The 115,343-nt window shown below is 69.0% G+C and carries 105 protein-coding genes, 1 pseudogene and 1 riboswitch (2 of these 107 running past the window's edge); of the genes and pseudogenes, 65 read left to right on the top strand and 41 right to left on the bottom strand.

What is annotated here, in order from left to right; genetic code table 11:
- On the bottom strand, positions 1–2,681 hold the 5' portion of the coding sequence (gene leuS, locus IU449_RS18950; RefSeq protein WP_195003448.1) for a leucine--tRNA ligase. The gene continues 163 nt to the left of window position 1, outside the view; only the first 2,681 of its 2,844 coding nucleotides appear in the window; it begins with the start codon at positions 2,679–2,681; its stop codon lies beyond the left edge, outside the window.
- 113 nt (positions 2,682–2,794) lie between these two features.
- Between leuS and IU449_RS18945 the strand changes: the two genes are divergently transcribed.
- On the top strand, positions 2,795–3,202 hold the full coding sequence (locus IU449_RS18945; protein WP_324188322.1) for an SdpI family protein: 408 nt from the start codon (positions 2,795–2,797) through the stop codon (positions 3,200–3,202).
- Positions 3,203–3,370: 168 nt separating this feature from the next.
- Here the strand turns inward: IU449_RS18945 and IU449_RS18940 are convergent, their stop codons facing one another.
- Positions 3,371–3,757, bottom strand: coding sequence for a cupin domain-containing protein (locus IU449_RS18940; protein ID WP_195003447.1), 387 nt, complete (start codon positions 3,755–3,757; stop codon positions 3,371–3,373).
- A gap of 125 nt (positions 3,758–3,882) precedes the next feature.
- Here IU449_RS18940 and IU449_RS18935 point away from each other — a divergent pair, with 125 nt between their 5' ends.
- The 3 genes from IU449_RS18935 (at position 3,883) to IU449_RS18925 (ending at position 6,308) form a co-directional block, all read left to right on the top strand.
- Positions 3,883–4,398, top strand: a complete 516-nt coding sequence (locus IU449_RS18935) for an EXLDI protein (protein WP_195003446.1) — start codon at positions 3,883–3,885, stop codon at positions 4,396–4,398.
- 123 nt (positions 4,399–4,521) lie between these two features.
- Positions 4,522–5,508 (top strand): ATP-binding cassette domain-containing protein, encoded by a 987-nt coding sequence (locus IU449_RS18930; protein ID WP_195003445.1) that lies wholly within the window; start codon positions 4,522–4,524, stop codon positions 5,506–5,508.
- Positions 5,505–6,308 (top strand): ABC transporter permease, encoded by an 804-nt coding sequence (locus IU449_RS18925; RefSeq protein ID WP_228805180.1) that lies wholly within the window; start codon positions 5,505–5,507, stop codon positions 6,306–6,308. The genes IU449_RS18930 and IU449_RS18925 overlap by 4 nt, the downstream gene beginning before the upstream one ends.
- A gap of 62 nt (positions 6,309–6,370) precedes the next feature.
- Here IU449_RS18925 and IU449_RS18920 read toward each other — a convergent pair whose 3' ends face one another.
- Positions 6,371–7,015 carry a YqgE/AlgH family protein gene (locus tag IU449_RS18920; RefSeq protein ID WP_324188321.1) on the bottom strand — a complete coding sequence of 215 codons (645 nt, stop codon included), beginning with the start codon at positions 7,013–7,015 and terminating at the stop codon, positions 6,371–6,373.
- 67 nt (positions 7,016–7,082) lie between these two features.
- Here IU449_RS18920 and IU449_RS18915 point away from each other — a divergent pair, with 67 nt between their 5' ends.
- Positions 7,083–7,844: a lysophospholipid acyltransferase family protein gene (locus IU449_RS18915; protein WP_195003443.1), complete on the top strand. Its 762-nt coding sequence runs from the start codon at positions 7,083–7,085 to the stop codon at positions 7,842–7,844.
- 5 nt (positions 7,845–7,849) lie between these two features.
- Here the strand turns inward: IU449_RS18915 and IU449_RS18910 are convergent, their stop codons facing one another.
- Positions 7,850–8,161, bottom strand: a complete 312-nt coding sequence (locus tag IU449_RS18910) for a GNAT family N-acetyltransferase (protein ID WP_195003442.1) — start codon at positions 8,159–8,161, stop codon at positions 7,850–7,852.
- 179 nt (positions 8,162–8,340) lie between these two features.
- Between IU449_RS18910 and IU449_RS18905 the strand changes: the two genes are divergently transcribed.
- The gene (locus tag IU449_RS18905) at positions 8,341–9,915 is read left to right on the top strand and encodes an alpha/beta fold hydrolase (RefSeq protein WP_195003441.1); all 1,575 of its coding nucleotides are present in this window, start codon (positions 8,341–8,343) and stop codon (positions 9,913–9,915) included.
- 112 nt (positions 9,916–10,027) lie between these two features.
- On the top strand, positions 10,028–11,161 hold the full coding sequence (locus IU449_RS18900; protein ID WP_324188320.1) for a glycerate kinase: 1,134 nt from the start codon (positions 10,028–10,030) through the stop codon (positions 11,159–11,161).
- A 213-nt stretch (positions 11,162–11,374) separates the two neighbouring features.
- On the opposite strand, the gene aroQ is transcribed toward IU449_RS18900, so the two are convergent.
- Together aroQ and IU449_RS18890 are read right to left on the bottom strand one after the other, a co-directional pair.
- Entirely contained in the window at positions 11,375–11,815 is a 441-nt protein-coding gene (gene aroQ, locus IU449_RS18895; RefSeq protein WP_195003440.1) for a type II 3-dehydroquinate dehydratase, read from the bottom strand.
- A gap of 23 nt (positions 11,816–11,838) precedes the next feature.
- Positions 11,839–12,435: a hypothetical protein gene (locus tag IU449_RS18890; protein ID WP_195003740.1), complete on the bottom strand. Its 597-nt coding sequence runs from the start codon at positions 12,433–12,435 to the stop codon at positions 11,839–11,841.
- A 394-nt stretch (positions 12,436–12,829) separates the two neighbouring features.
- Here IU449_RS18890 and IU449_RS18885 point away from each other — a divergent pair, with 394 nt between their 5' ends.
- Positions 12,830–14,479, top strand: coding sequence for an NTF2-like N-terminal transpeptidase domain-containing protein (locus IU449_RS18885; RefSeq protein WP_195003439.1), 1,650 nt, complete (start codon positions 12,830–12,832; stop codon positions 14,477–14,479).
- A gap of 28 nt (positions 14,480–14,507) precedes the next feature.
- Here the strand turns inward: IU449_RS18885 and IU449_RS18880 are convergent, their stop codons facing one another.
- From IU449_RS18880 to IU449_RS18845, 8 genes are all read right to left on the bottom strand, one after another.
- A complete protein-coding gene (locus tag IU449_RS18880) occupies positions 14,508–14,891 on the bottom strand; it encodes a DUF3054 domain-containing protein (protein ID WP_195003438.1) in 384 nt (127 codons plus the stop codon).
- Between the two features lie 112 nt (positions 14,892–15,003).
- The gene (locus IU449_RS18875) at positions 15,004–16,656 is read right to left on the bottom strand and encodes an adenylate/guanylate cyclase domain-containing protein (protein WP_228805283.1); all 1,653 of its coding nucleotides are present in this window, start codon (positions 16,654–16,656) and stop codon (positions 15,004–15,006) included.
- A 248-nt stretch (positions 16,657–16,904) separates the two neighbouring features.
- A complete protein-coding gene (locus IU449_RS18870; RefSeq protein WP_195003437.1) occupies positions 16,905–17,642 on the bottom strand; it encodes an HD domain-containing protein in 738 nt (245 codons plus the stop codon).
- A 131-nt stretch (positions 17,643–17,773) separates the two neighbouring features.
- Positions 17,774–18,382, bottom strand: a complete 609-nt coding sequence (locus tag IU449_RS18865; protein WP_195003436.1) for a DJ-1/PfpI family protein — start codon at positions 18,380–18,382, stop codon at positions 17,774–17,776.
- Between the two features lie 36 nt (positions 18,383–18,418).
- Positions 18,419–19,729: a Dyp-type peroxidase gene (locus IU449_RS18860; protein ID WP_195003435.1), complete on the bottom strand. Its 1,311-nt coding sequence runs from the start codon at positions 19,727–19,729 to the stop codon at positions 18,419–18,421.
- Positions 19,726–20,331 (bottom strand): DJ-1/PfpI family protein, encoded by a 606-nt coding sequence (locus IU449_RS18855; RefSeq protein WP_324188319.1) that lies wholly within the window; start codon positions 20,329–20,331, stop codon positions 19,726–19,728. The genes IU449_RS18860 and IU449_RS18855 overlap by 4 nt, the downstream gene beginning before the upstream one ends.
- Before the next feature lie 202 nt (positions 20,332–20,533).
- A complete protein-coding gene (locus IU449_RS18850; protein WP_195003433.1) occupies positions 20,534–21,586 on the bottom strand; it encodes an HD domain-containing protein in 1,053 nt (350 codons plus the stop codon).
- 140 nt (positions 21,587–21,726) lie between these two features.
- Positions 21,727–22,740 carry a GlxA family transcriptional regulator gene (locus IU449_RS18845; protein WP_195003432.1) on the bottom strand — a complete coding sequence of 338 codons (1,014 nt, stop codon included), beginning with the start codon at positions 22,738–22,740 and terminating at the stop codon, positions 21,727–21,729.
- A 248-nt stretch (positions 22,741–22,988) separates the two neighbouring features.
- Between IU449_RS18845 and IU449_RS18840 the strand changes: the two genes are divergently transcribed.
- The 4 genes from IU449_RS18840 to IU449_RS18825 all read left to right on the top strand — a co-directional run bounded on the left by IU449_RS18840 (position 22,989) and on the right by IU449_RS18825 (position 26,903).
- A complete protein-coding gene (locus tag IU449_RS18840) occupies positions 22,989–24,113 on the top strand; it encodes an AI-2E family transporter (RefSeq protein ID WP_195003739.1) in 1,125 nt (374 codons plus the stop codon).
- Positions 24,110–25,294 carry a MacS family sensor histidine kinase gene (macS, locus tag IU449_RS18835; RefSeq protein ID WP_195003431.1) on the top strand — a complete coding sequence of 395 codons (1,185 nt, stop codon included), beginning with the start codon at positions 24,110–24,112 and terminating at the stop codon, positions 25,292–25,294. The genes IU449_RS18840 and macS overlap by 4 nt, the downstream gene beginning before the upstream one ends.
- Before the next feature lie 101 nt (positions 25,295–25,395).
- On the top strand, positions 25,396–26,064 hold the full coding sequence (locus IU449_RS18830; RefSeq protein ID WP_195003430.1) for a response regulator: 669 nt from the start codon (positions 25,396–25,398) through the stop codon (positions 26,062–26,064).
- Positions 26,065–26,165: 101 nt separating this feature from the next.
- Positions 26,166–26,903 (top strand): DUF1707 SHOCT-like domain-containing protein, encoded by a 738-nt coding sequence (locus tag IU449_RS18825; protein ID WP_195003738.1) that lies wholly within the window; start codon positions 26,166–26,168, stop codon positions 26,901–26,903.
- 87 nt (positions 26,904–26,990) lie between these two features.
- Here the strand turns inward: IU449_RS18825 and IU449_RS18820 are convergent, their stop codons facing one another.
- Both IU449_RS18820 and IU449_RS18815 read right to left on the bottom strand, forming a co-directional pair.
- Positions 26,991–27,170: a hypothetical protein gene (locus tag IU449_RS18820; protein WP_195003429.1), complete on the bottom strand. Its 180-nt coding sequence runs from the start codon at positions 27,168–27,170 to the stop codon at positions 26,991–26,993.
- A gap of 152 nt (positions 27,171–27,322) precedes the next feature.
- Positions 27,323–28,513 (bottom strand): helix-turn-helix domain-containing protein, encoded by a 1,191-nt coding sequence (locus IU449_RS18815; protein ID WP_195003428.1) that lies wholly within the window; start codon positions 28,511–28,513, stop codon positions 27,323–27,325.
- A 316-nt stretch (positions 28,514–28,829) separates the two neighbouring features.
- Between IU449_RS18815 and IU449_RS18810 the strand changes: the two genes are divergently transcribed.
- Positions 28,830–29,288: a hypothetical protein gene (locus IU449_RS18810; protein ID WP_195003427.1), complete on the top strand. Its 459-nt coding sequence runs from the start codon at positions 28,830–28,832 to the stop codon at positions 29,286–29,288.
- A gap of 863 nt (positions 29,289–30,151) precedes the next feature.
- Entirely contained in the window at positions 30,152–31,912 is a 1,761-nt protein-coding gene (locus IU449_RS18805) for a DUF2339 domain-containing protein (protein ID WP_324188318.1), read from the top strand.
- Here IU449_RS18805 and IU449_RS18800 read toward each other — a convergent pair.
- From IU449_RS18800 to trmB, 3 genes are read right to left on the bottom strand one after another with little or no spacing between them, the layout of a single operon-like run.
- Positions 31,894–35,430, bottom strand: a complete 3,537-nt coding sequence (locus IU449_RS18800) for an MMPL family transporter (protein WP_195003426.1) — start codon at positions 35,428–35,430, stop codon at positions 31,894–31,896. The two genes, IU449_RS18805 and IU449_RS18800, sit on opposite strands and share 19 nt — an antisense overlap.
- Positions 35,430–36,155 carry an NYN domain-containing protein gene (locus IU449_RS18795; protein ID WP_195003425.1) on the bottom strand — a complete coding sequence of 242 codons (726 nt, stop codon included), beginning with the start codon at positions 36,153–36,155 and terminating at the stop codon, positions 35,430–35,432. Before IU449_RS18795 ends, IU449_RS18800 begins: the two co-directional genes overlap by 1 nt.
- A complete protein-coding gene (trmB, locus tag IU449_RS18790) occupies positions 36,155–36,964 on the bottom strand; it encodes a tRNA (guanosine(46)-N7)-methyltransferase TrmB (RefSeq protein WP_195003424.1) in 810 nt (269 codons plus the stop codon). The genes IU449_RS18795 and trmB overlap by 1 nt, the downstream gene beginning before the upstream one ends.
- Positions 36,965–37,051: 87 nt before the next feature.
- On the opposite strand from trmB, the gene IU449_RS18785 reads away from it, so the two are divergent.
- The 4 genes from IU449_RS18785 (at position 37,052) to IU449_RS18770 (ending at position 42,992) form a co-directional block, all read left to right on the top strand.
- Positions 37,052–37,834 carry an SDR family oxidoreductase gene (locus IU449_RS18785; protein ID WP_195003423.1) on the top strand — a complete coding sequence of 261 codons (783 nt, stop codon included), beginning with the start codon at positions 37,052–37,054 and terminating at the stop codon, positions 37,832–37,834.
- A gap of 66 nt (positions 37,835–37,900) precedes the next feature.
- Positions 37,901–39,040, top strand: a complete 1,140-nt coding sequence (locus IU449_RS18780) for a hypothetical protein (RefSeq protein WP_195003422.1) — start codon at positions 37,901–37,903, stop codon at positions 39,038–39,040.
- Positions 39,027–40,916 carry a hypothetical protein gene (locus tag IU449_RS29130; RefSeq protein ID WP_324188317.1) on the top strand — a complete coding sequence of 630 codons (1,890 nt, stop codon included), beginning with the start codon at positions 39,027–39,029 and terminating at the stop codon, positions 40,914–40,916. Before IU449_RS18780 ends, IU449_RS29130 begins: the two co-directional genes overlap by 14 nt.
- Positions 40,917–41,159: 243 nt before the next feature.
- The gene (locus IU449_RS18770; protein WP_195003421.1) at positions 41,160–42,992 is read left to right on the top strand and encodes a phosphoenolpyruvate carboxykinase (GTP); all 1,833 of its coding nucleotides are present in this window, start codon (positions 41,160–41,162) and stop codon (positions 42,990–42,992) included.
- Between the two features lie 756 nt (positions 42,993–43,748).
- On the opposite strand, the gene IU449_RS18765 is transcribed toward IU449_RS18770, so the two are convergent.
- Positions 43,749–45,191 carry an aldehyde dehydrogenase gene (locus IU449_RS18765; protein ID WP_195003420.1) on the bottom strand — a complete coding sequence of 481 codons (1,443 nt, stop codon included), beginning with the start codon at positions 45,189–45,191 and terminating at the stop codon, positions 43,749–43,751.
- A gap of 180 nt (positions 45,192–45,371) precedes the next feature.
- Between IU449_RS18765 and IU449_RS18760 the strand changes: the two genes are divergently transcribed.
- A complete protein-coding gene (locus tag IU449_RS18760) occupies positions 45,372–45,701 on the top strand; it encodes a hypothetical protein (protein WP_228805175.1) in 330 nt (109 codons plus the stop codon).
- On the opposite strand, the gene IU449_RS18755 is transcribed toward IU449_RS18760, so the two are convergent.
- Complete coding sequence (locus IU449_RS18755; protein WP_324188316.1) at positions 45,657–46,460, bottom strand: class I SAM-dependent methyltransferase; 804 nt, start codon at positions 46,458–46,460, stop codon at positions 45,657–45,659. The genes IU449_RS18760 and IU449_RS18755 overlap by 45 nt on opposite strands.
- Positions 46,461–46,550: 90 nt before the next feature.
- Complete coding sequence (locus tag IU449_RS18750; protein WP_195003419.1) at positions 46,551–46,688, bottom strand: hypothetical protein; 138 nt, start codon at positions 46,686–46,688, stop codon at positions 46,551–46,553.
- 264 nt (positions 46,689–46,952) lie between these two features.
- On the opposite strand from IU449_RS18750, the gene IU449_RS18745 reads away from it, so the two are divergent.
- Positions 46,953–48,128 carry a glycosyltransferase family 4 protein gene (locus tag IU449_RS18745; protein WP_195003418.1) on the top strand — a complete coding sequence of 392 codons (1,176 nt, stop codon included), beginning with the start codon at positions 46,953–46,955 and terminating at the stop codon, positions 48,126–48,128.
- On the opposite strand, the gene IU449_RS18740 is transcribed toward IU449_RS18745, so the two are convergent.
- On the bottom strand, positions 48,116–50,020 hold the full coding sequence (locus IU449_RS18740; RefSeq protein ID WP_416382190.1) for a hypothetical protein: 1,905 nt from the start codon (positions 50,018–50,020) through the stop codon (positions 48,116–48,118). The genes IU449_RS18745 and IU449_RS18740 overlap by 13 nt on opposite strands.
- Positions 50,021–50,288: 268 nt before the next feature.
- Between IU449_RS18740 and IU449_RS18735 the strand changes: the two genes are divergently transcribed.
- Positions 50,289–51,662: a polysaccharide biosynthesis protein gene (locus IU449_RS18735; RefSeq protein WP_195003417.1), complete on the top strand. Its 1,374-nt coding sequence runs from the start codon at positions 50,289–50,291 to the stop codon at positions 51,660–51,662.
- A gap of 323 nt (positions 51,663–51,985) precedes the next feature.
- Here the strand turns inward: IU449_RS18735 and IU449_RS18730 are convergent, their stop codons facing one another.
- The gene (locus tag IU449_RS18730) at positions 51,986–53,176 is read right to left on the bottom strand and encodes a DUF3068 domain-containing protein (RefSeq protein WP_195003416.1); all 1,191 of its coding nucleotides are present in this window, start codon (positions 53,174–53,176) and stop codon (positions 51,986–51,988) included.
- A gap of 208 nt (positions 53,177–53,384) precedes the next feature.
- Between IU449_RS18730 and IU449_RS18725 the strand changes: the two genes are divergently transcribed.
- Entirely contained in the window at positions 53,385–54,635 is a 1,251-nt protein-coding gene (locus IU449_RS18725) for an acyltransferase family protein (RefSeq protein ID WP_195003415.1), read from the top strand.
- Here the strand turns inward: IU449_RS18725 and IU449_RS18720 are convergent.
- The 4 genes from IU449_RS18720 to IU449_RS18705 form a co-directional block, all read right to left on the bottom strand.
- The gene (locus tag IU449_RS18720; RefSeq protein ID WP_416382197.1) at positions 54,615–59,096 is read right to left on the bottom strand and encodes an alpha-(1->3)-arabinofuranosyltransferase domain-containing protein; all 4,482 of its coding nucleotides are present in this window, start codon (positions 59,094–59,096) and stop codon (positions 54,615–54,617) included. The two genes, IU449_RS18725 and IU449_RS18720, sit on opposite strands and share 21 nt — an antisense overlap.
- A gap of 4 nt (positions 59,097–59,100) precedes the next feature.
- The gene (locus IU449_RS18715; RefSeq protein ID WP_195003734.1) at positions 59,101–59,271 is read right to left on the bottom strand and encodes a DUF2613 domain-containing protein; all 171 of its coding nucleotides are present in this window, start codon (positions 59,269–59,271) and stop codon (positions 59,101–59,103) included.
- 91 nt (positions 59,272–59,362) lie between these two features.
- Positions 59,363–60,454, bottom strand: coding sequence for an isochorismate synthase (locus IU449_RS18710; RefSeq protein ID WP_195003413.1), 1,092 nt, complete (start codon positions 60,452–60,454; stop codon positions 59,363–59,365).
- Between the two features lie 327 nt (positions 60,455–60,781).
- Positions 60,782–61,729 (bottom strand): LysR family transcriptional regulator, encoded by a 948-nt coding sequence (locus IU449_RS18705; protein ID WP_195003412.1) that lies wholly within the window; start codon positions 61,727–61,729, stop codon positions 60,782–60,784.
- A gap of 118 nt (positions 61,730–61,847) precedes the next feature.
- On the opposite strand from IU449_RS18705, the gene IU449_RS18700 reads away from it, so the two are divergent.
- On the top strand, positions 61,848–63,098 hold the full coding sequence (locus IU449_RS18700; protein ID WP_195003411.1) for an MFS transporter: 1,251 nt from the start codon (positions 61,848–61,850) through the stop codon (positions 63,096–63,098).
- A gap of 15 nt (positions 63,099–63,113) precedes the next feature.
- Here IU449_RS18700 and IU449_RS18695 read toward each other — a convergent pair whose 3' ends face one another.
- Complete coding sequence (locus IU449_RS18695) at positions 63,114–63,590, bottom strand: universal stress protein (protein WP_195003410.1); 477 nt, start codon at positions 63,588–63,590, stop codon at positions 63,114–63,116.
- Positions 63,591–63,707: 117 nt separating this feature from the next.
- Here IU449_RS18695 and IU449_RS18690 point away from each other — a divergent pair, with 117 nt between their 5' ends.
- The 3 genes from IU449_RS18690 (at position 63,708) to IU449_RS18680 (ending at position 66,992) form a co-directional block, all read left to right on the top strand.
- The gene (locus IU449_RS18690) at positions 63,708–64,877 is read left to right on the top strand and encodes a glycoside hydrolase family 3 N-terminal domain-containing protein (protein WP_195003409.1); all 1,170 of its coding nucleotides are present in this window, start codon (positions 63,708–63,710) and stop codon (positions 64,875–64,877) included.
- Between the two features lie 82 nt (positions 64,878–64,959).
- Positions 64,960–65,559 (top strand): TetR/AcrR family transcriptional regulator, encoded by a 600-nt coding sequence (locus IU449_RS18685; protein WP_195003408.1) that lies wholly within the window; start codon positions 64,960–64,962, stop codon positions 65,557–65,559.
- A 299-nt stretch (positions 65,560–65,858) separates the two neighbouring features.
- Positions 65,859–66,992 carry a DUF5685 family protein gene (locus IU449_RS18680; protein ID WP_195003407.1) on the top strand — a complete coding sequence of 378 codons (1,134 nt, stop codon included), beginning with the start codon at positions 65,859–65,861 and terminating at the stop codon, positions 66,990–66,992.
- A gap of 244 nt (positions 66,993–67,236) precedes the next feature.
- Here IU449_RS18680 and IU449_RS18675 read toward each other — a convergent pair whose 3' ends face one another.
- Positions 67,237–68,109 carry a MaoC/PaaZ C-terminal domain-containing protein gene (locus tag IU449_RS18675; protein WP_195003406.1) on the bottom strand — a complete coding sequence of 291 codons (873 nt, stop codon included), beginning with the start codon at positions 68,107–68,109 and terminating at the stop codon, positions 67,237–67,239.
- Between the two features lie 8 nt (positions 68,110–68,117).
- Positions 68,118–69,473 carry a 3-oxoacyl-ACP reductase gene (locus IU449_RS18670; RefSeq protein ID WP_195003405.1) on the bottom strand — a complete coding sequence of 452 codons (1,356 nt, stop codon included), beginning with the start codon at positions 69,471–69,473 and terminating at the stop codon, positions 68,118–68,120.
- A gap of 313 nt (positions 69,474–69,786) precedes the next feature.
- On the opposite strand from IU449_RS18670, the gene IU449_RS18665 reads away from it, so the two are divergent.
- The 3 genes from IU449_RS18665 to IU449_RS18655 all read left to right on the top strand — a co-directional run bounded on the left by IU449_RS18665 (position 69,787) and on the right by IU449_RS18655 (position 72,922).
- Positions 69,787–71,091: an acetyl-CoA C-acetyltransferase gene (locus IU449_RS18665; protein ID WP_324188315.1), complete on the top strand. Its 1,305-nt coding sequence runs from the start codon at positions 69,787–69,789 to the stop codon at positions 71,089–71,091.
- Positions 71,092–71,517: 426 nt separating this feature from the next.
- Positions 71,518–71,976, top strand: a complete 459-nt coding sequence (locus IU449_RS18660) for a hypothetical protein (protein WP_195003403.1) — start codon at positions 71,518–71,520, stop codon at positions 71,974–71,976.
- Positions 71,969–72,922, top strand: coding sequence for a hypothetical protein (locus tag IU449_RS18655; RefSeq protein ID WP_228805173.1), 954 nt, complete (start codon positions 71,969–71,971; stop codon positions 72,920–72,922). The genes IU449_RS18660 and IU449_RS18655 overlap by 8 nt, the downstream gene beginning before the upstream one ends.
- A 22-nt stretch (positions 72,923–72,944) precedes the next feature.
- On the opposite strand, the gene gnd is transcribed toward IU449_RS18655, so the two are convergent.
- Entirely contained in the window at positions 72,945–73,973 is a 1,029-nt protein-coding gene (gene gnd / locus IU449_RS18650) for a phosphogluconate dehydrogenase (NAD(+)-dependent, decarboxylating) (protein ID WP_195003402.1), read from the bottom strand.
- Positions 73,974–74,267: 294 nt separating this feature from the next.
- On the opposite strand from gnd, the gene IU449_RS18645 reads away from it, so the two are divergent.
- The 6 genes from IU449_RS18645 (at position 74,268) to IU449_RS18620 (ending at position 80,766) form a co-directional block, all read left to right on the top strand.
- Positions 74,268–76,445, top strand: a complete 2,178-nt coding sequence (locus IU449_RS18645) for a VanW family protein (protein WP_324188314.1) — start codon at positions 74,268–74,270, stop codon at positions 76,443–76,445.
- Between the two features lie 585 nt (positions 76,446–77,030).
- Positions 77,031–77,495 (top strand): hypothetical protein, encoded by a 465-nt coding sequence (locus IU449_RS18640; RefSeq protein WP_195003401.1) that lies wholly within the window; start codon positions 77,031–77,033, stop codon positions 77,493–77,495.
- Positions 77,496–77,678: 183 nt separating this feature from the next.
- Entirely contained in the window at positions 77,679–77,993 is a 315-nt protein-coding gene (locus IU449_RS18635; RefSeq protein ID WP_195003400.1) for a hypothetical protein, read from the top strand.
- 1,024 nt (positions 77,994–79,017) lie between these two features.
- Positions 79,018–79,764, top strand: coding sequence for a hypothetical protein (locus IU449_RS18630; protein ID WP_195003399.1), 747 nt, complete (start codon positions 79,018–79,020; stop codon positions 79,762–79,764).
- Positions 79,765–79,905: 141 nt separating this feature from the next.
- Complete coding sequence (locus IU449_RS18625) at positions 79,906–80,067, top strand: hypothetical protein (RefSeq protein ID WP_195003398.1); 162 nt, start codon at positions 79,906–79,908, stop codon at positions 80,065–80,067.
- A gap of 513 nt (positions 80,068–80,580) precedes the next feature.
- The gene (locus tag IU449_RS18620) at positions 80,581–80,766 is read left to right on the top strand and encodes a hypothetical protein (RefSeq protein ID WP_195003397.1); all 186 of its coding nucleotides are present in this window, start codon (positions 80,581–80,583) and stop codon (positions 80,764–80,766) included.
- Between the two features lie 14 nt (positions 80,767–80,780).
- Here the strand turns inward: IU449_RS18620 and IU449_RS18615 are convergent, their stop codons facing one another.
- Positions 80,781–81,038, bottom strand: a complete 258-nt coding sequence (locus IU449_RS18615; protein WP_067852464.1) for a helix-turn-helix domain-containing protein — start codon at positions 81,036–81,038, stop codon at positions 80,781–80,783.
- An 827-nt stretch (positions 81,039–81,865) separates the two neighbouring features.
- Between IU449_RS18615 and IU449_RS18610 the strand changes: the two genes are divergently transcribed.
- The 10 genes from IU449_RS18610 to IU449_RS18565 all read left to right on the top strand — a co-directional run bounded on the left by IU449_RS18610 (position 81,866) and on the right by IU449_RS18565 (position 88,000).
- Positions 81,866–82,669: a cutinase family protein gene (locus tag IU449_RS18610; RefSeq protein WP_195003396.1), complete on the top strand. Its 804-nt coding sequence runs from the start codon at positions 81,866–81,868 to the stop codon at positions 82,667–82,669.
- The gene (locus tag IU449_RS18605; protein WP_195003395.1) at positions 82,666–83,391 is read left to right on the top strand and encodes a hypothetical protein; all 726 of its coding nucleotides are present in this window, start codon (positions 82,666–82,668) and stop codon (positions 83,389–83,391) included. Before IU449_RS18610 ends, IU449_RS18605 begins: the two co-directional genes overlap by 4 nt.
- A gap of 954 nt (positions 83,392–84,345) precedes the next feature.
- Positions 84,346–84,948, top strand: coding sequence for a hypothetical protein (locus tag IU449_RS18600; RefSeq protein WP_195003394.1), 603 nt, complete (start codon positions 84,346–84,348; stop codon positions 84,946–84,948).
- 84 nt (positions 84,949–85,032) lie between these two features.
- Positions 85,033–85,266 carry a hypothetical protein gene (locus IU449_RS18595; protein WP_195003393.1) on the top strand — a complete coding sequence of 78 codons (234 nt, stop codon included), beginning with the start codon at positions 85,033–85,035 and terminating at the stop codon, positions 85,264–85,266.
- Positions 85,263–85,715: a hypothetical protein gene (locus tag IU449_RS18590; RefSeq protein ID WP_195003392.1), complete on the top strand. Its 453-nt coding sequence runs from the start codon at positions 85,263–85,265 to the stop codon at positions 85,713–85,715. Before IU449_RS18595 ends, IU449_RS18590 begins: the two co-directional genes overlap by 4 nt.
- A gap of 102 nt (positions 85,716–85,817) precedes the next feature.
- A complete protein-coding gene (locus tag IU449_RS18585) occupies positions 85,818–86,477 on the top strand; it encodes a hypothetical protein (RefSeq protein WP_195003391.1) in 660 nt (219 codons plus the stop codon).
- Between the two features lie 130 nt (positions 86,478–86,607).
- Positions 86,608–86,769, top strand: coding sequence for a hypothetical protein (locus tag IU449_RS18580; RefSeq protein WP_195003390.1), 162 nt, complete (start codon positions 86,608–86,610; stop codon positions 86,767–86,769).
- 39 nt (positions 86,770–86,808) lie between these two features.
- Positions 86,809–87,129, top strand: coding sequence for a hypothetical protein (locus IU449_RS18575; RefSeq protein WP_195003389.1), 321 nt, complete (start codon positions 86,809–86,811; stop codon positions 87,127–87,129).
- 38 nt (positions 87,130–87,167) lie between these two features.
- Positions 87,168–87,611 carry a hypothetical protein gene (locus IU449_RS18570; RefSeq protein WP_195003388.1) on the top strand — a complete coding sequence of 148 codons (444 nt, stop codon included), beginning with the start codon at positions 87,168–87,170 and terminating at the stop codon, positions 87,609–87,611.
- Complete coding sequence (locus IU449_RS18565) at positions 87,611–88,000, top strand: hypothetical protein (protein ID WP_195003387.1); 390 nt, start codon at positions 87,611–87,613, stop codon at positions 87,998–88,000. Before IU449_RS18570 ends, IU449_RS18565 begins: the two co-directional genes overlap by 1 nt.
- A 15-nt stretch (positions 88,001–88,015) precedes the next feature.
- Here IU449_RS18565 and IU449_RS18560 read toward each other — a convergent pair whose 3' ends face one another.
- Positions 88,016–88,468, bottom strand: a complete 453-nt coding sequence (locus IU449_RS18560; RefSeq protein ID WP_195003386.1) for a hypothetical protein — start codon at positions 88,466–88,468, stop codon at positions 88,016–88,018.
- 141 nt (positions 88,469–88,609) lie between these two features.
- On the opposite strand from IU449_RS18560, the gene IU449_RS18555 reads away from it, so the two are divergent.
- The 14 genes from IU449_RS18555 (at position 88,610) to IU449_RS18490 (ending at position 102,367) form a co-directional block, all read left to right on the top strand.
- Positions 88,610–89,785 (top strand): hypothetical protein, encoded by a 1,176-nt coding sequence (locus IU449_RS18555; RefSeq protein WP_195003385.1) that lies wholly within the window; start codon positions 88,610–88,612, stop codon positions 89,783–89,785.
- Positions 89,786–89,821: 36 nt separating this feature from the next.
- Entirely contained in the window at positions 89,822–90,706 is an 885-nt protein-coding gene (locus IU449_RS18550) for a phage tail protein (RefSeq protein ID WP_195003384.1), read from the top strand.
- A complete protein-coding gene (locus IU449_RS18545; RefSeq protein WP_195003383.1) occupies positions 90,703–92,382 on the top strand; it encodes a phage tail protein in 1,680 nt (559 codons plus the stop codon). Before IU449_RS18550 ends, IU449_RS18545 begins: the two co-directional genes overlap by 4 nt.
- A gap of 12 nt (positions 92,383–92,394) precedes the next feature.
- Positions 92,395–92,838 carry a phage gene 29 protein family protein gene (locus IU449_RS18540; protein WP_195003382.1) on the top strand — a complete coding sequence of 148 codons (444 nt, stop codon included), beginning with the start codon at positions 92,395–92,397 and terminating at the stop codon, positions 92,836–92,838.
- Entirely contained in the window at positions 92,835–94,220 is a 1,386-nt protein-coding gene (locus IU449_RS18535; RefSeq protein ID WP_195003381.1) for a DUF7257 domain-containing protein, read from the top strand. Before IU449_RS18540 ends, IU449_RS18535 begins: the two co-directional genes overlap by 4 nt.
- A gap of 48 nt (positions 94,221–94,268) precedes the next feature.
- Positions 94,269–94,607 (top strand): DUF7264 domain-containing protein, encoded by a 339-nt coding sequence (locus IU449_RS18530; protein ID WP_195003380.1) that lies wholly within the window; start codon positions 94,269–94,271, stop codon positions 94,605–94,607.
- Between the two features lie 39 nt (positions 94,608–94,646).
- The gene (locus IU449_RS18525; protein ID WP_067852428.1) at positions 94,647–94,997 is read left to right on the top strand and encodes a hypothetical protein; all 351 of its coding nucleotides are present in this window, start codon (positions 94,647–94,649) and stop codon (positions 94,995–94,997) included.
- 335 nt (positions 94,998–95,332) lie between these two features.
- Complete coding sequence (locus tag IU449_RS18520) at positions 95,333–96,052, top strand: hypothetical protein (protein ID WP_195003379.1); 720 nt, start codon at positions 95,333–95,335, stop codon at positions 96,050–96,052.
- 119 nt (positions 96,053–96,171) lie between these two features.
- A complete protein-coding gene (locus IU449_RS18515; RefSeq protein ID WP_195003378.1) occupies positions 96,172–96,945 on the top strand; it encodes an N-acetylmuramoyl-L-alanine amidase in 774 nt (257 codons plus the stop codon).
- Complete coding sequence (locus IU449_RS18510; protein ID WP_195003377.1) at positions 96,945–97,154, top strand: hypothetical protein; 210 nt, start codon at positions 96,945–96,947, stop codon at positions 97,152–97,154. The genes IU449_RS18515 and IU449_RS18510 overlap by 1 nt, the downstream gene beginning before the upstream one ends.
- Positions 97,155–97,454, top strand: a complete 300-nt coding sequence (locus IU449_RS18505; RefSeq protein WP_067852420.1) for a hypothetical protein — start codon at positions 97,155–97,157, stop codon at positions 97,452–97,454. It begins immediately after the preceding gene.
- A 248-nt stretch (positions 97,455–97,702) separates the two neighbouring features.
- A complete protein-coding gene (locus IU449_RS18500; protein ID WP_195003376.1) occupies positions 97,703–100,654 on the top strand; it encodes a hypothetical protein in 2,952 nt (983 codons plus the stop codon).
- 65 nt (positions 100,655–100,719) lie between these two features.
- Complete coding sequence (locus IU449_RS18495) at positions 100,720–101,460, top strand: hypothetical protein (protein WP_195003375.1); 741 nt, start codon at positions 100,720–100,722, stop codon at positions 101,458–101,460.
- Between the two features lie 151 nt (positions 101,461–101,611).
- Positions 101,612–102,367, top strand: coding sequence for a hypothetical protein (locus tag IU449_RS18490; RefSeq protein ID WP_195003374.1), 756 nt, complete (start codon positions 101,612–101,614; stop codon positions 102,365–102,367).
- 441 nt (positions 102,368–102,808) lie between these two features.
- Here the strand turns inward: IU449_RS18490 and IU449_RS18485 are convergent, their stop codons facing one another.
- From IU449_RS18485 to IU449_RS18470, 4 genes are all read right to left on the bottom strand, one after another.
- Positions 102,809–104,050 (bottom strand): IS256 family transposase, encoded by a 1,242-nt coding sequence (locus IU449_RS18485; RefSeq protein ID WP_195003373.1) that lies wholly within the window; start codon positions 104,048–104,050, stop codon positions 102,809–102,811.
- Between the two features lie 93 nt (positions 104,051–104,143).
- Positions 104,144–104,317, bottom strand: coding sequence for a hypothetical protein (locus tag IU449_RS18480; protein ID WP_195003372.1), 174 nt, complete (start codon positions 104,315–104,317; stop codon positions 104,144–104,146).
- A 43-nt stretch (positions 104,318–104,360) separates the two neighbouring features.
- On the bottom strand, positions 104,361–105,446 hold the full coding sequence (locus tag IU449_RS18475) for a DUF4185 domain-containing protein (RefSeq protein ID WP_195003371.1): 1,086 nt from the start codon (positions 105,444–105,446) through the stop codon (positions 104,361–104,363).
- 219 nt (positions 105,447–105,665) lie between these two features.
- Positions 105,666–106,298, bottom strand: coding sequence for a hypothetical protein (locus tag IU449_RS18470; protein WP_195003370.1), 633 nt, complete (start codon positions 106,296–106,298; stop codon positions 105,666–105,668).
- A 132-nt stretch (positions 106,299–106,430) separates the two neighbouring features.
- Positions 106,431–106,564, top strand: a riboswitch (cobalamin riboswitch).
- 135 nt (positions 106,565–106,699) lie between these two features.
- Here IU449_RS18470 and IU449_RS18465 point away from each other — a divergent pair.
- From IU449_RS18465 to IU449_RS18445, 5 genes and pseudogenes are all read left to right on the top strand, one after another.
- A complete protein-coding gene (locus IU449_RS18465) occupies positions 106,700–107,611 on the top strand; it encodes an ABC transporter substrate-binding protein (RefSeq protein ID WP_195003369.1) in 912 nt (303 codons plus the stop codon).
- Positions 107,608–108,633, top strand: a complete 1,026-nt coding sequence (locus tag IU449_RS18460; RefSeq protein WP_228805171.1) for a FecCD family ABC transporter permease — start codon at positions 107,608–107,610, stop codon at positions 108,631–108,633. Before IU449_RS18465 ends, IU449_RS18460 begins: the two co-directional genes overlap by 4 nt.
- Positions 108,630–109,421, top strand: a pseudogene (locus tag IU449_RS18455) (ABC transporter ATP-binding protein); the annotation flags it as partial. The gene IU449_RS18460 and the pseudogene IU449_RS18455, both read left to right, overlap by 4 nt.
- A 221-nt stretch (positions 109,422–109,642) precedes the next feature.
- Complete coding sequence (locus IU449_RS18450; RefSeq protein ID WP_195003368.1) at positions 109,643–110,983, top strand: bifunctional adenosylcobinamide kinase/adenosylcobinamide-phosphate guanylyltransferase; 1,341 nt, start codon at positions 109,643–109,645, stop codon at positions 110,981–110,983.
- Between the two features lie 439 nt (positions 110,984–111,422).
- Positions 111,423–112,043 (top strand): hypothetical protein, encoded by a 621-nt coding sequence (locus tag IU449_RS18445; RefSeq protein ID WP_195003367.1) that lies wholly within the window; start codon positions 111,423–111,425, stop codon positions 112,041–112,043.
- On the opposite strand, the gene IU449_RS18440 is transcribed toward IU449_RS18445, so the two are convergent.
- Positions 112,017–112,448 carry an Rpn family recombination-promoting nuclease/putative transposase gene (locus IU449_RS18440; RefSeq protein ID WP_195003366.1) on the bottom strand — a complete coding sequence of 144 codons (432 nt, stop codon included), beginning with the start codon at positions 112,446–112,448 and terminating at the stop codon, positions 112,017–112,019. The two genes, IU449_RS18445 and IU449_RS18440, sit on opposite strands and share 27 nt — an antisense overlap.
- Positions 112,449–112,527: 79 nt before the next feature.
- Positions 112,528–114,351 (bottom strand): acyl-CoA dehydrogenase, encoded by a 1,824-nt coding sequence (locus tag IU449_RS18435; RefSeq protein WP_195003365.1) that lies wholly within the window; start codon positions 114,349–114,351, stop codon positions 112,528–112,530.
- A gap of 241 nt (positions 114,352–114,592) precedes the next feature.
- Between IU449_RS18435 and IU449_RS18430 the strand changes: the two genes are divergently transcribed.
- The gene (locus IU449_RS18430; protein WP_195003364.1) at positions 114,593–115,192 is read left to right on the top strand and encodes an alpha/beta family hydrolase; all 600 of its coding nucleotides are present in this window, start codon (positions 114,593–114,595) and stop codon (positions 115,190–115,192) included.
- Positions 115,193–115,195: 3 nt separating this feature from the next.
- Here IU449_RS18430 and IU449_RS18425 read toward each other — a convergent pair whose 3' ends face one another.
- On the bottom strand, positions 115,196–115,343 hold the 3' portion of the coding sequence (locus IU449_RS18425) for a class I SAM-dependent methyltransferase (protein ID WP_195003363.1). The gene runs 503 nt beyond the window's last position; the window shows 148 of its 651 coding nt (coding positions 504–651); the start codon falls outside the window, past its right edge; its stop codon occupies positions 115,196–115,198.

Genomic DNA, 115,343 nt, shown 5'->3' with positions numbered 1-115,343 from the left:
ACCTGGATCGGGTACTCGACCGACTCGTCCACCAGCCACGCCGGGTCGGCCACCGGGAACGGACCGTGCGCCAGGGAAGCCGTGTGGCCCAGTCGTTCCCACAGCTCCTCGGCGATGTGCGGCGCGAGCGGGGCGACCATGAGCACCAGCGCCTCGGCGGCCACGCGCGGCGTGCCGTCGGGGTAGAACTTGGTGAGGTGGTTGGTCAGCTCGATCAGCTTGGCGCCCGCGGTGTTGTCGCGCAGCGCGGCGAAATCCTCGTCGACGCCCGCGATGGTCCGGTGCAGCAGTCGCATCGTCTCGTCGGAGGGGGCGTCCTCCACGACGCGGGTCGCGCCGGTCTCCTCGTCCACCACCAGCCGCCATACGCGCTGCAGGAAGCGGTGCGCGCCGACGACGTCCTTGGTCGACCAGGGCCGCGAGGTGTCCAGCGGACCCATCGACATCTCGTAGAAGCGGAAGGTGTCCGCGCCGAACTGATCGCACACCTCGTCCGGGGAGATGGCGTTCTTCAGCGACTTGCCGATCTTGCCGTACTCCTGGAACACCTCGATCTCGGTGCCCGACGGGTCGTTCCAGAAGAACCCGCCGTCCCGCTCGACGACCTCGGCGGCGGGCACGTACGCGCCGCGGGAGTCGGTGTAGGCGAAAGCCTGGATGTAGCCCTGGTTGAACAGCCGCCGGTAGGGCTCGCTGCCGCTGACATGACCGAGGTCGTAGAGCACCTTCTGCCAGAAGCGCGCGTAGAGCAGATGCAGCACCGCGTGCTCGACACCGCCGACGTAGAGATCGACCCCGCCCGGATCGTCCGGGCCGTGCTCGGCGGTCCGGGGGCCGAGCCAGTACTGCTCGTTCTCCTTCGCGCAGAACACCTCGGTATTGGTCGGGTCGGTGTAGCGCAACTGGTACCAGGAGCTGCCCGCCCAGTTCGGCATGACATTGGTGTCACGCCGGTACGAGCGCGGGCCGTCGCCCAGATCGAGTTCGACGTTCACCCAGTCGGTGGCCTTGGCCAGCGGCGGGGAGGGCTCGGAGCTCGCGTCGTCCGGGTCGAAGGTGACCGGGGCGAAGTCGTCGATCTCCGGAAGCCGCACGGGCAGCATGGATTCCGGCAGCGCGTGCGGAGCGCCGTCGGCGTCGTAGACGATCGGGAACGGCTCGCCCCAATAGCGCTGGCGGGCGAACAGCCAGTCGCGCAGCTTGTACTGCACGGTCCCGGTGCCGTGGCCGTCGGCCTCCAGCCGCCCGATGACGGTCGCCTTGGCCTCTTCGACCGAAAGCCCGTCCAGGTAGCCGGAATTCACCAGCTCGCCGTCGCCGTTGTGGGCGGCCACGGTGATGTCGCCGCCGGAGATGACCTCCAGGATCGGCAGGCCGAAGGCGGTGGCGAACTCCCAGTCGCGCTGGTCGTGGCCGGGCACCGCCATGATCGCGCCGGTGCCGTAGCCGCTGAGCACGTAGTCGGCGATGAAAATCGGCACCTGCGCGCCGTTGACCGGGTTGATCGCGTGCGCGCCGAGGAAGACGCCGGTCTTGTCCTTGTTCTCCTGGCGTTCGAGATCGGTCTTGGCCGCGATCGACTTGCGGTACTCGGCCACCGCCTCGGCGGGGGTCGCCGCGCCGCCGGTCCAGCGAGGGTCCACCTCGGCGGGCCACTCGGCCGCGGCCAGCGCGTCGACCAGGTCGTGTTCGGGTGCCAGCACCACGTAGGTGGCGCCGAAGAGGGTGTCGGGGCGGGTGGTGAACACCTCGATCCGCCCGGCGGGGGAGTCGAACTTCACCTGCGCGCCGCGCGAACGCCCGATCCAGTTGCGCTGCATGGACTTGACGTTCTCCGGCCAGTCCAGCAGATCCAGGTCGTCGACGAGCCGGTCGGAGTAGGCGGTGATGCGCATCATCCACTGCCACAACCGCTTGCGGAACACCGGGAAGTTGCCGCGCTCGCTGCGGCCGTCGGCGGTGACCTCCTCGTTGGACAGCACCGTGCCCAGGCCGGGGCACCAGTTGACCACCGAGTCGGTCTGGTAGACGAGGCGGTAGGAATCGATGATCGCGGCCCGCTCGGCCGGGGTCAGGCTCGCCCAGTCCGCGCCGCCGGGGGCCGGGCGCGCGCCGGAAGCGAACTGGCGCTCCAACTCGGCGATGGGCCGCGCGCGGTCGGCTTCGAGGTCGTACCAGGCGTTGTAGATCTGCAGGAAGATCCACTGTGTCCAGCGGTAGTACTCCGGGTCCGTGGTCGCGAAGCTGCGGCGGCGATCGTGGCCGAGGCCGAGGCGATCCAGCTGGCGCTGCATGTTCGCGATATTGGCCTCGGTGGTGTCACGCGGGTGCGCGCCGGTCTGCACCGCGAACTGCTCGGCGGGCAGGCCGAAGGCGTCGTAGCCCAGCGCGTGCAGCACATTGCGTCCGCGCATGCGGTGGTAGCGGGCGAACACATCGGTGGCGATGTAGCCCAACGGGTGGCCGACGTGCAGGCCGACGCCGGAGGGGTAGGGGAACATGTCCTGCACGAACAGCTTGTCGGCGGGCGTGTCTCCGGCCAGCGGGCCGGTCGGGTTCGGCGCCTGGAACGTCCCGCGCTCCTGCCAGCGCTCTTGCCACCGGCGCTCCACGCGCCCGGCGAGCGCCGCGTTGTACCGATGCTCGGGTACATCGCTGTCGGTTGCACGAGTGTCCTGCACGATCCCGCCTTCTCTTGTGCGCCGTTTCCGGACAGAGGTCGGTTAACAGGGTAGAACGTGCTTCCCACCGGACCGGACGTCGGGCCGTCGCGCCCCTGCGCTAGCCTGCACTGGTGTTCGCCGTAGCCTTCCTCTTGTTCCTGCTGGCCCTCGTGGCTCTGGGGACCGGCATGCTCGGCTTCGTCGGCAGGCTGCCGCGCAACCGCTTCGTCGGAGTGCACACCGAAGCCGCCCTCAGTACCGAGCAGACCTTCCGCATCGCCAACCGTGTCGCCGCCCCCACCTCGGTGGCGGCGGGCGCTCTGCTGTTCGCCGGTGGGCTGATCGTGTTCGCGGCGGGCGAGCCCATCGCCCTGGTGGTCGCGCTGGTGGCCGCGGTGATCGCGGTGTTCACCCTCGGCGCGGGCGCGGACGCGGCCGGTCGTGCGATCGCGGGCCTGGTGCCCGCCGAGGACACCGGCTCCTGCGGTCAGTCGTGCGGAGCCTGCTCGCTGCGCGAAGTCTGCGGCCCCGCGCACTGACTCCACTCTCCCGTCGCCGACTCTTCTCCCGGCCCACGCACGGCGGTCGCCCGGCCGCGTCGGCGGGTGTCCCGTCGACGGGAAAACGGACCTCGCCCGCGACGGTCGATCGCTGTCCTCGACGGTAGTCACCGGGGGTGACGTTCTCGCCGAGGGATGCGGCAGGGTTCACCGGAGGTCGTCGGGCCTCGCGACGCTGTGGGAGAGCGGACTGCCCTTCGGGTGGAGATACAGCACGAACAGCGTCACCCGTTCGGCGCCGGTATTGCGCGCGACATGCCGGTTCGCGGGCCCGCTCGGTTCCCGGAAGATCCGGCCGCGCCCATACCGGACCGGTGCGCCGTCGGCATACGGGTGATCGAGTGTGCCGCGGGCGACCAGGACGAGCAGCGGCCCGTCGTGGTAGTGCCAGCCACTGCTGCCGCCCGGCTCGATGACGGTGTGACGCACGATGACCTCGCGTGAGCCGAGAGCGAAGCGCAGCAGTACCCGGCTGGCCGTTCCCGTGGCCGGCGCGGGATTCGCGCGCAGTGCGCGTTCGTAGCCAGGAAGCACCTACCCATGAAACCACCGGGCGGTCCTCGGCGGTCTCCGGTGCGATGACCGGGGTGTCGATGTCCGCACGTTCTGCTTCCCGCGCGGGTCTTGCGTGTATGTATACATCTACGTATAGTCGGTGCATGCCCAACAAGACGATCTATGTAGCCGACGACGATCTGCCGCTGTTCAAGCGCGCGCAGGAACTGGTCGGCGGCAACCTCTCCGGTGCGGTGGTCGCGGCCCTGCGTCGCTTCATCGATCTGGAGGAAGGGCGTCAGGAGGGGTACGACGAGGTGATCCTCGGGGTCGGGCACAACGGCGTGCGGCAGGTCCGCTTCGCGGGCACGCTGCTCGGCGAGTGGCGCGACATCGGGGACGAGCAGTTCGAGCTCTTCCGCGTCTACCGCAGCCGGAAGGGCAAGTACGTCATGCACGCCCAGATCTCGGCATGGGCCGACTATCCCACCGGAAAGACCAGCCTGACGGACTGGCGCACCTGGCGGCGGGCGTTCGGCGTGGGCGATCCCGACTGGGGTGAGTTCGCCATGGACATCGTCGATTCGGTGGAGGAGTTGAAGGGCAGGTTGCCGGACAAGTTCTACGAGCGGATCGCCGATCTCGCAGCGCATCCGAAGATCGAGGATCTCGACATCTGACCGGCGCGCGAACGCGTTCGCGCCCGATCGCACAGCCAGACCACAACACCGAGCCCCGCGGGGGCGGTGGCGCTGAAACATGCATTTATTCGAATCAATTAATGATTCTGGAGAGGAAACCTCATGGGCGACAACAGGTCCGTGCCCGCCATCTCGGCGCGCGGCCTCGGCAAGAGCTACGGCGACCACATCGTGCTCGACGGCATCGATCTCACCGTCGGACAGGGCGAGATCTTCGCGCTGCTCGGCCCCAACGGCGCGGGCAAGACCACCACCGTGCAGATCCTGACCACGTTGCTGCGCCCCGACGCGGGCGAGATCACGGTCTGCGGCCACGACATGACCACGGCCGCCGACCGGATTCGCGAAGTGATCGGCGTGACCGGCCAGTTCGCCGCCGTCGACGAGCTGCTCACCGGCCGGGAGAACCTGCGGCTCATGGCCGACCTGTGGCACATGCCGCGGGCGCGGTCCGCGCGATTGATCGACGACCTGCTCGCCCGCTTCGACCTGGTCGAGGCCGCCGACCGGGTCGCGAGCGGCTACTCCGGCGGTATGACCCGCAGACTCGACCTGGCGATGACCCTGGTCGGCGGCCCGCGGGTGCTCTTCCTCGACGAGCCGACCACCGGCCTGGACCCACGCAGCAGGCGAGCGGTGTGGCACACCATCGAGAACCTGGTCGCCGACACCGGCGTCACGGTCTTCCTCACCACCCAGTACCTCGAAGAAGCCGACCAGCTCGCCGACCGCATCGCCGTGCTCGACGGCGGGCGCATCGTCGCCGAGGGCACCGCGGCCGAACTCAAGCGTCTCGTCCCCGGCGGACACATCCGCCTGGAATTCACCGACCGGGCCGATCTGGACGCCGCGGCGGCCGGGCTGGCCGACGCCCGGATCGTCGACGACGGCGACCGGCCGAGCCTGGCCGTGCCCAGCGACGGTGGGGTGCGTTCGCTGCGCGCCGTGCTCGACCGCCTCGACGCCGTCGGTGTCGAGGCCGCCGCCCTGGCCGTGCAGACGCCGACCCTCGACGACGTCTTCCTCACCCTCACCGGCCGCCCCGCCACCGACGCGGCCGACGCCACCAGCAAGGAGATCGCCCGATGAGCACCGCCCTGCCCGCACCGGCCGCCCGGACCCGCACGATGACCGACTCGGCGCGGGAATCGTGGACCATGCTGCGCCGCAACCTGCTGCAGGCCTGGCGCTATCCCAGCATGATCGTCAGCATCATCGTGATGCCGGTGATCCTGCTGCTGGTCTTCGCCTTCGTCTTCGGCGGTGCGCTGGAGATGGCCTCCGGCGGCGAGTACATCGACTACCTCACCCCGGGCATGCTGCTGCTGATCCCGGCGTACCTGATGGCCTCGCTGGCGGTCCAGATCGCGACCGACACGACCAAAGGCATCGTCAACCGGTTCCGCACCATGCCCATCGCACCGTCGTCCATGCTGGCCGGCCACGTGGGCGGCACCCTGATCCTGGGCATCCTCGGCACCGGGGCCATGGCGCTGGTCGGGCTGCTGATCGGCTGGCGGCCGAACGCGAATCCGCTGGAATGGCTGGCGGCCTTCGGCCTGCTCGCGCTGTTCACGCTGGCACTGTCCTGGATCGCGGTCGGCATGGGCCTGATCTCTCCCAACCCCGAGAGTGCGAGCAATCTGCCGATGCCGTTCATCCTGCTGCCGTTCCTCGGTAGCGGTCTGGTCGCCACCGACACCATGCCGACCGGGCTGCGCCAGTTCGCCGAGTACCAGCCCTTCACCCCGCTCACCGAAACGATCCGTGGCCTGCTCATGGGCACCGAGATCGGTGGCTCGGCCGTCGCCGCCCTGGCCTGGTGCGCCGGGCTCGGCCTGATCGGATTCGTCTGGTCGGCGCGGGTGTTCACCCGGCAGGACCGGTAACCGCGATTCCCTCCCGGTGAGCGCGGAACTCACGAGCCCGGGCCGGTTCCGACCGGCCCGGGTCAGTTCCGTTCGACGTCGATCGGATGGGTCGCCAGCAGCGACAGCGGCAGCGGCTGGCGACGCAGGACGTCGGCCCACAGGTCCGGCCTGGCGGCGGAGATCGGGTCGTGCGGCAGCGCGGACAGCACGATCCAGTCGTCGTTGTCCAGCTCGCCTTCGAGCTGACCGAAGGTCCATCCCGAGTAGCCTGCGAACACCCGCACGCCTTCCACCAGCGGCGCGATCTGCTCGGGGTCGGCGGACAGATCGACCAGCACCACTCGCCCGTCGATGCGCCGCAGCCCGGGCACCCCGGCGGTGGACGCGCCGACCCGGAGGGTCCCCAGGCACAGGGCGGCGTCACGTTTGACCGGGCCGCCGACGTGCAGCGTAGCCGGGGCGGCGGCCAGATCCGCCCAGCGCGGCAGCACCTCGCGGACCGCGGTGTCGCTGGGCCGGTTGAGCACCACGCCCAGACTGCCCGAATCGTTGTGCTCCATGATGTAGACGACCGTGCGCCGGAAGGTGGGTTCGGTCAGGCTGGTATCCGCCAGCAGCAGTGAGCCGGCACGGACCGCCGGCTCGCCGTCGCGCGAGCCGCGCCGCCGCCGGTCGCCGTGCCCGTCCTGAGTCTTGCTCTCGTCCGGGTCGTCTCCGCGTGCCACCTCGTCATCATCGCAGTTTGTCCGGTGAAGTGCTCGTCCGTCCCGGTACCGATCTAGAGTCGGTGACATGGAGCAACCCGTGGTGAGTCTCGACAACGTCGACGCCGTGTACGACTATTACCGGGATCATCGTCAGCGTCGGCTCACCGCGCTGGCCGCGTACGCTCTGCTCGCCCGCCGCTTCCGTCCGCGCGTCTCCTACGCGGACGAGGCCAGGGAGCAGGTCCGCGAGTTGCTGCGTTCGCGGCGGCCCACGATCTTCGCCATCAACCACCTCTCCCGGCACGATCCCTACACCGTCGCCGCGATGACCTGGCGCAGCCCGCTGCGCTCCATCATCGGGAGGGTGCGGGTACTGGCGAAGGACGAGCTGTTCGTCGATCCGGACCAGCGGCGCAAGGTCGACATGATGGGCGGCATCCCCGTCTTCCGCGGCAAGGATCACGGCCTCAGAGCCGTGAACGCGGCCGGTCAGCAGATGATGAACATCTGCGCCGACCGCCTGGCCCGCGGCGACCATCTGGCGATCTTCCCGGAGGGCACCTGCAACGACGTCGACCCGGCCAAGGTGCAGGCCGTCGGCAGCGGCATCGGGCACATCGCCTTCCGCACCATGAAGCTGGACGTGCGTCCCGCGCTGGTCAGCATCGGCCTGAGCTACGGCCCACGGCCCGAGGACGCGATCGAACCCGATCGCGAGGAGGCGAAATCCGCCAGCTTCTATTTCGGCGTCCCGGTCCTGGAGCTGCCCGACAAGCCCGCCGACATCGCCCGGCTGGTGCGCGCCGACCTGCAGACCGCCCTCGACGGGGCGATCGCCCACTACTGAATCCGCTACTGGGGCAACCCCATCCGGCCCCGCGCCCACTGCGGCACCGAGGCGATGAACTGCGGGTTGATCTCCACGAAGTGACGCACCATCGAGCACATCGGCAGGATGCCGAAGCCCTCACCGCGGGTGCTGCGCAGCGCCGTGCCGATGAGTTCTGTGGCGTAGCCCTGCCGTTCGTACCGCGGATAGATCTCGGTGTGCACGAACGCGCGCTCGGAAGCGGTGTCCTGGTACTCGGCGTAGCCGGCGATGTCGCCGTCGACGTAGATCTCGAAACGTTCCAGTGCGGTGTTGATGCGGACCTCGGTCGACATGGTTCGACGCTACTCCGCCGGGGCCCGCCATGAGACATCGCAACGCTGTGCCGCGGCGATATGGATGTGCGCCACGGGGAAATGCCTGATGACTTGTCCTCTCGCGCCCACGCGGCGAGAATGCTCGGTGACCGGGTCGCGCTCAGCCTGCGCGGCGGCGACCCGCGGAGGTGCGAAAGATGATGCGGAAAAAGCTGTTTCAGGCGGCGCTCGCTCTCGGCGTGGTGAGCTCGGCGGGTCCCTCGGCGCTCGTCGCGCCCCCGGTCCTCGCCGCACCGAGCCCGGTGTTCGGGTCGTGTCCCGACGGGGCGGTGACCCCGGGCAGGGGCGCGCAGTGCGCGGTGATCGACGTGCCCATGAACCACGCCGAACCGGACGGCCCGCGTATCGAACTCACCGTCAGCCGGATCGCCGCCCAGGGCGAGCGGCGCGGAGTGCTGTTCACCAACCCCGGCGGCCCCGGCGTCGACGCCCTGGATTTCTGGGCGCAGCGGGTGGCGACCATGCCCGCCGACATCGCCGCGCACTACGACCTCTACGCCGTGCAACCGCGCGGCCTGCGTTGGGCCACCCCGCTCTCGTGCGCGGCGCAGACCACCGAGGACGATCAGGTGGCGGTGAGCGACGACGAGCTCAGGGCCGCCTGCGACGAGGCCCAGCCCGGCTACCTCGACACCATCACCACCGAGAACACCGCCCGCGATTTGGACGCCGTGCGCGCCGCCCTCGGTCTGGACCGCATCGGCTACCTGGGCACCTCCTACGGCACCTATCTCGGCGCGGTCTACGCCACGTTGTTCCCGCAGCGGGTCGAGCGCATGGTCCTGGACTCCAACGTGCACCCCGGCTGGATCTGGACCGAAGAGTTCGCCCAGCAGCAGGCCGCGGGCAAGCACCGCCTGGACGCTCTGTTCGAGTGGATCGCCGAACGCGACGACGAATATCGCCTCGGCGCCACCGCCATGCAGGTCTACCGGACCTGGGTGCGCCAGGTGTCCACGCAGGGCGGCGGTTGGTACGCCAACCTCACCCCGCCGCCGGCCGCCGTCTCCGATCTGCCCGGCGAACTGCCCGACCCGCTCGCCGAGATCGCCCGCGACGGCTTCAACGGCGGCACCGAGCAATTGGCGAAGGTGCAGAACTTCCTGCGCCTGCTGCTCTCCGGCGGTGCGTCCGCGCAGGTGCCGCTGGTGAGCGCGACCTCGGTGGCCACCTACACCCGCGCGTTCTGGCCCGCCTTCGCCGAGGCGATGGCCCGCGCGCAAGCCGATCCCGCCGATATCGAGCGGCTGGTCGCCATCGCGGGCGCGACCGACACCGATCCGATCGGCCGCTTCGTGTTCTCCGCCATCACGTGCAACGAGAACGCGGTGCCGGGCAGGCCCGAGATGCTCGGCGCCGCGGTGAGCACCCTCGCCTCCGGCGGCAACGCCCTCGACGCCCGCGCCGCCCTGGTGCGCTCCGGCATGAGCTGCGGTTCCTGGCCGCCTGTCACCGAGCCGGTGGCGATCGACGGCGCGGCCCTGGGCACCGCTCCGCTGCTGTTGCAGAGCAGGCACGACGCACTCACCCCCTACGAGGGTGGCCCAGCGCTGGCGCTGGCGCTGCACGCCGCGCTCATCACCGTCGAGGGCGGTGATCACGGCACCTTCGGCCGCGGGAACCCGGTCGTCGACGAGGCCGTGCTGACCTACCTGCGTACCGGCGAGGTGTCCATCTCCGAGGCTCCCGAAGCGCCGTTGCCCGCGTCGTGAGCGCCGCGTTGAATACTGTGCGCTCACATCGGTGATGCCCGGCGTCGGCAGCGCGGGCCGTGCGCGCCGAAGGCACCGTGCGCCGCGCGATCCGGTCCCGGAGAATGGGCCGGTGACTCCCGCGCCCCGGGTGGTACTCGCCCCGGACAAGTTCAAGGGCTCGCTCACCGCGCCCGAAGTGGCGGCCGCCCTGGCACGTGGCATCGCCTCGGTGCTGCCGTCCGCCGACCTGTGCCGGGTGCCGGTCGCCGACGGCGGCGACGGCACCGTGGACGCGTTCGTCGCCGCGGGCTGGCAGCGGGTCGGGCTCACCGCCCCCGGCCCGACCGGACAGCTCTCGCAGACCTCGTACGCGCTGCGCGGGGACACCGCCGTCGTGGAGTTGGCCGCGGTCACCGGTCTGGCGAAGCTGCCGGGCGGCACGCCTGACCCGCTGGGCGCGAGCACGTTCGGTCTGGGTGTCGTCATCGGGCACGCGATCGACGAGGGCGTGCGCGAGATCGTGCTCGGTCTCGGCGGCAGCGCCTCCACCGATGGCGGGGCGGGCATGCTGCGAGCGCTCGGCGCCCGGTTGCTCGACGCGCGCGGCGACGAGGTGCCCCTCGGCGGAGCCGCTCTGGCGCGCGTCGCCCGGCTCGAGACCGAGGCCGTGCGCGAACGCGTCGGCACGGTCACCTTCACGCTGGCCTGCGATGTCGACAATCCGCTGCTCGGCCCACGCGGCGCGGTCGCGGTCTACGGCCCGCAGAAGGGAGCGGACCGGGCGCAGCGCGCAATTCTCGAGGCGGCACTGGAGAACTGGGCGGCACTGGCCGGGCCCGCCGCCGCCGCGACGCCCGGCGCGGGTGCGGCGGGCGGCACCGGCTTCGCGGCGATCGCGGTACTGGGCGCGCGGGTGCGCAGCGGCATCGAGATCATCCTGGATCTGCTCGATTTCGCGACCCTGGTGTCCGGCGCCGATCTGGTGATCACCGGTGAAGGGGCACTGGACGAGCAGAGTCTGCACGGCAAGGCCCCGATCGGCGTGTGCGCGGCGGCGGGCGAGGTCCCGGTGGTCGCCGCGGTCGGTCGCACCCTGCTCCCGCCGCAGCGCCTGCGTGCGGCGGGATTCGCGGCCTGCTACGCACTCACCGACCTGGAGCCCGATCCCGACCGCTGTATCGGCGACGCGGCCCGCCTGCTGGAAGAACTCGGCGCGCGTATCGCCGTGGAGCGGCTGGGCGATTCGAATGCCGTTCGCTCATAGACCGGTGCCCGACGTGGGGGTGCCCCCTGCGACGAGCCGCGACCATCGCGGTCGCTCGCGCCGGTGCCGGGCGCGGCACGTCGTCGAGGCGGGCGGGGGTGGACCCGGCCGTAGTCAGCGCCAGCCGTACCTCGCGACGGCCGCCGCGGTCGATCGGTAGCGACCGCTGGAGGAATGTGCCGCGGCTCGAATCGGCAACGGTGCGAGCAGGGCTCAGCGAGTGGCGAGGAATTCGATTGCGGCGGCGTATCCCTGGATACCCATTCCGGCGATCACCGCGGTGGCGATCGGGGAAATGAAGGAGTGATGCCGGAATTCCTCGCGGGCGTGCACATTACTGATATGCACCTCCACGATCGGCACCTCGGGAATCACCAGTGCGTCGCGAAGCGCCACCGAAGTATGGGTGAGCCCGCCGGGATTGATCACGATGGCCGATTCCGCGCCACGGGCCTGATGAATTCGATCGATCAGCGCGCCTTCGTGATTGGACTGGAAAGCGGTGACGGTCCGGTCGAATCGGGCGGCGGTGCGTGCACAGAGGGCGACGACGTCGTCGAGAGTGGCGGCGCCGTAGACCTCGGGCTGGCGGGTGCCGAGCATGTTCAGGTTCGGTCCGTTGAGCACCAGGATCGGGGCCACCGTGTCTGCCATGCCCACACCCTAGCCGCCCGTGATCACAGGCCCCGTGGTCCCTGGGAGCGCAGGTCCTCGACCGTGCGCATGGCGGCGCGCAGCTCGGCCAGCCACTCTTCGGCATGTTTGCCCGCCAGTCGCACGGTCCACGCGAGGGCGTCCGAACGGGAGCGGGCGACGCCCGCGTCGACGAGGGTGTCGAGGACTTTGCGTTCGGATTGCCGGAGCCGGGTCATCACCGGGACGGCCAGCTGGGTGAACATCACCCGTTCGCCACCGGCGACGACACCCCAGGCGACCTTGCGCCGGTAGCGGTACTCGGCCTCGTTCGCGATCTGCATCCTGGCCGGGCGGGTGGTCTCCCGGAAGCGGGCGATCGCCCCCTCCACGGTGGCGGCGGGAACCTTCTCCGCGGCACCGCCGGCGTCCCCGGCCGAGCCGGTGTCCGGGCGCGGCAGGGGCAGGGTGCCGACGACGACGATTTCGTCGCGGTCGACCTCGATGCTCGGAGCGCCGGTGAACCAGTCGCTCGGCAATCTTCCGGCGAACCAGTCCGGCGCGTCGGCGGGGTCGGGCAGATCGGCTTGTTGCCAGCCGCCCGGACGGCCGAATTCGCGGCCTCGATGATCATGTCGCATCGCACTCACCCGCTGTAGTCTGTGATTGCTGTTACAGTGATTACAAGATTACGCCGTTCTCGGTTGAGCGGCAGAGCATCGGAAAGTGCGGGCTTTCGCTCCCCGCGAACACCGGCACCGGAATGGACTTCCGGGCCGTCTCGCGCCCCGGCGCGTCGCCCGGTACGTTGACGTCGCCGGTTATCGCCTTGTGACCGGATGTCACTCATGTTCGCCTGCTGGTGCCCGGGAATTCGGGCACAATCGATATGCTGAGCACGGGTAACGTCCCGGTCACCGGGGCGACGCGGGTGGATTTCATTCAGGTACGGTGGTCTTGTTGCTGGAGTGACAAGAGTGAAGAGTGGGCGATATGGATGTGTGGGGATCCCGCCGCTTTCGCGTCCGGGGCGCTATGGCACTCGCGGGAGTGACGGCTGTGGTGATGGCCTTGACGGGGTGCGGATTCCATACCGAGACGAGTGAACCCGAAGCGCTTGTCGACCGCTTCACCGAACTGCTCGACGAGCAGGAGTATCGCCAGGCCGCCGATCTCACTTCCTACCCCAACGCGGCTTCGGCAACGATGTCGCAAATGTTCGAAGGCCTCCAGCCGGGCACCGTCGACTACCAGAAGACGCAATTCATCGGGCTCGACGACGAGTCGGCCATCTTCAGCATGGACGTCGACTGGAACTTCGGCGAGTACGACTCGGGGCAGAAGAAGGAGTGGGGCTACAGCCTGCAGGGCACCGTCCGCAAGCTCGCGATCGGCTGGCGCATCTCCTGGGAACCCCAGTTGGTCATGCCCGAGCTGGCCGGCGGGCGGACCGTGAAGCTGGTGCGCACACTGCCCTCGCCCGCCCCGCGGGTGATCGATATCGTCGGTTCGTCGCTGATGCACGAGCAGGTCATCAATCTGGTCAAGCTCGACCCCGCCAAGATGCCCGACCCGGTCGCCTCCACCGACGCGCTCGCCAAGGCCATCGAGCCGGTCGCCCCGCTCATCACCGGCGCCTCGCTGCGAGACGAGCTCGCCGCCTCGAAGGGCGAGCCCATCCTCGCCGTCCGGCTGCGCGAAGGCGACTTCGCGATCCTGGAACCACGGATGGCGCCGATCCCCGGCGTGGTCCTCGAGAAGTCACCGGAGCTGATCTCCTCGGACCGCCGGGTCTGGTCGCCGATGCTCGACGCGATGCGCAATGTGTGGACCGAGAGCCAGGACCGGCACGCGGGCTGGGGTGTGCAGATCTTCGAGCCGGACGGGCGCTTCGTCCGGCAGGTCGCGGGCCATCAGGGTCCGCCGGGGCCGGACATCACCTCGACGATGGATCAACGGCTGCAGCGCGCCGCCGAAGACGCGGTGGTCAGCGTGGGCACACCCGCCTCGATCGTGGCGATCCAGCCGTCCAACGGCGCGGTGGTCGCGGTCGCCCAGAACAGCTACGCCACCGAACAGGGCCCGGTGGCCTTCACCGGACTGTATCCGGTGGGTGGGAACGTGGAACTGTTGCGCGAGGTCGCGGCGCTGGAGAAGAACAAGCCGCCGCGCGACGTCACCGTGCAGGACGCGGCGGAGGCTGCGGGCAGGCTCGGGCTCGGCGTCGATTTCCAGGTGCCCGGCCTCGACGAGGTGACCGCCCGGATCACCGTCGGCGGTCGCGGCGCCGAACAGGCCCGCCAGGGCGGCGGTTCCGATGTCGTGCTGGCCAGCCCGTTCGGGATGGCGATCGCGGCGGCGGCCATCGCGCGTGGGGAGGTGCCCGCGCCGTCGGTGGAGACCGGACGGCCGGGGACCACCGACGCGCAACTGAGCCCGCTCGGCAATCCGATCGTCGACCGGTTGCGCACGGTGCTGCGCGAGGAGATGGGCAAACCGCACCTGACCCCGCTGCGCAGTTTCCCGGTGATCGCCTACGCGGCCGAGGCGGACTCGGACGGCTGGCTGATCGCCAATATGGGCGACCTGGCCTTCGCCATCCACATCGCCGACATCGACAGCTCGAACGCGACCGCCCGGATGGCGGCGCGGATGTTGCAGTCGCTGGCACAGCCGGAGACCTGAGCCGCGCGCGATTCGCCGGGCCGACGGTTCAGCCTCGTGAGGAACGGGTGGCGAACGCGAGGATCGCACGCCAGCCGATCAGGAAGACCGCCAGCACGGTGCCCGCGACGATGATGAAGCTGAACGCGGTGCCCTGACCGGCGATCACCCGCACGATCATGCCGCCCGCCAGCGTGCCCAGCCACACGGCGACCGCGGTGGGCCACACCGCCGTCGGCGCGAACGCCGCCCGCCCGGTCAGCCTGCTCGCCGCCACGGCCAGCGCCCAACCGAGCGTCAGGCCGATCGCGAACGGCCACAGTGTCTCGAGCAGCCCGGTGAGTACCGCCTCGTCGTGGCTGCGTCGTCCGATGGCGCAGAACACGGCCACCAGAATCAGATCGACCGATATCGCTGTCAGCACTGTTCGCACCTGGTCAGCGTAGTGCGGCCGATCCACCCGCCGGCGCCCGGACCATCGCCCTCGACGCCGACGGCCGCCGGCTCACCGGCCCCGGCGACCGGGGCGACCTGCGACGACGGCGCTAATCGGTGGCCGTCTGCGCGTCGGATGCGGGTGCCTGCTCGGCGCCCGGGGCTGTTCGGTCGGCAGGTGTCAGCGCCTGCTCGTCGTCGGTGCGATGAGGGTCGAGGTTCGGGTCGGTCTGCTCGGCGTCGGTCAGGCCGACCGGCATCTGCTCGCCGTCCGGCCGGGTGCCGTGCTCGACGCTCGCCCTCGGCCAGGACAGCTGCGTGCTGCGGCTCCTGCCGCGCAACTGCACTTCCTCGCCGGTGAGCCACAGCGCCGCCTCGGCCTCCTCGGCGAAGTACAGCGCGCTGCCCGAGGCGAGCACCCGGCCGGGATGATCCTTGGCGAGCTCGGTGAGCCGGGAGGCCTCGTTCACCGGGTCGCCGATCACGGTGTATTCGAAACGGTTCGCCGCGCCGATATTGCCCGCGACCGCCAGTCCCGCGGACACACCGATGCCGATGTCCAGGCCTGCCACCTCGCGTAGCGCCTCGCGCAGATCCCTGGCGGCGGCCAGCGCGGCGGTCGGAGCGTCGGGACGGTCCAGCGGCGCGCCGAAGATGGCCAGCGCCGCGTCGCCGACGAACTTGTTGACGAAGCCGTGGTGGCGATCGATGACATCGACGACGACCCGGAAGAACTCGTTGAGCAGGCTGACCACCTCGGTGGGCGGACGCTCGGCGGCGGTCGCGGTGGAACCGACCATGTCGACGAAGAGCACCGCCACGAACCGGGTTTCCCCGCCGAGCTCGGTGCCGTAGTCGAGGGCGCGCTGGGCGACCTCCTCACCGACGTGCTGGCCGAACAGTTCCTGCAGCTTCCTGCGCTTGGCCGCTTCCTCCATCATCCGGTTGAAGCCGACCTGCAGCATGCCGATCTCGCTGCCGTCGAATACCTCGACCTGCACCTCCCTGGTGCCTTCCTGGGCGCGGGCGATGGCCTGGCTGAGCTGGCGCACCGGGTCGGAGATGCTCGAAGCGGTCAGCATCGACAGCGCCAGCGCCTGCAGGATCACCACCCCGCACAGCAGCAGGATCGACACGGCCAGCGACTGCGCCGAGAACTTCACGTCCGAGGAGATCTGGGTGACGCACAGCAGCACGATCGCGAACGTGGGCGCGAAAGTGCCCATTCCCCAGGTCATCGCCATTCTGGTACCGACGCCGGGGGTGAGGGTGTGATCGAAGGTGCCCTCGGTGAGCGCCTGGGCGGCCACCGGGCGCAGGATGCGCTCGCCGAGCATGTAGGTGAAGCCGAACACGATGGTCGCGGCCATGCACAGGGTGACGATCACCGCGCCCGCCAGCTCGGGCGACTCGGTGATGATCACCGCCGCCAGCACCGCGCCGCCGAGCAGCCACAGCACCAGGTGCAGGATGGCCTGCCGCAGCGGCGCGTGCAGCGCCGCCATCTGCTCCTGCCTGCTCGGCGGGCCGCCGCGCATCTGCCAGCGCATCACCGGGCGCAGCATCAGGGCCGAGGCGGCCAGGCTGAGCAATCCGCCGGTCACGAACACCGCGCCGGGGACGAGCAGGCCGATACGCCTGGCGCCGGCCGCCTCACCCTCCGGCACCGGGAGCCCGTATTGGATGAACGCCCACAGCAGCACCGCGCCGAAGGCATTGGCCAGCAGCATCGATGTCAGGTACAGCGGCCAGCGCGTATGCATGGTCTGTTTGACCGCTTCCAGAGGCGCTGACACACTCACCAATCTAGCGTTTCGATCATGTGGGTATGTTCGCGGCGCTGGGGCGGCCGTTGGGCTCACGACCGTGAGCCGCCCCGAGGGAAAGTGCCCGAGGCGCGGCGGACCCGGGCGTCCCGGTCCATCGCCGACTCGGTGGAGATGGCGAAGTGATTCCGCGACAAGAGCAAGAAGACGCAGGTAAGACACTCGAACCAGGCGCCGTGGCAGTGCTAGTCTTTCCAGCCGCTCGCATCGATGATCTCGTCCCAGGTCGGATACGACACCTCTGGATGACGCTGGCGAACGAGTTCGGTTGCGAGGCTGGAAGGGAACGCTTTACGCGGATCCGCAAGGACCTGATTCTCCATGATCGTGGTCAGAGCGCGGGTGCCACCGAGGCGGGGATAGGCGGCGTGGACGAGGTCTGCGTAGCCGGGCGGCAGATCGGTGGGGCCGCCGCCGATGTCGATGCCGATGCCTTCCACGGCTATCCAGATCTCCGCGGGACGACGACGCCGGTAGACGGGTGAGTCGCTGAATCCGGAGGTGTGGGCGGCGATGGCGTCCCATACGGTATCGACCCTGCTGTCGGTGACGCCGTTGCGTTCCAGGAACTCGGCCGCGAAGTCCGCACTGTCCATTTCGAACCGCTGCTGACCGTTGGCCATATCGCCCAGGCTGATGTCGTGCAGGGCGCAGATGAGGTACATGACTTCCTCGTCGTAGTCGGCGCCCGGACGGAGGTCGTGTGCACCGGCGACGGCGCGGGCGAACAGGAACCCGCGAATGCTGTGGTTGCGCACGGCCGGGCCGACCGCGGTGTCGAGCAGCTCACGGGCCGCCTTCGACACCGGTGAGGCCGGGAAGATCAGCGTGTCGGGTTGTGCGGATGCCGGCGTGCGCGGCAGCGCGATGGCGGCTCCGGCCACCGCGGCGGCACCGAGAGCTGTGCGACGTGGGATGTCCATGGGTACTCCGATCGGGAAGGGTGAGTGGGATGGGCTGGCACCGATAGCGGACCGGCGACGAGAGCGGCGATGACCGCAGCGTCCGGGGAGCCGGTAGCTCGATCACACAGATCACGCTCGACGTCGCCGCTTCACCGGACGTCGGGTTCGTCGGCGAGGTATGGCGGTGCGGGGTCGTAGTGGATCTCGCGACGCACGGCACGGGCATGGGCGCGGCCGTGCAATCGGCCGACGAGCCACAGCGCGCTGTCGATACCGGCCGAAACCCCCTGACAGCTGAGGATGCCGCCGTCCACGACGTATCGCGCGTCCCGGACGACGGTCACATCGCCGCGCGCTTCGAGGGCGTCCTCATACTTCCAGTGGGTGGCGACTCGGCGCCCCCGTGCCGGACCCGCGGCGTGCAGCAGGAACGCTCCGGTGCAGACACTCGCGACCCACACGGTCCGCGCTGCTGTCCGAGCGATCCACTCGGTGACAACCGTATTGTGCGGCTCCACTTTCCGTGCGCCGCGACCACCGGGAATCAACAGCACGTCCAGCGGTGGATGGTCGTCGAGCGTGTGGTCCGGCAGCACCCGCAGCCCTTTGCCGAAGCGCACCGGGTCGGGCCGTTGAGCGATCGAGACGACCCGGTCGGTGCCGTCGCGCAGGATCGCCGACGTGGTGAACACTTCCCAGGGTCCGGCGAAGTCGAGTTCCTCGGCGTCGTCGAAGATGAGGATTCCGTACGTTGTCATGGTTGTGGCTCTTGTTCGATCTCGCGGAAGGCATGGTCAGCGGAGCAATGCGGCGGCGATCGGTTCGTCGGGGGTGCTGCCGGGTGGGACGGCGAAGAACGCACTGCCGGTGTGCTCGACGAGGGGGTTCAGTCGGTCGTCGGCGGCGAGCGCGCGTTGTGCCCTGATGAACTGCTCGGGCGGGTCGTTCATGTACGCGACGAACAGCAGACCCGCGTCGAGCTGGTGGTGGCCGCCGTGGGTGTGTTCAGGCGTGCCGGGAAGGTGCGTGTGCGGGGATTGTGGCTCGGCACCCGGTCCGCCTGCGTTCGCGATCAGCGTGCCGTAGTCGTAGTTGTAACCGCGGCGCAGCATCGGTATGCCGTGGACCACGCGGACGTGGGCACCGGCGGGAATCGAGAGTTCGCCGTCCTTGTCACGGTGCTCGAGGTCCACCGGATCGAACTCGGTCGTGCCGCCCAACGGAGCTCCGTCGCCTCGTCGGCGGCCGATGATGCGGTCCTGCTCAGGCAGCGGCAGCTGATCCCACTCCGCGGTCTTCATGCGGATCTTGCGGAAGACCAGGTAGCTGCCGCCCTGGAACCAGGCGGGTTCGTCAGCGGAGCGAACCCAGACCGTGCGATCGATCTCGGTCTCGGTGCGCGGGTTTGCGGTGCCATCTCGGTGTCCGAACATGTTGCGTGGTGTGCTGCCGTCGGCGGGTCGGCTGAGGAAGCCGTGCTGGGTCCAGCGCATCCGCGCCAGTCCCGGCATCTGTGCCCGCAACGCGCGGAACGTGTTGCTGACGACCTGGGCGTCCTCAGCGCATATCTGCACCAGCACGTCGCCGTCGCACCACGCCGGATTCAAACGGTCGCCGGCGAACTCGGGTAGTGGGCCGAGGTGTCGCGGTCGCTGTGCGCCGAGCCCGAATCGTTCGTCGAAGACCGACGGCCCCAGACCGAAGGTGACGGTCAGACGGGCCGGAGCCAGTCCCGTCGCGAAATCGGTGTGTGCGCTGAACCCCGGTGGCGTCCCCGGTCGTTCCGGCAGTGGCGCGCCGGTCGCCAGCGCGGTGGCGGTGGCGGTCCATCCGGCGAGAAGTTCCCGCAGCACCCCGCGGTCCGGGCGCGCGATGTCGACCGACAGGAACAGCGCGTGCGATTGCGCGGAAGTCGCGATCCCCGATTGGTGCGGCCCGTGGAACGGTTCCAGACGATTTTCCGAAGTGGTGTCGGCTGTGGTCGCACGGCCCGCGACCACCCCGGCCGCAGCGGCTCCCGCGGTCGCCACGCCCACTCCGAACAAGCCGCGGCGGGTGATGCGGTGCGCATCGGTGCCCGCGCGGCCGGCAGTAGGTGTGCTCATATCCTCTCGCGCCTCCATACTGTCCCCCGCCGCTCGTACTCCATGACTTCCTCGACGGCGACGGCGATATCCGAGCCCAGTTCCCGCTGTACCAGCCACAGGGCGAGGTCCAGCCCGGAGGTGACGCCGCCGGTGGTGACGAGATCGCCGTCGTCGACGACCCGCGCCCCGGTGATCACCCCGCCTTCCTGTTCGAGCTGCTTGCGCAGCCGGTGGTGCGTGGTGCACGGCCTGCCCCGGGTGATCCCGGCAGCCGACAGCAGCATCGCGCCGACGCAGACCGATGCCAGGGTGAGGCCCTCGCGCGCGGCCTCGCCGAGCAGCCGGGGGAGCCGACCTCTCGCGATCTCGCTGGGGACACCGGGCGAGCCCGGCGGCAGGCCGTAGCCACCACCGGGGACCACGAGCACGTCGGCACGCTCGGGAGCCCATCCCGTTCGTACGTCGATGGTGGTGCCGGACATGAGCACGACCGCTTGCGGACTCGCCGCGGTCACCAGTTCCACCTCGACCCGGGAATCGAAATGCGCTGCGTAGCCGAACACTTCCAGTGGCGCGAAGATATCCAGGTCGTCCACGCCGTCGAATACCAGGATCTGCACTCGCCACTGTCCGGACGGGCTCTCGGGGCGGGATCGCCGAATCTGCGCGGATGCCCCTGTCACCGATGCCCCGGCGATGACGGCGCCGAGTCCCGCCCCCGCTCGTAGCGCTGCGCGTCGATTCACGGGGCTGCGCGATCGTCGCGGGGCGGAACCGCCGTGGAACACGCCGAGCGGCCGCCGGTGGCGTGGGCGACACGGCTCACAGCGAGAAGTAGGGATCGTCGATGACGTAGCGCCAGGACCCGTCGCTGCCGCGCCGGGCGATCTCGGTGGAGGTCGAGATCACCGGGTCGTCGCTCGGCGCCGCGCCGGTGACGGTGGCGTCGTTGGAGATCAGAGCCAGTTCTCCTGCCACGTGCACACGACGGGTCCGCAACTCGATCTTCGCCCCGGAGGCGATCATCGCGCCGAGTGAATCCTGGATGGCCTGCGTGCCCGATCGCGCGCTGCCTGGTTTCGGAAAGAGCAGTGCGGCAGGTTCGTACAGCGACATCAACGCCTCGAGGTCGCCGGCGTTGAAGTGCAGCGCGAACAGCGAGGCCAGTTCGGCAGGCTGTGCGGCCGCGGCCCGACGTGAGCCGATCCCCACCGGACGATCGTTCCAGCCCGCGTCTTCGACGGCGTCGAACCAGGTGGTCGGCGCGTGAGTCGGGAAATAGAGCTGGCAGAGCTGGCCGGCGAAACTGAACCAGCTGCCCTTGGCCGGGTTGTCACGCACCTGTTCGGCCAGCATTCGACCGAACACGTATCCGAGGTCGTGACGCGGCCAGACGGCGTGCACGCGATCAGCGAAGCCGTCGGGTAGCAGCTCGCGCCGCATGCCGGCGATATCGGCGCCGGTGCCCATCTGCATCAGTGCCTCGACCGTCCCGAAGCGGTGCGCGATGCCGTCGCTGGTGTGCAGCGCGATGGCATTCCATACGGTCTGTACGCGCTGCTCGTCGACGCCTTCCTTCCTGAGGAACCGCGCGGCCGCGTCGGCTCCGTCGACCTCGAAACGCTGGTCGCCGTTCGCGTAGTCCGTGGCCCCCAGGTCGTGCAGCAGACAGCTGAGGTAGAGCAGTTCGTCGTCGTAGTCCTCGCCGGCTCGCAGCCCCTGCACAGCGGCCAACTCGCGGGCATACAGATACGCGCGTACGCAGTGGTTGTAGACCAGCGGTGCCGAGACTTCGGCGACCAGAGTGTCCGCCGCGACGGCGAGCTTCGAGCTGGGTAGCCCGAACTGGGCCGGATCGACTTCTTGTACGGTCATCGTGGCTTGCTTCCTTCCGAGATGTGCGCACTCAGTGTGTGCTCGGAAGTAACGCCAGCCCAGTGGCCGGATAGCCAACTAGTGCCCAAATATGGCCAACCCGTGGGCGGCTCATCAGGTCGGCAGTCTCCGGCCGGCGTCTATCTCCGGTTGGTGCCCGTCTGCGGTTCCCGGTGGCGATCGCGCGCCCGGACGGCACCACCGACATGGTGAAAGCTGTTGCGGTAGGCCTGCGGAGATGTCCTCGTCAGGCGGGCGAAGTGGTAGCGCAGTGTCGTTGCGGCGCCGAAGCCCGTCTCCTCGGCGACGCGGTCGATGGACAGGTCGGTGGTTTCGAGCAACTGCTGCGCACGGTGTACCCGGGCGCGTAGCAACCACTGCAAAGGCGTGGTGCCGATCTCGGCACGGAAACGGCGGTTCAGACTGCGCACGCTGATGGCTCCGTGCGCGGCGATTTCGTCGAGGGTGAGTGGGCGGTGCAGGTTCACCTGCATCCAGTCCAGGACCGGTTGCAGGGACGTGTCCGGGCTCCGTGGGTCGGTGTAGGCGATGAACTGGGCCTGCCCGCCGTCCCGCTGCGGCGGCATCACGATTCGGCGCGCGGTGTCGGCAGCCACCTTGGCGCCGAGATCCCGCCGGACGATGTGCAGGCACAAATCCAACCCCGCCGTCGCTCCGGCCGAGGTGAGCACGCTGCCGTTGTCGATGAACAGCACCGAAGCGTCGACCTCGACAAGTGGATACCGGCGGGCCAACTCGGCGGCGGATTCCCAATGTGTCGTCACCCGCTGCCCGTCGAGAAGTCCGGTGGCGGCGAGGGTGAACGCCCCCACGCAGATCGAAGCCATGCGTGCGCCGCGGGCGGCCGCTTCCCGGAGGGCGTCGCGAACGCAGTCGTCGGGTTCGCAGAAGAACCCGGCCCGGCCGGGCACCACGACGGTGTCGGCATCGGCGACGGTGTCGAGGTCCCAGTCCGTCTCCAGTCGTACCGCGCCGTGCACGGAGGCGGTCGCGCTGGTGCCGCCGATCGTCACGACCCGGATGTCGTAGTGCTTCTCCTCGCTGACCGAATTCGCCGCGCCGAACACGAAGCCCGGGAGCATTACCTCGAATCCGAGCGCGTTGTCAGGGGCCAGGACCGCCACGATCGCCATGTGGCTGGAACTTAACAGATAGGGCTGAAACGGACGCATCGGCCATGTCGGCTCCGGCTTCCCCGTCTGGGTGTGTTCGCGGCGCTGGGGCGGCCGTTAGGCTCACGACCGTGAGCCACCCCGAGGAAAGTGCCCGAGGCGCGGCGGACCCGGGCGGCGCGGCGGGTGCGGGCGCATCGGACGGCATCGTCGGTGTACCGGGCGGCGCTTCGGACACCCGGGGAACTCCCCGTTCGGCCGCCGATTCCGTGCATCCGATCGTGCGGCAGGCCGCGGAGTGGTCGTGGCGCCTGCTGGTGATCTTCGCGGCGGTGATCGCGGTGGCGATGTTGGTGCAGCGTTTGTCCACGGTGCTCATCCCGGTGGCGATCGCGCTGCTGGCGGCCGCGCTGCTGGCGCCGCTGGTGGACTGGATGCAGCGTCTGGGGGTGCCGCGCTGGATCGGGGTGGTGGTCGCGCTGATCGGCTCGCTCGGGTTGGTCGCGGGCACCATGACTTTCGTCGTCGAGCAGTTCGTGGCCGGGGTGCCGCAATTGTCCGACGAGGTGACCGCCAGCATCGAGAAGATCCAGGACTGGCTGATCAACGGACCGCCGCATCTGAGCGACGACCAGATCCGCAGCGCGGGCGACACTCTGGTCAAGACCATCGAATCCAATCAGGACAGCGTCACCAGCGGAGCGCTGACCACCGCGACCATGATCGGGCAGTTGCTCACCGGCACCTTCCTGACGCTGTTCATCCTGGTGTTCTTCCTCTACGGCGGCGATCAGATCTGGGAGTTCGTGACCCGGGTGGTGCCGACTCAGCACCGCGACCGAGTGCGCCTGGCCGGTGAACTCGGCTTCGGAACCCTGGTCGGCTTCGTCCGGGCGACAGTCGTCGTCGCGGCGGTGGACGCCATCGGCATCGGCGCCGGGCTGCTGATCCTCGGCGTGCCGATGGCGCTGCCGCTGGCCTCGCTGGTGTTCATCAGCGCGTTCATCCCGCTCATCGGCGCGTTCCTGGCCGGGTTCGTCGCGGTGTTCATCGCGCTGGTCACCGAGGGACTGGTGACCGCGCTGATCGTGCTGGGCATCATCATCGCGGTCATGCAGCTGGAAAGTCATGTGCTGCAACCCTTGCTGCTCGGTCGCGCGGTCAGCGTGCATCCGCTGGCGGTGGTGATCGCGATCGCGGCGGGTCTGGTGCTGGGCGGGATCGCGGGCGCGTTGCTGGCGGTGCCGTTCGTGGCGGTGATGAACACCGCGATCCGCTCGCTGCTGGCCGAATCGCCGGAGGAGGTCATCCACGATCTGCTGACCGGCGAACCCAGACTGTATTCGGCGGAACCGGATAGACCGGATATCCCCGACGGCGAACGACCCCGATGAGCCCCGACCGGCCCGCCGAGCCCAGCGCCGACGATGCCGCCACGGCCCCGCTGTGGCGGGCGGTGCAGGCGTTCCGGCTGGTCACCCTGCTGTACGCGATCGGTCAGCAGATCGCCTCGGTGCCCTACTACCAGAATCAGCGCCTGAGCTGGGTGTTCATCGCGTTGATGGCGGTCTGGTCGGGTCTTTCGGCGCTGATGCTCTCGCACTGGCGCGCCGACGTGATGCGGTGGCGCTCGGCGGTGGTGGTCGGCGACCACATCGTGGTGATCGGGCTGATCGCGGCGACCAGGCTGGTCGCCGACTACGACTGGTACCACGGCCACCAGACCCTGCCGACCACCATGTGGGCGGCCAATGCCGTCATCTCCGCGGCGATCCTGCGGGGGCCGATGGTCGGCATCGCGTCCGGGTTGCTGATCTCGGCGGTCATCATCACCGTGCGTGAGCAGTGGGGCGCCGACGTGTGGACCGACGCGACCGCGCCGGTGCTGGTCTCGGTCGGGCTCGCGCTCGGCCTGGCCGCCGAGACCGCCCGGCGCGCCCAGGACCAGTTGCGCCGCGCCGTGCGCCTGACCGCCGCCGCCGAGGAGCGCGAGCGGCTGGCCCGCGAAGTGCACGACGGTGTGCTCCAAGTCCTCAGCTACATCAAACGACGGGGCAGCGAAATCGGCGGTGTTACCACGGAATTGGCGAATCGCGCGGGTGAACAGGAAGTGGCGCTGCGGGTGCTGCTGTCCGAGCAGGGCGGCAGGCACGCCGCCGGTCGCGGCGAGCGCGGTGACAACGAGGTGGATCTGCGCGGTCTGCTCACCGCGCACGCCACGCCGCGGGTCTTCGTGTCGACGCCGGGAGAGCCGGTGCCGGTGGGGCCGTGGGTGGCAGGGGAGATCGCCGCCGCCGTGGTGACCGCGCTGGCCAATGTCGAGCTGCACGCCGGACCGGACGCGAAAGCCTATGTGCTGCTGGAGGACACGGGCGAACAGCTGATCGTCAGCGTGCGCGACGACGGGATCGGCATCGCGCCGGGGCGGTTGGCCGAGGCGGAAGCCGAGGGCCGGATGGGTGTTTCGCGCTCCATCATCGGGCGGATCGCCGCGCTCGGCGGCACGGCGGAGCTGTTCGCCGGCGGCGCCGAGGCCGAAGGGGCGGAATGGGAGTTCCGGGTGCCGCGCGGGTGAGCGGACCGGTGGCACGATGAGACCGGCACCGTGCCCAGACCCGCACCATGACCGACATCGACACGGTGCCTCGACACGGTGCGGCCGAGAGGAGCGGGACGATGACCGAGGACACGCGCGCCGGGGCTGTGTCGGTGATGGTGGTCGACGACCATCCGATGTGGCGCGACGGGGTCTCCCGGGACCTGGAGGAGGCGGGTTTCCGGGTCGCTGCCACGGCCGACGGGGTGGGGTCGGCCACCCGCCGCGCCGCCGCTGTCCGGCCCGACGTGGTCCTGATGGACATGCAACTGCCCGACGGCAGCGGTGCCCAGGCGACCGCCGAGGTGCTGCGGGTTTCCCCGGACAGCCGGGTGCTGGTGCTGTCGGCCTCGGCCGAACGCGACGACGTGCTCGAGGCCGTCAAAGCCGGTGCGTCCGGCTACCTGGTCAAGAGCGCGTCGGCGGCCGAGTTGGTCGAGGCGGTGCGGGCCACGGCCGCCGGTCAGCCGGTCTTCACCCCCGGCCTCGCCGGGCTGGTGCTCGGTGAATTTCGGCGCATTGCCGGCGCGCCGCCACGACCCGACGAACCGCATCGGCCCGCCCTCACCGAGAGGGAGACCGAAGTGCTGAGGATGGTGGCGAAAGGGCTGTCGGCCAAGCAGATCGCCGCCCGGCTCGGGCTCAGCCATCGCACCGTGGAGAACCATGTGCAGGCCACCCTGCGCAAACTGCAGCTGGCGAACCGGGTCGAGCTGACCCGCTACGCCATCGAACAGGGCCTCGATTAGCCACCGGTATCAGGGTTCGCCCTGATGTCGTGCGGGCCCGGCGTCGGTAACCTCGAAACATGGGCGCCTCCGAACCGGAATCCCACCGCACGGCCGAGTCGGTGGGCGATCGTGATCTGCGCGTCTCCGACGCCGAGCGTGAGCACGTCGGGCAATTGCTGCAACGGGCTGTCGGTCTGGGGATGCTCTCGCTCGGCGAGTTCACCGAACGTATGGACACCGCGTTGGCCTCCAAGACTCGAGGCGAACTCAATTCCGTGCTGGTCGACCTGCCCGGCATCCGGTTGGTGGGCGCGCCCACCGCACCGTCACGCGGTTTCGCCGGTCCGGCCGTGCCGTATGGACCGCAGCGTCCGGCCTTCCTCCCCGGCGCGGGTTTCCGGGGCGCGGCTTTCCACGGCCCGGCCTTCGGCGCGGGTGCTGCCCACCGCCGGCCTCCTGCCGGATCGCAGCCGTCGGGGAACGATGTGGCGTCGAATGTGATCCGCACCCGGATATCCGATGTTTCCAGGCGGGGCCGGTGGAATGTGCCGCCGACGCTGCACCTGAACAATTGGGTCGCGTCGGTGACGCTCGATTTCACCGAGGCGGTGATGTCGACGCAGGTGGTCGAAATCTTCGTGGACGATTTCTGCTCGACGCTGAATCTGGTGGTGCCCGCGGAAGCCACGGTGAATCTCGACGGCCTCGAGCCCATCGCCGCCAGCGTCGCCAACAAAGTGCGCACCGGTCCGCCGATGGGCCCCCTGCATCTGGTGGTGCGCGGACGGGTCAGGTTCGGATCGGTGACCGCGAAGCGACCGCTGATGGAGCACTGGCGCACACTGCTCGGCCACTGAGATCCTTCCGGACCTCCACCCGGGGTTGTGGTGGGCCCCCGGGTGGAGGTTGCCCAGCTGCCGCGCGTCGAGCGGGAACGCCGACGATTACAGGCAGATGGCCACTTCGAGCGGCAGGCCCGGAATCGGGATGCACACCTCCACCGAACCCGCGACGGCGGTGGCAGGGGCCGTGGGGGCTGCGGCGGTGGCGGTGCCCGCGCTCAGCGCGCCGGCGGTCAGAACGAGGGCGGCGAGGGCGGCGGGGCGGGTGAACTTCGACGTCATGGGTGATCCTCTGGTCGGTTGAACTGCTTCCCCGACTGGGGGCAGGCACCATCAGACCACGTGTTGTTACCGGTGGGTAGCGCTCGTCGGCGTCCCTAGGGATGAGACAAAATGTCCTCGCACAATTTGTGTCTTTCCACTTTTCGAGCGTCTCAGGTATTGACACCGAGGCGGCGGGCAAAGGCGCGCAAAGGCATGCGGCGATCGTTGTCGAGTAATTCGGAAACGATATGCCGGGGCAGTGACTGGTATTTCATCCAATCCGCGCCGCCGACCCGCTCGGCGTCGAGCAGGGCGCCGAGCGCCCGGCCGTACTGGCCGGTTCTGGTCCAGGCCACCGCGGTGTCGGCGAGGTGCCTGGCGCGCGAGGCCTGCGGCAGACCGCCGTTGACCGGCATCTGCGCGGCGGCGGTGAGTGCCTCCGGATAGCGCTCGGCGGAGACGTTCACGTCCACCGTCTGCATGACCACCTGCGAAGGGCCGAAATAGGTTTCGTAGTCCTGCCGGTCGACGCCGAGGCGCAGCGCCACCTCCCCCGCCGTCTCCAGCAGCGCCAGCGCGTCCGGAATGTTCTGGGCCCGCCCGGCCGCGGTGGCGCCCTGCAGGACCAGTGAGCCGTAGGCGGACAGATGCGCCGACGCCACCTCGCCGTCCGGCTCGAGTTCGCTCGCCGCGCGCAGTGCCACGCCCCGGGATTCGACGTAGCGGCCCTGCACCAGCAGTTGCCAGGCCACCGAACCGCGAATGGTGGCCAGCAGCAACGGATCGTCGCCGCGTTCGGCGGCGGCCAGGGCGAGGCGGATCGACAGGAAGGCCGGGTCGGTCTGTCCGAGATGCACCAGGGTGCAGCCGGTCACCCAGTACATCCGGGCGAGCAGTTCGTTGGCCGGGGCGACCGAACCGTTGCGGGCGGCGTGCACGGTGGCGCGCAACTGGGTGAGGCCGGTCGGCAGGATCGTGGTCAGCAGTTCGTAGCGGCCGGACCAGTACGCGCCCCAGGCGTAGTCGACGGCGCGACGGCCGTCCTCCAGTGACACCGCGGCCTCCTCCGGCGCGCTGCCGAGCAGGTCGTCCACCGGAGTGAGGGCACGACGGATGGCCACGATGCCCGCGTCCGGATTACCCGACGGGATGCCGTGACGATTGCCGATCAGATCGGCGATGTCGACATCGAGGGCGCGCGCGATCTTCTGCAGACTGGCGATCGAGGCGGTCTGCCTGCCACCTTGCTCGAGCTTGCGCACGAGATCGACGCTCACGCCGGCCTGATCGGCCAGCTGGCGTTGGGTGAGCGCTTTACCACGAAAGCGCCTGATGCGTACGCCGATCGAAGAATCGTCCATAACCTCGAGCCCTTGTGTTACATCCAGGTTTCAGGATACCGACGGTAGGGCCTGTATCGGTGTCGAAGTGGGACATTGCGTACGACTCTCCGCACACTGTTTGGAATACCGTTGTCTTTCCGCAACTTTGAGAATCCAATGTTGGGAAGGCAGGGGCGGCACATGATCACGATGCCGAGCGCTACCGCACCGCAGGCATTGCCCGCAATTCTCGCGCGCCGACCGCGCGCACGCGCCGGAATCGGAAACGGGCGACTACAGACCCCGTCTCCGGTCCGTCTCTCGTTCACCACCACCGTCTGAGGAGCTCCGCGCGATGTTCGAACGTTGCCATTCGTCCCAGGATGCGGCACTGCTGCTGCAAGACCGGTACGGCCTGCCCGTACAACTGCTCGGCGGCCGTCCCGTCGTCACCACCGGCAGTGTCCTGGGCGCCCTCGTCATGCCCCCCGAACTCGGCCACGCTGTGCTCGAAGCCCTGGCCTGTTCCTTCCCCGTCCCCGTGATCGCCGATCCCGGCGAGCGGACCTGGACCTATCTGGTCACCCCGCCCAGCCCGAATGCCCCGGTCGACGTGCGGGTCCGCCACCGGCTGGCCGAGTATCACGTGACCGTCGTCCCCGGCGGCCGCCACATCCTGCTGCCCACCACCGATTCCGATCGCGGCTGGCACTGGGCGGCCGAACCCACGCCGGGCCCGCTGACCATGCCCGCACGCTCGGCGGTGATCGACGCGGTACGCCGGGTGACCAGTCTGCCCGCCACGGCGCGCTGACCGCGGACGCGGCGCGCGAGTCCGGTCCTTCGGGGCCGGGCCGGCGCGTGGAACCGGGCGGCCCGGAGCACGGGTGGGCAACGCTGCGTAGTTCTGCCGGGGCGTGTGGTTCTGCCGGGGCGTGTGGATTCGCGTAGATGTCCGGCGGCCGGGCGAGTGTTTCTACTCATGCCCGGCTTCCGCGCACGACCGACCATGAATACATGAGTGGTTCGATCGACCCGGCCCTGGTCTCCCGACTTTCCGAGGAGTTCACCGCGCTGGGGACGCAGATGGGCGCTCTCGGGCGCGACCTGGATCTCCTGCACCGTCAGGTGCTCGCGTCCTACGACTCCGGCGCTGCCGACGCGCGGGGCACGCTCGCGGCAGCGCCGCCCCCGCAGACTTCCACGGCCTCCGTCGCCGACGCTCCGCGGGGCGGGGACGAATCCGTCACTGCCGCAACAACAGTGCCGAACGCGGATGCCGCCACCGTGGCGTCCGGTTCCGGGACGCGTGCCGGAGGTGATCCGGCCGCGTACACGGCCGCGGGACCCCCGAGCACATCGGCTGGAGGCACGGGGGAAGGGCACACATCCGATGCACCTGCCGGTCCGGGCACCGGGCCCATGCCGCAGGTTGGGCCGGTCCCGCAGGTTGGATCGGTGCCACAGGTTGGGCCGGTCCCGCAGGTTGGATCGGTCCCGCAGGTTGGGCCGGTGCCGCCGATTGGGTTGGGGATGCCGGGTGGATCGGGGATGCCGGGGGTGCCCTGGCCCGGCGGTCCGTATGTGCCGCGTCCGGGGTACGGGCCCGGGTACGGAGCGGCGCCGATACCTCGGCCGTGGGGTGCCGGGCCCGGTGCGCCGCGTCCGGGCGTCGGAGTGCCCGCAGGTCCCGGCAGGTCGGTCGCGCAGGCGACGCCGTGGTGGCAGCGGGACGGAATGATCAGCCGGGTGCTCGCGGTGGCCGGGGTCGCGGTGACATTGATCGGTGTCGTCATGTTGCTGGTGCTGGCGGCTCAGGCGGGGTTCTTCGGGCCGGTGCCGAGAGTCGTTGCGGGGGCGGTGTTCTCGGCGGTGCTGGTCGGGACTGGCATCCGGGTGTCGGGGCGGACCGGTGGACGCGTCGGCGGTATCGCGCTGGCGGCCACCGGAATAGCGGGCGGGTACCTGGATGTCGTCGCGGTGACCGCTGTCTACGACTGGCTGCATCCGGTGCCGGGGTTCGGGGTGGCGCTGGCCGTGGCGGCCGGTGGCGTGGCGCTGGCGATGCGGTGGAAGTCGCAGCCGCTGGCGGTCCTGGTGGTGGCGGGCGCCGCGCTGTCGGCTCCGTTCGTGACGACCGAGACGGTGCTGGTGACCTTCCTGATCGTCTTGCAGGTGAGCTGCCTGCCGGTGCAGCGGGTGCGGGATTGGCCCTATCTGCACGTCGTCCGGACGCTGCCGGTGGTGATCGCGGCGCTCGTGTTCGTCGCGGTGGCCGCGATCGACACCCCGAGTGAGCACGTCGGCACGCTGATGACGGCGGCGGTCGCGATCGCGGTGGTCGGACTGGCGGGCGCGCTGTTGGTGACGCGGGTCCGGCCCGGCGATCTCACCGCGAGCCTCGCCCTCGCGGCCGCGGCCACGCCCTTGCTGGTGGCCGCGCCCGCCCTGCTCGAGCGGCGGGTCGCGGTCGGCGTCGCCCTCGGCTACGCGGCGGTCCTGCTGGCGGTGTCGGTGGCGCACCTGATACCGAGACTGCGCGCGGCGACCGGGATCGCCGGACACACCGCACTCGTCACGGCCGTCGTCGGCGCGGTGGCGTTGCTGGAAGCGTGTGTGGGCGGGACGGATTCGCGGACCCTGCCGACCGCGCTGTTCCTGGTGGCGCTCGGATTCACCGGGGTCGCCGGGCAGCAGCGTTCCCGCGTCGCCGCCGGCCTCGGCGCCGCGTTCGGTGTCATCGGCGGCCTGGCCTTCCTGGCCGACGCCGGGCCGGAAACCCTTGCTTCCCCAGGGGTCGCGGGCGATGTCCTCGGTACGGACACGGCGGTGGCGGCGATCGCCGGTCTCGCCGTGCTCGCGGTGACGATGTGGAGTCTGCGCCGGCTCGGCGCGGTGAACGCCCCGGCCCCCGGCACCGGCGGATCGGTCGTGGGGGTAGCGGCGAGCGTGGCGGCGTTGTACCTGCTGACCGCCGTGTCCGTCGCGGTCGGCGTCGCGGTCGGCGGTGTGGACGGGTTCGTCGTCGGTCACAGCGTGGCCACCATTCTGTGGATGGTGAGCGCGACCGGCGCACTGCTCTACGGCCTGCGCAACCTCTCGGCGGCGTCCGGCGCGATCGCCAAGGTGGCGCTGGGCTCCGGCCTGCTGCTGACCGCGGCGGCCATCGCCAAACTGTTCCTCTTCGACCTGGCGACCCTCGACGGATTCGTCCGGGTGATCGCCTTCCTCGCCGTGGGCGTCCTGCTGCTGCTCACCGGCACCCGCTACGCCCGCGCCTTCGCCGAGGCGGGGGAGCGCGGGAACCGGTCGCGACCCGAGGGTGGTTCTCCTCGTCCGGTCGGCGGTGGGTCGGTGGGTACGACGACCGCGGGGGGCGACGACGAGACCGGCGGGGGCGAGGCCCGCGCGGCGGGAGATCAGTCTTCGTCGTCCTGACGGCGCAGCAACTCGTCGACGCTGACCGACTGGTCGTCACCGCTGTGGTGGCGGCCCTCGTCGGCGCCGGGCGCAGGGCGGTGGGCTTCGTCGGCGCCGGGCTGTGGGCGGCGGCGTGAGGAACGCAGTTCGGCCATCCAGTTCTCGATACTGGTCCGGTTGTCGCCCGACGGCTCACCCGGATCCGCTGCGCCACCGGGAGATTCGCAGGAGTCGCCGTACCCTGGCGGGGGCGCGGGGGTCGAGCCGCTGCCGGAGCCGTGTGCCACCGGGGTGGGTCCGCTCGGCATCGGGGTGGTTCCGCTCGGGCCTGGAGTGGGTCCGCCCGGCGCTGTGAAAGGTCCGTTCGGCACGGCGTCGGTGGGGTTCGAGGCCGGATGGGGGGCGTTCGAGGAGTGAGGGTCGTTGGAGACCGGGCGGGGGCCGGTGGAGGCGGGGCCGGTTCCGTTCGGAACAGGATCGGGCCGGGGAACCTGCCTCGGGCCGCCGGGGGGCGTGCCGGGGCCCGTGGGGACCGTGCCCGGACCGTTCGGGCCGACACCGGGACCGCCCGGCGCGGTACCCGGGCCACCTGCCAGCGGACCGGGGCTGTTCCGGAATGGAACAGGTCCGGGTGGAGTGATGTCGAGCCCGTTCGAGGTGACGGCAGGTCCGTTCGGAGTTTTGCTGGGTCCGTTCGGATTCGAACGATTCGGTGCGGGCGGCACGGGTCCGTTCGAGGGTCTGCCCGGAATCGGTTGCGTGCCGTTCCGCGCGGCGGTGGGGCCGACAGGGGGAACGGGGCGCGGGGTACCGGCGTGCGGCCGGGTCGGCTCACCCATCGAGGTACCGGCGGGCGGGCGAGGGCGCACCGGCGGCACCGGTCGCGGCGGATTCGGAGCACTCTTCGCCTGGTCGGCTCCCGCCTGCGGTGGCAGCGACAGACTGTTCGCTCCGGCGGGCGGCTGTCCGGCGGGTCGCCGGCCCGCGGCCGGCCGGCCGACGGTGGGCGAACTCGTGGGAGCCTGCCCCCGCGGAGACCGACCGCCGGTGGGCTGCCCGGCAGGAGCTTGCGCGGACGGCTGATCGGCGGAGGTCCCGGCGCGCGGCCGCGTCGGATCGGGCGCGGCGGGCATGGGACCACGCGGCGGCGCGGCGGGGCGACCCGGCGCTTCCCCGGGTTCCGGAGCATCGGTCTGCACCGACGAGACATCGTCGATGCGCTGCGTGGGTGCCTCGGCCTCGATCTCCGCGACGGTGCGAACGCGGCGGGGGGACTTGCGCTGCTTGTCCTCGGGCAGGGCGGGCATGAGCATGGTGACCGGGTCGGTGATCGGGGTGGTCTTGATCAGGTCGACCACTTCACCGCCGCCCGGGCGCTCGTCGTCGAGGATCGGCTCGCCGAGGCCGAGCCTCTCCTGGATGCGTTTCATCCAGGCCGGAGCCCACCAGCAGTCGTCACCGAGCAGCTTCATGGTGGCGGGCACCAGCAGCATGCGCAGGATCGTCGCGTCGATGAACAGCGCCGCGATCAGGCCGTAGGCGATGTACTGCATCATCACCAGGTCGGAGAAGGCGAACGCGCCGACGACCACGAGCAGGATGAGCGCGGCGGCGGTGATGATGCGGCCGGTGTGCGCGGTGCCCGCGCGCACCGCCTCGGTGGTCGAAGCGCCCTGATTGCGTGCCTCGACCATGCGGGATATCAGGAAGACCTCGTAGTCGGTCGACAGACCGTAGATCACCGCGATGATCAACACGAGCACCGGCGACATGATCGGCTGCGGGGTGAAGTTCAGCAGCCCCGCGCCGTGACCGTCGATGAAGATCCAGGTCAGAATGCCCAGGGTGGACCCGAGGCCGAGCGCGCTCATCAGCGCGGCCTTGATCGGCAGCACCAGCGAGCCGAAGGTGAGGAACATCAGCACCGTGGTGACGAACAGCACCAGCGCGATCATGAACGGCATGCGGTCGAGCAGCGCGTCGACGCTGTCCTTGGTGATGGCCGGCTGACCGCCCACGTAGAGCTCGACGTTGTCCGGCACGTCCATCGACCGCAGGAAATCGATCGTCGGGTCGGGGTTCTCGGAGTCCACGAGTGTGGCGCTGGTCCGGTACACCTCGGGCTCGCTGGTCGAGCGGCTGGGCACACCGAACCCGCCGATCAGCCCGGGCGCCTCGCCCGCCTGCTTCCACACCTTTCCGACCGCGGAGCTGTCCTCGGAGACCATGACCAGCTGCACCGGGTCGGTCTTCTTCAGCGGGAAGACGTCGTAGAAGTTCTCCAGCGCGACCCGGACCTTGCTGTCCGGCGGCAGGTAGCGCTCGTTGATGCCGCCGAATGCCAGGTTCTTCACCGGGATGATCAGCAGCAACAGCAGGATGGTGATCGGCACCGCGATCTTGAGCGGGTGCTGCATCACCCACTGCGTGGTCCGGCCCCAGAAGCCCGCCTCGACCTCTTCGGCGGTCTTGGTCTGCCGGAAACGCTTCAGGCCGAGCATGTCCACCCGCCGACCGAGCACACCGAGCATGGCGGGCAGGATGGTGATCGCGGTGATCGCGGCGAGAGTGACCGTCGCGATGGTGCCGTAGGCGACCGACTTCAGGAAGCCCTGCGGGAACAGCAGCATGCCGCCGAGACTGGCCACGATCATGGTCGCGGAGAACACCACGGTGCGTCCGGCGGTCATCACCGTGCGCCGGACCGCGGCGCGGGGCTCGTAGCCCTCGGCGAGTTCTTCGCGGAAGCGGCTGACGATGAACAGGCCGTAGTCGATGGCCAGGCCCAGGCCGATCATCGACACGACCGCGCCGACGAAGGAGTTCACCTCGGTGACCTTCGTGAGCGCCATGATGATGCCGTTGGCGCCGACGACGGTCAGGCCGCCGACGACCAGCGGCAGTCCGGCGGCGATCAGGCCGCCGAAGATGAAGAACAACAGGACGCCGACGGCGGGAATGGCCATCAGCTCCATGCGCTTCTGGTCGCTGGCCATGGTGTCGTTGAGCGTGCCCGACACCGCCTGCAGGCCGGTCACCTGCACATCGACGCCGTCGATGCCGAAGACGTCCTTCACCTCGCGGTAGTTGCGCACCATATCGGTGTCGTTGTCGCCGACGATGGCGATCGAGGCGAAGGTGTACTTCTTGTCCTGCGACCCGAAGGTGAGCGGTACGCCGGGACCGGTCTCGGTCGGCCAGTACGCGCCGTTGACCTTGGCGATCTGTTCCGGGTACTCCCGAGGCAGCCGATTGAGGCTGTCGACGACCTTGTCCCGGAACTCCGGGTCGTCGATCGTCTTTCCCTCGGGCGCGGTGTACAGCAGGATCACGTCGCTGGTGTGATCGCGGCCGAAGGCCGAGTCGGCGATACGCGCGGCCTGCGCCGACTCGGAGGTCGGATCATCCCAGCCGCTGGAGCTCAGGTGCTCTTCCAGGCCGAAGCCGTAACCGCCCAGTCCCAGCATCGCCGCGGTGACGATGCCGATGACGGCGAAGCGGAAGCGATAGACCAGATCGCCCCAGCGTGTGAACACTAAGCGACTCCTTGACCGGGGCGAGAGGTGAGCAGTGCCGACAGCGGCCGGAACGGCTGCAGCCAGGCACCCTCGTCGGGCAGCGAATCGAGGCTAACCCGTGGGAGCGGTTCGCGGAACACGCCCGGGATGTCCTCGAGATCGATGAACTCGAGGGTATCGGATGTGACCGCCCAGCTGGCGTGCTCGCGGAAGCCGAGTACCTGTGCGGGAACACCGCGCGCGGCGAGGCGTTCGAGCGGCTCGCGGAAAGCCTGGCCGTCGGCTGAAGCGACCATGATCCCGGCCAGACCCGCACCGCGGCTTCGCATCTCGATGTGCGCGAGCATGTCGGCGTCGACGTCGGAGTCCTCGTCGATCTTGGGCTTGGCGAACACCGCGTAGCCGACATTGCGCAGCGCTTCCACCCAGGGGCGCACCACGTCGGCGGTGCCCGGGGCGATGTTGGTGAACACCGTCGCCTCCGGCTCGACGCGGCCGCTGCTGCCCGCGGACAGTTCGGCGGTGCGGGCCAGCAGCCAGCGGCCGAGCGCGTCGAAGCGGGGCCGGTAGGCGGCGGTCGGGCGGCCGCCGAGAATGGCGCCCAAGCCCATATCGAGGTTGGGGGCGTCCCAGATCAGCAGCACCCGGCGCACATCCGGCGCGCCGCCGACACTGTCGGCTCCGGTTCCCGGCACCTCCCCCGCAACACCCCCGGCCGCATCGGCCATCGCACTGACGCTCATCATTCGATCTTGCCCCAGATGAATTCGGTGATGGCGCTGCCCGCCCTGTGTGCCTTGCCCTCGAATTTGGTGACCGGGCGTTCGCAGCCGATCGGGCAGTGCCGCGCCAGCAGCTCGGCGCTGCCGCCGGTGGTCTCGTTCAGGCCGATCAGCAGCGGTTCACCCGCTCCGACCTCGGCGATGTGCTCGGCGTAATCGGCGTGGTCGGTCGCGACGTGCAACACACCGCCGGGCCGCAGCCTGCTCGCGATGAGCGAGAGCGTGGGCGGCTGCAGCAGCCTGCGCTTGTGGTGGCGGGCCTTGGGCCACGGATCGGGGAAGAACACGCGCACACCGGTCAGCGACTCGGGAGCAATCATGTGCTCGAGCACGTCGACGGCGTCGCCGCGCAGCAGCCGGATATTGCCGATGCCGTCGCGCTCGATCCGCTGCACCAGCTGGGCCAAGCCGGGCTGGTACACCTCGATGCCGATCAGGTCGACGTCCGGTTCGGCCTGGGCCATCGCGGCGGTGGCGGTGCCGGTTCCGCAGCCGATCTCGATCACCAGCGGAGCCTTGCGGCCGAACCAGGCTTCGGTGTCGAGCGGCTCGTCACCGACCTCACGGCCGATCTTCGGCCACATCCGCTCCCAGGCGCCCTGCTGATTGGGCGTCAGCGCGCCCCGCCGGGACCGGAAGCTGGTCACGCGCGGGTAGAGCCGGGAGCCGGTGGTGGATCGTCTGCCTGCTTCGAGCGGGGCCGATGCTGTGGACGGCCTGCCCGGAACCGACTCGACACTGTGGTTGGCGGCGTCGTTCACGACGTCCATTGTCCAGCATCGACGCATCGGCTCGGCAACCGAACCCCGACCGCACGGTCTCACCGGTGCGGAGGCCGCCGCAACTAGACTGCTCGCATGAGCTCTCCCACGGTGTTCGTCACCGGTGCCGCCGCCGGGATCGGCCGGGCCACAGCCCTGCACTTCGCCTCACGCGGTTACCTGGTGGGTGCTTTCGACATCGACGAGATCGGCCTGGGCAGACTGGCGGGCGAGATCGAGTCGGCGGGCGGCAAGGTGCACACCGGCGTGCTCGACGTCACCGACGACGCGCAGTGGCAGCAGCGGCTGGCCGAGTTCCATCAGGCGCACGGCAGGCTCGACATCCTCATCAACAACGCCGGAATCCTGCGCTCCGGTCCATTCGAGGCGATCGACCTGCGCGAGCAGCACGCCATGGTGGCGGTGAACGTCGACGGCGTGATCTCCGGCGCCCACCACGCCTTCCCGTATCTGCGCGAGACCACCGGCGCGCAGCTGGTGAACATGTGCTCGGCCTCGGCGCTCTACGGTCAGCCCGAGCTGGCCACCTACGCGGCGACGAAATCGGCGGTCAAGAGCCTGACCGAGGCATTGGATCTGGAGTGGGCGCGGCACGACATCCGCGTGATCGCGATCTGGCCGCTGTTCGTCACGACCGCGATGGTCCACGGTCTCGACACCGGCAGCACCCGCTCGTTGGGGGTGCGGCTGAGCGCCGAGGACGTCGCCGAGGGTGTCTGGAGTGCCACCCGCCGCCGGGGCAGGCTGCCTCGGGTGCATTACGAGATCGGCGCGCAGGCCAAGGTGCTGGCGCTGACGGCGAAGTTCTCGCCCGGTTGGGCGGCGCGCGCGGCGACCAAATTCCTCACCCGCTCCTGACCCGCTCCACATCCCCGGGAATCGGCCGCGTCTGACAGAATCCGCATGGTCGAAGGGGGGATACCGATGCAGCAGGCAGCCACTGCCCGCACCGGGCGCGCACCGGAGCCGGCCGCGCCACCCGACCACGCCGGACTGGATCGGCTGCTGGCCGAGCTGCACGCGCTGGGCGGGCGCGACATCGCGATCGGGCAGCACGCCGACCGCGCCGCCGACCTCTGGCGCACGCCGCCGCGTATCCAGGTGACCGGCCGCGCGCACACCGGCCGCACCACGGTGCTGCACGCGCTGGCGCTGATGTCGGCGGTGGAGACCGGGCCGATCGACGCGCCGGGTGCCCCCGATCCCGAACTCGACGCCGACATCGTCGTCTACGTGCTCGCGGGCGCGCCGCAACCGGCCGACCGCCGGGTGCTGGCCGCGCTGCCGCCACAGCACACCGTGGTGGTGCTCAACAAGGCCGACGCCATCGGCTCGTCCTGGGCCGACGCGGTCGCCGCCGCCGACCGTTACGGCCGGGAACTGCGCAGGCCCACCCTTCCGGTGGTCGCCTCGCTCGCGACCAGGACACGGGCGGGCGCGGTCACCGACGAGGATCTGACCGTGCTGCGCGCCCTGGCCACCGACCCCGATCCCGCGCTGACCCTCTCGCCGGATCTGTTCGTCGCCGCCGCGGCCGGTCAGCACGCCCGTGCACGCGAGAATCTGCTGCGCCGCTGGGACCTGCACGGCGTCGCCTGCGCCCTGGCCGCGCTGCGACACGACCCCACTCTCACCGGACCCGCACTCGTGCAGGTGATGCACGCCGCCAGCGGCATCGACGCGCTGCACCGTCTGCTGCACCGCCGCTACGAACAGGCCGCGGCGCTGCGCGGCGGTGACCTGCTCGACCGCCTGTCCCGCCTTGCCGCGCGTTCGGTTCCCGAAGCGGGCGGCCGCGCCCGCGACCTCATCGAGGACTATCTCGCCGGCGACGAAGCCGTCTGGCTCGGCCTGTGCGCGGGCCTGGCCCACCCCTCGGTCGCGCACCTGGCCGCGGGCTATCCGGCCGTCACCCCGGCCGACGCCGACGAGGCGCTGTCCCGCGCGGCCCGCTGGCGTGCCGTGGTCGCGGGCGACCTGCCGCCCACGGCCCGCCGCGCCGCGCTGCGCGTGCACAACGGCTATATCCGGCTGTGGGGGCGAATGAGCAGTGCCGGATTCTGACCCCGCCGAGACCGGCGGTCACGCCGATCCGACCGCGGCGAGCGAGGCCATACCCGTCGGCGGGGCTGCCGCGAGTCCGCACGCGCCGCCCGTGGCCGACCTGGAACCGGTGGTCGCACGATGGAATCCGCAGGGCATGGCACTGCTACGAGCGCTGCGCACGCCAGGTGGCGCCGCCACCGACGCCGTCGCGCTGGTGGCCCCGGACGATGCCGCCACCACCTTGCTCCGCACCGAATTGGCGCGCCTGACGCCACGGGTGGCGCTGACCGACGCGCTCCCCGATCTCACCGCCGTCGAGACCACTTTCGGCGCGACGGCCGCGCCGCCCGCGGCAACCCTGGTCCTGCTGGACGCGGGCAGTGTGCTCGGCGCCGATGCCGTGCGGCTGATCAGCGGACTGCGCGCGGCCGGAACCACCGTTCTGCTCGCCATGAACAACATCCACGCCCACGCGGGCTGGCGCGAGGCCCGCGCCCGTGATCTGGCGGTGCTCGCCGCCAACGGCTTCGGTGATCTGGACATTCTGCCGGTCTCGGCCCGGCTGGCCGCTGCCGCCAGGTCCGGGGACACCGCGCTGCTGGACCGCTCGGGTCTGAGCGCGCTGCACGCGGCGCTGATCGCCGCGACGGCGAGCGGCGGCGCCGCCGACGAGAGGGCGCGCGCGAGCGTGCTCACCCGGGTGCTCACCGACACCCACGCGCGGGTCGTCGAGCAGATGGAGTCGCTGCGGACCAATGCCGACGCGACCCGCTGGCGCGCCGAGCGCGCCGCGCTACTGGCCGCCAGGGACGGTGGCCGCGCCGCCGCCATGTCGACGCTGCGTGGTCAGTTGCATCTGGCCCGTGTCGACTTGCTGACCGAGACCGGTGCTCAGGTCCGCACGCTGCACGCCGCCGCTCGCGCCGAGATCGACCGGATGCCGCGCGCCGAACTCGCCGACTACCCGTTGCGCTTGCAGCAGACGGTCACCGACCTGACTTCGGTCGTCGATCGGGCCGTCGACCGCAGGATCGGCGAGATCGGCAGGCGCCTCGACGCGGCGGTCACCACGGCCGACGCCATCGTCGCCGACGCCGCGCGGTCCGGCGGTACCACCGCGCCGAACTCTGCCGCCCCCCGAGCCGCCGCGACGGGTTCCGTCGCTCCGGGAGCCGCCGCGACGACGGCGGCCGTTCCGGGATCGCCCGTTCCCGGATCCGGCGCCACGGGACGCGGAGGAGCCGATGCGGCGGGGGCCGTCGCCGGAGGTACCGTGCCCACGGGATCCGCCGGAGGCAGACCGGATGCCGAACCGCTTCGGGCGCACCGGACCGAGCTGCTCGGGCCGGGCACCGACGTGCTCGACTCGCGCTCGCATCCTTCCGCACGGCGTGGTGCCGATCCCGGGCCGCGGGTCGGCCCGGACCCCGAGCCCAGGCACGCGGGGGTGGAAGACCACTTGATGGTGGCGCTCGGCGCCTCGGCGGGCGCGGGCCTGGGCAGGCTGCTGGTGTCGCCACTGTCGTCGGTGCCCGCGCTGGAGGTGGCGAGCGTTCCGGTAACCCTCGCGCTGGGTGGTGTGGTGGCCTGGTGGGTGGTACGCGCCCGCCGACAGGTCGCCGACCGCGCGCACCTGCGTCAGTGGGTCGCCGAGGCGCTGGTGACGGTCAAGGCGCAGTTGGAGCAGCGGGTGGCGACCGCGCTGGTGGAGACCGAAACCGCGCTCACCGAACGGGTGATGCGGATCTGCGCCGAACGCGTCGTCGACAACGACCGCAGGGTCTCGGAATTGGAGGCGCGGATTCGGCGAACGGCCGCCGAACGGCCCGGTCAATTGGCCGCATGTGAACGAGACATCGCGGTCCTCGAGCAATACCTGGCAACCACACGCTGATACCACGAAGGGGATCCGCGCCGATGTCTCGAATCGGTGGACCCGGAGCATCGTGGCTGTTGGATATGTCACTGAATGGGTACATATTCCACAACCCGGCTCCGTTCCAGCCGTCACGCCACGTTAACCTCTAATCAGGAACCTGGGCGTCCGCTGCGTCCCGAAGTACGCGGTCCAGCCGGGGCCGCGTGGTCATGGTGGTCGCAGCGGGTGCCGTGAGCCGCCCATCTCAGGAGAGTTTTCATGACCTCAGCGACCATTCCTGGTCTTCGTGGATCCGACGGCCAGGCGCCGACCGAGCACAGCGAACTTCTCGCCTGGGTACAAGAAGTGGCCGAACTCACCCAGCCGGCGCGGGTTGTCTGGGCGGATGGTTCCGATGCCGAATGGGAGCGGCTCACCGACCAGTTGGTCGCGGCGGGCACCTTCAAGCGCCTCGACGAGAAGAAGAAGCCGAATTCCTTCTTAGCGCTGTCGGATCCCTCGGACGTGGCCCGGGTGGAATCGCGCACGTTCATCTGCTCCGCGAGCGAGGCCGACGCCGGGCCGACCAACAACTGGGTCGATCCGGCCGAGATGCGCGCGACCATGACCGAGTTGTACCGCGGCAGCATGAAGGGCCGCACCCTCTATGTCGTGCCGTTCTGCATGGGCCCGCTCGACGCCGAGGATCCCAAGCTGGGCGTGGAGATCACCGACTCCGAGTACGTCGTGGTCTCCATGCGCGTGATGACCCGCATGGGCCGGGCCGCGCTGGAGAAGCTGGGGACCGATCGTCCGTTCGTGAAGGCGCTGCACTCCGTGGGCGCCCCGCTGGCCGAGGGTCAGGCCGACGTGCCGTGGCCGTGCAACGACACCAAGTACATCACCCACTTCCCGGAGGACCGCGAGATCTGGAGCTACGGCTCCGGTTACGGCGGCAACGCGCTGCTGGGCAAGAAGTGCTACTCGCTGCGCATCGCCTCGGCGATGGCCCACGACGAGGGCTGGCTGGCCGAGCACATGCTGATCCTCAAACTGATCTCCCCCGAGGACAAGGCCTACTACGTCGCCGCGGCCTTCCCGAGCGCCTGCGGCAAGACCAACCTCGCGATGATCCAGCCGACGGTTCCGGGCTGGCGCGCGGAGACCCTGGGCGACGACATCGCCTGGATGCGCTTCGGCAAGGACGGCCGTCTCTACGCGGTGAACCCGGAGTTCGGCTTCTTCGGCGTGGCGCCGGGCACCAACCACAGCTCGAACCCGAACGCGATGGCGACCATGGAGGCGGGTAACACCGTCTACACCAATGTCGCGCTGACCGACGACAACGACGTGTGGTGGGAAGGTCTGGAGGGCGAGCCCGACCACCTCGTCGATTGGAAGGGCAACGACTGGTACCTCCGCGAGACGGAGACGCTGGCCGCGCACCCGAACTCCCGCTACTGCACCCCGATGTCGCAGTGCCCGATCCTGGCCCCCGAGTGGGACGATCCGCAGGGTGTGCCGATCTCGGCCATTCTGTTCGGCGGACGTCGCAAGACCACTGTCCCGCTGGTGACCGAGTCCTTCGACTGGCAGCACGGCGTGTTCATGGGCGCGACGCTGTCCTCGGAGCAGACCGCCGCCGCCGAGGGCAAGGTCGGTACCGTGCGCCGCGACCCGATGGCGATGCTGCCGTTCCTGGGCTACCACGTGGGCGACTACCTGGATCACTGGATCCAGCTGGGCAAGAACGCCGACGCGAACAAGATGCCGAAGATCTTCTACGTCAACTGGTTCCGCCGTGGCGAGGACGGCCGCTTCCTGTGGCCCGGATTCGGTGAGAACTCCCGCGTGCTGGAGTGGATCGTCGGCCGCATCGAAGGCACCGCCGGCGCCGAGGAGACCCCGATCGGCAATGTGCCGCGCGCGGCGCATCTGGACCTGGACGGCCTCGATGTGGACGCCGACGATGTGGACGCCGCGCTCGTGGTGGACGCCGAGGAGTGGCGCAAGGAGCTCCCGCTGATCGAGGAGTGGTTCGAGTTCGTCGGTGACAAGCTGCCCAGCGGCGTCCGCGACGAATTCGAGGCGCTGAAGCAGCGTCTGGGCTGATCGGCGAGCCCGCCGTAATGCCCCGAGGCCCCGGAGCTTTCGCGCTCCGGGGCCTTTTTCCATTTCTCGAACATAATTCGTTTTCGTGACCTTTCACCGGTTTGCCCGCGGTGCGCCGGGGTAAGACGGATGATGACGATCGGGCGTTTCGCAGTATGCAATCCGATCGCGGTCGGGTGATTTTCACCGGAGCTCATCCATTGCGGTGGCCAGTGCTCCGGAATTGGTTGCGCGGTAATGCGTTCCAGTGCCGGAAAGAGATATCCGGTCGCATATCCGACGGTTTCTCCGGGTTATCGGAAGGTCGGTCGGCGTGTAATTCCAACCTGTTGCGCGCGGCGGCAACACGTTCTGTGAAAGATGCTTTCTTCACTCTCATTGCGGTACCTGAACGGCGGGTGACCAGTAGAATCCGAGGCAATGTGAGAGGTGGTCCGAGCATGGTCGAACAGGACATCCCCGGAGCCGCGGCGTCGCACGGAACGCCGACCAGTACGCCTGCCCATCGGGCGGCGGGACGATTGCAGCAGGTATTGCCACCCGGATACGAGGTGTGGGTCGAGGACCTACCCGTCGATTCTGATGCCGATCCCGACAGCGCGCCCGGCCGGATCCGCCGATGTGAACCGGTCATCAGGGTGCTGGCAGCCGCGGATCGCGCACGCGACTGAGGTCGCGGGCGGGCCCGCGACGCCACACCGCCGCCGTCCCTCGTTCGAGGGAGCGGCGGCGGCGTGATCTCCGTCCGACGACCGTCTAGCCGGTCCAGCCCATGGGCATGAGCAGCGACTTCTGCTCACAGAACGCGTCGAGGCCCTCGGGGCCGTTCTCCCTGCCCAGCCCGGAGTTCTTGTACCCGCCGAAGGGGGAGGTCGGGTCGAAGGCGTACCAGTTGATCGCGTAGGTGCCGGTACGCACTCGCGCGGCGATCTCGGCGCCATGCTCGATGTCGGCGGTCCACACCGAGCCGGCCAGACCGTAGACCGAATCGTTGGCGATGTCGACCGCCTCGTCCTCGGTGCTGTAGGGGATGACCGAGAGCACCGGTCCGAAGATCTCCTCCTGCGCGATGGTCGACTTGTTGTCCACATCGGCGAAGATGGTCGGCTCGACGAACCATCCGCGCTCCACGCCTTCGGGCCTGCCGCCGCCGAGCACCAGGCGCGCGCCCTCGGCCTTGCCTGTGGCGATGTAGCCCTCGACCCGCTCGCGCTGGCGCTCGGAGATGAGCGGACCGAAGGTCACGGCGGGATCGGTGGGATCGCCGGTCTTCAGCGTGCGCACGTGCTCGACCAGTGCGTCGGTGATCTCGTCGTAGCGGCCGCGCGGGGCGAGGATGCGGGTCTGGGCGACGCAGCCCTGGCCGCTGTTCAGCAAGCCGGAGAACGCCAGCACCGGGATGTTGGCGAGGTCGAAGTCCTCGAGCAGGATGGCCGCGGACTTGCCGCCCAGTTCGAGGGAGACGCTCTTGAGTTGCTCACCGGCGATGGCGGCGATCCGGCGGCCCACCGGAGTGCTGCCGGTGAAGGTCACCTTGTCCACGCCGGGATGTCCGATCAGGTATTCGGCGACCTCGGCTTCGGCCGGGAGCACGGAGATCACGCCCTCGGGCACGCCCGCCTCGGTGAAGATGTCGGCGACGATATTGGCGCTCAACGGTGTCAAGGGGGAGGGCTTGAGCACGATCGTGCAACCGGCCAGCAAGGCGGGTGCCAATTTGTTCACCGCGAGGAACAGTGGCACGTTCCAGGCGGTGACCGCGGCGACGACGCCGAGCGGCTCACGGCTGACCCGGGTGGTGCCGAACAAGCCGGTGCGGGTCTGTGTCCACGGGAAGGTCTGGGCCAGTGTGGCGAAGGCGTCGAGGGCGGCCGTCGCGGGCAGTTGGTTGAGGGTGATCGCGGCGAGCCCGGTCGCGCCCATCTCCGCGGTCAGTGCCGCCGCCAGCTCGCCCGATTTCTGCTCGATGAGCCGGGCGGCCCTGGTCAGGACCTCGGCGCGCTCGGCGGGCGGGGTGGACGGCCACGGTCCGTGGTCGAAGGCGTGGCGGGCGGCGGCGACGGCCGCGTCGACGTCGGCGCGGGTCACGACGGGGACGCTGCCCACCGGTTCGACCGTGGCCGGTGAGATGACCTGGAGGCGTTCGGAGCCGGCCGGTGCGGTCCAGCGGCCACCGATGAACAAGCTGTCGTAGTGCATGAGAACACGTTACAGTTTTGCCCCCGCTATGTCTGTAACCTGTTTCAGTTTTCCTCCGGCCGCCGGTGCTGACCTGCGTGAATTCCAACCTGTCGGTTCGGTTTTCGCGAGAACGCACTATTGCGAAGTGTTGCCCGGAGGTGGATGCTGTAGCTACTCATAAGCTGGGGAGGACGGGCTATGGCGGTGCATGTGATCGATCGGTCGCTGATGACCAGCGACCGGACCGACCATCAGGCCAAGAGTGTGGGCATCGGAGGATGGGTCGTCTCCTTCCTGCCGGGCCGCACCTTGACCCTCGAACAGGCCACGGCCGCCATGCAGGCAGCCGAGGCGGTGGCGACGGTGGACAGGCTGGCCGGTCAGGTCGGTTTGACGACATTGGAGACCGTGGGACTGGCGATGCGGGAATCGCCGTGGGAGCCGCCGGTTTCCGAGCCGCGTGGGGCGATGCGCAGGCTGGGGTCAGTGCGGCTTCGTCGCCACGACGACCAGATTGCTCACCAATAACTCTCTGACCAGCGGAACGCGGACCAGCCACCAGGCCCAGTGCGGATGGTAACGCGGGAACGTCGCGTGCACGTGCGCGGAGGTCCGCGCGGCCCAGCGGAGTCCGTCGGCGGCGCCCACCGCGAACAGTGATGTCCCGAAGCGATTCTTGGGCTCGCGGCCGTGCTTGCGCCGATACCGCCTGGCGGCGTACTCGCCGCCCAGGTAGTGCCACGGTCCGGTCTCGTGCCCGCCGAAAGGACCCCACCAGAGGGTGTAGGAGAGAACGATCAGACCACCGGGGCGGGTCACCCGCACCATTTCGTCGGCCATCGTCCACGGTTCGGGAACGTGCTCGGCCACGTTGGATGAAAAGCAGATGTCGACGGCATTGTCGCGGAAGGGTAGTGCCATTCCGGAACCGCGCACCGCGGCGGACATGGTCAGCCCGGCCGCGTGCATTTCCGAGGGGTCGGGCTCCACGGGAATGTACCGCGCTCCCGCGCGGGCGAATTCGTCGGCGAAGTACCCGGGGCCGCCGCCGACATCGAGCACGGTCGCGCCGGTGAGATCGGCGCCGGCCAGGTCGGCATAGAAATCGGCGAGCATGGTGGCGCTGTCGGCGGCGATGCCGCCGTAGAAGCGCGCGGGGTCGCTCTGTTCGAAGCGAAAGCTGGTGAGCAGGCCGACGGCGCGGCGCAGGGTCGCACGCTGTGCGAATCGTGCGCGCGACGGCCGCGGTGTCACCGCGCGAGGTGGCGCTTTCTCGGCTCTCAGCACGGCGCCGAGTTTCGCACAACCCGTTACCGGCCTCGCCGCGCGCCCGTGGCGGGCCCGGTCGCCGCGCGCAACCGGACCCGCCCGCCTGGATCAGCCGACGCCGCTGCTGGCACCCGAACCGGTGGAGGCCGAGGTGCCGAGCAGGCCGAGGAGCATTCCCAGCAGGCCGTCGATCTCGACACCCGAACCGGAATCGGCGCCGCCGGTCCTGGTCATCGTTTTCTTCATTGACTTCTCCTCGTTCACATGCGGACCGGCCCACTTCTCGACCGGCCGCCCCCAGAAATCGGGGGGTGTTCGGAGGCTATCGAGCCACGCTGTGAAATGTAAGTGTTTCAGAGAAAATCGGTCGATGGATTCAGCTCCGCGCCGGTCAGCGCATCGCGACTTCCGAAGTGATCCGGGTCTGCGCCGATATCCACCGGTATCGGGTTAGGGTGTAGCCCGATGTCCGAGTGCCCACTGGGCCCGAATCCTGAGAGAAGCTCCACCGTGCGCGAAGTCCTCCTGCTCTGCTGGCGCGACTCCGGGCATCCGCAGGGCGGCGGCAGCGAACGCTATCTGGAACAGGTCGGCGCCCAGCTGGCCGCCCGCGGTGTCAAGGTCACCTTGCGTACCGCCCGATACCCCGGCGCGCCCGCGCGCGAGCGGATCGACGGCATCGAGATCAGCCGCGGCGGTGGCCGCTACACCGTCTACCCCCGGGCCCTGGCCGCCATCCTGCTCGGCCGGATCGGTCTCGGGCCGCTGCGCGGCCTGCGTCCCGACGCGGTCGTCGACACCCAGAACGGCATTCCGTTCTTCGCCACCTTCGCGGCGGGCGCCCCCTCGGTCGTGCTCGTGCACCACGGTCATCGCGAACAGTGGCCGGTCGCCGGCGCGCTGGTCGGCCGGATCGGCTGGTGGATCGAATCGCGGCTGTCCCCGCGCGTACACCGCGACAACCAGTACCTGACCGTCTCGCTGCCCTCGGCCGAGGAGCTGGCGGTTCTGGGCGTCGAGCGCGAACGCATCGCGGTGGTGCGCAACGGCGCCGAGCCGGTCCCCGCGGGCGCGCCCACCGGTTCGGGGCAGACCCGCTCGCCCGAGCCGCGCGCGGTGGTGTTGTCCCGGCTGGTGCCGCACAAGCAGATCGAGGACGCGCTGATCACGGTCGCGCGGCTGCGGGACCGGATCGCCGGTCTGCGCCTGGACGTGGTCGGTGGCGGATGGTGGGAGGAGAACCTGCGGGTCACCGCGCACGAACTCGGCATCGACGACATCGTCTCCTTCCACGGTCACGTGGACGAGACCCGCAAGCACGAGCTGCTGGCGAGCGCCTGGGTGCACATGATGCCCTCGCGCAAGGAAGGCTGGGGCCTGGCCGTCATCGAGGCCGCCCAGCACGGCGTGCCGACCGTCGGCTATCGCAGCTCACGGGGTCTGACCGACTCCATCGTCGACGGTGTGACCGGCATGCTCGTCGACGACGTCGCCCAGCTGACCGATGCTGTCGGCGAACTGCTCACCGACGCCCCGACCCGCGGTGTCATGGGTGAGAAGGCACGGGCTCGCGCGCGGGAGTTCTCCTGGGAGCAGACCGGCGCCGGGGCCTACGAAGTCCTGGCGGCAGTCGCCAGGGGTGAGCGTGTCTCCGGTTTGGTCACCGGACCCGATCAGGGGGATTGACGGATCCGCAGCCGGGTCACCACGGCTGTCAGCGCTCCGCCCACCAGCACGACCGCCCACGCGCCGTGCGCCAGTCCGGCCCACCGGCGCCGCGCCGCCGACGCGGCGTGTTCCTCCGCGGCCACGGACTCGGCGCGCTCGCTGCCGTCCACCGGATCGGGCACTCGGTACAGCGCCAGATCCGTATCGGCGTAGACCTGTTCCAGCCCGGCCAGCGTGACCGCCGAATCCCCGAGCGGACCGGGGGTCGTCCGTTCCACCAGCACCCAGCCGACCCCGCGCGCGGCCAGTTCGCCGGGCGCACCCCCACCCAGCAGCAGCCGCTCGACCTCGCCCGCCCGCATGCCCTCGCCCGCCACCGTGCGACCACGGACCGGCAGCTCACCGGTCTGCAGCACATCGGCGGGCAACATCCGCGGCGCGGGATCGAGCACCGGCGCGCCGCCGCTGTAGGGAAACTTGCGGAACATCCCGCCGGGCAACACCGCGACATCGGCCGCGCCGTGCACCTCGGCGGCAACCCGCTCCCACCCCGGCGGGTACCGCACGGGCCGAATCCGCCCGCCCGCTCCCCAGGCCAGATCCAGCAGCGGAACGACCAGCACGGCGATGAACGCGGCGCCCACCAGCGCGGGCCCCACCGCCGCCCGCCGTTGCCATGCCGCGCTGAGCGCGAGACATCCCGCCGCCGCGCACAGGGCGTAGCCAGGTACCGCCAGCGCGACGTACTTCTGGGTGTCGCGCAGCAGCCCCGCCCCCGGTACGTCGGCGATCAGCCACCCCATCACCGCCAGACCCCACCCGGTCGCCGCCAGCGCGGGCACCACTGTCGCCGCGATCGCCAGCCACAGCAGGGAGCGCCGGACCGCCAGGGCTGGGTCGGCACCGGCCGTGGCCGGGCTCCCGCCCGCCGAGACGACGGCGCGCACTCCCGTCGCGACGACGGTGAGCAGGGCGAGGGTACCGATGACGGCGAGCACGGTGGTCCGCGAATCCGGGACCGCGTCGGCGTTCCAGATTCCGCCCAGGCCCGCGAGGCTGCCGAGAGTGCCCAGGCCGGGTTCGGCGCGCGCGGCGAACGCGCTCGCCCCCGCCGGGTCCGAGGGCTCCGCGCCCGCGCCGGACAACGCCGTGGCCATCAGCCACGGCGCGGAGGCGACCGCCGCGAGGGCCACAGCCGCGGGTGCCCGGCGCAGGCCGATGGTCACGACCGCGGTCGTTCCCGCCAGCAGCGCGCCCGTGGGGGTCAGTCCCGCCGCGGCCAGGCAGGCCGCGAGAGCAGCCCACCGCCCGAGGTTCGCCGCCCGGCTCGTCCGTGCCCGGCTCGGGGGCACGGACGCCGTCCGGTCCGGCGGGCACGACGCGCCGAGGTCGTGTCGTCGCCGGGCGGCGTCACGGATGCGGTAGGCGGCCGAGGCCGTCCAGGGCAGAGCGGCGTAGCCGGTGAGCAGACTCCAATGTCCTTGCAGAAGGCGCTCTGCGACGTAGGGGTTCCACAGGGCGACCGTGACCGCGACCAATTGCGCGGCGAGCGGAACCGCCGCCGTGCCACCGGTGAGCGTCGTGCGCGCGAGCAGGGTGCGGACCAGGAGGGCCGCGCCGTAACCGGCCGACCAGAGGGCGAGCAGCAGGATCGCTTTCACCACCAGGCCGCCGTCGACGATCGCCGAGACGGTCGCGAGCAGCGCGTCCTGCGGGACGGCGCGCGGTGCGGCATCACCGAGGCCGAGCGCGGAATCGGTGAGGTAGGAGCGCGGCGTGCTGACCGCGTCGCGCAGCAGCAGATATCCGGGGCCGAGCAGCGGTCCGGCGATCAGCAGGGTGAGCGCCGCGCTGTAGCCCGCCACCGCGCACCGCTGCCCGCGTTCGCGCCGCCTCGTGCCCTGATCCACGCGGCCACCCTACGGACCTGTCGAACACGACGGGACGGTGCCTCGGCCCCGCGGCGCGGGATACTCAGCGTCGCGGCGGCGTCGATCAGCTCGATCACGACGTGGGGCGGGCACGGGCACGGCCGTCGGCGGCGCGTGTGGAGCGGGCGCTGCGAGGTCCGGCGCGGACGTTCCGACCCTGGTGGCAGGTCGGCGGCGGGGGGACGAGCCAGGCGTATGGCGAGGGTCGACTGGCGAGCCCCGGGCCCCGGGGTGCGACGATTGGCCCATGTCCGTCACCCGCCGTCCCCCGCTCGTGGCGGACATGACTCTGGTGACGGCGGGCGCGATGACCGCCAATGTGGCGGGGTACCTGCTGCAACTGCTGGCCGGGCGCTGGCTCGGCGTCAACGGGTACAGCGAGTTCGCCAGTCTGCTCGCGGTGCAGTTGCTGTGCGCGGTGCCCGCGCTGGCGTTGCAGAACGTGGTGGCGCGCGAATTCGTGCGCGGCGCCCCGGTGGCGGCATTGCGCGTGTTGCAGTGGCGGTGCGCGGCCATCGTCGCGGTGGTCGCACTGGCGCTGATCCCGGTGGTGACGGTGGCCCTCGATGTCGGCGTCCTGGCCTGCGCGGGCGCGCTGGCCGCCGCCCCCGCCCAGGTGCTGCTCACCGGTGAGCAGGGAATTCTGCAGGGCGAGCGGCATTTCCGGTTGCTGGCCGTGGTGCTCGGCGCGGCGGGCATCGCGCGGGTCGTGCCCGCTCTGGCGCTGCTGGCGCTGGCCGCCGGCGCCGGTCCCGCATTGTGGGGGACGGCGTTCGGCTTGGCCACTGCCGCCGCGCTGGCCCGCGCGCTCGCGGGCACGCCGCCGCCTGCTGTGGTGCCCTCATCGGCTGTCGCGCAGCCCCTCGATCCGGCGCCTGTGCCCGCCGATCCGGTCTCCCCGGCCGAATCCGGGCAGGCATCGCGAGCGCGGACCGCGGAACCGAGCGCATCGCCCGGCGCGGCGCCGGGCGTCTCGGCGCCCTCCGCATCGGCATCGGGGCGGCCGCCCGCGGTGGGCGTGTTTCCGGTCCTGCGGGCCGCACAGGTGCAGGCGGCACTGATGGCGATGTCTTCGGCCGATCTGATCGTCGTGCGGATGGTGCTCGACGAGGCTGAGGCGGGACGCTACGCGCTCGGCGCGATCGCCGCGAAGATCGCCTTCTGGTTGCCCGCCGCCGTGGGCGTGGTGCTGTATCCGCGGATGGCGCAGCCTGCGCATTCGGCACGCGCGATTCGCGACGCGCTCGCGGTGCTCTCGGTTCTCGGCGTCGTCGCCGTCCTCGGTGCCGCGCTGGCCGCGCCGCTCGCGCCCCTGTTCGCCGGGCAGGACTACGCGCCCGTCCAGGGTCTGTTGTGGCTGTTCGCCCTGCACGGCGCGATCCTGGCGGTCCTGCAGGGCGCGGTGCTGTCGGCGATCGCCGTCGACCGCACCACCCCCGCCGCGTTGACCTGGATCGGCCTCGCGGTCGAGGTGACGCTCATGGTCCTGTTCGCCCGCACCACTCCCGCGTTGATCGGTACGGCCGTCGCCGTCGCCGCCACCACGACGCTCCTGGTCGTCGTGATCGCCCTGCGCGCCGATGCGGGCAAGCCCGCCGAACGGCCACTGTCAGCCCGCTGACCAGGGCACGGGGGTCAAGTCCCGTCCCGGCTTTCGCGCTCCCCTCACCGACACATGGGTCGGCGGGTACTCGCGTCACCGGCAAGGCGGTCACCGGGGCCGTGCGTCACCCGGCATATCGGTGGTCACGCTGGTGTCGGCCGGTGCGGTGGTCGCCGGTCAGCTCGTCCCGGCACGGTTCGACGGGAGAGTGATGTGCCGGGCGAGCGCGTCCGGTGGGCGTCGACGGCCGACACGCGCGGTCACGATCGATGACTTCCCCGCGGACGACAGCGGCCCCCCGGCCGGGAGACCGGGGGGCCGCTGTCGCGATCGGCGAACGATCAGAGGTTCTTCTTGTCGACGTTGATCTGCTCGGTGGGCGCGTCGTCCGCACCACGGCGCACCGTGCCCTGAGCGGGCGGCGCGGCCGGAGCCGCGGGAGCCGTACGGGACGAGAAGCCCGACCCGCCGCGCGGGCCGAAGCCACCCGCGGAAGCCGAGGCCGGAGCCGACCCGCCGCGGATGCCGAGCAGGATGCCCGCGATCAGGGCGATCACGCCCAGCACGCCGAGCACGATCGGCACGATGCGGCCGAAGGTGTTGAGGGTGTCGATGCTGTCCTTGGCGATCGCCAGCTGCGACTCGATGGTCTCCTCGTTGAACACCAGGTGCGACTGGAGCGCGGTCACATCTTCCTGCTCGGCACTACGGCCGTAGAAGATGTGCAGCGACTCGCCACCGCTGATGACGGTGCCGGTCTGCGGCTCGACGTACAGGTCGCGGACGTTCTTGTAGTAGCGGGTCAGCGTGACCGGGGTGTCGCCACCCTCGAGGCCCCACTTGGCGGCGGGCAGGGTCAGCCGGTTGGTCGGCGCCTTCACCACGTCGTACATGCTGGTGGCCGGGACGGTGTTCTGGAAGTGGTAGACCGTGGTTCCGTTGATCTCGGTCTCTTCCTTGAAGACCGCGGGGTAGGTCGCGCGAGCGTTGAGATCGAAGTACGGGTAGTCCTTCTTCTCCGTGCCGATCGGGAAGCGGTACTGCAGACCCACGTGCTGCACCGGCTCGGTGATGGGCTCACCCTTTTCGTTGGTCGACACCGAGATCGAGCCGTTGGGCTCGGTGGCGACCGGCTCGCCGCTCTTCCGGTCGATGGTGACCCGGTCGACGCTCGCGGTCAGCAGGCCGGTGTCGCCCTGACGGTCGGTGCGACGCAGCGTCTGGCCCGCCTGGACGGTCATCTGGTCGGCGTCGGACGGCTCCTCGACGGTCACGAAGCGCTGCGACAGCAGCGGCACGTTCTCGTCGATCTTGGCCGAGCCCTGCGGAGCGGTCAGCGACTTCGAGTCCAGCACGCGGCTGGGCTCGTCTTCCCGACTGGTCGCGATGGTCGTGATCTCCAGATCGAGGGGAGTCTTGGCCAGCTTTCCGACGGTGTAGGTCGGGATCAGCAGCGCCATGACGATCAGCAACGCGCCGAGACCTACGAGCAGGCAGGCCACCGTCCTTCTGGTACCGGCACTCAGTGCCATGCAAACACTCCTCGTCATAGAACTCAGGTCATTCCAGCCGGTGCCGCGACCGAAGCGCACGACACTCGTGAGCCCCGACACTAACAGCCCGATCGCGTACCATGCGGTTCCGTGGCCGTAATCCGGCAGGAAATCGCTCGAGTCTAGCGCGGAGACCACAAACCCCCCGGTCTCGTTCTGTTGTCCGAGACAGCCACACTGGAGTCCGATGAACACCGCCCCCGCGACCGCTGCCGCGCCCCGACGCTTTCTTCCCGCGCTGGAAGGCATGCGCGGTCTGGCCGCGCTCGGCGTGGTTCTCACCCATGTCGCCTTCCAGACCGGAGCGGCCACGACGCCGGTGCTCGGGCGCATCTGGGGCCGGTTCGACATGGCCGTCGCGGTGTTCTTCGTGCTCTCCGGCTTCCTGCTGTGGCGCCCCCACGCCGCGGCCGCACGCGGCAACGGCACGGCGCCGTCGGTCGGCTACTACCTGCGGCACCGGGCCGCGCGCATCCTGCCCGCCTACTGGGCCGTGGTCTGCGTGGTGCTGATCCTGTTGCCCAATGCCGCGCACACCGCGGGGGTCCGGGTGTGGCTGTCGAATCTGGCGCTGCTGCAGGTGTATGTCCCCTTGACACTGACCGACGGGCTGACCCAGATGTGGAGTCTGGCGGTCGAGGTCGCCTTCTACGTGGTGCTGCCGCTGCTCGCGTTCGCGGTCGTCCGGCTGCGCGGATCGGCCGCGCGGTGGCGGGCGCCGGTGGTGGCCGGGCTGGGCGTGGTGTGCCTGGGCTGGAATTTCCTGCCGGTGCCCACCCCCGACGCCATCAACGCCGACAACTGGCTGCCGGGCTACCTGCCGTGGTTCGCCGGTGGCATGTTGCTGGCCGAACTGGTCGAGGAGCCCGAGCCCGCCCGATCGAGCGGTCTGCGCGCGCGCTGGCGGCGGATCAGCGGCAATCGCGCCCTGATGTGGACCGTGGCGGTGGTCGCCTTCCTGCTCGCGGCCACCGATCTGGCCGGACCCGCCGGCCTGACCCGCGCCGAACCGTGGCAGTACGTCGTGAAGATGGCCCTCGGCGCGATGATCGGCTACGGCCTGATCGCTCCTCTGGTACTCGGCTCGGCCCGGCACCGCTGGCTGGAATCGCCCCTGGCGGCAACGATCGGACGCTGGTCGTACGGCATCTTCCTGTGGCACCTCGCGGTGCTGTCGATCGTGTTCCCCGTCTTCGGCATCCTGCCCTTCTCCGGCGATTTCGTCTGGGTGCTGATCCTCACCGTGGCCCTGACCCTGCCGGTCGCGGCCGCGAGTTACGCGCTGATCGAAGAGCCGGCGCGTCTGCTCGCCCGGCGGATGGACCGGCGCCACCGGCCGTCCGACCGTGCCGCCGCGCCCCGCGCCGAGGCAGCGCCCGGCGACGACTCGACCGGGCAGCGCCCGGCGGACATCAGCTCACCCGCGCCGCGGCGGTAGCGCCGCGAGACCGACGGCGACGACCGCGATCAGCGCGGGCAGCTGTACCCACAGCGAACCGCCCAGGTAGCCCTCCGCGGAGCGCCACGGACCGGTGGAGAGAGCGGCGGCCGAGACGGCCGTGAAGATTCCGGCGACGCCGGCGAGTACCGCCGAGGTGCGCGCCGGGGCCAGGCGCGTCGCCAGTAGACCGGCGGCGGTGAATGCGGCGCCGACCGCGCCCGCGATGACGGTGGCCGCGGCGAGCAGGCCGATCGCGCCGAGAACGCGGTTCGACCACGGTCGCGGGGCGGGACCCACCTGCTCCCCGGCGCGGCTTCGACGTGGAATCGCCAACGCCGACAAAGGAATAAGGAGAAGAAGGCCGCCGAAGACGCCGAGGCGGTACCAGCGGTCGACGGGGAAGGAGACCGTGATCGGACCGGCCGCGTCGGCGGGAAGCAGCCAGGCCTGCTGCCAGCCGTCGACGACCACCGGCTTCAACTCGTCGCCGTCCGCCGTGTGCGCCTGCCAGCCGATATTGGTGCTGAGCGGGAGAACGAGAAGCTTGTCGTCGGAGGCGATTTCGACCCGCGCCAGCTCGACAAGGCCCGGATCGACATCGGTGCGGGCGAGCTGTAGCCGGTCGACGCTGAACATCTCGGTGGGGGAGACGACGACCTCGGGCTGCCCCGGCAACACCGTGAACTCCTGCGAGGCTTCGTCTTCGGGCGAGGACGCACCGGAATCCGACACTCCGGGGTCGCCGGAACCCGGTCCCTGTGCATCGTTCGCGCCCGCGCCGGTTCCGTCGTCACCGGACTCGCCCGCCTCGGCATCGGTGCCGTCGGGCACCCCCGCGCCGGATGCGTCGCCACCGGATCCATCGGCGCCGGTGTCGCCCTCGCCCGCACCGTATCCGCCCGCGCCGGGCTCGGTCTCCGCACCGGCCTGTCCCGCGCACACCGTCGCGGTCACCGGTGCGCCGGAGAGCAATTCGCGAGCCGTCGCGGTGAGGGTGGTCCGCACCGTGCGACCGGCCAGGGCCACGGTCGGTCCGTCCGCGCACGCGACGGTGAGCAGTCGCTCCGGCGCCGCGGGCGCCGGGTACCGCGGGCCGAGCACTTCGATCTCGGCGAGGCCGGGCGGCTGGGTCTGCGCGAAACCGAGCTCGGTCCGGTCCAGCACCGTCTTCCAGCTGTGGATGCTGATCTCGAAGCGGTCGGTGACCGTGGGGTGCAGCTCCACCCGGGCGGGTGTGCCTGGCTCGCGGTCGGTGTCCAGCGTGCGCACCTGCGGTCCGTCGCCGAGGTTCACCGTCACCGCGGTCGGCTCGGCGGGCAGGCTGCCGAGCGAGGTGGTGAGGTCGAGGCCGGTGACCAGGGCGGGCTCGGGCAGCTCGACGGTGAGAGTCGGCTTCCCGGCCGCGACGGTGCGCACCGAATCCTCGGGGGCGATCCAGGCCGTGTGCAGGTCGCCGTCGGTGGCGGCGAAGGCGGAGCCGCGCAGGTCGCCGACATCGGCGCGGCCGCGGGCGATCGGTCTGTCCGGGTCGGTGAGCAGCGCCTCCAATGCGGGGCCCTGCCTGGTGCGCACGGTCAATTCGGGAACCAGCGTCATCGGTTCGGGCACGGCCAGGGTGCGGGCGAAGGCGCCGGGTTCCTCGGGGGCCAGGGCCATGCTCTTGCTGCACCGCACCCGGTCGGGGCCGTCGAAACAGGCGCTGCGGCCGGGGAATTCCTGCCCGAGATCCCAGCCGAGCACCTGCCCGTCGCCGGGGACGGGGGGCAGCACGGTGTGGTGGCGGATGTCCACGGTGCGCGGGTTGTCGCGGTCGGTGTAGTCGTCGAGGGCGAGCTCGCTGATGCCGAATTGCCCGCCCGCGGAACCGCGTTCGGTGCGCAGGGCGGTGATGATCAGCCATTCGGTGCGGCCGGGCGGCAGCGACAGCGCCACCGGCTTGCCCGGGCCGGGGATCCGGGTGGACACGCTGCCGTTCTCGGTGCGCGCCTCCACCCATTTCACCGGGTCGCCGATGGCCGCGCCGCTGGTGGTCAGCCGCAGCAGGCCGTTGGACACCGGTTCGTCGAGGTCCAGTCGCAGCCATTGACCGACGGCGATCTCGGTGCCGTTGCTGATCCATGCCGTCGAGGGATCGCCGTCCACGGCCGCCGCGGTGGAACTGCCGGGGGCGGCCCCGCCGAGCTGGGTGGCGTCGGCGGCTGAACTGGAGGCGGTGAGGGTGGCGCCGGACCAGGCGCCCTGCACCAGGTCCGCGCCGTCCACCGGGTAGTCGGGTACGAGGTTGTGGGTGCGGCGCTCGTCGCCGGGCGCGCGCAGCGCGGAGTTGTGATTGTCGACCCGGCCGAAATCGGCTTCCCGGTCCATCGGGGTGTCGGTCACGGTGACCGGGCCGACGGGCAGTCCGGCGCGTTCGGCGTCGGCGGCCAGCAGACTCGGCCCGGCGACGCCCTCGCCGCGATTGCGGCGCTCGAGCGCCTCGGGTCCGCCCTGCACGACGGGCACCGATGCCAGCGGCACGGTGTAGGCGCCGGGGAAGGATTCGGGCGCGCCGGCGCCCGAGCGCACCGTGGTGTCCTCGATGCCGGGCGCGCGCGGTGCTTCGACGCGATAGATCTCGATCGCGGGATAGGGGGGCCGCAGGTCGCCGTCGACCACCAGATCCTCGGCGAGCACCGAACTCTCGATCGGTCCGCCGAATCCGGCGACCTTGGTCAATCCGGGCGAGCCCTCGATCGCTTGGTGCGCCAGCATCGGCCTGGTCGAGCGCGAGGTCTCCGGGTCGAGGTCGTTGCGCAGCACCAGCACGCCGATGCCCTGGTCGGCCAGGGTCGCGGCGAGCCCGGCCGAGGGGCGGCCGTCGGCGATGAGCCGCTGCACCGAGTCCATCGCGCGGATGGTGCCCGGCGGGTTCAACGGCACCGAGTCGCGCACCGCCCACGGCGTGCTCGCCAGCGCCTGCAACGGTTCGTCGCGGGTCAGGCCCCACACCTGAGAGCCGAACGGGGCGCCCGGGACGATGAGCGCGCGCGTGTCGGCGGCGTTCTCGGCCAGCCAGTCGGCGGTGTCGTGCCAGTATCCGGGCACGGCCTCGTAGGCGCCGCGCGGGGCGAGCTTCGCGGTCCAGGCCAGCGAGGTCGACAGCGCCAGAGCGGTCAGGACGAGCGCGGTCACCGCCACCAGACGATCGCGTTCGGGCCGGGCGAACGCCGCCAGCGACTGCCGCCACGGCACCGAGACCGGCAGCGGGACCCGTGCGATCAGCTGCGCCAGCCCGAGCACCAGCGGGATGCGGATCAGCGGCTCGAGCTTGTGCACATTGCGCAGTGGCGCGCCGGTCGAGTCGAGGAACAGCCGCACCGACTCGGCGAACGGTCCGCTCAACTCGCCGACGAAACCGGCACAGATACCGACCAGCCCGACGATCAGGATCAGGCTCAGCCGTCCACGATGCGGCATCGAACGCATCGCCAGCCCGGCCATGCCCGCCGCGGCGATCAGACCGGTCGCCAGCACCGCGGCGGGCTGGGTGACCAGCACCGCGCCCGCGATGCGCTCGGGGGAGACGAAGGGGGTCCAGCTGTCGGTGCCGCGCAGCACCTCGGCCAGCGAGGCCCACTGCGTGGTGACGCCGGAGGATTCGATGTAGTCCAGGAACGGCGGGCTCACCTTGCCCAGCAGCAGCAGCGGCACCGCCCACCACAGCGTGGCCAGCAGCAACAGCGGCACCCAGGCCAGCGTGAACCGCCACCAGCGCCGGTTCGGCCGATAGGAGGCCCACCACAGCAGGGCGGGCAGGAACGCCGCGACCGTGGCGACCGCGTTCACCGCCCCCATCAGCGCGAGCGCCAGCGCACTGCCCGCGGGCGACGCCGCACCGCCTCGGCGGCGCTCGCGATACGCGTTGCCGAGCGCCGCGGGGGCGATCAGCACCCACGGCGCGAGCACCATCGGCAGCGTCTCCGACGAGATCGAGCCGAGGGTGGTGAGGACCCGGGGGGAGAGCGTGAACGCGACCGCCGCCACGACCCGCGACCCCCGGCTTCCGATACCGAGGGTCTCGCAGAGCCGGATGATGCCCCAGAACCCGGCGAGCAGCAGCAGCGCCCACCAGATCCGCTGTGTCACCCACGCGGGCAGGCCGAGCAGGTCGCCGAGGGAGAAGAAGGACCCGTGCGGGAAGAAATACCCGTACGCCTGGTTCTGGACCTGGCCCATGGGGGCCTGGCTGCTCCACAGATGCGAGGCGCGGTCGAGGAAACCCAGCGGATTCTGCGCCAGGTCGTATTTCGTGTCGGCGACCGTGTGGCCGGGCGCCTGCAGGAAGGACAGCAGGAACGCCGCGACCACGGTCCCGGCGAACCAGCGTCTACCGAGCGGCGCGGACTCGGGAGAGGCGGGTGCCTCGCCCCGGTCCGCGCCTGGGGTGCCGAGCGAGTCGGCGGGTGAAGCGGAGGTCAGCGGATCAGCGGCTGCCGTACTCAACGCTGTTCAGCAGCGAGGAGTCGGCGTCGCCGCTGCGGTCGATGTCCGGGCGCGTGTCCTGCGAGACGGCCGCGGTGATTCCGAAGACCGCGATAGCACCGATCACGGCGCCGGCGACAGCACTCGCAATCCCGGGAACAGCAAACTTCATCGCGGTACTCCAATACGTCGTGACAGGCACATTTCGGGTCAACCTACCGCATGAACGGCCCGGAACGTGCGGAAGGTGCGCACAGAGATGATCAGTGTGGCGGTGTCGGGCAGTCCAGACCGCCCAGGAAGGTGCGTAGTTTGGCGGTCGTCTCGTCGAGTTCTTCCTGCGGCTGCGACGCCGCGACGATGCCACCGCCCGCGTAGGCCCGCAACGAACGGCGGTCGGCGGACAACTCGGCGCAGCGGATCGCCACCAGCCACGCGCCGTCGCCGCGGTCGTCGCACCAGCCGACCGCGCCGCCGTAGAACCCGCGATCGCCCTCGTCCCTGGTGATGGCCTCCAGCGCGGCCGCGGTCGGCGTCCCGCACACGGCCGGGGTGGGGTGCAGCAGCACCGCCAGGTCGAGCGCCGTCGGGGCGGGATCGCGCAGGGTGGCGGTTATCGGTGTGGCGAGGTGCCAGACATCGTGCGTCCCGATCAGCCGCGGCGCGTCGGGGATGACGAGCTGCGTGCACAGCGGGCTCAGGATGTCGCGGATCCACTCGATGACGTAGGAGTGCTCTTCTCGGTTCTTGGCACTGGCCAGCAGAGTTTCCGCTTGCTCCGCGTCCGCCGCGCGGTCGGGCGAGCGCGGCATACTGCCTGCCAGCGGACGCAGGGTGACGGTTCTGCCCCGTTTCGCCACCAGCAGTTCCGGCGTGGCGCCGATGAGGGTGGCGCCGACGCGCCCCGACGGGCTCAGATCCGCGGCGAAGACGTTCGCCGCCGGATGCCGGGTGGCCAGTCGCGCGGCCACCGACTCGGGCTCGAGTTCGGCATCGGCTTCGGCCAGGACCGACCGCGCCGCGACGACCTTGCGCAGCTCCGTCTCCGGATCCTCCAGTTGCTCCACCAGCTTCTTCACCCGCGCGAGGTGCTCGTCCACGCCGGGCAGCTCGCTGACCACCCGTACCGGGGGCAGTGCGGTCGGGGGCGGTTGCCAGCGGCCCGGCGTCCGCGTCCACCGTTTGGGTGACATGAGCGCGGCGCGCTGCCGAGGGTCGAAAGGCAACGCGCCCACCACGATCTGCGCCCCCTCCCCGCGCAGCGCCGTCCGCGCCGCGGTCACGGAGTCGAAGGCCGCGCGCACGCCGTGGGCGCGCAGCACACCCTCGGGCTGGGCGAGCAAGAAGTCGGTCATGATTCCTCGACGATAGCTGCGGTGCGCGCGGGCCGGTGCGGGCCGTGATCGACCCCACCGCGGGCCCGCCACCGGCCACGCAGTGTGTCGGCCTTTCGCCGCCGTCCGGTTCTCGCCGCTCAGCTCGCATCGCCGCCCGCCGACGGGCGCTTACGAATGATGTCGAGTCGGGCGATGGGCTGCTCCGAGGCGGGGGCCGATGGTGACGTCGGCGGCGATGGGGTGAGGCGGTGTCGGCGGCGATGGTGGCGAAGGCGACGTCGGCCGGGGCGTCCAGCTCGTGGGTGACGACTTCGATGCGTGCCCTTCCTGCGCAGGTCGCGGCCTTCACGCCTGCGCGGTGCGGGGTCCGCGCGCCCAGTTCGGCATCCAGATCCGGCCGGGCACCTCCGCGCGTGTGCGCGCCAGATACCCGCGCAGCGCCGCCAGCGACGGATGCCGATCGTCGGTCCGGAACAGCAGTGAATGGGGGTAGACAGGAATCGGGTCGACGAGCGGTATCCGTCGCAGGTCGTGTGTGGCGGGCCAGGTGTGGTGGTCGCCCGCGCCGACCAGCGTGGCCAGCGACGGGTCGGTCGCCACGGCGTCCATCAGGGCGTCGCTGCCGAAATTCGGGCCGACGGCATCGATGCGTAGATCGAAGGCCTCGGTCAGATCGTCGTAGTAGGCCGACCATTCGGTATCGCGCCGGATGCCGGGAATCCAGAGCCGATGTCCGCGCAGCTGTTCCGGGCGTAGCGACCGCGCGTACGCGAGCGGATGACCCGGGCCGGTGAGCAGTTGCAGAGGATCGTCGAGCACCGGCACGGCGGTGATGCCGTCGAGGAGATCACCGGCCGACACGGCACGGAAGGTCGCGTCGATCTCCCCGGCCGCCAGCGCCGCCACCGCGCGCGCCGCGTTCGCTTCCGGCAGGGACACCACCTCCAGAGCCGCGTGCGGGTGCGCGGTGAAGAAGTCGCGGAGCGCGAGCGCGCAGGCGAAACGACGATTGAGCACGTCGACCCGCAGCGCCCGCCCGCCGGGTCGCACCGCGGCCGCCGCCCGCTCCACCGCGCGCAACACGGCGCGGGCGTGCGGCAAAAACGCCTGCCCGTCGGCGGTGAGCCCGGCTCCGCGGGCGGTCCGGGCGAACAGGGAAACACCCAGGGCGCGTTCCAGTTTCGCGATCCGCTTGGACACCGCCTGCTGGGTGACGCGCAGGTCCGCGGCCGCTTCCTGGAACTGCCCGCTCTCGGCGACGGCGACGAAGGTGCGCACGGCTTCGACATCCACCGTCGGATCCTACGAACGCACAACGCGCGGTTGTGGCTCGCCGAGGCGGTCGTTGTTGGATCCGGCGTCCCGTCTTCTGGTGCACTCCTGGCCGTCGATCGGCGGCGAGGAGGATGGGATGGCGGGGCAGCGGCTCGGACGGTCGTTCGGATGGTTGTGGGCGGCCCACGCGGCGTCCACGGTGGGCACGGCGCTGGGCTTCGGCGCCTTCCCGCTGATCGCCGTCGCGGTGCTGGAGGCGGGCCCGGCCGAGGTGTCGGCGCTGGCGGCCACCGGCCTGGCGGCGGGCGCGCTGCTGGCGCTGCCGCTCGGGCCGTGGGTGGAGACGCGGCGTAAGAAGCCGATCATGATCGGCGCGGACCTCCTGCGCTGCCTGGCGCTGCTGACGATCCCGCTCGCCCACCTCCTCGACCTGCTGAGCTATCCCCAGCTACTGCTCGTCGCGGTGCTCTCGGCGGCGGCGAACATCGCGTTCACCTCCGCGAGCGGCGCCTACCTGAAGCAGATCGTCCGTCCCGCGGACCTGCTGACCGCCAACAGCCGGTTCGAGACCACCACCTGGACCGCCACCGCCGTCGGCCCCACTGTGGGCGGCGCGGCCATCAGCCTGCTCGGCCCGGTCGTCACCGTGCTTGCCAACGGCGCGGGCTTGCTGCTCTCGGCGCTGGGGATCGGCGCGATCCGAGAACGCGAGGTCGCGCCGGTCGCGCGAGGCACGCGATGGCGAGCGGCGGACCTGGTCCAGGGCTGGCGCTTCATCCACGCCGACCCGCACCTGCGTCCGCTGTTCCGGAACACCGTCGCGGTCAACGCCCTCGTCATGGCCACCGAGCCGCTGCTCGCCGTCCTGTTGCTGGCCGAACTCGACTGGGCGGCATGGCAATACGGAATCGCTTTCGGCCTGCCGTGCGTCGGCGGATTCGTCGGCGCTCAGCTCGCGCGCCGCCTGCGGGTTCGCTTCGGTCACCGCAGGGTCCTGCTCGCGGCCGGGGTCCTGCGCGCCGTTCCGCCGGTCGCACTCGCCCTGGTGGTGCCCGGGGCAGCGGGTGTGGTCATGGTGATCACCGTGCAACTGGTGTTGCTCACCTGCATGGGCGTGTTCGTTCCGTTGTTCGCCACCGAACGCCTCCAGCGGGTTCCCGACGACCGGATCGGCCGGGTGCTGGTCTCGTGGAACATCACGAGCAAGGCCGCGATCGCCGCGCTGACCGCGCTGTGGGGGGTGCTCGGCGCACTCGTCGGCTCCCGCGTCGCCATCGGCCTCGCCGGTCTGCTGCTGCTGGCGACACCACTGCTGCTGATCGAACGGGATCGGCCTACGCCGGAGGCGATCGAGCCGCGCACGCCGGTCCCGGCGCGGACGTCCTGATCCGGCTACGCGCGGTCAGTGCTCCTTCTTGGCCGGCGGGACGAGCAGCACCGGCCGGTGACAGTGCCGCAGCACCGCGTCGGCGACGCTGCTGTGCAGCAGTGCCCGCAGGCCGCTCACCCCCCTGGTCCCCGCGACGATGATGTCGACGTCCAGTTCGTCGGCGGTTTCCACGATCGCGTTCCACACGCTCGTGGTGCATTCGACGGTGCGCGCCTCGGCCGCGAAGCCTGCCAGTTTCGCCAGCCGCACACCTTCGGTATTGACGGTGCGGGCGTCGACGTAGGCGACGTCCTCGAGTTCCTCGTCGGGCACCCAGTCCGGCGCCACCACCCCCGAGAGCCCGGACAGCCGGGCGGCCTGCAGCACCATCGGCTCCCACGCGGTGAGCACCACGGCGCGCTCGGCGGACAGGAACCGCCCCGCGTATTCGATTGCGCGCTTGGCATTCTCGGAGCCGTCGTAGGCGATGAGCATCAGATCGCATGTCACCGGTAGACCTCCTGCCTGGAGTCCTGCTGCCAGGCTACTCCCGGGCGGTCCCGCCGGGCGGTCCCGACGCGCGCCCGCCCGCGAGTCCGATCCGCGCGCGCACTACCGTGGAGCCCCATGCGGAAGACGCCCTTGGTCCTGCTCGCCCTGTGCGCGGTCGTCACGACCGCCTGTTCCGGCGGCACGACCACGGCCACCTCCACGTCACAGGCCCAGCCGTCCGCGTCCGCGACCGCGTCCGAGCAGCCGACCACCGCGTCGAGCGCCCCGGTGGCCGCCGACTGCGGCGCGCAATTCCTCGCCGGATTGACCCCTCGGCGCAAGCTGGCGCAGCTGCTCACCGTGGGCGTCACCGGCGTGGCCGACGCGACGAACGCGGTCGGCGGCGAAGGCGTCGGCGGCATCTTCGTCGGCAGCTGGACCGACCCCTCGTTGCTGGCCGACGGCCTGCTCGGCCAGGTGCAGGCCGCCTCCGCGGTACCGGTGATGGTGACCATCGACGAGGAGGGCGGCCGCGTGTCCCGCGCCCGCGATCTCATCGGCGCGGCCCCCTCGGCCCGCGAGACCGCCGCCACCATGACCCCCGAGCAGTTCTACGAGGCCACCCTCGTGCGCGGCCGGGCGCTGAAGGACCTCGGCGTGACCGTCAACTTCGCCCCCGACGTCGACGTCAGCTCCCAGGCCGACGACACCGTCATCGGCGACCGCTCCTTCTCCGACGATCCGGCCGTGGTCACCAGCTATGCCGATGCCTACATCCGCGCGATGCGCGAGGTCGGCGTCGGCACCGTCATGAAGCACTTCCCCGGCCACGGCTCCGGCTCCGGTGACTCGCACACCGGAGCGGTGCGTACCCCGCCGCTGGATCAGCTGCAGACCGTCGACCTGGTGCCCTACCGCGACCTGATCGGTTCCGGCGCGGCCGTGATGGTCGGCCACCTCGACGTGCCCGGCCTGACCACCCCGGACGTGCCCGCCAGCATCAGTCCCCAGGTGATGTCGCTGCTGCGCGAGGGCGTCGGCTACGGCGCGGCCCCCTTCGAGGGCCCGATCTTCACCGACGACCTCGGCGGCATGGCCGCGATCACCGCCAGGATGGGCATCGAGCAGGCTGTCGAAGCGGCCCTGGTCGCCGGTGCCGACAATGCCCTGTGGATCACCACCGACGCCCTGACCTCGGTACTCGATCAACTGGAGCAGGCCGTGGCGAGCGGTAGGCTGCCCGCCGAGCAGGTGGATGCCTCGGTGCTGCGGATGGCCGCCTACAAGGGTCTGCTGACCTGTTGAGACGATCTGACGAGGACGGATCGGCCGTCGCCGAACTTACCTTGGAGTAACATCAGGGCTTCGGTATGAGGTAGGAGAGCGGATGGCGGGCGGAACGAAACGACTTCCCCGAGCGGTGCGTGAGCAGCAGATGCTCGACGCCGCCGTGGAAGTGTTCGCGCGCAAAGGCTTCCACGAGACGTCGATGGACGCCATCGCGGCCGAGGCCAAGATCTCCAAGCCCATGCTGTACCTCTACTACGGCTCCAAGGACGAGCTGTTCCGCGCCTGCATCCAACGCGAGGGCGCCCGGCTGATCGAGTCGGTCGCACCCGCGGGCAACCCCCTGCTCACCCCGCATGAGCAGTTGCGTACCGCCCTGGAAGCCTTCCTCGGCTTCGTCGACCAGAACCGCCGCTCCTGGCAGGTCCTCTACCGGCAGGCACTCGGCCAGGAGACCTTCGCCTCGGAGATCGACAACGCCCGCGAACGGGTCATCGAACTCACCGCCAAGCTGCTGGAATCCAGCGCCAAACATCCCGAACCCGGCACCAACTTCGACATCGTCGCCGCCGCCGTCATCGGCGCGGGCGAGGCCATCGCCGACCGGGTCGCGGGCGGTCGCATCGAGGTTGCCCAGGCCGTCGACCTGCTCGACGATCTGGCGTGGCGCGGCCTGGCGGGTCGCAAGAAGTCGGATTAGCCGCGCCGGTCGCCGCCGCCCCGCAGCCGCGGCGCACGGAGCGAACCAGTCACGCTCGGACGGGCTGCGGCAGTCCAGCAGACCGCTCGGTCGGAGAAATCGCTCGCTCGGCTCCGGCTCGCATGCGATCCCGGCACGAACTCCCGGACTCAGGGTGTCGGCATCCGCCTGACATGAAGGGAAGATCCAGCGCGAGGATGCCAGGATGTGTCCGTTGCGCCGCCCGGATCCCGGTGTCAAGATGTGGCGCTGGTGATGGACGGGCGGATCGGCGCCTGGGGAGGAATTCAGGGGCCGCGATGTTCGGGATGTTGAGGCCGTGTTCGCACGGTGCGGCGAAGTACGGGATCGACAGTTCGCAGTGGCAGTCGCATATGTGCGGTCTGTGCCTGGGCCTGCGCGACGGGCACGGTCAGCTCGCCAGGACGGCGACCAATACCGACGCGATCGTGCTCAGCGTCCTCACCGAGGCCCAGTTCGTGGAACCCGCCGAGCGGGTCACCGCGGGCCGGTGCGCGCTGCGGGCCATGCGGCGCGCCGAGGTCGCCCCCGCGGCCGCCCCGGGTGTCCGGCTGGCCACCACCGCCTCCCTGCTGCTCGGCTCGGCGGCGCTGCGCGACCATGTGGACGACGGTGACGCCGCCGCACCGATCCGCCGACCGCTGGCACGGGTGTCGGCGTCCTGGACCGCGGGCGCCAGGACCCAGGCGGCGCTGATCGGCCTCGATCTGGACCCGTTGGTCGCCGAGATCGCCGCGCAGACCGAACGTGAGCGCACGAGCACCGACCTCGCCGCGCTCACCGCCTCCACCGAGGTGTGCGCCGCCGAGTTCTTCGCCCACACGGCGGTACTGGCCGGACGCCCCGAGAACGTGGACGAGCTGCGCTCCGCCGGAAGGAATTTCGGCCGTATCGCCCACCTCGCCGACGCGGTCGCCGATCTCGCCGACGACCGCGCCGCGGGACGCTTCAACCCGCTGGACGCTTCGCGCACCCCGCTCGCCGACGCCTACGACCTGATCCACGAGTCCGACGCGCGGCTACGCCGATCGCTGGTCGCCGCCGAGCTGGCCGAGGTCCCCACCGTGCGCTGGATGCTGCTCGATCCGCTGCACGCCCTCGTGCACCGGGTCGGACGCGCCATCCCCGATGCCATCACCCACGCGTGCGGCACTTCCCATGCCGAGCACGGGCTTTCGGTCGTGGCCCGCACTCGAAAGCCGCCACCGACCCGCCGCCCGGGCATCGGCGAGAAGATCGCGCTGACCCTCGGCGTGTACTGCACCGGCTACGCCTGCTTCGCCGAGCACACCAACCCGTGCACCGGCAAGCGTGAAGACGCCTGGTGGAAGAGCTGCTGCGACTGCGGCAACTGCTGCTCGGGGTGCCCCGATTGCGGCGATTGCTGCAGCTGCAATTGCTGCGACTGCTGACCACCACGACAACCGGCTGCCGCCGACGCTGATCGCGACGCACGCTCGGGGACCTCGACGACGGCCGGTCCGCTGCCGAACGGAACGGCTACCTCTCCGGCACGCTCGGCCAGAGGCCGCCTGGCGCACCGGAATAGGCACCCGACAATGCGAAACCGCTCCCGAATCACAGAGATTCGGGAGCGGTTCCACGTGAATCATTCGGCCGCGAGACAACACAGCGGCCATGATGAAGCCGAACGGCTCAGCGCAATGTGGCCGTTAGATGCGGATACCCCTTCTTCGGGTGCCGCATCGCCAGATCCCACCCACCGTCCACCCGATCGGCGTACACGTTCACCGTGGCGGGCAGCAGCACCGGCTTGCCGAACTTCACCGAGTACGACACCTTCTCCGGAATGCGTCCTTCGACCGTGCTCAGGATGGTGGCCGCCGACCACATACCGTGTGCGATGGCCTTCGGGAACCCGAAAGCCTTGGCGCCCAACGCCGAGGTGTGGATCGGGTTGTGATCACCGGAGGCGTTCGCGTAGCGGGTGATCATCTGCTGATCGACCTTCAGCGTGCGCAGCGGCGGCGGGGGCACCTCCTCCGGCTTCGGCTCCGGCTTGGGCTCGCCCGACAGCGAGGTCTTCTGCTGGTGCAGGAAGGTGGTCACCTGCCGCCACACCAGCTCCCGGCCCACGCTGACCTCGGTGACGGCGTCGACCATCAGCCCACGCGGATGCTCGCGCAGGTTCTCGATGTGGGTGCGCAGGTCCAGCGGTTCGCTGACCGAGATCTCGCGGGTCCGCTCGATCAGGTTCTGCGCGTGCACCGCGCCGACCGCCACGAACGGGAAGTCCCGCGCCACCACCAATTTCATCGCCAGCGGGAAGCTGAGGATGAACGGGTAGGTCAGCGGCAGGGTGTCGCTGTAGCGCAGGCCGGTCGCGCGGCAGTAGTCGGCCAGGTGGTCGGGGTCGACTCGCAGGCCCGTCAACTCCACCACCCGGTCGGGGATGGTCTGCTTGCGGGACGTGCCCAGCGGCACCGCGCCCAGCGCCGCCTGTGCGAACAGCGTGGAGTTCTTCGGCGTCTCGCGCAGCGAGATCACCTGTGTCGTGTCCGATCCCATGTGTTACCTCACGCCCCGAGCATGGCCTGGCCGCACACGCGCACCACATTGCCGTTGACGGCGTTGGATCCGGGGCTCGCGAAGTAGGCGATGGCCTCGGCGACGTCGACGGTCTGACCGCCCTGCAGCAGCGAACTCATCAGCCGGCCCGCCTCGCGGGTGCCGACCGGGATGGCGGCGGTCATGGCGGTCTCGATGAAGCCGGGGGCCACCGCGTTGATGGTGATGCCCTTCTCGGCCAGCTTCGGGGCCTCGGCCTGCACCATGCCGATGACACCCGCTTTGGACGCGCCGTAGTTGGTCTGGCCGCGGTTGCCCGCGATGCCCGCGATGGAGGACACGTCGATCACCCGGCCGCCCTCCTTCAGCACGCCCTTGGCGACCAGCGCCTCGGTGATGCGGTACGGGGCGGCCAGATTTACGCCGATGACCGCGTTCCAGCGGGCGTCGTCCATATTGGCCAGCAGCTTGTCGCGGGTGATGCCCGCGTTGTGCACGATGATGTCGAGCCCGCCGAAACGCTCGGCGACGAACGCGGCCAGCTTGTCGGCGGCGTCGGGCGCGGTGACGTCGAGGGCGAGCGCGGTGCCGCCGACCTTGTTGGCGGTTTCCGAGAGCGCGTCACCGGCGGCCGGGATGTCGGCGACGATCACCGTCGCACCGTCGCGGGCGAAGACCTCGGCGATGGTCGCGCCGATGCCGCGCGCGGCGCCGGTGACCACGGCGACCTTGCCCGCCAGCGGCTTGGCCCAATCGGCGGGCGCGGTGGCGTCGTCCTTGCCGACCCGGATGACCTGGCCGGAGACGAAGGCGGACTTGGCCGAGAGCAGGAAGCGCAGCGTCGACTCCAGGCCGGTCGCGCCGGTCGCGGCCTCGGGATGCAGGTAGACCAGCTGGGCGGTGGCGCCGCGCAGCAGTTCCTTGCCGACCGAGCGGGTGAAGCCCTCGAGCGCCCGCTGGGCGATCTGCTCCTCGACGCTCGCGGCCAGTTCCGGCGTGGTGCCGATGACCACGAGACGGCCGGAGGGCGCGACGCTGCGCATGGCGGGCTGGAAGAACTCGTAGAGCTGGGAGAGGTCCTCGATGGCACCGATGCCGGTGGCGTCGAAGACGAGCGCGCCGTACTTGACGCCTTGGGCGGGCGCGTCGGCGATCTCGTAGTCGCTCAGCAGCTCGCGCAGCGGCTCGACGACCCGGCCCTTGCCGCCGAGCAGCACCGGACCGGGCAGGGCGGGCTCACCCGGGGTATAGCGGCGCAGCGTTTCCGGCTGGGGCAGGCCCAGCTTGCTCGCCAGGAAGTGACCGGGGGCGGAGTGGACGAACGATCCGTAGAGGTTGGGTGCACCCTTGCTCTTGGCTGCCACAGTTCCTCCCTTTTCTCTCTCGTTGTAGCCGGTGTGGTGGCGCCCCGCTCGCACGGGCGTTCGGGTCGGGCCGGGGCGGAATCGTCTCGCGGGGAGTCGATCTTGCGGCTGCGACCACATTCGCGGGGTGCGGTGTCGACAATTAACTTACTCCAGAGTAAGTTTAATGTAAACCGCAGCGACGCGGTGCTTCAGCCGCATGGACGCGGATCGCGCGGCCGCCGCGGCAGCCCGTGTCACCGCACCGCGTACCCACTTCGGTCGCGCGGTACCGCAGCTGAGACATCCATACCGACGAGACTTGGAGAGCCGAGTGACCACAGCCAGCGCCAGCACCCCGAAGACCGCACGTCCGGTCGCCATCGTGGGCGGCAACCGCATCCCGTTCGCTCGTTCGGACAAGGCGTACGCGAAGGCGTCGAACCAGGACATGTTCACCGCCGCCCTGGACGGCCTGGTGAGCCGCTTCAACTTGCAGGGCGAGCGGCTGGGCATGGTCGTCGGCGGCGCGGTGCTCAAGCGCGTCGGCGAGCACAGCTTGATCCGTGAGAGCGTGCTCGGCAGCCGCCTCTCGCCCTACACCCCCGCCCACGACCTGCAGCTCGCCTGCGGGACCGGCATGCAGTCGGTGGTCACCGTGGCCGACGCCATCGCGCTGGGCCGCATCGACGCGGGCATCGGCGGCGGCACCGACACCACCTCCGACGCCCCGATCGGCGTCAGCGAGCCGATGCGCGAATGGATGCTGAAGATCAACCGCGCCCGCTCCGGCAAGGAGCGCGCGAAGCTGGTCGGCCAGTTGCGCCCGAGCATGATCGGCATCGAGATCCCGCGCAATGCCGAGCCGCGCACCGGTATGTCGATGGGTGAGCACGCCGCCGTCACCACCAAGGAATTCGGCATCAGCCGCGAGGCGCAGGACGAGCTGGCCTACCTCTCGCACAAGAACATGGCCGCCGCCTACGACCGCGGCTTCTTCGACGACCTGGTCACCCCCTTCCTCGGCCTGACCCGCGACGACAACCTGCGCCCGGACTCCTCGATCGAGAAGCTCGCCACCCTGAAGCCGGTCTTCGGCGTCAAGGCCGGCGGCGCGACGATGACCGCGGGCAACTCCACCCCGCTCACCGACGGCGCGTCCGCGGTGCTGCTGTCCAGCGACGAGTGGGCCGCGCAGCGCAGCCTGCCGGTGCTGGCCCACCTGGTCGACTCCGAGGTCGCCGCCGTCGACTACGTGCACGGCCCCGACGGCCTGCTGATGGCCCCCACCTACGCGGTTCCGCGCCTGCTCGCCCGCAACGGCCTCACCCTGCAGGACTTCGACTACTACGAGATCCACGAGGCGTTCGCCTCCGTCGTGCTGGCCACCCTGCAGGCCTGGGAGTCCGACCAGTACTGCAAGGAGCGCCTGGGTCTGGACGGCGCGCTCGGCTCGATCGACCGCGGCAAGCTCAATGTCAACGGCTCCTCGCTGGCCGCGGGCCATCCCTTCGCCGCGACCGGCGGTCGCATCATCGCCGCCGCCGCCAAGCAGCTCGCCGAGAACGGCGGCGGTCGCGCGCTGATCTCGGTTTGCGCGGCGGGCGGTCAGGGCGTGGTCGCCATCATCGAGCGCTGACCCAGGGATTCCGGAGGGGCGCCCACGGATCGCGGACCGCCGAGCGCTGGGGGCTCGGCGGGTCCGCGGGCGCCATGCCTCTCCGGAACCACGTCCCCACCTGTGCCTGCCCGAGAAGTCGAGTAGTCCCATACGCAGGTCCGGCTCGGGTCAGCTGGGTAACGTCCGCTTCAACACACATCCGATCGCTTCGAGGTGGGAAGAAGGCGATGGCACATGTGGTGCCGGGCGGTAGCAGTGCTGGCGTTGGGTGCGATGGGTGTGCTCGGTTGTGACGAGCAGGCGGAGTTGTCCGGGACAGAGCCGGTGCCCGCGACGGCCTCCGGTCACGGCGATCGAGAAGTTCCCGGCATCCCCGCCCCCGAGGGCGATCAGGTCGCGCCGGGGAACCCTGGTGGTCAGCGACCACAGGGACAGGCGGGTGGCTTGCCGATCGATCTCGGGGAGTATCGGTTCGGCGCCGGCTTCCTGGCCGAGAACGTGCGGCAGATCATCGCGGACACTGTCGCGCAAGGGTGTGCGGCGCAGGGACTGAGCCCGACGTGTGTGTCCGTCGTGGTCGAAACCGATCCGACGGGCGCGGAGCAGGGCTGCCTCGCAGACATGCCGCCGAGCACGCTGTTGTTCTCGAGGATGGACCGGCCCTTCTTCAGCGGTGCCGAAAAGCGTAGCGGGGCCACGGCGGCGGTCGGCGAGACCGTCGTCGTCTACGCCGTTCCGTGCCGTGTATCGACGGAACCCTCGACCGAGTCCACGCATCCCACCGACGCCCAGTCCCCGACGACCATCGACACGCCGACCGAAGAAGCCGGGCCCGGTGCCCCTTCCGACGACGGAGGCGAAACGACTGGCCCGACCCGAACGGACGGCCCCGGCGATGGCTGACTCCTCCCCACCGCCCGATTCGACTGCCGCCGGACCCGAGACAGCCGCGAGCGCGACGTCGGCCTTCACGGGTCTGCCCCAGGTCGCTCAGATCATCGGCCAGTTCGTGGCTCCGGCGACACTGCTCGCGGGTCTGCTGTTCTACTGGGGCTTCTTCCATGCGCGCGGCTTCTGCGCCTACTTCGGCGTGAATTCGGCGGTATTGGGGCTGAGCACCACCGATTACGTGATGCGAAGTGCGGACGGGCTCTTCGTCCCGGTCGCGGTAGTCGGTGCCGTCGTGCTGGCTCTGGTCTGGGGATGGTCGATCCTGCCCGGGACGATCCGCCGTGCCCGGATTCCTGGCCGCTTCCTCTGGGCATTCGCGGTCGTCGCGTTGCTGCTCGTGGCCAACGGCCTCTCCCGGCTCCTCGTGGACATGACATTCAACCGCGGCCTCGGTGTCGCACCGCTCTGCTTCATCGTGGGGGTGCTGATCCTGTCTGTCGTGGTGCGGGTGCGGCGTGCGCAGCTGCACCAGCTCGAGGGTGATCGCGCGGCCCCGGACCACGCGCTCGCCCCACTGGAATGGGGATTGCTGCTGTTACTGGTCGGGGGAGCATTCTTCTGGGGGGCGACCGACTATTCGCTGGCCGTCGGCACCGGCCGGGCAGCGCAGGTCGCTCGCAACTTGCCGACAGCCCCGAGCGTGGTCGTGTTCAGCGAGAAGGGGCTCGGCTTGGACACCGAAGGCGTGACGACGACCCGGTGCGGCGATCCGGGCACCGCATACCGTTACCGCTACGACGGCATGGTGCTGGTGATGAGCACCGATCACAACTTGGTGCTGGTACCCCGAACCTGGACCCCGGGCAGCGGCCCGGCCGTCGTCCTGCCCCGCGGCGGAGTGGGCGCCGTGCGATACGAGTACACCGGTGACACCACCGTCGAACCGAGCAGCTGTTGACGGTCCGGCGGCGAGGGCGCGCTCACCGCGCCGGTCGTTCGTCGTGCCCGCCGAAGGCCAGGCGCATGGCCGAGAGCACTTTGTCCGCGTACAGCGCCTCCCCGCGCGAGGAGAACCGCCCGAACAACGCCGCCGCCAGCACCGGCGCGGGCACGCCGACGTCGATCGCGGCGTCCAGCGTCCAGCGGCCTTCCCCGGAGTCGGAGACCCGGCCGCCGAAGGAGTCCAGGTTCGGGTCGGCGTGCAGCGCGCCCGCTGTGAGGTCGAGCAGCCAGGACGCGACCACCGATCCGCGCCGCCACACTTCTGTGACTTCCGGCACATCCAGCTGATAGCGGTAGAGCTCCGGGTGAGCCAGTGGCGTTTCCTCCGCCGAGAATTCCCCTGATTGCCGCAGGCCGTAATCGGCCTTGTGCAAAATGTTCAACCCTTCGGCGTAGGCGGCCATCGCCCCGTATTCGATGCCGTTGTGCACCATTTTCACGAAATGACCAGCACCGGGGGGTCCGCAATGCAGGTAGCCGTGTTCGGCGGGCGAGGGTTCGCCGGTGCGGCCGGGGGTGCGCGGCGCGGCCTCGACACCGGGTGCGATCGACTTCCACAGCGGGTCCAGATAGGCCACCGGTCCGGAATCTCCGCCGATCATCAGACAGAAGCCGCGTTCGAGTCCGAACACTCCGCCCGAGGTGCCGACATCGACATAGTGGATGCCCTTCGGCGCGAGTTGCCGGGCGCGGGCGATGTCGTCGTGGTAGCGGCTGTTGCCACCGTCGATCACGATGTCACCGGGGTCGAGCAGGCCCGCGAGTTCGTCGATCACCGCTCCGGTCGCGCCCGCCGGAATCATCACCCACACCACCCGCGGCGTCGTCAGGGCGGCGACGAACTCGCGCAGATCGGTGCTGCCCTGAAAGGACTCCCCGAGTTCGACGCGCAGATCCTCGATGGCCGATGCCCTGCGTTCGTAGCCGACGGCGGTGTGCCCGGCGCGCACGATCCGGCGCACGATATTGCCGCCCATCCTCCCCAAGCCGATCATTCCCAGTTGCATTCCAACCCTCTCCTCGGGTGTGGCCGGTGCTGCTTCGAGGCCGATCCACTCGATTCTGCGCGCAGTGTGTAACGCCCGTGGGGATGCCTCGATAAACAGATCGGCTCCGCGCAGTTGCCAGACCCCCGACCCGGCAACCGCGCGGAGCCTTTCTCCTGTCGGGCCTGCGCGACCGTTCGCGCCGTGTTTGCCCGGCTTTCCGCCGCGCTGACGTTGTGGCGCGGGGTCGGTATCGTGGCCCGAGGTTCGTGCAGTGCGAGCCAGAAGACGTGAGCTTCACTGGGAGGACGGTTCGTGACCAGCGAGTCGAGCGCCGGACGCAGCGGCCGGAGCGACAAGCCCGGCGGTGAGGTCGGTCTACGTCGGCTCCTCGAATCGAATCGGATCGCCGACGCGCCCACCGCTGGGTTCCGCGCGCAGCAACCGGGCGAAGCGCACCGGTCCGAGGTCGATCCGCCCACCACCGCCTACCCGTACCCGGCGGTCGCCCCGGGCGCCGAGTGGCCGGGCGACTCGACGCCGACCGTGCCGCTGTCCACCTCCGCATCCCACCCTGCCGCCCAGGCCCAGGCCCAGGCCCAGGCCCAGGCCCAGGCCCAGGGCTCGCCTGTCGCGTCCGGCGGCCTGTTCGGTCAGCGGGAAGGCCGTGGCATCGCCCCCGCGGGGAAGGGCCCGGGCGGCCGGGGACCGAACGGCAGCAGACCCGGCGGCACCAGACCCGGCACCGCGCCGTGGTGGAGGTCGCCCGAGGGCAAGCGGGCGGGCATCATCGCCGGCGCGGTGTTCGCGGTCGTGGGCCTGGCCTATCTGACCGACACCGCGATGTCCGCCGGTGACGTGCCCCGTGGTGTGATCGTCGCGGGCATCGACATCGGCGGCATGGATGTCGACGATGCCGACGCGAAACTGCGCAGCGCCCTCGAGGGCCGCGACGCCCAGCAGATCGGCCTGCACCTCGGCGATGCGCGCGACAGCATGGTGCCCGCCGCCGCCGGGCTCGGCGTCGACTGGGACGGCACCTGGGATCGGATCGGCGGCCAGCCCCTCAACCCACTCACCCGCTTCGTCTCCCTTTTCGGTACCCGGGAGGTCCGGGTCGCCAGCACCGTCGACGACGCCGCGCTCGACCGGCAGCTCGACGCCCTGCAGACCCACGACAGGCCCACCGTCGAAGGCGCCATCCGCTTCGACAACGGCAGACCCGTCGCCGTCCCGCCCGCCACCGGTCGCGTCATGGACCGCCCCGAAGCCCGGACCGTGCTGATCGAGCACTGGATGGACGGCGAATCACTGATCCTGCCCATGGTTCCCGCCCCGGTCGCCGTCACCGCCGAGGCCGTCGACCGCGCCCTGCGCGAGATCGCCCAACCCGCCGTCAGCGGCGACATCGTCTTCAAGGGCAAGGGCCGCGACGCCGTGCTCACTCCCGCCCAGATCGCCACCGTGCTCTCGTTCGCCTCCGACGGACAGGGCGGCCTGGCGGTGAACTACGACCAGAACGCCGCGATCGCCGCGCTGGAACCGCAGCTGAAGGAATCGGAGGTCGAGCCGAAGGACGCCACCTTCGAGATCTCCGGCGGCAAGCCCGTCGTCGTGCCCGCCGTCATCGGCGACAAGGTCGACTGGCCCAAGACCCTCGAACAGCTGCCCGCCCTGCTCGTCGCCACCCAGCGCAGCGCGCCCGCCGTCTACGCCAAGGTCGATCCGAAGCTCACCACCGAGGCTGCCGAGAAGCTCGGAATCATCGAGCCCATGGGCGAATTCAGCACCGGCGGCTTCAGCGGCCCGTCCGGGGTGAATATCGCCGTGGTCGCCGCCAAGGTGAACGGCGCGGTCGTGAAGCCGGGAGATACGTTCTCCCTCAACGAATTCACCGGCCCGCGCGGCACCGCCGAGGGCTACGTCGAGTCCGGCATCATCGACCACGGCAGGCCGAGCACCGCGGTCGGCGGCGGCATCAGCCAGTTCGCCACCACCCTCTACAACGCCGCCTACTTCGCCGGTCTCGAGGACGCGGGCCACACCGAGCACAGCTACTACATCTCGCGCTACCCCGCCGCCCGCGAGGCCACCGTCTTCGACGGCGCCATCGACCTGGCCTTCCGCAACAACACCGAAACCGGTGTCTACATCGAGGCTTTCACCACCAGCTCGCAGGTCACCGTCCGGCTGTGGGGCACCAAGAGGGTGAACGTGGAGTCGATCACCGGCGAGCGCACCAAGCCCACCGAGCCGGAGACCATCACCCTGCCCGAGGGCGACGACTGCATCGCCACCCAAGGCGCGCCCGGCTTCACGATCAGCGACACCAGGGTCATCACCGACCGGGCGACCGGCGCCGAGATCTCCCGGACCACGCGCACCGTGAAATACGATCCCATTCCGGTGGTGAAGTGCGAGCCCAAGGATGAACCTGAGAAGGCCACGGAGACCTCCGAATCCGCGGCCGGCTCCGACGACAGCGACGAGTAGCTACCGGCCCTGAATCATTGGATTCGCGCAAATGCCGGCTCGCCGGTATCCGAGCGATGCGCGCGATAGCGCGGGTGTCTCAGCCTCGCGTCGTGGCGCATCGGCGCAGGCAGGCCGGCGTGCGGAGCCGGAAAATGCGACGGATTGACGTTGCCCGGACACCTCTGTTTCAAACGTTACTGTTTCAGATGGTGAAATAGATCACATAATTGCTGAAAATTATCTGGCTGCCACCAGTTCTATGGGGTCGTTGTCGGTCTCTCGTCGCACGCCGAAGGGGTGGCGCGAACTGGACTGCCGTCCAAGATTTTGGCGCCCATCCGCCATGCGTCGCCGCGACGTCGCAGTGAATGGTGTTCGTGACCGGGGAATCAAGGGTTTCGCCCGTAGGCCGAGCGAACGACAAATGCTCCGAGGTGCGAAAAGAAGCCGAGCGAACGGTTCGCTCGAAACGGCTAACCGATGGTTACTGTGTTGTCCGGCATCCCAGTTCGCGGCCCTATTTCCTGTGAAAAGCCCGTGATAGAACTTTGGCCGATGATCATCACCGCGGTGATCGAGAAGAATTCTCAGGGGAGATTTCACATGATGATTCGCAAGATCGGTTTCGCCTTGGCCGCTTCCGCGGGCCTGCTCCTGGCCGGCTCCGGTATCGCCGCCGCCGAGGAGACCCCGGCCGACCCGGCCCCCACCGCCCCGAGCACCGGTTCGGCGGACAGCCTGGCCGCGCTGCTCGGTGGTCTGCTGGGTGGCGGCACCACCACCCCGCCGGCCGATCCTTCCGACGTGGCCGAGGAGACCCCGGCCGATCCGGCCGATCCTGCCCCGAGCACCGGTTCGGCGGACAGCCTGGCCGCGCTGCTCGGTGGTCTGCTGGGTGGCGGCACCACCACCCCGCCGGCCGATCCTTCCGACGTGGCCGAGGAGACCCCGGCCGATCCGGCCGATCCTGCCCCGAGCACCGGTTCGGCGGACAGCCTGGCCGCGCTGCTCGGTGGTCTGCTGGGCGGTGGCACCACCACCCCGCCCGCTGATCCTGCCGCCTCGTAATCGACTCCGCGTGATGCCGACGAGTGGTCCGGATTCTTCCGGTCCGCTCGTTTTCTTTTCCGCTCCAATCTGTGAAATAGATGGCCCTGACAGAGGCCCTATTTCTTGTGTCAATGCCGCGACACACCTCGGTCGATGATCATCGCCGCGGTGATCGAGAAGAATTCTCAGGGGAGATTTCACATGATGATTCGCAAGATCGGTTTCGCCTTGGCCGCTTCCGCGGGCCTGCTCCTGGCCGGCTCCGGTATCGCCGCCGCCGAGGAGACCCCGGCCGACCCGGCCCCCACCGCCCCGAGCACCGGCTCGGCGGACAGTCTGGCCGCCCTCCTGGCGGGCCTGATCGGTGGCGGTGGCGGGACCCCGGTGCCGTCCGACCCCGCCGACATCGTCGCGCCGGGGGAGCCCTCCCCGAACGCAGGTTCGGCCGACAGCCTGACCGGCGTCCTGCTCCCGCTGCTGCTCTCCGGCTCGGCCGACGCCCCCGTCCCCAGCTGAGTGATCGACCTCGCGCGAGCGGTCCGGATCCTCCGGGCCGCTCGTTCCCGTTTCCGCAGAATTCGGGTGCGTCCCTGGTCTCTTTTCCACCCACCTCGGGAGGTCGCGAAGTGGAGCCGAGGGCAGGGCGTACCCCGTACCGCGAAAGGCACGGGTTCACATATCGCCTGCCACCTCGATCGGCCTGCTGCGTTCCGCTGTCGGTTGGTGTGAACGCGGGCCGGGAATTACTCGGCCCGCCGGGACTGGGCTGTTGCACAGAGCCATTGGCCGTCGGCCGCAGCGCCGGGGAACCCGGATGCCGACCGACGCGCCGCGCCCAGCAGCCACGCTGGAACCGTCCGAGTCCGCCTTTACCGGTCGGCTCTGTGTCATCGGAATGGGTGCAGTGGCCCCTCTGACGGGCGACGACCACGCGGGCAAGGCGTGTCACCCGTGCCGGGACAGACGGGCGCAGCTGTGCAAGCGGGGGAGAGTGGCGGAAATGCCAGAATCGGTTTAGTAGGCTCTTGCCTACGGTGCGAATCTGCTGGTACCAGGTTCTCACCCAGGCCCCGGATGGTGTTGACGCACCGTTCGGGGCTGTCTTGTGTCGGCGACGTCAGCACACCGGTTGCTCGGCAATCGCGTTCATGTCCTCTGCGGACAAGGGGATGTCCGGCCGTGTCGCCTGGCGCGGTAAGTCGATGCGGGCGAAGCGAATACGCATCGAGCCGACATGTGTCCGCGGCTTCACGAGGTTCCGGCCGCTCCAGCGCTCGAAAGGCACAATGCTGCGGCCTGCATCAGTGCTGTGCCGCAGGTGGTGCTCGGGGATCGGCTTCGCTGATCCTCTCGGAAGGAGCCAGCCACGGATCGCCGCGTCGTCACCTCCGTCGACGTCCGGGCCGCGCCTCGAAATGACCTGACCCGCAAGTGATCTTGCGTTCATGGACGCCGACACATGCTCAATTGATGATGTAGAGTCCCCCGGTTCGGGTCCCATCCGGGAAGACCCGAGACGGCACAGGACGGGGCCTGACAGATGACAGTGCGTGAACACGAACGTATCGACCAGCTCGCGGTCGGTCCTGATGGCCGCCTCCTCCTGGCGATGACCGAGGACCGCGACTACGGCGAAGGCGCCGACCCCGAGCTCGCCGAGGATTTCCGGCAGAAGCTGGATGCCTACCTGGGCGCCGTGCACTCGGGAGAGGTGCGCCGGATGGCGGAGCGAGCGGGCGCCTCGGCGGACGACGGTATCGAGATCGTGCTGTTCAGTGCCACCGAACCGGCCGCCGCCGTGGCCGAGATGTTGACGGCGGTCAACACGAACTTCGCCGGCACGGGGATCACCGCGCGATGGGAGTTGTCGAGCGCCCCCGAGATCACCGCCGAGCTGTACGAGCGGGCCTGCGTCGACGAGGTCGTCGCGATTCTGGGCTCGGACTGGAAGTTCGCGATCCTGTGGGTCTCCGTGATCGGCCACGAAGCGGGCGGCGGCATCCAGGTGCGCCGAACCGACGACTCCGTGGAAAATCTGCAAGCCTCCGACGCCCTGCGCGAGTTGCTGTTCGAGTACAAGCAGTTCGCCCACGACCCGATCGCCGGAACGTGGCTGAGCGGCCGGATCCACATCGCCGGCCCCAGCCGCTACGAGGCGAGATTCTCCTGGCACACCCTCCCGGAATGGACCCCGACCCCGACCGCTGAGGACGTCCGTCAGGAACTCGCCGACTACCCCCGCGTCGCCGACGAGATTCCCGCCTGGATGCGTGAACTACTCGCTTGAAGCCGGAAGGCGCGGACAGGCAGCTCTGGAAGATGATGATCCTTCTGCGCCTCGATCGATTGATCCGGCCGGAATCAGCCGCGCCCGACTGCTGCGGCGAGTAGCGACCAAACCGCCACGACGTGTGCGACCACACCGAAAATGGCGTTCGTCGATGCCGGTATGGCGGCGAGCATCATCGGCGCCGCCGCCCGCAGTCTGCAGCGTCCCGGCGAGCATCTCGGACCGCTAACGCTGCCGTTCGGTCCGAAGATGCTCGCGGTGCCGGTCAGCGCGCTGTGGGAGGTTCCCCGACCCGATTGATCCGGCACGTCGGTTCGGCGCGGCTGTATCGCAGGCAGGGGATCGTCCGATGCTCTGTTCGGCTTCTTCCCGGACGGCCGGCAGCCCATTCCCGCTGGTGTGCAACCGGTTCGGCACAGCATGGACGACATGTGGACGATCCCTCGCATCGACCGCGTGCGGTGGTCGGCCTCCATCGGATTCCCTGGTGTCCGCCGATATCGTGGCGTGATCGAGCAAGTCCGACAATGCTCTGTGCTCGCCGGGTGTCGGTCCCGATATGAGCAGTGTTCGCGAATTCCCAGTTACTTGTCCGATCCGTCGGCATCCTTGCTGGATACCCGCCAAAACACCTGTGGCCGAGACACATTGAAGAGACTATGCAACGTCGATGGGATATAACTAGCCTGATTCTGGGACGAGAGTTCGGTTGGTCCACGGAGTCGCGCTCGAAGTGAGCAATGAGACAAAAGGGGAAGTGTGGTCGTGGACCGGATCGACTCCGTGACGGAGCTGGTAGCAGGTGTGGGTGCTATGGCAGCGCTGGAAGCGGCAATAGGTGTGGATGTGGCGGATCGGGTATTGCATGGATCGGCCACGTTGTGCGACGTCGTAATGACCTCCTGGGCAATGGATATCGACCCGATCCAGGCCGTCGTCCAATATGCCGAAGCGGCACTGCGGCCGACGCTCGAAGTGAGTAGTTCGCGCTGCGCCTGATCTGGGCGGACTATTCAGTTCTCCTTTCGCTCGACGTCTTGAAGCGCAAGTGCGACGAAATCGCGCATAGGGATGCCGAGAGCGCTGCAGAGAGCGTGCAGTTGTTGCATGTCCGGTGATCGATCGCCGTTCTCGAAGCGCTGAATCGTGCTGACGGCCAGGCCCGTCAGTCCCGCCAGTTGCTGGCGGGTGAGGTCTCGCCGCGCACGTGCTGCCCGCAACTCGTTGCCCACCGCACGATTGATCGCCGACGAAGTCTCTTTTGCGCCCATACGGACCATTCTGAGGTCCGAACGGCTACCTGGCAAACGCATTGCGGTGTGTCCTCTTCGGCGTGGCGGCAGATGGCTTGCGAAGTGCTGGCATCCGTTCGGAATTGCAGCAAGTCCGAACGGACCTTATGGTGATCCGTATGGATTGGTTAGATGCCATGATTGCGGAGCGGGTGTGGTGCGCTCTCGGGGAGGCCGGAGTCGACTCGGGTGACCTGCTGGAACCCCTGGGTATCGGTGCGGACGCTCTGGCTGACCGTTTGGCCGCGCGATGCTCCTTCACGCTCGAGGAGTTGGCGCGCATCGCCGCGAGGCTGGGTTGCCGGACTGTCGACCTGCTTCCGGGTGGCCCCCGATGATGGCGGCGGCCAGGTCGCTGGTGGTGATTTGTGATGTAAGTCATGTTTGGGTTCCGGTAGTTTTCGATTGGTACGGCCACCGTTCAGCAACCGCGGTCGCGGTGCGGCAGCAGGCGGATGCGCGAGCCCGCTACGGCGACTCTCGCCGACATGTCGGGGGCGGCCGATGAGCGCCGGCGACCTCGAGCAATTCCGGCGAAGCATCGGGCGCCGGGTGCTGTTCACCTCTCCGGTGTCACACACCGGCCGTGGCCGAACGGAGCGCGGTGTGATCACCGGCGTCGACGACCGGATGGTCTATGTCGACTACGGCTACGCCAATCCGGTGTGGCCCGAACTCGGGAATTCGATCGCCACGCATCCGGCCAACCTGTCTCTCGCGGCATCCCGTCGATCAGTGGCCTCACGTCGTCGAGTCCGTCGTCCAGCCGCCGCTGTCTCTGCCCCGACCCGGGAAAGGCGGCTCCGATGATGCGCGCGGTCCGGAAAGTGTTTCGCGCCCAGAACACGATGGCCAGGGAAGCCAACCGGATCGACGTGTTGCTGCTCGGCGGGACATGGAACCCGCGTGGCGACGACATCAGCGCGGCCTTCGCCCGGCATCTCGATGCCGATCGATTCGCGCCGCGCTTCGTGGAGTACCCCGCAGATTACGGACGCGCGATGTCCTACACGGAAAGCCGAGCGGCCGGACGGCAGGCGATGCTCGCCGCGCTCGACGAGGTGACCGGCAGCGTCGTGCTGGCGGGATACTCCCAGGGCGCGGCGATCGCGGGCGATGTCGCCGCGGAGATCGGGCGGGGCGAGCTGACCTATCCGAATGTCCTGGCCTGTGCGCTCATCGCCGATCCGTTGCGTCCGTCCGGCCGCTGCGTCGGCACCGACCCGGGGGGTTACGGCATCGCCGGCGAACGCGATGTGCCCGGTCTGCCTGCCTACTGGGCCGCCGCGTCCGGCGATCCGATCACGGCTCTTCCCGCGGGCAACCCGCTGCGCTCGATCGCCGACCTCACCGGCTACTTCAGTCTCGCCTCCCCGGGCGCGGCGCTGCGCTGGGGGCGAAGTCTCCTCGACGCGGGCACCAGGCACGCGATGCAACGGTGGTGGTCGCTGGAGCACAGGCGGAGCTGGGCAGGCGCGGTGGCCTTCGCGCGCGGCTACCTGTACGACGGCAGGCACACCGACGACTACATCCGTTACGGGCATGTCCTCCGCCTCGCCGAGACGATCAACAGCGAAGTGGGCGAGACGAAGTCGAGGAGGCGCGGATGACCGGCGAAGACCACGCTCTCTTCCTGACGACATCGGCGATACGGGATCTCGTCGCGTCGCTGCGTGAGATCCCCGGTCTGCTCGAGGAACTCACGATCACGCGAACAGGCCAAGCGAGGACAGGCCGCAGAGCCGACCATCGCATGCACCGTAAGGCAGGCGAACAGCCGCTGCCTTATAACCTCGCCGCCGCGCAGATCGCCGATCACATGCATGCGACACTGGTCGGCTGGGTGCGATTGATCTGCGAGCAGCGCGGGCTCGCCTACAACGGTCCCACCGCCACGGCCGGGCTCGCGCGCTGGCTGGAATCGAACATCATCGCCTTCGCCATGACCGAGGGGGTGCAGACCGCGCCGGAAGAGATCGCTCGCGTGGTGCGCGCCGCCATGTCGGTCATCAGCCCGCCCGCCCCGTCGGTCGACATCGACCCCGCCATGGTGCGCCGGGCCCGCACCCATCGTCTGAATGCTTCTGGAATAGCGAATCTGGCAAAGGAACTCGGTGGCGAGTTCCGCACTCTGACCGTGCGTCGAATACAGACTCTGCGCGACGCGGGAAAGATCACGCCCGCTCCCGGACCGTGGGCGCCCGGCTGGCCGGAGATGTTCGTAGTCGGTGAGGTGCTCGATCAGCATCTTGCCCATCCGCGCCGCTCCCGCCTCGGGTCGGGACAGCAGTCGACCGGCGACGCCCGGCTCCGAAGAGGTGCCGTGCTTTAGATGCCTGTCTGCACGGTGTCCGCCCTCGATTCCCGGTCGTCCCCCATCCGATCAGTCCGAAGACCATTGATCCGAAGACCATGCCGCCCAATCGGTTACCCGACCGTAAGGGCGGCATTCGGCGTTCACGGGGTGTTCGGCGGTGTCCGCACTCTGTCGCTGTCGACCGAATTATGTGTCCTCATCAGCGGTTTCGTGATTCGCATGCGATCGGGTGTTGACTTTTCTGCGTCGTTAGGTGACGATTGGTGCAGCGCCAGAGCTGTGCCCTGGCCACGGTTTCGCTTCGCTCCAGGTTACTGGCCCGGCGTCTCCCTTCAACTAGAGCTTCCCGAAGTTTTCGAGCTCTACCCGATTCTTACCCCAATTCGTCATCAGCTGTTGTGGCCCCGGCATCCGGACTCGGATACGGGGCCACGTTCGTTCCCGGAGCGAAATCGCTCCACCGATACCCTGCGGCACGCCCCCGAAACCCTTTCGGTGTCCATCGACAAGCGGGCAGAGCCTGCCGCAGCCGCCCGAACCGGTATTCGTCTCCCGCCGACACCAATGCGGTCGAGACGGTCTGCCGTGTTCGGGTTTGTCGCCCCGTCCCCGGCGTGCCCCTCCAGGCCGGGGACGGGGCGTCCGCATCTCCACCCGACCCGCCGACCCCCAGCCCGCCCTGCGCAGTGCTCCCTTCTCCCGCCGTCGCGGTCGCAGACGGTCGAGCCGCAGGGCGTCCGCGCCCCGCCCCCGGTTCTGCTACGCCGGGGGCGGGGCGCTCGACTTTCGAAAGGAGGTGACTCCGTGCTCGCACTCGCCTTCACACTGCTCGAACTCTTTTGTCATGTCGCGCCCCTGATCCGGCCCCTTCTCGGCCTGTGAGTCCTGGCTACCGGGGCTTGGACGGTCGTCAGGCCCGAGCCGCGCAACGCAATCACTGGAACGGAGAACCCTGATGGATGGTCGATGATGTCTGCTGAGGAGATTCCGATCGGGACGCACTGGACGCGCACCGGCGATGGAGCGCCAGGACCGGCTGTCCTGCACGCCCTCATATCCGGCCGGAGCCGGCCACCGAAAGCCTTTGCCGCAGGTGGCGAAGTCGAGGAGGAAGAACACGGTCCGCCCGCGAGTGATGGCGGCTTCCTGTCCACAGCCGGGGTAGGGGCACTGTTTCCCTTTCTCCAGTGGCACAGCTGGTACAGCATCTACCGCGATACGCGCGATCAGGTGGGGGCGGCAGGTGGTGCGGAAGCCGCCATGACCGCACTCGCCGGGGCCGTCACCGGACCCGCGGGCGCGGCAGGTGCGGCTGTCGTGACTGCGCTGAACAGCATGGCCGGCACAGTCGTCGAGCAGTTCTCGACGCAGGCCGAGTCGATGCGCCGCATCGCCCCACTGCCCACGGCTGCGCAGCCGAGGATGCGCACTCCTGAGGGGCGGCTTCGTACCGGACCCGATATCGACCGGTCCACCACCATCAACGTGATGAAGTCCGAAGACTACGGCGCGCCGCCGCCGAAGGACCCGTTGCACAGCCGCGCTCTGACCTATCTGTCGCACTTGCGGTGACTTCCGGACGCTCACCAGCGTCCGCCCCTGTCCGAACGAATTCGATTCCACGAAAACCCGTGATCCCGACTCCTGGAGAAGCCAGTGACCACCCCAGCCGAATCCTCTCCCTCCCCCGGTCTGGCCGAGCAGATCGACGCCGAAACCAAGGCGGTCGTCTCGCGCCTGGCGATGCTGAGAGCCGACCTCGACGTGCTGTTCAACCTCGCCCAGGGCGTGGCCATGAAGGTCGACGCGGCGCTGCCGCAGCCCGTGCCGACCGGCGGCTCTCTCGAAGCGATCGTCTCGCTCGGGCAGGCACCGGAAGCGGTGGAATGACAACCCCCTACCCCGCGGCCGGGGAGTTCCCCGATTTCGAACAGTTCCTGGTCGACCTGTTCACCCCGATCGCCACCACCGTCACCACCCTGCCCGCCACCTCACAGGCCCTGCAGTCGGCATTGCCGCTGGTCTGGGTGCGCACATCCGGCGGAACGCTGGACATCAACGCCATCACCTACAAAGCGAAGATGAGCGTCGTCGCCATCGGCACCACCCGGGGCCAGGCGCAGCAGCTAGCCATCCAGTTGCGTGCGGCCGTGCTGAACGCACCCGCGAGCCGAGTCAACGGCGTGCTCGTCGACTACGCCGAGGAGATCGAGGCCGACGACCCGAAGTTCCATCCGCCGATCCTGCGGCGCAGCCGCGGTCTGACGGAGGTGCCCGACCTCGATCCGCTCAACCAGATGGTCGAGATCTCTTTCTCGATCGAAGCCCGTCGTCAGTAGATCGGCGGAATACCGTCCCCGGCGGGGGCTTTCAACGGCGCCGTCCGGCGCCGATCTTCGTAACCAATGCCCGCGTGCACGTGGGCGCTCGAATGGAGACACATGCCTGCCACCAATCTCACCGCCCTGAAGTCGGCTCAGCGGTCATTGCTGCTCAAGCCGCTCGACGCCGCGGTGTTCATCGCTCCCTGGTACACCGCGGCCCCGGCGGACTTCACCGACTCCACCGGTGCGCTGCAGACCCTGCCGGCGGCTTACCGCCCGGTCGGTCTGATCGACAAGAAGACCGGTGTGGCCTTCGCCCGCGGCATCACCGCCGCGCCTATCGAGGCGTACGGCGAACTGCAGCCGGTGCGCAACGACATCACCAGCGATATCACCACCATCGAGTTCCAGCCGCAGCAGACCACCGCGCTGACCCTCGAGCTGACCACCGGTGCGAATCTGGCGCAGGTCACCGCCGATGCCGCCTCCGGTGAGGTGTTCTTCCCGCAGCCGGCCTCGGAACAGATCACCTACTACTCGGCGATCATCATCGGCAAGGACGGCAACGACGCCAACCCGATTTACGTGTTCAAGGTGCTGCCGAAGGTCGCCGTCAGCAAGTACGGCGGTGAACAGTGGACCCCGACCGAGGTGCTCGCGGAGAAGCTGACCATGGTCGCGTTCAAGGACGACACCGCGGGCTACGCCATCGCGCACGGCTTCGGCGGCAGTGGTTGGAAGGCCCTGCTCGCCCAGACCGGCATCGCCTCGGCCTGACGCGCGGCGGTATTCCCCGCCCCTGATCACCCAGGCTTCGCCTGGGCGTGGGGCGTGTCGTGTGTCTCCGGCACGGCACGCCCCACAACCTTTCCTGCCCATTCCTCCGGAGAAGAAAGCGGGTCGAACCGTGTCCGCCATTCCCACCGAGTACCCCGTCACCATGACCGACGGGACCAACGACTACATCGTCTCCAGCGCCACCGAGTACGTGAACGCCGTCTACAAGCTCGGCCACTCCCCGAAGGGCGACGAGTCCGCGCAGCGCCGCCGCGCGTCGAAGGCGCAGTAGCACCGATTCCACAGTCCCACAACAGAACCGGAGAACGACATGGCAACCACATCCGCGGCCGAGGCGGGTGGCCGATTCCACCAGCTCCAGCAGGAGCTCGCTCCCCGCCGCCGCGCACCTTACCGTCTGACCGACGAGATCGTCATCCCGCCGGTCACCCGAGGTCAGGTGCTGGCCCTGCGTCGTACGCACGACGACGACGAGCAGATGGCCATCGTGCTGGGCGACCAGCACGAGGCCGTCGAAGCCCTGTTCGCTGAGCGGCCGATGGACGAGTGGTACGCCTTCCAGCGAGATCTCTACGCTCACCTCTTCGGCCAGGGCGCCGCGGAGCTGCCGGGGGGATCGCAGGGCTCGTAGAGTTCTGGGAACGTTTCGGTGCCGCGCTCGACTACGACTTGCTCGAGCGCGGCATCGACGTCCGGGACTGCTTCGGGCCCGCCACCGTTCGTACCCGTGATTGGCGCACGATCTGGGCGTTCAAAGACCGGCTGCCACACGGATCGCAATATCGGTCGGCACTGGCGACCGATCGTGAGCTCGCCGAGCAGATGGTCGCCGCCGAGGAGGCCGAGGCCGAACTCGACCTCTACGAAGAACCCGATCGCCCTACCGGGCCCACGCCCGAGGGCTACACGATCGACAGCTACCTGCTGCTGTCGATCATCGACGCACTGCAGGGGGTGCAGGTCGCCGTCATCGCGGCCGCGGGCGGCGATCCGCCGGCCGTGACACCCATGCCCCGTCCCGTCACCGCCGCCGAACTGGTTCGCGACGAACGACGGGATCGATCGATGCAGCGCCTCATCGACGACTTCACCGCACCTACTCGGGAGAGCTGATGATCTTCACCGCGACGCTTCCGGCTCGAGCGGCCGGCGCCGCCGACATCGCCGTCCTGGCCGGCGCCTACGCCCCGGCCTTCTACAGCGGCGACACCGTCACCGATATCGAATTGGTTGCGCCGCATGGCTTCTCGCCGATGACAGGAGGGGCGAGCGATTATGTCGGCCTCACTGTCCGGCAGCTCCGCGACGGCGTACCTGTCCAGGTCTTCGCCGGGCTCGCCCTGGATCAAGCAATCACGCTGACACCGGTTGTGCCGGTATCGATTCCGCTGGTTTCGCAGCCGACGCTACGGAAAGGTGATGTTCTCGATGTGCTGATGCATCAGCACGGTGGCGGCCAGGCGATCCAAGCCGGACTCACAGTCTCGATCTTCGTCAGCTGACGGCTGCCTCCACTGCTATCCGTCCCCGCAGGTGACATGGACGCGCAGGATGGCCGCAGCGCCGTTGTGCACCGAAGTGATCTCGCTGGGGGACAACCTCGACGCGTCGTACGCGTCGTCGATTCCCTGGTGGATCGAGACGCGGCAACCGTTCGCCCCCTTCCCATACGCTTCCCACGTGGCGCCATCGGGGCCAACGATGGACTCATCGCTGCGCGCAACCTCCGGCGCAGGCCCGAGTTCCAGTCCCGGTGCGGTGACGATGCCGCGTACATCCGTCATCGGAGGTCCGATGAACAGGGCGTCGGCCCACGCGCCGACCTCGCTGGAATCGCTCATCTGGTCCACTACGGTGTATCCGTCGATGCGGATCTCTTCGAGATAGTGCTTCGCCGGGTTGCCGAACGCGCGCCCGGTCGCGGTACACCCGATTGCCGTCGCCAACGATATGAGTGCGGCAGTGACCATCAGTGAGCGCCGTGCGGTTATGCGCGGCGGGTGCGCTCGCTCGTTCATTCTCAGCCCAGCCCGTCGGGTCGGAAATTTCTCTCACAGTAGCTGGTCCGCCCGGACGGCAACAGTTGTCATCTCGTCGGAAGGATGCGTTCAATGAACGACTATTCGGCCACTTGGAGTAGTCCTCCTCCGAAGTTCGAATGGAATCCCGATATACGCGGTACGCCGGAAGATATGGACCCCACAGTTGCCCGATGGGTCCAGGATTCGGTCACACATGGCGAAGCCGCGGGTGTGGATCCGCGGCTCGTCATGGCGATCGTGCTGAACGAAGGCGCGGATGCGAATCTGACATGGGAACTGAAGGATTGGTTGCGGGAGCACACCACGCCGTTTCGTGAGTTGAAGGACGGCCACTCGAACTCTATCGGGCTCACGAACATGAAGAAAGAAACCTTCGACAGACTGAAGTCGGAGTATTCGTCGATCTTCTCGGGTCGAGAATGGACGGATCTCGCGGATGATCAGAGCTCGGCGATCCAGGCTGCGGCGTACAACCTCGCCTATATCAAGAACAAATGGTCGGACAACATACCGGTCGATATGAAATCTCAATACAGTCTGAATCAGGTTCTGGCTGCCGGATATAACGCCGAGGGGTTCTTCGGTGACTATATCGCCAATGGGAAGCTGGGGCACAAGGCGACGCTGTATTCCAAGATGTCGCGGAACTCGTTCGGCCGCGCCCAACGGCTCATGGAGCAGATGTACACCTGGAAGGACGCGCTCGACCCGGGCATGCCACCGTGGCCGGTCGAGCCGGGTATCGACGCGGTGGACATTCCACCGCCGGGCGGATATCCGGAACCGGACGGGCCGACACACATCGCGGATCGATCGAGCATTCCTGTGCAACCGGCGATCCGTCGGATCGTCGATCTCGATTTCCTGCAGGGTGGATTCGAAATGCGCGCCGGTAGCCCGGCGCCATGGGCTGCGCCGCTGAAACGGGCGGAGGGCGGTGACGTTCAGGGCCCCGGCTCGTCCATCGGCGACAAGATCCCGGCATGGCTCTCCGACGGCGAATTCGTCATGAACGCCCGCTCCACCGCCGTCAACCGTCCCTTTCTGCAGGCGCTCAATGCCGACCCCTTCTTCCTGCAGAAGATGATGGCTTCGCGCTCGGCGCCGAGCCGGACCGACGGTGCAGGTGCTGTAGCGGCGCCCTCCGCCGAACGGCCTGCCACGGTGAATATCTCGATGTCGAACGACGAAGACATCATCGGCAGATTGAAAGTACTTGCGATGCAATGGGAATTGTCCCACTAGGCATCGCGTCGAAAACTATTGGATCGAGGTGAATCTGTGGCGCCCAATGCCGCGATGATCACGGTGACCGGAGTCGATGGATCGGTGTGGACGATCGCCGGTCAGGGCCGTGGCCGTGAGGGTGTCGAGCTGGCGACATCGCCGAGCGGTTTGTACGACGCTCCGGTGACAACGATCTGGAACCAGTCCGCGTTCCAGATCGGTTCGTCGTTCGGCGGATACCGGACCAACAAACGCGATGTCGTATTCGCGGTCAATGTCTTCCAGGCCGCCGGACAGTCCTGGGAGTCAGTGGATTCCGCGTGGCGGAAAGCGTGGGCCTACGACAGGGACTCGACGCTGACGATCACGACGGATTACGGCACGCGGTCGCTGAAACTGCGGATGTCGGAGCAGCCGGACTTCAAGCCGGACAAGGATCCGCATCTGAAGTCGCAGAGCAAGGTCGTGATGACCTGTGTAGCGGGCAATCCGTGGTGGGTGGAGTCGGACGTGACGAGCACCTGGACCGCGACCGCCGACAGCACGCAGCCCGGTGTGACCAGACAAGGCACCGTCAGCATCGCCAATCCCACCGATCAGCCAATGTGGTTGAAGTGGGTGTGCTCGGCGCCGGGCAGGTGGACGGTGCCGGACTTCTCGTGGGGTGTGGCCGAGGACGACGCGGCGCGCACCATCACGTTGCCCGCGACCACTGCGGGCCAGGACCTCACGGTGGATACCGACCCGATGGAGGAGATGATCGTCGCGGCCGACGGCTCGCAGATCTGGGCGCTGATGAACGGCGTAAGTTTCCTCTACCCGGTGCCCCCGTACACCCCGGCGACCGATGTGCCGGTCTCCGTCACCGGAGCGCCTGCGGGAGCATCGGTGATGGTCGTGCAGCAGCGGAACTGGTCGCGGCCTTGGGGGCTGCAGTGACGACCGCCCAGGATCTGCCCGCGCTTTACGCCGAGGCGCAGCAGGCCAAGGATGCGCGCAAACAGCGGCGCCATGCTCGTCCGCTGGTGCGGTTGTGGGACGGCGACTGGAACCTGCGCGGTATCTGCGGTGCGGAGATCAGCGCCGACTTCCGCTGGGTGCTGAACCAGTCGGGTACCGGACTACTGGAGCTTCCTTACGACTACTACTTGGCCAGATGGGCCGTGGACATCAACGGCCGGACCAAGCAGAACGTGCACATCACCGTCGACAAGGACGGAGCCCGCTGGGACGGGCGACTGGAGAAAGCGGTCATCAAGACCGATGAGCGGGGCATCACGACGGTGGAGCTGCTGTTCATGCACTCCTACCAGGAACTCAAGCACATCTACTGCTGGTCGAACCCCTTCCTGCCCGCGGCGGTGCAGTTCCCGCGCGAGTTCATGCTCGCCGGGCCGAGCGTCTGGGCCTTGAAGACGGCTCTGCATTTGAACCTGCTCCGGCTCGAACATGCCCAGTGGCAGTTGCCCGACGATCCTGTCGACATCGGCGGTTGGGGCAATCTCGATCAGTCCAACTGGGCGGTGGTTGTCAAACCGGGCGATTTCGCTTCCGACACCTCGCTGTGGACGATCTTCGGTTCCCGCTTCCGCAACTTCCACGAGGCGGCCGCGGGCACCTTGGAGACCGCGCAACTGGCGGTGGTCACGCGACGGTGGCTGCGGGGAGATCCGAAACCCTGGCCGGGCGCCGACCTGCGCCACGGGTGTCTGGTCGTCGACATCGTCGACAAGTCCGGCTTCTGGACCGGCACCAGCACCGGCGGCGATATGTGGGACGGCCTGCAGCGCACGGTACAGGTGCTCGACAACACGCTGCTCGACTACAGCCCGGACGTGCTGCCCGATCAGAACGCGCCCGAGCTGTACAAGAACCCCGGGTGGATGGGCACGCTGCCCTCGAACCCCTGGGTGGTGTACCGGCAGAACGAGCGGACCGGGATCCAGACGTCGCAGTTCGTCGTGAACCCCTCGTCGGCTGTGCAGATCCTCACGGGCGGTCATTCGATGCCCGGTGTGAACGAGGCGATCTCCTCGGCGATCCAGTTCGTCGGCATGGTCACCGCGGGTGCGCTGGGTGAGGTGCCCTTCGTCGGCCCCTTCCTGGCCGGTGTCGCGAACGGCACGACCGCGGTGGTCAACACGATCGCCACGGCACTGCTCTCGGACACGCTGCTCGCCTGGATGGAATTCAAATCACCTCAGCGCGAACTGAATTCGGGATGGTCACACTACTACGAGCATTTCGAGAACAGCGCCGACCGCGCCTACACCCTCGGCTCGCTGCTGACTCTCGGAGAGGGCCTGTGGAAGACACGCAGGCACTTCACCCACAAATTCACCGTGGCCAACGGTGAACCATACATGATCGGCGACCACGGGCAGGGGCATTTCTTCCTCGGCGATCGAGTCGGCTCGACCGTCAAGGGCATGCCCGAGGGGTCGATCTACGTGGAACAGGTCACCGAGCTGGAACTCGCCTGGTCGCGCACGGCCAGCCCGGCCTGGCAGATCACCGTCGGCTCCGACCGCGACCACGACATGCCCTTCGCCAAGTCCATGCGGGTGGTGGCCGACATCGTCGACGACATCCACGCCCTCGCCGTCCAGATGTGAAGCGGGAGAACCATGTCCATTCCATTGTACGAAGAATGCAACCCCGACGATCCCTATGATGCTTTCGTATGGGCGCTCGTCGGGCTGCCCGGCCCACGGAACTCGCCGCTGCTCGTGCACCCCGACGTGCTGCGGCAGTGGTCGAAACACCTGTGGGATCTCGGGTTCCGCCACCACTCCGATCAGCAGCTCCGGGAGTACATCCCGCCTGCTCGTGGCGTCACCCACTGGCTCAACGGTTCCGGGCAATGGGCCGAGAAGGGGGCGGTCCGACCCCCCGAGACCTCGGCGCCCGACGTGAGCCAGCTGACTCCCGACGAGCGCGCTCACTTGATCGAGCAGCTGCGTGAATCAGGTGAGTTGAAGCACCTGGTCGATGCCCGCGAACTGGACCGCAACCATGCCGAGGTCGGCAGTGCCGCGCCGGACGACGCGTCCTCCGGCGGTTCGCGATGACCAGCCCCGACGGGCGGATCCCCTCCGGCGCATACACCGGCGGCTCGATCCGCAACCTGCAGAAGGTGACCTGGGAGGCCGCGCAGGCCTCGATCATGTCCAACGTCATGCAGTCCTTCGCCGGCATCGACGCTGTCGGCAGCAACTTGAGTACCGTTACCAACCGCGCGCTCGACGCGGCAGCGTCGGCGCAGACCGACGCCACCGACGCGCAGGTGACCGCGACTGCGGCGCAGGGCACCTCGGTCTCCAACGCTTCGGCGATCGCCGACCTGCAAGCGGACAAGACGCAGAGCGAGGTCGGCGGGGCGGCGTTCACCGACAAGTTCGAGACGTGGGACGCGGCGAAATGGAACGTCGGCAAGTGGAGCAGCGGCGGCCACACGGTGCCGGACGTAGTGGTCGTCGACCATCAGGCAGGTATCGCCAAGGCCGGTCACACCAGTACCGGCGGCGCCTTCGCGTTGTACAAGACGCCCCTGATGACGGATTCGCAGTCGGTGTCCCTCGTCCTGGGCCGTCCCAACCAGGCAGGCAGTTTCACCGGTAGCGGCATCCTGCTCCGTGCTGCCGACGATCTGTCGACTTTCGTCATAGCGCAGGTCGGAGCCTCCAGGATCTCACTGCAACGGGGAACGCTGGTCGATGGACAGCTGACCATCACCGTCTGGGCCGAGCGCACGAATCTGACCCTGAGTTCCGGTGACACCGTGACGGTCAGCGCATCCGGCTCCTCCTACGAGGTACTGGTCAACGGTGTGAGCCGGTTCGGATATCAGGACACGGCGGTCACCTCCCCGGTCGGAGCGGGCAACCGCCGGGTCGGATTCTTCAGCGCCTGCAATGTTTCCAGCACGTGGTCCGGTACCACGCTTTCCTTCGGCTTCGACCTGGAATCGTTCGTCGCGGCCGACACCACCTCGCCGCCACTGGTGGGGACCGGGTGGTCGCTGTACCGGCAGAGCGCCACCACTGTCGCGCACAATGCGGGCAACGCGCGCTACAGCGCGGTCTTCGACACCATCCGCAGCGCGAACAAGGTCAATGTGCTGGATCTTTCCACCGGACAGATCCAGATCACCAAGCCGGGCTGGTACGTGATGAACGTCGGCGTGCAGTGGTCGCAGGCGTGCGGCACCGGATACAGCTATCGCGTCGCGTTGTGGAGCGCGCCCAGTCCCGACGGCCTCTGGAAACTCGTGCGCAACAGCGGCGAGGTCGAAGGTTCCGCGGTCTATCGCACCTCGGGATCGTTCGTCGTCTTCGCAGGCGCGGGCAGCGTCTGGGCGCCCGGTTACTACATCGCAGGTGCCAACAACATGTACGGCGACCCGTCCGGCACCAACGTCTACTTCGACGGCACGCTCTGCTCCTATTCCTGACCGGATGCGACCAGAGCTCCGAGATCGACTCCGACACCGAGGAACCCGATGAGCACAATGAACGATCCGGGCTACCTGGGCTACCAGCCCACTCTCGAGCCCCTGAAACTGACGACCGGCGCCAGCTTCGTCCAAACCATCCAGCCATCCGGCGGCGCGGTGTTCCCCGCGGGAACAACGATTTCCATCGTGCTGACGGCGCCCGGTGGCGCCGCCCTCGGCGCATGGCCGGCCACGGTCGACGCGAACATCGCCACGTGGACCGTTCCCGCCGCGACCTGCGACGAGATTCCGGCGAACTCCCGCTACACGATGCTGGTCACCTACCCGACCTCGCCGGTGACGACCTACGCCTGGTACGCGGGCTCGGTCATCCGCACCCAGTGACGAAATCCCCACCCAACGAACACTTTCAAGGAGTACCCCATGGCTATCGCCGTCACGTCCACCAAGAACGCGCTGTGCACCGCCTACGCCAACATCGCCACCCCGGTCTACGTCTCGGTCCACACCGCGGACCCGGGCACCACCGGCACGAATGAGGCAACCGGCGGCTCGCCCGCTTACAAGCGGGTCGCCACGACTTGGACGGCCCCGGCCAACGGCCAGGTCACCGGCAGCCAGGTCACCATCGACCTGCCTGCGGGCTCCTACACCCACGCAGGCCTGTGGACCGCCCTCACCGGCGGCACCTTCATCGACAAGGTCGCCATCCCCGCCACCACCCTCGGCGGCCAGGGCACCCTGCTCATCACGCCCACCTTCACCATCAGCTGACCCGCGCCGGACCGGCGACAACTCTTCCCACGGTGCCGCGCTCGACCGACCGTCGAGCGCGGCACTTTCCATATCCGATTGCTTTGGAGGAACCCGCTGTGGCCGATATCCCCAGAACGGCGAGGCTACCCGCTCCGCCGTCGGTTGCCCCAGCTGTCCCGGCACCGCCGCTCGGCACGGTCACTCTGCCCGCGCCGCCGATGTCCTTCATTCCCGGCCACAATGTTCCGATCGTCGTTCCCTTCATCCGGGCGGATCTCACCGTCGGCGGAACCTTGCTGGCCGTGTCACTCGCTTCGGCATCCGCGCCGGGTGCGAGCGGCGGCTCGGGGCAGTTGTCGGCCGATGTCCGGCCACACCTGTCGAGCACCGCCGCTCTCGAAGCGGCCGGCTCGGCGTTGGCTCGAGTCGAAGCAGGCGCGGCCGCGGTGCTCGTCGTCTCGGCCGATTTCGACAGTGCCGGCACCACGCAGGCGACGGACGCCCATACCCGTGGCGTGGGCGAGCTGTCGGCAACCGTCGTCACCCGAGCAGGCGCCACAGCATCGTTCCACGGATCGTCGTCGGCCCTCGGTGTGATCTATGCACCGCCCGTCCCGATGACAGCCGCGATGACCGGTGTCGGTGACCTGACAGCTCTCGCAGAACCGGGGTTCAGCCCGTCCAGCATGGACAAGACCGGGACACAGAGCGGCCCCAGCACCACGAATGCATGGATTCAGGTGGTCAATTGGACTGCGGACTCCGGAAGCTATCCCGGTTCGACAGTGGACACCCATGCCTTGATAAGCCAGGGCGGCAACGAAACCGCCACCGTATCGAGCAGTATCAGCTGGACCTCGGGTACCTGGAGCACCAGTTCGATTTCCGTACGGATCAAGCTCAACGGCACCGTCATCGCCACCGGTACGACGGCCAATCCTGCCATCGCCGCCGCGACGGTCGCTATTGCTCAGGGCGATCGGGTCACGGTCGAGGTCAAGGACGGCAACGCGTTCGCCCAAAGCTCGCGGGCCACCATCAACGCCGCAGGCACCTACGTGCGTATCACCTGACCCGCCGAACCCGGGTTGCATCCGGCCCATCACCGCACATGACACCGGCGGACCCGACGTGCCCGGGGGCGCCGGTGTCCGCGCTGGGCAATCGACGACTCGATGAAAGGCAACTAACCATGGCTTGGACCGGTGACCCCGTATGGCTCGCGGACGTCCTGCGCGAGGAAGGTCTGCGCGTAGTGGAGTTCCCCGCCTGGCGGGAGCGAGGGCACGGCGACTTCGGACAGATCTGGGGCGTCATCGCCCACCACACCGGTGGGTCGAACACACCACCGTCCGAAATCGCCCACGGACTACCTACTTTGGCCGGCCCGCTCTCGCAACTCCATCTCGCCAAGGACGGCACCGTCACCGTCGTCGCCGTCGGCGTCGCCTGGCACGCAGGCCGCGGCCGTTGGCCCGGCCTGCCCGAGAACGACGCGAACCGCCTCACGATCGGCATCGAGGCCGCCAACAACGGCACCGAGGGCTGGTCGCCCGCGCAATACGACGCCTATGTGCGCTGCTGCGCCGCCATCCTGCGCAAGCTCGGCCACGGCCCCGAGCGCGTGATCGGCCACAAGGAATGGGCCGGATCCACGCAGGGCAAGTGGGACCCCGGCGGCATCGATATGGACCGATTCCGCGCCGACATCGCGGACCGACTGAAAGGCGATGTGCTCATGGCACTCTCCGACGCGGAGCAGCGTGAACTGCTCGACAAACTACGACGCGTGCACTTCGAGCTCACCCAGGGATTCCAATCCCGAGTGGCCGATTCCGACTACCGGGACACCCTCGTCGGCTACGTGCTCAATTCCGACGCCGCCGATTTCCGCAGCGAACAGCGGCTGCGCGCACTCGAACTCAAACTCGATCGCCTGCTCGACGTCAACGAAGGACGAATCTGATGTCCTCGCCCCGACTTCCCGAGCCGGCGCTCGTACGCTCGGTGCTCGTCGCGATCACCGGCGTGATCGCCTTCGTCGCAGGCCACCGGATCGACATCGCGTGGATCGATGCGGCCATGACCCTCTACGGCCTGTTGACCCCCGTGATCGCGGGCGTGGTCATCCGGCCCGCCGTCACGCCGGTCCCCCGGCAGGACGGCGGCCGATGAATGTCGCACAGCTGGATGAATCCCGAACTGGTGCAAGCATTCGGCGCCGCGGTCGCCACGGTGATCGGCGCGGTCACCGCCTGGCAGGCGCGTGAAGTCGCCAAACTCCGGGCCCGCGTAGAAACGCTCGAAGCGCAAGCGGCAGACGACAAGCTGCGTTTCCGCGACGCCCTGCGCCTGATCCGCGCCCTGCAACAACACATCGACGAACTGCGGGCGTTTCTGCGCCTGCACGTGCCCGGCCAGGAGCCGCCCGCGGCCCGCTACGAGATCCCCTCCTCACTGAGGGAAGAACTCTAGACGTTCGGTGATTCGGCCGCGCTCGATATGAGACGGCCACCATCGCACGCTTCTGCCTGCTGCAGTGGTTTTGCCAGGCCGGCAACCGGCCGCATTTTGGTGCCGTGCTCGATCGCAAAGGTCGAGCACGGCATTTTCTGTTCTTCCTCCGAACCGCTACTCGTCGCGGACGGCCACAGCACTGGTTCGCCCACAAGGGCTCCCACCCACCGCAGACCTCTGCACTCCCGATATCGAGGTGATGGGAAATGGCTCCCACCGATCCGAGCAAGACCCCAGACCTGGCAATGCCCGATCTGACGGGCAAGAAAGAGGGTGACACCTGGACCGCGCTGGAGAACGGCGTCGAGGTCACCTACAGCATTCCAGTCGGTAACGGCAACAAGTCGGTCGACCGTACCTGGACGAACAGTGAAGGTGGCACCAGCACCAACCGCATGGTCGACGACGGTGCGGGCGGGCTCCAGTCGTGGACCGACAGTTCTAATGGCCCCTCCACCTACATGAATAAGGGGGAGGGGGCTGGGACAGACGGAATCTACGGTTATGTCTACGATCCCGGATCTTCGACCTCCGGAGCCCCCGATGTGGGTTTCGGCGGCAACCCGAATCTCACCCAGGTCGAGGCAGTGCGCTACGACGAGAGCGGGAACCCTGTCGCACTGCTCGACAGCAGCCGTAACTCTCGTGGCAATTGGGACAGCATGGGGGTCGACAGCCAGGGCAACAAAACGTTGTTCGGTGATCTACCCGACGGCCGGGGTGGTTTCATCCCTGGGTCACTGGTCGGTCAGATCAGCCCGGAAGGGTACGGCTGGTCGACCGACACGACTGGAACCCGTTGGAACGTAGCGCCCGATCCGAGCGGGGACCCGGGTGCATTGCTGCGCTGGCGCACTGAATCCACCGAGGATGGCGACACTCTCGGGATCACGGTCGACAGCCACGGAGTAGAGAAACACGAGCTTCGCGACAAGGACTCGAATGAGGTGCGCGCGGTCGAGTTCTTCGACCTCGACGGCACACGCACATACTTCGATGTCGAGAAGGACACGAAGACGACGTTCAACCCGCACGACCGGACCCTAACAGTGGTCGAACACAACGGGGAGATCACTGTTTTCGGAGACGACGGCGAGGTCAAGGACCACAAGCTGGCCCCGGGCACCATCGACCTACCCGGTTTCATCGACAAGGCAATCGACACGGTCGGCTTCTGGGATCCCATTGGGCGCGGCGCCAGCAAGGCCGGGGCACACGCTTTGATCGGCGTCGGCGGCTTGCTCGGCTGGTACGACGATTACGGCCACGTCCTCAACCTGCCGACGCAGCAGGAAACTTTGAGCGGCTACGGCGATATGGCTCGGCAGATGGGCACCGAGTTTCTCTATCTCGGTGGCACTTTCAAAGATGCGCAGGGAAATACGATCTGGAGCCCTGATGGGAAGCTAGACCAGACCCACGCGGCGCTCAACGCCTACAACAACCTCTCGATTCTAACTATCGGAGCGGACTGGCGCGAATTCGAAGAGAAGCCGGGCGAAACCATCGGCACGGCTCTCTTCGGCATCGGTACCTTCTTCGTCCCCGGCCCCAAGGGACTTTCGGCTCTCGGGCAAGGTGCCCGCTTCGGCGGAATAGTGGACGACCTGGGGCGCTTCGGCGTCACCCCGCACTATCCCGACATCGACCTGCCGAATGTCGGCGGTCCCCCGCTTCCCGATCTCGATGCCCCCTCGCTGGCTCCACACATGATGGATATGCCGGATGTCGGCGCGGGCCCCCACCAGGGCGGCAGCCTGCCGGATCTCGGAGTCGCTCCGCGTCCCCACGGCGACAGAACTGAGCCCAGTACCCTTGGCAGGAGGAGTCCGGAAGGGGAGCGGGCGCCCGTGGGGCCCAACTCCGATCCTTGGGATCATCCCGGTGCCCCTTTTCACCACGACCCGATGTGGAACCCTTTCGGCCCGAAGCCGCCCCCAGGACAACAGATCCCACGACGTAGCGATGCACCTGGCGCCCACGGCGACCCGCGGAATCCGGAACGGAACGCGACACCCGAGTCGGGTGGGGCGCTCGACACCCCCACCTTCATCGATCCCGACGCGGTCGGCCCAGGCATTCCTTGGTACGGCCGTCCGGAGGAGACGCCTCCGGGCCACTGGCCGGTAGGTGTTTACGCCGGAAAGAACAACAGCCAGTGGTACCGCGCGCGTCCGGGCGGCGGACTTCCGGAAAAGGTGCCGATGCCCGAGTGGGCGACCAATGGTGGTCGAGGCAGTGGTAAACCGAGTCCGCCGCTTTCCGAGCAGCGCATACTGGAAAGTGCTACGCCTCCTACCCGAGACGGCATGTATCAGAATCATCCGGACTGGAACATTGAGAACATCGACACGGATTCCAATGTTCGCGGATTTGTGGGTGACGCACTCACCCGTGCCAAACTACGGTTGCTGGGTTACCAGATCATCGCTGCTGGGGAAAATGCCAAAATTCCTGTTCCGGGTAAGCCGGGTGAATTCTTCAAGCCGGATTTCATCGCTGTGGATCGGAACGGCAACCTTGTACTCGTTGAATCCAAATTCAATAAGTCGAAGTATCAGCCTGACCAGTTCAACGGATACAGCTACTATGCGGAGAACGGTAAACAACTCGAGATTGATCTCGCCGCGAATCCGGATCTGCTGGACGCTCTGCGGCGCAACCAGGTCGATACCAGCGATATGGTCATCGATCGCGTGGAGACCGTCCGTTGGGACAACGAGTGGGCGCCGACAGATGAGGTGCTCAGACGAGCGGCCGACGACCCCAAGATCTTAGGCAGCCTGGTCGATGGGACGACCAAGAATCCGGAGTGGCGGGATTCGGCTCTCACCGCGCTTTCCGAGCTGAATGCCGAGGCGGCGAGACGGTCCTTCAATTCACGTGACTATCTGGCTGCGGTTCACTATCAGTCTCGCCATCAGGCGTTGGAGCTGCTTCGCCACATCGAGCCGAGTCTGCAAGCGCTGAACGAGAGCCTTATGGGCGCGGGCGCGCCGCCTGCGCTTCCCATCGCCGCCCTACGTCCTGTCTCCGCTCGATCAAAGCGGCCGGCGGATCAGTCGATGACAATGAATATCGTGACTCCAGCCGGTGGGATCCGGCAGATCACACGAGCTGAGGAATTGCAGTCCATGACTCACGCGGCCCATCTATGAGGCTCATCGGGCCGTGATGGCGGGGTTAGTTTAGTGTGGTGGGCTTACTTCGAGAGGAGACAGTCGTGGTCACCAGGAAAGCCCGACTGATGGGGAAGGTCGTCGATCAACTGACCGAGGCGTTGGCGGCGGAGGGCTTCACTCCCTCCGAACCGCTGGACGACCTGGGTACCGCCGGGCCCGACGATAAGAAGCCATCATGGATCAGAGCGTGGTTCGTCGGACCCGATAGTGGGGTGCCTCGGATGACGTCGGCGGTCAAAGCCACCGTCCAGGGCAACGGCCATGGGGGTGTTGGCATCGCGGCGAGCGCATGGCTCGTGTCGGCTGCTGTCGAAGACGTACTGCGAGATATGCCTGCGGAAGCTTTGGCCAAGGGTGGCTGGGGGCGGAACTACTTGGAGTCAGTGGATTTCGGGTACTTCGAGAATCCTCTCGATCCCGGCGTGATCGACGTGGGAGGTGAAGTCGGCATCGAGGGTGCCGTGCGCGAGTTCATACGGCTTCTGCGAGGTCCGGTGGCTGAATGGTTCTCGCAATTCAACAGTCCTGGAAATCTTTTGGCGGCTGCGCGGACATCGTCCACGCAGGCTCGCTTGGATAGGGAGAATCCGGACCCGGTGCTCCTGCGGGCCACCGTCGCATTGTCCGTGGTCAACGATCAGGTCGAGGACGCGGCGGCGCTGATGGATTGGTACCTGCGCCGAAATGCGTTCCATAAATGGGATTCCGCCGACCGTGCGCAGGCATTCGACGCAGCGATGATCGAACGCTTTCCCGTATACGCTGACGCGCGGGAACGCTGACGGACCGAGACTGCGCCGGTTCGCGGGGTTTATCGAGCGAATTGCGGGTGAGAGCCGACTGGCCCCGACCCAACCAGCTTCTGCGTGGTCGTGATCGCGCGGATGGAAGTAAGACGTCCTGCTCGGATAGGCAGGATGTGGAGGTGAACCGATGACGGTGAACGAGCACGATCGCATCGACCAGGTCGCTGTTGGGCCAGATGGTCGGCTGGTGTTGGTGATGGTGGAGGAGCGGCCGTATCGCGATGGTGATGTCGCGGCGTTGGCCGAGGACTTCCGGCGGAAGATGAACAGTTACGTTCATGCGGTGCGGTCGGGGAACGTGGCGCAGCTGGGTCAGGAGCACAGGCTGACGGACCCGGTCGGGGTGGATATCGTCTTGTTCTGCGAGTCACGGCCGCCGGAGGTCGTCGAGCAGATGATCGGCATGGTGAACCGGGAGCTGGCCGACGAGGGGGTCACAGCGCGGTGGGAGTCCTGGGCGGGCGATGCGGTCGGGGTGGATGTCATCGAGTGTGCTCTGGTCACCGAAGTGGTAGAAAGTATCGATGGTGCGTGGAATTTCGCGCTGTTGTGGGTGACACTGGTCGGTGGCGCCGGTGCGGCGGGGGTGCAGGTGCGTCGTCTCGACGGGACGGTGGACAACCTGCGGCCCTCCGCGGGTCTGCTGGAATTGCTGTCCGAGCACAAGCGCGCGTCGTACGACGCGGCTTCCGGAACTTGGCTGAGTGGGCAGATCTCGATCGCCGACCCGGACCGGTATCGCTCGGAGTTCTCGAAGACGGAGATTCCCGACTGGCAGCCCGCGCCGACCGAGGAAGATCTGCACGCGGAGTTCGCAGTCTACGCCCGGCCGGCAAATGAGATTCCGGATTTTGTACGGCGAAACGTTCGAAGCCATGAGTGATCAGCCGGAAAAATCGCGAGCCTGTAGGTCCGGGCTAAACTCGCGAAGCGACGGTGTGACCTTGGGTTTTCAGCGTGTCGCAGGGGCGGGCACAGCTTTGGCAAGTGATGATCGTGGTTGTCTAACCTCAATCTTTCGCCGGGCCTTCGGTCCGGCGTGATCGGTTTCGGATTGGTTTCTGGTGGCTGAACAGCGGCTGGTGGGCAGCACAGGGTAGCCCGGTCAGCGGGTTTCTGCCGGGTTCCACGGGCCCGGACGAAAGTCCTTTCGATGCTTGTAGGGATGGTTTGCGCTGGTCATCCTGGTTACAGGCGTCCAGGGCGGTCAGTAGCAGGCTGGTGCTGCGGTGATGCCGGGATATCCGGAGGTGGGCCCGGCGGGCGTGGTGGTCAAGTCCAATTGGATGGTGTAACAGGGTGATCGCCGCGTGACCCTGTGTGGTCAGGCGGTCAGGGCTGCGGGGTCGGTGTCCTCCTGTTCGCTGTTGGGGCTGGTCAGGCGGGCGCGGGAGCGGGCCAGGACATCCAGGCCGAGGTAACGGCGGCCCTCGATCCACTCGTCATGCTGTTCGGCCAGGACCGCGCCGACGAGGCGGATGATCGCGGTCCGGTCCGGGAAGATGCCGACGACGTCGGTGCGGCGGCGGATCTCTTTGTTCAACCGTTCCTGCGGGTTGTTCGACCAGATCTGACGCCAGATCTGCTTGGGGAACGCGGTGAACGCCAGCAGGTCCGCCCGTGCGGTGTCGAGGTGGGCAGCGACTTTCGGCAGCTTCTCGGTCAGTGCGTCAAGCATCCGATCATATTGTGCTTCAACAGATTCAGCGTCGGCTTGATCGAACACCGAATGCAGAAGAGTGCGAACCCAAGGCCACGAAGACTTCGGACACGCTGACATCAAGTTGACGGTGTAATGCGTTCGACAGCGCTGCCAGGACGCGCCGGGCAGGGTGGCGCCGATCGCGGCGACCAGCCCGGCATGAGCATCGGAGGTGACCAGCTCGACTCCACTCGAACCGCGGGCGACCAGATCACGGAAGAACGCCAGCCAGCCGGCGCCGTCCTCACCGGAGGTGACCTGCAGGCCCAGGATCTCTCGGTAGCCCTCGGCATTGACGCCGGTCGCGATCAAGGCGTGGACATTGACCACGCGCCCGTTCTCCCGCACCTTCAGCACCAGGGCGTCCGCAGCGACGAACGTGTAAGGCCCTTGATCGAGCGGTCGGGTGCGGAACGCCTCGACCTGGGCGTCGAGATCGGCGGCCATGATCGATACCTGCGACTTCGACAGCCTTGTCACCCCGAGGGACTCGACGAGTTTCTCCATCCGACGCGTGGAGACACCGAGCAGGTAGCAGGTCGCCACCACACTGGTGAGGGCTCGTTCGGCGCGTTTACGCCGTTCGAGCAGCCAGTCGGGAAAGTAGCTGCCCGTGCGGAGCTTCGGGACCGCGACGTCGATGGTGCCGACGCGGGTATCGAAGTCGCGGTGGCGGTAGCCGTTGCGGGAATTGACCCGCTGTTCGGATCGTTGGCCGTAGCCGGCACCGCAGATCGTGTCGGCCTCGGCATTCATCAAGGTGTGGATGAACGTCGAGAGCAGCTCACGCAACAGGTCAGGGCTGGCAGTGGCCAATTGCTCGGTCAACAACGCGCTCGGGTCGATAGGCTGGAGATCGGTCATCGCGTGGTCTTCTTCCTTCTCGTGACTTTGGTCGGTCTCTTGAAGGATCACGCGATGACTGAACCGTCACGGGTAAGGGACCGGCTTCAGGTTTCAGGCCAGCGCCGGTCGGCCTGGCGATAGTTGAGCGTAGTAGTCGGCCTCGTACTCGGCCGGGGTGAGGTAGCCGAGCCGGAATGCAGTCGCGCGTTGTTGTACCAGTCGCCACCATTCCATCAGTGCGTACTCGACATCGGTGATGGTCTTGAACGGGCCATGGCGGCGCACGACCTCGGTCTTGAACAGGCCGATGATCGATTCAAGGGTTCAGTCACAACGGTGTTCGCATGAGTACCACGTTGTACTGGCTGTGCACGGTGAGCAGGAAGTACAGGTCGTCTCCGGTCTGATACGGGAAGATCATCGGCGCGTACGCGGTGGGCAGGTCACGGGCATCCACCAGCACGCGAGGCGCGCTCCACGGCCCCTCAGGGGCCGGAGCTGTCCGCAGCACAACCGAATTCGCTGGGTCGGTGGTCAGCATGACGTATTGGCCGAGGTGGTCGTTCCACTGCACCGACAGCTCACCGACATTGCCGACGATCGGCGCGGACGCTTTGGGGTCGTTGGGTTTCCACGCGCCGCCGTCCCAGTATTCGTAGGCATCGATGTTGGCGATGTCGGCTTCGCGGACGCGGGAGAGGAAGCCGGGGTTGTCGCGGCCGGCGGGGGTGCCGTAGCGGTAGACGAACCCGTCGTTCTTCAAAAACGCGTTCTGCTGGAAGCGCTCGTGCCCGTCGACATTGGCGCGGCGGGTGGTGGGCAGTTGCACCCAGGTCCGGCCGCCGTCACCGGAGGAGGCCAGGGTGGAGAAATTGGTCTCCCACTTGCCGTGATCGCCCCAGTGGCGCACCGACATCATGCTCATGTACTGCACGCCACCGACCGAGATTCCGGCGGTGGGGATGAAGCTGATTTCGATGCCGGGGATCTTCGGGCTCGGCAGCGGGTTGGGGGTGATGCTGTCGAAGTAGATGCCTTCCGACGGGTCGGTGGTGGTGCTGTGGAACAACATGTTGGATGTCCACGCCCACATGCTGCCCGCGAGCAGGTTCGGGAAGCCCAGTCCGGCGGTGTCGCCGAACGCGGTGATCATTCCGCCGCGGCCGTCGTCCCACATGATGCCGAGGTCGGTGCCGAGGACGTTGACGGTGTGGGTTTTGTTGGGGCTGTCCATTCCGGTCATCTGGAACACGGCCTCGGTGGGGCCGGGGAGTTTCGGCAGGCCCTGCCATCCGTTGAGTACCGGGATCGGGTTGATGTTGTTGGGGTCGGCTGTCGCGGGCGCACCCAGCGCGACACAGCAGGCGGCGGTGAGCACGCCGATCCTGGCGAGTGCGGACAGCGATCGTTTCATCCGGCGGAGTCCCTTCTGGTAGCGCGCGGTCTGCGGGTGTCATTGTGCCCGCATCGGGACCGGATAGGGGGTAACCGCCGGGCGGTTGTCCGCAGTCTGTCTTGAGACCGAGCGGTCCGGCAGGGACCGCGCTGCTTCGCTTGGCCCCCATGTGCAACCGGTACCGACCGCGGCTCGAACTGTCGGCCCCGCCACTACGGCGGGGCCGACAGCTTGCGGTCAGTCGGTGAAGAGCTCCGCGGCGGTTTCGGCGGACAGTGCGCGGTCGAACCAGCGGGTGAGGGTGTCGGCGTCGGCGCAGTCACGGATGCGGTGGCGGTCGCTGTCGGTGAGGGGGACGCGGCGGTGTTGGAGGATGCGCAGGATGTCTTCTGCGCGTCCTTCTTGACGTCCCTCTTGACGTCCCTGTTCGCGCCCTTCGTCGCGGATGCGCTGCGAGGTCTGCGAGCGGAAGAAGGAGAGATCCACGGACATCATCTGCCTCCAGGTGTCGGCGGCCGGGCTGGTGCCGAGGCCGAGTTCGGTGAGTTCGGCGACGATGGCGGCGTCTTCGTCGTCGATGCCCCGCAGGGCGGCGGCCAGCGATTTCAGTATCGCACCGATGCTGGGGTGGTGGGCGTGGGTGATTGCCGACAGGGCGGCGAGCGGGACATCGGTGATCGCTTCGGCGGTGTCGGTGATGACGGGGACATTGTCGGGGCCGAGCAGCAGCGGCCGTGCGACGAGGCTCGGCCATTGCCGGGGACCGATGACGAAGGGTCCGCCTGCCCATCGTTCGGTGGTCTCGTCCTGGCACACGACGAGCAGAACCGGGGGAAGCAGGTATTTCGAGTGCAGGTGCGCCAGGTACATCAGTCGATCATATGTTCGAAACCGAAGTACTCTGGTGCAGCCTCGAGGACGGTCTGTCGGTCTGAGGTCCGCCGGTTCGGACGTGTCGGGGCACGGCGAGGCCGGTCGGTTTCCGGGGTGAACTACGCTGCGAAATGCCCTGCCGAACCCGGCCGGGTACCGCGGCGTCACGGTGAAGCCGGTGGGAATCCGGCACTGTCCCGCAACTGTGAGCTCGGCGTTTCGCCGGGTGAGTCAGGTCGGCCGCCGTCGCGGGAGGCGTACTTGTCCTCGGATGAAGGACGGTATGGACGGAGGATGTCGTGCCACTCGCTTCCCACCGGCGGCTTATTGCTTCCCGACGGCCGCACGCTGCCCGCCGGGCGGGTGCAGGACGATTCGAGACGGACCGGCTACTCGGCATGGCTGGGCGGTCCGGTGGCGCACGACGGTGGGGCACGGTCTGGCGGCTCGTCGCCGCAGGCGCGTTGATTCTGCTGAGCGCGGCGTGCAGCGCCTCCGAGCCTGCCCCGTCGACCGGCGGGAACAGCGTGGACGGGTCCCCCCGAGCCATCGTCTCGCTCAGCCCCACCGCCACCGAGATGCTCTACGCGATCGGTGCGGGGGAGCAGGTGGTCGCGGTCGACGACCGCTCCGATCACCCGGCCGACGCTCCCGTCACCGACCTGTCCGGCTACACCCCGAACGTCGAGGCCGTCCTCGGCTACGACCCCGACCTCGTCGTGGCCAACGCCGACACCGGCGACCTGGTCGCCGGGCTCGAGCGGGCCGGCGTCGAGACGCTGATCCTGCCCGCCGCGCGCACCCTCGACGACACCTACGCCCAGATCGAACAGCTCGGCGCTGCCACAGGGCATGTCGGCGACGCGGCCGAACTCGTCGCCGGAATGCGCACCGATATCGACCGCATCGTCGCCGGACTCCCCGACCGCGACGCCCCGCTGCGCTACTACCATGAGCTCGACAACACCTACTACACCGTCACCGACGACACCTATCTCGGCGCGATCTACTCGATGCTCGGCCTGCGATCCATCGCCACCGGCGGCAACGGCTACCCGCAGCTGTCGGCGGAGTACGTGCTCGAGCAGAATCCCGATGTGATCTTCCTGGCCGATGGACAGTGCTGCGGAGTCACCCCGGAGGTCGTCGCGCAGCGCGCGGGCTGGGGTGAGCTCACCGCGGTCCGCGACGGCCGGGTGCACGTCCTCGACGAGGACATCGCGAGTCGCTGGGGACCGCGCGTCGTTGATCTGGTGCGTGAGATCGCCGCCGTAGTCGCGGGCGCCCCGGCCGTCCGCCCCACCTCTTGACCGGGACCCGGCGTCGCGCGCTGGTGGTGACCGGCGCGGTTCTCGCGCTGCTGGTCGCCGTGTTCGTGAGCATCCTCGTGGGACCGGCCGGGCTCACCCCGCGCGGCGTCCTGCTGGACATGGCCGATCGACTGCCGTTCGTGGATGTCGAGTCGGGCCTGTCGACGCGACAGCGGGCCATCCTCTGGGACATCCGGATGCCGCGCACCGTCCTCGGCGTGCTCGTCGGCGCGATGCTCGCCGTGGCCGGGGCCGCCTACCAGGGCGTCTTCCGGAATCCGCTCGCCGACCCGTACCTGCTGGGCGTCTCCAGCGGCGCGGGGCTCGGGGCGACGCTCGCGATCGTCGCCGGTGGCGCGGCCGGATTCGCCGGTGTCCCCGTCGCGGCCTTCGCGGGCGGCCTGCTCGCGGTCGCGGCGACCTACACCCTGGGCCGCACGGTCGGCGGGCTCCGGTCGGAAGTGGTGGTGATCCTGGCCGGGGTCGCGGTGGCCGCCTTCGCCAACGCCGTCCAGACCTTCTTCATGCAGCTGCACGACGACACCCTGCGCCAGGTCTACTCCTGGATGCTCGGCCGGCTGACCACCGACGGCTGGTCCGAAGTGCTCGTCGTGCTGCCCTATGTCGTGGTGAGTGTCGTGGTCATCGCACTCCACCGGCGCACACTCGACGTGATGGCGGTCGGCGATGTGGAAGCCGCGAGCCTCGGCATCGATCCGGCGCGAGTGCGCCTGATGCTGGTCGGCGTCGCCACGCTCGGCACCGCCGCCGTGGTCTCGGCGGGCGGTCTGATCGGGTTCGTCGGCATCGTGGTTCCGCATGCCGTGCGGCTGCTCGCCGGTCCTGGCCACCGGCTGCTGTTGCCGCTGTCGCTGGTCACGGGCGCGGCGTTCCTGGTGTTCGCGGATGTGCTCGCCCGGACCGTCACGGCTCCGGCCGAACTGCCGATCGGCGTCGTGACGGCGGCGGTCGGCGCGCCGTTCTTCCTGTTCGTGCTGCGACGCAGCCGAGGGGTGTCATGACCGGCGCGCGCGCCGAGGCGGTGACCTGTGTCCGGGTCGGCGCCGAACGCGGCGGCGTCGAGGTGCTGCACGAGGTGGATCTGGTGGTCGCCGCGGGCACGTGGGTTTCACTGGTCGGTCCCAACGGTTCCGGCAAGACCACACTGCTGCACGCACTCGCCGGACTCGTGCCCGCCACCGGCGAGATCCAGGTGGCGGGGGTGCGACCCGGTCGATCGTCGCGCCGCGCCACGGCCCGCGCGGTCGCGTTGATGCCGCAGCGTCCGGTGGTGCCCGAGGGTGTCACCGTGCGTGAGCTCGTCCACCTCGGCCGCACCCCGCACATCCCCCGATTCGGCAGCGAGACCCTGCGTGACCGCGAGATCGTGGACCGGGTGATCGCGCGCCTCGACCTCCAGGAATTCACCGCGCGCACAGCCACTGCACTGTCCGGCGGCGAACTGCAGCGCGTCGTGCTGGCCCGCGCGCTCGCCCAGCAGCCGCGGGTCCTGCTGCTCGACGAACCCACCAGCGCCCTCGACATCGGCCACCAGCAGCAGGTGCTCGACCTCGTCGACGCCCTGCGCAGGGAAGAAGGGCTGACCGTCCTCGCCGCTATGCACGACCTCACCTCCGCCGCGCAGTACGGCGAACGGCTGATCCTGCTGGATCGCGGCCGCATCGTCGCAGACGGGCCGCCCCCAGAGGTACTGACCGTGGCCCGCATCGCGGAGGTATACGGAGCGCACGTCGAAGTGCTCGACCGTCGCGACGGTCGGGCCGTGCTGCCTCTGCGCAGCGGACCTTCACCTGACTTCTCCGCTGGAACACTGTTCGGCAAGCTCTCGCAGGGAGACACCCGAGAATCGCATGCGGGCAGGGCTCCATCCGGTGAATCGGGGGCGGGTGAAACTCTGTCCGGTGAATCGCGGGCGAGTGGATCCCTGTCCGGCGAATTCCGGCCGACCGAGTCCCGGCCCGCCGAAATCCCGCCGGACGGATCACGGCCTGATGAAACGGAGTCACCCTGATGGAAATCGTCCTGCTGGGCACGGGCGCCGCCGACGGGTGGCCGTCCCCGTTCTGTCGCTGCGAGTCCTGCCGAGACGCCGCCGCCCGCAACCAGATTCGCGGCCAGACCGCCGCCCTGGTCGACGACGTCCTCCTGCTCGACTGCGGCCCCGAAGCCCCGCGCGCCGCTGTCCGCCTCGGCCGCACCCTCGCCGATGTCCGCCACATCCTGCTCACTCACGCCCACCCCGACCATCTCGACCCGCAGGTTCTGTTGTTCCGATCCTGGATAGACACCGGTCACGACCTGGAGGTGATCGGCCCCGCCGACGCGATCGACGCCTGCCGTCGGTGGGTGGGGCCGCAAGACCAGGTCCGCTTCACCCCCGTCCGCGTGGGCGACCGAATATCCGCCGGGTCCTACGAGGTCACCGTCCTGCCCGCCCGGCACCGGGTGTTCCACGACGGCGACAGCGTCCTCTACGACATCACCGCCCCGGACGGCGCGCGCGTGCTGTGGGCATGCGACACAGGCCCGTGGCCCGACTCCTGGTTCGAGGCGGTCCGAGACGCGGCCTACGACGCGGTGTTCCTGGAGGAAACCTTCGGCGACCGATCCGAACTGTCCGATCAGCATCTCGGCCTCCCCGAATTCGGCGACATGCTCACCGGACTACGTGACGCCGCCGCGGTCACCGAGAAGACCGACGTGCTCGCGGTGCACCTGGGCCACCACAATCCACCGATAGAAGAACTGGAGCGTCGATTGCGTACGCACGGTGCCCGACCGGGCTACGACGGCGAAGTGGTGCGTGCCGGCTTGCCCCCGCGCCCGGCCGCCCACCGCACCCTCGTCCTCGGCGGCGTCCGCTCCGGCAAGTCCCGGCACGCCGAAGACCTGCTCGGCTCGCACGCGGCCGTCACCTACGTCGCCACCGGCGGCACCCGCGACGGCGATGCCGAATGGGCCCAGCGGGTCGCGGTGCACCGCGAACGCCGCCCCGCCTCCTGGACCACCCTCGAAACAGGCAACGTCACAACGGTACTCGCCACGGCCACGCAACCCTTGCTCATCGACTGCCTCGGCACCTGGCTCACCGCACGTCTCGACGCCCACAAGGTCTGGGAGGGCGCCGATCTCGCGCCCGTCCACGCCGACATCGACGACCTCGTCGTCGCCTGGCGCGCCTGCGACGTTCCGGTGATCGCGGTGAGCAACGAAGTCGGCAGCGGGGTGGTGCCCGCCTCCGCCTCGGGACGGTTGTTCCGAGACCTGTTGGGAACGTTGAACAGCCGGGTAGCCGCCGCGTCGGAGTCGGTGGTCCTCGTCGTCGCGGGAATCCCCGTTCCGTTGCGCTGACAGTTTCCGGCAATCACCGGGTCGCCGCGGTGTACGCGGTGCCTTCGGTGTTCGGATCCGTGTGTCGCAGCGGCGCGCAATGTTGTCGGCGCCGAGCGGGAATCGAATCCGGGAACCGTCGCAGTCGCGCCGGTCGAGTCAGCGGACCAGGGCCTGACCGGTCCCTGGACATGTAGGGAACCCTTGCGCGCACCAGCTGCCCTCGTGGATCCTCAGGGTATGTAGCGGCGGGTCTTCCTGAGCCTCACCGGCGCGGCGATGATTACGCCTGCCCACCACTGGTCGGCTGCTTCGGAGTCGGATGTTGCGCGAGCAACGGGCACTCGCGTCGACATGGTAACGGTCGAGGAAATCGACCGGATGACGGTACTGGTGCGCCGCGTTGCGAATCGCTGATAGCGCCGGAGACAGGGCTTTGGCCGCCAATATCCTCGGGTTCATGTCCTGCCGGGCCAAAGACATCGGCCGACCCAGGGAAGCGGTTCTGCTGGCGGAGACGGCGCTGGCCGGCTATCCGGGCAGCAGCCCTCGGGTGCGGGCCATACTCGCACTGCGCACCGCCGAAGCCTATGCTGTCGAAGGCTCTGCCTCGGCCGCTCGGCGCGCACTCGACGCTGCCTTCGCCGATCTCGGCGACTCCGCCGGTGAAACCCCGGACTGGGCCTACTGGCTCGACGAAACCCACGCGCACGGTCAAGCCGGGTACAGCTATCTCCGCCTCGGCTCGCATCGGCTCGCCCGTCGGCATCTGCATGCCGCAATCAACAACGGTGGCAATGGATCTCGTGAAGTCGCCCTGCGCTACACGCTCCTCGCCACCAGCTACATTCGCGAACCCGACGCCGATCTCGACCACGCGATCGGCTTCGCGGAGCGCGCGGCGGATCTGCTCGACAACCAGATCGATTCGACGCGGGTCGCCGGACACCTCGGTGCGCTGGTCGCCGACCTGAGTCCACACCGGCAGCGGCCTGCGGTACGCGCTCTCGCCGATCGGGTGCGCGCTCTCGAGGCTTCGGGCCACTCCCGGAGGTCACAACAAGTTCCGCCATCGATGTGAATCGTCGTGCTGCCCAAGGTGGGTGTTGCCCGGGACGATCTTGTGGAATACGAAGACCAGCCGTGCTGCGGGGGTGAGGGGACGCTCGCGCAGGGTTTCCAGGTCGACGGTAGTCAGGTCGTCGAGGAACAGTCGCAGGTGGGGGACGTGATCGCCCAGGGTGGCGCGGGTGCCGGGATCCAGGTCGATCAACTCGGAGAGTTCGGTGGGTGTGTTCCAGCCACGGCCGTGGGCAGCGCTGTGTACGACGAGCGGGACGATGGCGGGCAGTGTGCGGGTGTGCGGGTTTTCTTCGAGGTAGCGGTTCCAGATGGAGACCAGGTATTCGGCGAGTCGGCAAGGTATCCGGAGGGGCGGGTCGGAGTGCTCGCGGTGTCGGGCACGAGCGGCATCGACGTGGAGCACAAAAAGAACCGGTCCCGGAGGATTGCTCCTCCGGGACCGGTCCGTGCTCGTTCAGCTGTGCCTCAGCGGGCAACGCTCATCAGAAAGCGGCTTCGTCCAGCTCCATGATGTCGTTGTCCAGGTTGGCCAGGATGGCGCGGGTCGCGGTCAGCTCCGGCAGCACATTGCGGGCGAAGAACTGCGCGGTGGCGACCTTGCCCCGGTAGAACGCCTCGTCGGAGCCGTTGTCCTGGGCGGCGATGGCGACCTCGGCATGGCGCAGCAGCTGCCAGCCGATCAGCAGGTCGCCGACCGAGAGCAGGAAGCGGACCGAGCCCAGGCCGACCTTGTAGAGCTCCTGCGGGTTCTCCTGGGCACCCATCAGGTGGCCGGTGAGGGTGGCGGCCATGGCCTGCACGTCCTCGAGGGCGGTGGCCAGCAGCTTGCGCTCGGCCTTCAGGCGGCCGTTGCCCGCTTCGGAGTCGATGAACTTCTGCACCTGGCCCGCCACGTGACCCAGGGCCACGCCGCGGTCGCGGGCGATCTTGCGGAAGAAGAAGTCCTGCGCCTGGATCGCGGTGGTGCCCTCGTAGAGGGAGTCGATCTTCGCGTCGCGGATGTACTGCTCGATCGGGTAGTCCTGCAGGAAGCCGGAACCACCGAAGGTCTGCAGCGACTCGGTCAGGTACTGGTAGGCGCGCTCGGAGCCGACACCCTTGACGATGGGCAGCAGCAGGTCGTTGACGCGGGCGGCCATGTCGGCGTCCGCGCCGGAGACCTGGGCGGCCACGTCGGCGTCCTGGTGGGCGGCGGTGTAGAGGTACACCGCGCGCAGGCCCTCGGCGTAGGCCTTCTGCATGGCCAGGCTGCGGCGCACGTCCGGGTGGTGGGTGATGGTGACGCGCGGGGCGTCCTTGGCGTTGGCGGTGAGGTCGGCGCCCTGCACGCGGTTCTTGGCGTAGTCCAGCGCGTTCAGGTAGCCGGTGGACAGGGTGGCGATGGCCTTGGTGCCGACCATCATGCGGGCGTGCTCGATGACCTCGAACATCTGCGCGATGCCGTTGTGCACCTCGCCGACCAGCCAGCCCTTGGCGGGAACGCCGTGGCCGCCGAAGGTCAGCTCACAGGTGGCCGAGACCTTCAGGCCCATCTTGTGCTCGACGTTGGTGACGAACACGCCGTTGCGCTCGCCCAGCGCGCCGGTCTCCGGATCGAAGTGGAACTTCGGGACGAAGAACAGCGACAGGCCCTTGGTGCCCGGGCCCGCGCCCTCGGGACGCGCCAGCACCAGGTGCATGATGTTCGGGAACAGGTCGTCGGAGTCGGCGGAGGTGATGAACCGCTTGACGCCCTCGATGTGCCAGGAGCCGTCCTCCTGCTTGACGGCCTTGGTGCGGCCGGCGCCCACGTCGGAGCCGGCGTCGGGCTCGGTCAGCACCATGGTGGCGCCCCAGCCCTGCTCGACGGCGATCTCGGCCCACTTCTTCTGCTCTTCGGTGGCGTTGTTGTAGAAGATATTGGCGAAGCCGGGGCCCGCGGCGTACATGAAGGCGGCGGGCTGCGCGCCCAGGATCAGCTCGGCGATGGCCCAGTAGGCGGCGCGCGGGAACTGGATGCCGCCGAGCTCCTCGGCTACGGAGAACTTGTCCCAGCCGCCCTCTTCGAGGGTCTTGTAGCTCTTCTTGAACGACTCGGGCAGCGAGACGGTGTGGGTCTCGGGGTCGAAGACCGGCGGGTTGCGGTCGGCGTCGGCGAAGGACTCGCCCAGCGGGCCCTCGGCCAGGCGACGCACCTCGTTGAGCATCTCCTTGATGGTGTCGGTGTCCAGGTCGCCGTAGGCGCCCGCATCGAGGAGGTTGCCCAGTCCGAGGACCTCGAAGAGGTTGAACTCCAGGTCGCGAACGTTGCTCTTGTAGTGACCCATGTCTGTCTACTCACTCTCCGTTGAGTTGGTGCGGTCGGTGTGTTTGCCGTTCCCGCCCGTTGTCGTCACCGGACCCGTTGCCGGGCAGCCGCATGCTACTCGCGGGTAACTTCACCCTATATTACCGCCGGGTAATGCCTCAGCAAAAGTCTCCGCAACCAATGTGATCTGAAGAACACGGCAGCGAACCCGCAGGTCGGCGCGGTGCAAGATCACTTCGGTCGCGCCGTTAAGGTGAGATGTGCGCATCGAGACCAGCGCCGGTCCCGCCGATGTCGAGGTGGATCTGCCCGGCGAACCGCGATTCCTGCTGCTGCTCACCCACGGCTCCGGCGGCGGGGTCGATGCGAAAGATCTGCTGGCCGTGCGTGATTCGGCCCTCGGTCTGGGGGCGGTGGTGGCCAGGGTGGTGCAGCCCTATCGGGTCGCCGGACGACGCGCGCCCGGCTCGGCGGACAAGCAGGACGCGGCCTGGCTGGAGATCGTCGCCGAGTTGCGGGACCGCTATCCGGTCGGGCCGCTGGTGCAGGGCGGTCGCAGCAACGGCGCGCGCGTGGCCTGCCGCACGGCGGTGGCGGCCGGGGCGCGCGGGGTGCTCGCGCTGTCGTTCCCGCTGCATCCGCCCGGGAAGCCGGAGAAGACCCGACGGGAGGAACTGCTGGCGGCCGGCGATATCGAGGTCGTCGTGGTGAACGGGGAGAAGGACCCGTTCGGGATCCCCGAGCCCGGCGACGCCGCGCAGGTGGGGGTGATCCCGGGGCAGCCGCACTCGTTCCGGACCGGCTTCGACCTGATCGTCGAGATCGTGGAGCCCTGGTTGCGGCGTTGGTCGGCGGGCTGACTCCTACGCGGATGCGCGGTTGGCCACGATCAGGGCGTCGATCGCGTCGTTGTGCTCGGTGGGCCGCAGCACGCGGTCGGCGATCCTGATGTGCATGTCCGGGTTGGTGGCGGCCAGATCGGCCACGACGTCCTCCGGCGTGAACAGGATC

The sequence above is a fragment of the Nocardia higoensis genome (assembly GCF_015477835.1).
Taxonomy (GTDB): domain Bacteria; phylum Actinomycetota; class Actinomycetes; order Mycobacteriales; family Mycobacteriaceae; genus Nocardia; species Nocardia higoensis_A.
The sequence above is the reverse complement of the archived record's forward strand: the minus strand, read 5'-3'. Positions and strand labels throughout refer to the sequence as shown.

Bases quoted from the DNA above. Each gene is read 5' to 3' on its own strand.
- IU449_RS18935 (WP_195003446.1), top strand. From the start codon at position 3,883: ATGCCCAACAAGACGATCTATGTAGCCGACGACGATCTGCCGCTGTTC.
- IU449_RS18930 (WP_195003445.1), top strand. From the start codon at position 4,522: ATGGGCGACAACAGGTCCGTGCCCGCCATCTCGGCGCGCGGCCTCGGC.
- IU449_RS18925 (WP_228805180.1), top strand. From the start codon at position 5,505: ATGAGCACCGCCCTGCCCGCACCGGCCGCCCGGACCCGCACGATGACC.
- IU449_RS18915 (WP_195003443.1), top strand. From the start codon at position 7,083: ATGGAGCAACCCGTGGTGAGTCTCGACAACGTCGACGCCGTGTACGAC.
- IU449_RS18910 (WP_195003442.1), bottom strand. From the start codon at position 8,161: ATGTCGACCGAGGTCCGCATCAACACCGCACTGGAACGTTTCGAGATC.
- IU449_RS18905 (WP_195003441.1), top strand. From the start codon at position 8,341: ATGATGCGGAAAAAGCTGTTTCAGGCGGCGCTCGCTCTCGGCGTGGTG.
- aroQ (WP_195003440.1), bottom strand. From the start codon at position 11,815: ATGGCAGACACGGTGGCCCCGATCCTGGTGCTCAACGGACCGAACCTG.
- IU449_RS18890 (WP_195003740.1), bottom strand. From the start codon at position 12,435: ATGCGACATGATCATCGAGGCCGCGAATTCGGCCGTCCGGGCGGCTGG.
- IU449_RS18885 (WP_195003439.1), top strand. From the start codon at position 12,830: ATGGCACTCGCGGGAGTGACGGCTGTGGTGATGGCCTTGACGGGGTGC.
- IU449_RS18875 (WP_228805283.1), bottom strand. From the start codon at position 16,656: ATGCATACGCGCTGGCCGCTGTACCTGACATCGATGCTGCTGGCCAAT.
- IU449_RS18870 (WP_195003437.1), bottom strand. From the start codon at position 17,642: ATGGACATCCCACGTCGCACAGCTCTCGGTGCCGCCGCGGTGGCCGGA.
- IU449_RS18865 (WP_195003436.1), bottom strand. From the start codon at position 18,382: ATGACAACGTACGGAATCCTCATCTTCGACGACGCCGAGGAACTCGAC.
- IU449_RS18860 (WP_195003435.1), bottom strand. From the start codon at position 19,729: ATGAGCACACCTACTGCCGGCCGCGCGGGCACCGATGCGCACCGCATC.
- IU449_RS18850 (WP_195003433.1), bottom strand. From the start codon at position 21,586: ATGACCGTACAAGAAGTCGATCCGGCCCAGTTCGGGCTACCCAGCTCG.
- IU449_RS18845 (WP_195003432.1), bottom strand. From the start codon at position 22,740: ATGGCGATCGTGGCGGTCCTGGCCCCTGACAACGCGCTCGGATTCGAG.
- macS (WP_195003431.1), top strand. From the start codon at position 24,110: ATGAGCCCCGACCGGCCCGCCGAGCCCAGCGCCGACGATGCCGCCACG.
- IU449_RS18830 (WP_195003430.1), top strand. From the start codon at position 25,396: ATGACCGAGGACACGCGCGCCGGGGCTGTGTCGGTGATGGTGGTCGAC.
- IU449_RS18820 (WP_195003429.1), bottom strand. From the start codon at position 27,170: ATGACGTCGAAGTTCACCCGCCCCGCCGCCCTCGCCGCCCTCGTTCTG.
- IU449_RS18815 (WP_195003428.1), bottom strand. From the start codon at position 28,513: ATGGACGATTCTTCGATCGGCGTACGCATCAGGCGCTTTCGTGGTAAA.
- IU449_RS18810 (WP_195003427.1), top strand. From the start codon at position 28,830: ATGTTCGAACGTTGCCATTCGTCCCAGGATGCGGCACTGCTGCTGCAA.
- IU449_RS18795 (WP_195003425.1), bottom strand. From the start codon at position 36,155: ATGAGCGTCAGTGCGATGGCCGATGCGGCCGGGGGTGTTGCGGGGGAG.
- trmB (WP_195003424.1), bottom strand. From the start codon at position 36,964: ATGGACGTCGTGAACGACGCCGCCAACCACAGTGTCGAGTCGGTTCCG.
- IU449_RS18785 (WP_195003423.1), top strand. From the start codon at position 37,052: ATGAGCTCTCCCACGGTGTTCGTCACCGGTGCCGCCGCCGGGATCGGC.
- IU449_RS18780 (WP_195003422.1), top strand. From the start codon at position 37,901: ATGCAGCAGGCAGCCACTGCCCGCACCGGGCGCGCACCGGAGCCGGCC.
- IU449_RS18770 (WP_195003421.1), top strand. From the start codon at position 41,160: ATGACCTCAGCGACCATTCCTGGTCTTCGTGGATCCGACGGCCAGGCG.
- IU449_RS18765 (WP_195003420.1), bottom strand. From the start codon at position 45,191: ATGCACTACGACAGCTTGTTCATCGGTGGCCGCTGGACCGCACCGGCC.
- IU449_RS18760 (WP_228805175.1), top strand. From the start codon at position 45,372: ATGGCGGTGCATGTGATCGATCGGTCGCTGATGACCAGCGACCGGACC.
- IU449_RS18750 (WP_195003419.1), bottom strand. From the start codon at position 46,688: ATGAAGAAAACGATGACCAGGACCGGCGGCGCCGATTCCGGTTCGGGT.
- IU449_RS18735 (WP_195003417.1), top strand. From the start codon at position 50,289: ATGTCCGTCACCCGCCGTCCCCCGCTCGTGGCGGACATGACTCTGGTG.
- IU449_RS18730 (WP_195003416.1), bottom strand. From the start codon at position 53,176: ATGGCACTGAGTGCCGGTACCAGAAGGACGGTGGCCTGCCTGCTCGTA.
- IU449_RS18725 (WP_195003415.1), top strand. From the start codon at position 53,385: ATGAACACCGCCCCCGCGACCGCTGCCGCGCCCCGACGCTTTCTTCCC.
- IU449_RS18715 (WP_195003734.1), bottom strand. From the start codon at position 59,271: ATGAAGTTTGCTGTTCCCGGGATTGCGAGTGCTGTCGCCGGCGCCGTG.
- IU449_RS18710 (WP_195003413.1), bottom strand. From the start codon at position 60,454: ATGACCGACTTCTTGCTCGCCCAGCCCGAGGGTGTGCTGCGCGCCCAC.
- IU449_RS18700 (WP_195003411.1), top strand. From the start codon at position 61,848: ATGGCGGGGCAGCGGCTCGGACGGTCGTTCGGATGGTTGTGGGCGGCC.
- IU449_RS18690 (WP_195003409.1), top strand. From the start codon at position 63,708: ATGCGGAAGACGCCCTTGGTCCTGCTCGCCCTGTGCGCGGTCGTCACG.
- IU449_RS18685 (WP_195003408.1), top strand. From the start codon at position 64,960: ATGGCGGGCGGAACGAAACGACTTCCCCGAGCGGTGCGTGAGCAGCAG.
- IU449_RS18680 (WP_195003407.1), top strand. From the start codon at position 65,859: ATGTTCGGGATGTTGAGGCCGTGTTCGCACGGTGCGGCGAAGTACGGG.
- IU449_RS18675 (WP_195003406.1), bottom strand. From the start codon at position 68,109: ATGGGATCGGACACGACACAGGTGATCTCGCTGCGCGAGACGCCGAAG.
- IU449_RS18655 (WP_228805173.1), top strand. From the start codon at position 71,969: ATGGCTGACTCCTCCCCACCGCCCGATTCGACTGCCGCCGGACCCGAG.
- gnd (WP_195003402.1), bottom strand. From the start codon at position 73,973: ATGCAACTGGGAATGATCGGCTTGGGGAGGATGGGCGGCAATATCGTG.
- IU449_RS18640 (WP_195003401.1), top strand. From the start codon at position 77,031: ATGATGATTCGCAAGATCGGTTTCGCCTTGGCCGCTTCCGCGGGCCTG.
- IU449_RS18635 (WP_195003400.1), top strand. From the start codon at position 77,679: ATGATGATTCGCAAGATCGGTTTCGCCTTGGCCGCTTCCGCGGGCCTG.
- IU449_RS18630 (WP_195003399.1), top strand. From the start codon at position 79,018: ATGACAGTGCGTGAACACGAACGTATCGACCAGCTCGCGGTCGGTCCT.
- IU449_RS18625 (WP_195003398.1), top strand. From the start codon at position 79,906: ATGGCGTTCGTCGATGCCGGTATGGCGGCGAGCATCATCGGCGCCGCC.
- IU449_RS18620 (WP_195003397.1), top strand. From the start codon at position 80,581: ATGGCAGCGCTGGAAGCGGCAATAGGTGTGGATGTGGCGGATCGGGTA.
- IU449_RS18615 (WP_067852464.1), bottom strand. From the start codon at position 81,038: ATGGGCGCAAAAGAGACTTCGTCGGCGATCAATCGTGCGGTGGGCAAC.
- IU449_RS18610 (WP_195003396.1), top strand. From the start codon at position 81,866: ATGATGCGCGCGGTCCGGAAAGTGTTTCGCGCCCAGAACACGATGGCC.
- IU449_RS18605 (WP_195003395.1), top strand. From the start codon at position 82,666: ATGACCGGCGAAGACCACGCTCTCTTCCTGACGACATCGGCGATACGG.
- IU449_RS18600 (WP_195003394.1), top strand. From the start codon at position 84,346: ATGTCTGCTGAGGAGATTCCGATCGGGACGCACTGGACGCGCACCGGC.
- IU449_RS18590 (WP_195003392.1), top strand. From the start codon at position 85,263: ATGACAACCCCCTACCCCGCGGCCGGGGAGTTCCCCGATTTCGAACAG.
- IU449_RS18585 (WP_195003391.1), top strand. From the start codon at position 85,818: ATGCCTGCCACCAATCTCACCGCCCTGAAGTCGGCTCAGCGGTCATTG.
- IU449_RS18575 (WP_195003389.1), top strand. From the start codon at position 86,809: ATGGCAACCACATCCGCGGCCGAGGCGGGTGGCCGATTCCACCAGCTC.
- IU449_RS18565 (WP_195003387.1), top strand. From the start codon at position 87,611: ATGATCTTCACCGCGACGCTTCCGGCTCGAGCGGCCGGCGCCGCCGAC.
- IU449_RS18560 (WP_195003386.1), bottom strand. From the start codon at position 88,468: ATGGTCACTGCCGCACTCATATCGTTGGCGACGGCAATCGGGTGTACC.
- IU449_RS18555 (WP_195003385.1), top strand. From the start codon at position 88,610: ATGAACGACTATTCGGCCACTTGGAGTAGTCCTCCTCCGAAGTTCGAA.
- IU449_RS18540 (WP_195003382.1), top strand. From the start codon at position 92,395: ATGTCCATTCCATTGTACGAAGAATGCAACCCCGACGATCCCTATGAT.
- IU449_RS18535 (WP_195003381.1), top strand. From the start codon at position 92,835: ATGACCAGCCCCGACGGGCGGATCCCCTCCGGCGCATACACCGGCGGC.
- IU449_RS18530 (WP_195003380.1), top strand. From the start codon at position 94,269: ATGAGCACAATGAACGATCCGGGCTACCTGGGCTACCAGCCCACTCTC.
- IU449_RS18525 (WP_067852428.1), top strand. From the start codon at position 94,647: ATGGCTATCGCCGTCACGTCCACCAAGAACGCGCTGTGCACCGCCTAC.
- IU449_RS18515 (WP_195003378.1), top strand. From the start codon at position 96,172: ATGGCTTGGACCGGTGACCCCGTATGGCTCGCGGACGTCCTGCGCGAG.
- IU449_RS18510 (WP_195003377.1), top strand. From the start codon at position 96,945: ATGTCCTCGCCCCGACTTCCCGAGCCGGCGCTCGTACGCTCGGTGCTC.
- IU449_RS18505 (WP_067852420.1), top strand. From the start codon at position 97,155: ATGTCGCACAGCTGGATGAATCCCGAACTGGTGCAAGCATTCGGCGCC.
- IU449_RS18500 (WP_195003376.1), top strand. From the start codon at position 97,703: ATGGCTCCCACCGATCCGAGCAAGACCCCAGACCTGGCAATGCCCGAT.
- IU449_RS18490 (WP_195003374.1), top strand. From the start codon at position 101,612: ATGACGGTGAACGAGCACGATCGCATCGACCAGGTCGCTGTTGGGCCA.
- IU449_RS18485 (WP_195003373.1), bottom strand. From the start codon at position 104,050: ATGACCGATCTCCAGCCTATCGACCCGAGCGCGTTGTTGACCGAGCAA.
- IU449_RS18475 (WP_195003371.1), bottom strand. From the start codon at position 105,446: ATGAAACGATCGCTGTCCGCACTCGCCAGGATCGGCGTGCTCACCGCC.
- IU449_RS18470 (WP_195003370.1), bottom strand. From the start codon at position 106,298: ATGTACCTGGCGCACCTGCACTCGAAATACCTGCTTCCCCCGGTTCTG.
- IU449_RS18465 (WP_195003369.1), top strand. From the start codon at position 106,700: ATGGCTGGGCGGTCCGGTGGCGCACGACGGTGGGGCACGGTCTGGCGG.
- IU449_RS18450 (WP_195003368.1), top strand. From the start codon at position 109,643: ATGGAAATCGTCCTGCTGGGCACGGGCGCCGCCGACGGGTGGCCGTCC.
- IU449_RS18445 (WP_195003367.1), top strand. From the start codon at position 111,423: ATGTCCTGCCGGGCCAAAGACATCGGCCGACCCAGGGAAGCGGTTCTG.
- IU449_RS18435 (WP_195003365.1), bottom strand. From the start codon at position 114,351: ATGGGTCACTACAAGAGCAACGTTCGCGACCTGGAGTTCAACCTCTTC.